The 113,831-nt window shown below is 74.3% G+C and carries 110 protein-coding genes (1 of these 110 running past the window's edge); 44 read left to right on the forward strand and 66 right to left on the reverse strand.

Annotation, left to right across the window (positions count from 1 at the left end; genetic code table 11):
- Positions 1–104: 104 nt before the first annotated feature.
- The 9 genes from fabG (ACI78Q_RS12290) to ACI78Q_RS12330 form a co-directional block, all read right to left on the reverse strand.
- A complete protein-coding gene (gene fabG / locus ACI78Q_RS12290) occupies positions 105–875 on the reverse strand; it encodes a 3-oxoacyl-ACP reductase FabG (protein ID WP_456923658.1) in 771 nt (256 codons plus the stop codon).
- A 118-nt stretch (positions 876–993) separates the two neighbouring features.
- A complete protein-coding gene (locus ACI78Q_RS12295; protein ID WP_456923659.1) occupies positions 994–1,413 on the reverse strand; it encodes a DUF350 domain-containing protein in 420 nt (139 codons plus the stop codon).
- 91 nt (positions 1,414–1,504) lie between these two features.
- The gene (locus ACI78Q_RS12300) at positions 1,505–1,909 is read right to left on the reverse strand and encodes an AAA family ATPase (protein ID WP_456923660.1); all 405 of its coding nucleotides are present in this window, start codon (positions 1,907–1,909) and stop codon (positions 1,505–1,507) included.
- Positions 1,910–1,941: 32 nt separating this feature from the next.
- On the reverse strand, positions 1,942–2,202 hold the full coding sequence (locus ACI78Q_RS12305; RefSeq protein ID WP_456923661.1) for a hypothetical protein: 261 nt from the start codon (positions 2,200–2,202) through the stop codon (positions 1,942–1,944).
- Positions 2,203–2,292: 90 nt separating this feature from the next.
- Complete coding sequence (locus ACI78Q_RS12310) at positions 2,293–3,717, reverse strand: AI-2E family transporter (protein WP_456923662.1); 1,425 nt, start codon at positions 3,715–3,717, stop codon at positions 2,293–2,295.
- Between the two features lie 185 nt (positions 3,718–3,902).
- On the reverse strand, positions 3,903–4,649 hold the full coding sequence (locus ACI78Q_RS12315) for a dienelactone hydrolase family protein (RefSeq protein WP_456923663.1): 747 nt from the start codon (positions 4,647–4,649) through the stop codon (positions 3,903–3,905).
- A 44-nt stretch (positions 4,650–4,693) separates the two neighbouring features.
- Positions 4,694–5,239, reverse strand: coding sequence for a hypothetical protein (locus tag ACI78Q_RS12320; protein WP_456923664.1), 546 nt, complete (start codon positions 5,237–5,239; stop codon positions 4,694–4,696).
- Between the two features lie 84 nt (positions 5,240–5,323).
- Entirely contained in the window at positions 5,324–5,890 is a 567-nt protein-coding gene (locus ACI78Q_RS12325; RefSeq protein ID WP_456923665.1) for a hypothetical protein, read from the reverse strand.
- A 39-nt stretch (positions 5,891–5,929) separates the two neighbouring features.
- Positions 5,930–6,397: a PPOX class F420-dependent oxidoreductase gene (locus tag ACI78Q_RS12330; RefSeq protein WP_456923666.1), complete on the reverse strand. Its 468-nt coding sequence runs from the start codon at positions 6,395–6,397 to the stop codon at positions 5,930–5,932.
- A 78-nt stretch (positions 6,398–6,475) separates the two neighbouring features.
- Between ACI78Q_RS12330 and ACI78Q_RS12335 the strand changes: the two genes are divergently transcribed.
- Together ACI78Q_RS12335 and ACI78Q_RS12340 are read left to right on the forward strand one after the other, a co-directional pair.
- Positions 6,476–7,798, forward strand: coding sequence for an AI-2E family transporter (locus tag ACI78Q_RS12335; protein WP_456923667.1), 1,323 nt, complete (start codon positions 6,476–6,478; stop codon positions 7,796–7,798).
- A 68-nt stretch (positions 7,799–7,866) separates the two neighbouring features.
- A complete protein-coding gene (locus tag ACI78Q_RS12340; protein WP_456923668.1) occupies positions 7,867–8,817 on the forward strand; it encodes a proteasome assembly chaperone family protein in 951 nt (316 codons plus the stop codon).
- 38 nt (positions 8,818–8,855) lie between these two features.
- Here the strand turns inward: ACI78Q_RS12340 and purU are convergent, their stop codons facing one another.
- The 5 genes from purU to ACI78Q_RS12365 form a co-directional block, all read right to left on the reverse strand.
- Positions 8,856–9,752 carry a formyltetrahydrofolate deformylase gene (gene purU / locus ACI78Q_RS12345; RefSeq protein ID WP_456923669.1) on the reverse strand — a complete coding sequence of 299 codons (897 nt, stop codon included), beginning with the start codon at positions 9,750–9,752 and terminating at the stop codon, positions 8,856–8,858.
- Between the two features lie 83 nt (positions 9,753–9,835).
- Complete coding sequence (ligD, locus tag ACI78Q_RS12350; protein WP_456923671.1) at positions 9,836–10,756, reverse strand: non-homologous end-joining DNA ligase; 921 nt, start codon at positions 10,754–10,756, stop codon at positions 9,836–9,838.
- 25 nt (positions 10,757–10,781) lie between these two features.
- Positions 10,782–11,750, reverse strand: coding sequence for a non-homologous end-joining DNA ligase (gene ligD, locus ACI78Q_RS12355; protein ID WP_456923672.1), 969 nt, complete (start codon positions 11,748–11,750; stop codon positions 10,782–10,784).
- A 1-nt stretch (position 11,751) separates the two neighbouring features.
- Entirely contained in the window at positions 11,752–12,771 is a 1,020-nt protein-coding gene (gene ku / locus ACI78Q_RS12360; RefSeq protein WP_456923674.1) for a non-homologous end joining protein Ku, read from the reverse strand.
- 129 nt (positions 12,772–12,900) lie between these two features.
- Positions 12,901–13,470, reverse strand: a complete 570-nt coding sequence (locus ACI78Q_RS12365) for a DUF1360 domain-containing protein (protein ID WP_456923676.1) — start codon at positions 13,468–13,470, stop codon at positions 12,901–12,903.
- A 171-nt stretch (positions 13,471–13,641) separates the two neighbouring features.
- On the opposite strand from ACI78Q_RS12365, the gene ACI78Q_RS12370 reads away from it, so the two are divergent.
- Positions 13,642–14,052, forward strand: a complete 411-nt coding sequence (locus tag ACI78Q_RS12370) for a hypothetical protein (protein WP_456923677.1) — start codon at positions 13,642–13,644, stop codon at positions 14,050–14,052.
- A gap of 31 nt (positions 14,053–14,083) precedes the next feature.
- Here ACI78Q_RS12370 and ACI78Q_RS12375 read toward each other — a convergent pair whose 3' ends face one another.
- The gene (locus ACI78Q_RS12375) at positions 14,084–15,019 is read right to left on the reverse strand and encodes a hypothetical protein (protein WP_456923678.1); all 936 of its coding nucleotides are present in this window, start codon (positions 15,017–15,019) and stop codon (positions 14,084–14,086) included.
- A gap of 335 nt (positions 15,020–15,354) precedes the next feature.
- Here ACI78Q_RS12375 and ACI78Q_RS12380 point away from each other — a divergent pair, with 335 nt between their 5' ends.
- Positions 15,355–15,753 (forward strand): STAS domain-containing protein, encoded by a 399-nt coding sequence (locus tag ACI78Q_RS12380; protein WP_456923679.1) that lies wholly within the window; start codon positions 15,355–15,357, stop codon positions 15,751–15,753.
- A 67-nt stretch (positions 15,754–15,820) separates the two neighbouring features.
- Here ACI78Q_RS12380 and ACI78Q_RS12385 read toward each other — a convergent pair whose 3' ends face one another.
- Positions 15,821–16,843, reverse strand: coding sequence for a DNA topoisomerase IB (locus ACI78Q_RS12385; RefSeq protein WP_456923680.1), 1,023 nt, complete (start codon positions 16,841–16,843; stop codon positions 15,821–15,823).
- A 58-nt stretch (positions 16,844–16,901) separates the two neighbouring features.
- Positions 16,902–18,758 (reverse strand): SpoIIE family protein phosphatase, encoded by a 1,857-nt coding sequence (locus ACI78Q_RS12390; RefSeq protein ID WP_456923681.1) that lies wholly within the window; start codon positions 18,756–18,758, stop codon positions 16,902–16,904.
- Positions 18,759–18,984: 226 nt separating this feature from the next.
- Between ACI78Q_RS12390 and ACI78Q_RS12395 the strand changes: the two genes are divergently transcribed.
- Positions 18,985–19,482, forward strand: coding sequence for an ATP-binding protein (locus tag ACI78Q_RS12395; protein WP_456923682.1), 498 nt, complete (start codon positions 18,985–18,987; stop codon positions 19,480–19,482).
- Positions 19,479–20,480 carry an RNA polymerase sigma factor SigF gene (locus ACI78Q_RS12400; RefSeq protein WP_456923683.1) on the forward strand — a complete coding sequence of 334 codons (1,002 nt, stop codon included), beginning with the start codon at positions 19,479–19,481 and terminating at the stop codon, positions 20,478–20,480. Before ACI78Q_RS12395 ends, ACI78Q_RS12400 begins: the two co-directional genes overlap by 4 nt.
- Before the next feature lie 102 nt (positions 20,481–20,582).
- On the opposite strand, the gene ACI78Q_RS12405 is transcribed toward ACI78Q_RS12400, so the two are convergent.
- Both ACI78Q_RS12405 and ACI78Q_RS12410 read right to left on the reverse strand, forming a co-directional pair.
- Positions 20,583–21,803, reverse strand: a complete 1,221-nt coding sequence (locus ACI78Q_RS12405) for an SPFH domain-containing protein (RefSeq protein WP_456923684.1) — start codon at positions 21,801–21,803, stop codon at positions 20,583–20,585.
- A 46-nt stretch (positions 21,804–21,849) separates the two neighbouring features.
- Positions 21,850–22,293, reverse strand: a complete 444-nt coding sequence (locus tag ACI78Q_RS12410; RefSeq protein ID WP_456923685.1) for an NfeD family protein — start codon at positions 22,291–22,293, stop codon at positions 21,850–21,852.
- A gap of 86 nt (positions 22,294–22,379) precedes the next feature.
- Between ACI78Q_RS12410 and ACI78Q_RS12415 the strand changes: the two genes are divergently transcribed.
- A complete protein-coding gene (locus ACI78Q_RS12415) occupies positions 22,380–23,117 on the forward strand; it encodes a hypothetical protein (RefSeq protein WP_456923686.1) in 738 nt (245 codons plus the stop codon).
- Between the two features lie 89 nt (positions 23,118–23,206).
- Here the strand turns inward: ACI78Q_RS12415 and ACI78Q_RS12420 are convergent, their stop codons facing one another.
- Genes ACI78Q_RS12420 through fabG (ACI78Q_RS12430) form a run of 3 tightly spaced genes read right to left on the reverse strand, consistent with a single transcriptional unit; the run spans position 23,207 to position 25,867 of the window.
- Positions 23,207–24,355, reverse strand: coding sequence for a ferrochelatase (locus ACI78Q_RS12420; RefSeq protein WP_456923687.1), 1,149 nt, complete (start codon positions 24,353–24,355; stop codon positions 23,207–23,209).
- Positions 24,356–24,392: 37 nt separating this feature from the next.
- On the reverse strand, positions 24,393–25,163 hold the full coding sequence (fabI, locus tag ACI78Q_RS12425) for an enoyl-ACP reductase FabI (RefSeq protein WP_456923688.1): 771 nt from the start codon (positions 25,161–25,163) through the stop codon (positions 24,393–24,395).
- Positions 25,163–25,867 (reverse strand): 3-oxoacyl-ACP reductase FabG, encoded by a 705-nt coding sequence (fabG, locus tag ACI78Q_RS12430; protein WP_456923689.1) that lies wholly within the window; start codon positions 25,865–25,867, stop codon positions 25,163–25,165. Before fabG (ACI78Q_RS12430) ends, fabI begins: the two co-directional genes overlap by 1 nt.
- Before the next feature lie 253 nt (positions 25,868–26,120).
- Between fabG (ACI78Q_RS12430) and ACI78Q_RS12435 the strand changes: the two genes are divergently transcribed.
- Complete coding sequence (locus tag ACI78Q_RS12435; protein WP_456923690.1) at positions 26,121–27,479, forward strand: MFS transporter; 1,359 nt, start codon at positions 26,121–26,123, stop codon at positions 27,477–27,479.
- Between the two features lie 61 nt (positions 27,480–27,540).
- On the opposite strand, the gene ACI78Q_RS12440 is transcribed toward ACI78Q_RS12435, so the two are convergent.
- The 7 genes from ACI78Q_RS12440 to ACI78Q_RS12470 all read right to left on the reverse strand — a co-directional run bounded on the left by ACI78Q_RS12440 (position 27,541) and on the right by ACI78Q_RS12470 (position 35,360).
- On the reverse strand, positions 27,541–28,461 hold the full coding sequence (locus ACI78Q_RS12440; protein ID WP_456923691.1) for an AEC family transporter: 921 nt from the start codon (positions 28,459–28,461) through the stop codon (positions 27,541–27,543).
- 4 nt (positions 28,462–28,465) lie between these two features.
- On the reverse strand, positions 28,466–29,332 hold the full coding sequence (locus tag ACI78Q_RS12445) for an ATP-grasp domain-containing protein (protein WP_456923692.1): 867 nt from the start codon (positions 29,330–29,332) through the stop codon (positions 28,466–28,468).
- Positions 29,329–30,843, reverse strand: coding sequence for an aldehyde dehydrogenase (NADP(+)) (locus tag ACI78Q_RS12450; protein ID WP_456923693.1), 1,515 nt, complete (start codon positions 30,841–30,843; stop codon positions 29,329–29,331). The genes ACI78Q_RS12445 and ACI78Q_RS12450 overlap by 4 nt, the downstream gene beginning before the upstream one ends.
- A 28-nt stretch (positions 30,844–30,871) precedes the next feature.
- On the reverse strand, positions 30,872–32,044 hold the full coding sequence (locus ACI78Q_RS12455) for an L-talarate/galactarate dehydratase (protein ID WP_456923694.1): 1,173 nt from the start codon (positions 32,042–32,044) through the stop codon (positions 30,872–30,874).
- 16 nt (positions 32,045–32,060) lie between these two features.
- A complete protein-coding gene (locus ACI78Q_RS12460; RefSeq protein ID WP_456923695.1) occupies positions 32,061–33,389 on the reverse strand; it encodes an enolase C-terminal domain-like protein in 1,329 nt (442 codons plus the stop codon).
- A gap of 26 nt (positions 33,390–33,415) precedes the next feature.
- Positions 33,416–34,330, reverse strand: coding sequence for a 5-dehydro-4-deoxyglucarate dehydratase (gene kdgD, locus ACI78Q_RS12465; RefSeq protein ID WP_456923696.1), 915 nt, complete (start codon positions 34,328–34,330; stop codon positions 33,416–33,418).
- Positions 34,331–34,466: 136 nt separating this feature from the next.
- Positions 34,467–35,360 carry a LysR substrate-binding domain-containing protein gene (locus ACI78Q_RS12470; RefSeq protein WP_456923697.1) on the reverse strand — a complete coding sequence of 298 codons (894 nt, stop codon included), beginning with the start codon at positions 35,358–35,360 and terminating at the stop codon, positions 34,467–34,469.
- Between the two features lie 141 nt (positions 35,361–35,501).
- On the opposite strand from ACI78Q_RS12470, the gene ACI78Q_RS12475 reads away from it, so the two are divergent.
- The 5 genes from ACI78Q_RS12475 to ACI78Q_RS12495 all read left to right on the forward strand — a co-directional run bounded on the left by ACI78Q_RS12475 (position 35,502) and on the right by ACI78Q_RS12495 (position 39,551).
- The gene (locus ACI78Q_RS12475; RefSeq protein WP_456923698.1) at positions 35,502–36,515 is read left to right on the forward strand and encodes a tripartite tricarboxylate transporter substrate binding protein; all 1,014 of its coding nucleotides are present in this window, start codon (positions 35,502–35,504) and stop codon (positions 36,513–36,515) included.
- A gap of 80 nt (positions 36,516–36,595) precedes the next feature.
- The gene (locus ACI78Q_RS12480) at positions 36,596–37,099 is read left to right on the forward strand and encodes a tripartite tricarboxylate transporter TctB family protein (protein ID WP_456923699.1); all 504 of its coding nucleotides are present in this window, start codon (positions 36,596–36,598) and stop codon (positions 37,097–37,099) included.
- Positions 37,100–37,108: 9 nt separating this feature from the next.
- On the forward strand, positions 37,109–38,638 hold the full coding sequence (locus ACI78Q_RS12485) for a tripartite tricarboxylate transporter permease (protein WP_456923700.1): 1,530 nt from the start codon (positions 37,109–37,111) through the stop codon (positions 38,636–38,638).
- Entirely contained in the window at positions 38,635–39,024 is a 390-nt protein-coding gene (locus tag ACI78Q_RS12490; RefSeq protein ID WP_456923701.1) for a universal stress protein, read from the forward strand. The genes ACI78Q_RS12485 and ACI78Q_RS12490 overlap by 4 nt, the downstream gene beginning before the upstream one ends.
- 86 nt (positions 39,025–39,110) lie before the next feature.
- Positions 39,111–39,551, forward strand: coding sequence for a MarR family winged helix-turn-helix transcriptional regulator (locus tag ACI78Q_RS12495; protein ID WP_456923702.1), 441 nt, complete (start codon positions 39,111–39,113; stop codon positions 39,549–39,551).
- Between the two features lie 66 nt (positions 39,552–39,617).
- On the opposite strand, the gene ACI78Q_RS12500 is transcribed toward ACI78Q_RS12495, so the two are convergent.
- A complete protein-coding gene (locus ACI78Q_RS12500; RefSeq protein WP_456923703.1) occupies positions 39,618–41,018 on the reverse strand; it encodes an alpha/beta hydrolase family protein in 1,401 nt (466 codons plus the stop codon).
- Between the two features lie 183 nt (positions 41,019–41,201).
- Here ACI78Q_RS12500 and ACI78Q_RS12505 point away from each other — a divergent pair, with 183 nt between their 5' ends.
- The 4 genes from ACI78Q_RS12505 to ACI78Q_RS12520 are packed head-to-tail and all read left to right on the forward strand — an operon-like array spanning position 41,202 to position 43,658.
- Positions 41,202–41,696, forward strand: a complete 495-nt coding sequence (locus ACI78Q_RS12505; protein WP_456923704.1) for a DUF2975 domain-containing protein — start codon at positions 41,202–41,204, stop codon at positions 41,694–41,696.
- The gene (locus ACI78Q_RS12510) at positions 41,696–41,932 is read left to right on the forward strand and encodes a helix-turn-helix domain-containing protein (RefSeq protein WP_456923705.1); all 237 of its coding nucleotides are present in this window, start codon (positions 41,696–41,698) and stop codon (positions 41,930–41,932) included. Before ACI78Q_RS12505 ends, ACI78Q_RS12510 begins: the two co-directional genes overlap by 1 nt.
- Positions 41,929–42,864, forward strand: a complete 936-nt coding sequence (locus ACI78Q_RS12515) for an ABC transporter ATP-binding protein (protein WP_456923706.1) — start codon at positions 41,929–41,931, stop codon at positions 42,862–42,864. The genes ACI78Q_RS12510 and ACI78Q_RS12515 overlap by 4 nt, the downstream gene beginning before the upstream one ends.
- Complete coding sequence (locus ACI78Q_RS12520; protein WP_456923708.1) at positions 42,861–43,658, forward strand: hypothetical protein; 798 nt, start codon at positions 42,861–42,863, stop codon at positions 43,656–43,658. The genes ACI78Q_RS12515 and ACI78Q_RS12520 overlap by 4 nt, the downstream gene beginning before the upstream one ends.
- Before the next feature lie 16 nt (positions 43,659–43,674).
- On the opposite strand, the gene ACI78Q_RS12525 is transcribed toward ACI78Q_RS12520, so the two are convergent.
- On the reverse strand, positions 43,675–44,499 hold the full coding sequence (locus ACI78Q_RS12525) for a class I SAM-dependent methyltransferase (RefSeq protein ID WP_456923709.1): 825 nt from the start codon (positions 44,497–44,499) through the stop codon (positions 43,675–43,677).
- A gap of 124 nt (positions 44,500–44,623) precedes the next feature.
- Positions 44,624–45,697: a nitrilase-related carbon-nitrogen hydrolase gene (locus tag ACI78Q_RS12530; RefSeq protein ID WP_456923710.1), complete on the reverse strand. Its 1,074-nt coding sequence runs from the start codon at positions 45,695–45,697 to the stop codon at positions 44,624–44,626.
- A 126-nt stretch (positions 45,698–45,823) separates the two neighbouring features.
- Here ACI78Q_RS12530 and ACI78Q_RS12535 point away from each other — a divergent pair, with 126 nt between their 5' ends.
- From ACI78Q_RS12535 to ACI78Q_RS12550, 4 genes are all read left to right on the forward strand, one after another.
- Positions 45,824–46,336 carry a DinB family protein gene (locus ACI78Q_RS12535; protein WP_456923711.1) on the forward strand — a complete coding sequence of 171 codons (513 nt, stop codon included), beginning with the start codon at positions 45,824–45,826 and terminating at the stop codon, positions 46,334–46,336.
- 86 nt (positions 46,337–46,422) lie between these two features.
- A complete protein-coding gene (locus ACI78Q_RS12540; protein WP_456923712.1) occupies positions 46,423–47,226 on the forward strand; it encodes an MBL fold metallo-hydrolase in 804 nt (267 codons plus the stop codon).
- 403 nt (positions 47,227–47,629) lie between these two features.
- Positions 47,630–47,788 carry a helix-turn-helix domain-containing protein gene (locus ACI78Q_RS12545; RefSeq protein ID WP_456923713.1) on the forward strand — a complete coding sequence of 53 codons (159 nt, stop codon included), beginning with the start codon at positions 47,630–47,632 and terminating at the stop codon, positions 47,786–47,788.
- 138 nt (positions 47,789–47,926) lie between these two features.
- Entirely contained in the window at positions 47,927–48,898 is a 972-nt protein-coding gene (locus ACI78Q_RS12550) for a quinone oxidoreductase family protein (RefSeq protein ID WP_456923714.1), read from the forward strand.
- 44 nt (positions 48,899–48,942) lie between these two features.
- Here the strand turns inward: ACI78Q_RS12550 and ACI78Q_RS12555 are convergent, their stop codons facing one another.
- The 6 genes from ACI78Q_RS12555 to ACI78Q_RS12580 all read right to left on the reverse strand — a co-directional run bounded on the left by ACI78Q_RS12555 (position 48,943) and on the right by ACI78Q_RS12580 (position 56,749).
- Positions 48,943–49,899: a VWA domain-containing protein gene (locus ACI78Q_RS12555; protein ID WP_456923715.1), complete on the reverse strand. Its 957-nt coding sequence runs from the start codon at positions 49,897–49,899 to the stop codon at positions 48,943–48,945.
- Positions 49,896–50,924: a DUF58 domain-containing protein gene (locus ACI78Q_RS12560; protein WP_456923716.1), complete on the reverse strand. Its 1,029-nt coding sequence runs from the start codon at positions 50,922–50,924 to the stop codon at positions 49,896–49,898. The genes ACI78Q_RS12555 and ACI78Q_RS12560 overlap by 4 nt, the downstream gene beginning before the upstream one ends.
- Positions 50,921–52,237 carry an AAA family ATPase gene (locus tag ACI78Q_RS12565; protein ID WP_456923717.1) on the reverse strand — a complete coding sequence of 439 codons (1,317 nt, stop codon included), beginning with the start codon at positions 52,235–52,237 and terminating at the stop codon, positions 50,921–50,923. The genes ACI78Q_RS12560 and ACI78Q_RS12565 overlap by 4 nt, the downstream gene beginning before the upstream one ends.
- Before the next feature lie 239 nt (positions 52,238–52,476).
- On the reverse strand, positions 52,477–53,844 hold the full coding sequence (locus tag ACI78Q_RS12570; RefSeq protein ID WP_456923719.1) for an NlpC/P60 family protein: 1,368 nt from the start codon (positions 53,842–53,844) through the stop codon (positions 52,477–52,479).
- A gap of 117 nt (positions 53,845–53,961) precedes the next feature.
- Positions 53,962–55,497 (reverse strand): long-chain-fatty-acid--CoA ligase, encoded by a 1,536-nt coding sequence (locus tag ACI78Q_RS12575; protein ID WP_456923720.1) that lies wholly within the window; start codon positions 55,495–55,497, stop codon positions 53,962–53,964.
- Between the two features lie 118 nt (positions 55,498–55,615).
- Positions 55,616–56,749 (reverse strand): LuxR C-terminal-related transcriptional regulator, encoded by a 1,134-nt coding sequence (locus ACI78Q_RS12580; RefSeq protein WP_456923721.1) that lies wholly within the window; start codon positions 56,747–56,749, stop codon positions 55,616–55,618.
- Positions 56,750–56,862: 113 nt separating this feature from the next.
- Here ACI78Q_RS12580 and ACI78Q_RS12585 point away from each other — a divergent pair, with 113 nt between their 5' ends.
- Complete coding sequence (locus tag ACI78Q_RS12585) at positions 56,863–57,276, forward strand: RidA family protein (protein WP_456923722.1); 414 nt, start codon at positions 56,863–56,865, stop codon at positions 57,274–57,276.
- A 53-nt stretch (positions 57,277–57,329) separates the two neighbouring features.
- A complete protein-coding gene (locus ACI78Q_RS12590) occupies positions 57,330–58,688 on the forward strand; it encodes an FAD-binding oxidoreductase (protein WP_456923723.1) in 1,359 nt (452 codons plus the stop codon).
- Between the two features lie 47 nt (positions 58,689–58,735).
- Here the strand turns inward: ACI78Q_RS12590 and ACI78Q_RS12595 are convergent, their stop codons facing one another.
- A complete protein-coding gene (locus ACI78Q_RS12595; protein WP_456923724.1) occupies positions 58,736–59,494 on the reverse strand; it encodes an SIR2 family NAD-dependent protein deacylase in 759 nt (252 codons plus the stop codon).
- Between the two features lie 143 nt (positions 59,495–59,637).
- Here ACI78Q_RS12595 and ACI78Q_RS12600 point away from each other — a divergent pair, with 143 nt between their 5' ends.
- Genes ACI78Q_RS12600 through ACI78Q_RS12610 form a run of 3 tightly spaced genes read left to right on the forward strand, consistent with a single transcriptional unit; the run spans position 59,638 to position 63,967 of the window.
- The gene (locus ACI78Q_RS12600) at positions 59,638–62,490 is read left to right on the forward strand and encodes an aconitate hydratase (protein WP_456923725.1); all 2,853 of its coding nucleotides are present in this window, start codon (positions 59,638–59,640) and stop codon (positions 62,488–62,490) included.
- On the forward strand, positions 62,490–63,251 hold the full coding sequence (locus ACI78Q_RS12605) for an SDR family oxidoreductase (protein ID WP_456923726.1): 762 nt from the start codon (positions 62,490–62,492) through the stop codon (positions 63,249–63,251). Before ACI78Q_RS12600 ends, ACI78Q_RS12605 begins: the two co-directional genes overlap by 1 nt.
- Entirely contained in the window at positions 63,248–63,967 is a 720-nt protein-coding gene (locus ACI78Q_RS12610) for a sirohydrochlorin chelatase (RefSeq protein ID WP_456923727.1), read from the forward strand. The genes ACI78Q_RS12605 and ACI78Q_RS12610 overlap by 4 nt, the downstream gene beginning before the upstream one ends.
- Positions 63,968–63,978: 11 nt before the next feature.
- Here the strand turns inward: ACI78Q_RS12610 and ACI78Q_RS12615 are convergent, their stop codons facing one another.
- On the reverse strand, positions 63,979–64,872 hold the full coding sequence (locus ACI78Q_RS12615; RefSeq protein WP_456923728.1) for an MBL fold metallo-hydrolase: 894 nt from the start codon (positions 64,870–64,872) through the stop codon (positions 63,979–63,981).
- Positions 64,873–64,988: 116 nt separating this feature from the next.
- Here ACI78Q_RS12615 and ACI78Q_RS12620 point away from each other — a divergent pair, with 116 nt between their 5' ends.
- From ACI78Q_RS12620 to ACI78Q_RS12635, 4 genes are all read left to right on the forward strand, one after another.
- Positions 64,989–65,783: a helix-turn-helix domain-containing protein gene (locus ACI78Q_RS12620; RefSeq protein WP_456923729.1), complete on the forward strand. Its 795-nt coding sequence runs from the start codon at positions 64,989–64,991 to the stop codon at positions 65,781–65,783.
- Between the two features lie 70 nt (positions 65,784–65,853).
- Complete coding sequence (locus ACI78Q_RS12625; protein WP_456923731.1) at positions 65,854–67,305, forward strand: purine-cytosine permease family protein; 1,452 nt, start codon at positions 65,854–65,856, stop codon at positions 67,303–67,305.
- A 76-nt stretch (positions 67,306–67,381) separates the two neighbouring features.
- A complete protein-coding gene (locus tag ACI78Q_RS12630; RefSeq protein ID WP_456923732.1) occupies positions 67,382–68,110 on the forward strand; it encodes a hypothetical protein in 729 nt (242 codons plus the stop codon).
- Between the two features lie 138 nt (positions 68,111–68,248).
- The gene (locus ACI78Q_RS12635; protein WP_456923733.1) at positions 68,249–70,090 is read left to right on the forward strand and encodes a multicopper oxidase domain-containing protein; all 1,842 of its coding nucleotides are present in this window, start codon (positions 68,249–68,251) and stop codon (positions 70,088–70,090) included.
- Between the two features lie 34 nt (positions 70,091–70,124).
- Here the strand turns inward: ACI78Q_RS12635 and ACI78Q_RS12640 are convergent, their stop codons facing one another.
- The 6 genes from ACI78Q_RS12640 to abc-f form a co-directional block, all read right to left on the reverse strand.
- Positions 70,125–70,976, reverse strand: coding sequence for a sulfurtransferase (locus ACI78Q_RS12640; RefSeq protein ID WP_456923734.1), 852 nt, complete (start codon positions 70,974–70,976; stop codon positions 70,125–70,127).
- Positions 70,973–71,437: an SgcJ/EcaC family oxidoreductase gene (locus ACI78Q_RS12645; RefSeq protein ID WP_456923735.1), complete on the reverse strand. Its 465-nt coding sequence runs from the start codon at positions 71,435–71,437 to the stop codon at positions 70,973–70,975. Before ACI78Q_RS12645 ends, ACI78Q_RS12640 begins: the two co-directional genes overlap by 4 nt.
- Positions 71,438–71,546: 109 nt before the next feature.
- Positions 71,547–73,439, reverse strand: coding sequence for an ABC transporter ATP-binding protein (locus ACI78Q_RS12650; protein WP_456923736.1), 1,893 nt, complete (start codon positions 73,437–73,439; stop codon positions 71,547–71,549).
- A 68-nt stretch (positions 73,440–73,507) separates the two neighbouring features.
- Positions 73,508–74,284, reverse strand: a complete 777-nt coding sequence (locus ACI78Q_RS12655; protein ID WP_456923737.1) for an enoyl-CoA hydratase/isomerase family protein — start codon at positions 74,282–74,284, stop codon at positions 73,508–73,510.
- Positions 74,281–74,508 carry a helix-turn-helix domain-containing protein gene (locus tag ACI78Q_RS12660; RefSeq protein ID WP_456923738.1) on the reverse strand — a complete coding sequence of 76 codons (228 nt, stop codon included), beginning with the start codon at positions 74,506–74,508 and terminating at the stop codon, positions 74,281–74,283. The genes ACI78Q_RS12655 and ACI78Q_RS12660 overlap by 4 nt, the downstream gene beginning before the upstream one ends.
- 300 nt (positions 74,509–74,808) lie before the next feature.
- A complete protein-coding gene (abc-f, locus tag ACI78Q_RS12665) occupies positions 74,809–76,410 on the reverse strand; it encodes a ribosomal protection-like ABC-F family protein (RefSeq protein WP_456923739.1) in 1,602 nt (533 codons plus the stop codon).
- A 126-nt stretch (positions 76,411–76,536) separates the two neighbouring features.
- Between abc-f and ACI78Q_RS12670 the strand changes: the two genes are divergently transcribed.
- Complete coding sequence (locus ACI78Q_RS12670; RefSeq protein WP_456923740.1) at positions 76,537–77,097, forward strand: hypothetical protein; 561 nt, start codon at positions 76,537–76,539, stop codon at positions 77,095–77,097.
- Positions 77,098–77,196: 99 nt separating this feature from the next.
- Positions 77,197–79,335 (forward strand): SCO7613 C-terminal domain-containing membrane protein, encoded by a 2,139-nt coding sequence (locus ACI78Q_RS12675; RefSeq protein WP_456923741.1) that lies wholly within the window; start codon positions 77,197–77,199, stop codon positions 79,333–79,335.
- 78 nt (positions 79,336–79,413) lie between these two features.
- On the opposite strand, the gene ACI78Q_RS12680 is transcribed toward ACI78Q_RS12675, so the two are convergent.
- The 8 genes from ACI78Q_RS12680 to ACI78Q_RS12715 are packed head-to-tail and all read right to left on the reverse strand — an operon-like array spanning position 79,414 to position 86,416.
- A complete protein-coding gene (locus tag ACI78Q_RS12680; RefSeq protein WP_456923742.1) occupies positions 79,414–79,788 on the reverse strand; it encodes a metal-sulfur cluster assembly factor in 375 nt (124 codons plus the stop codon).
- Between the two features lie 19 nt (positions 79,789–79,807).
- Positions 79,808–80,290, reverse strand: a complete 483-nt coding sequence (gene sufU, locus ACI78Q_RS12685; RefSeq protein ID WP_456923743.1) for a Fe-S cluster assembly sulfur transfer protein SufU — start codon at positions 80,288–80,290, stop codon at positions 79,808–79,810.
- Positions 80,291–80,292: 2 nt separating this feature from the next.
- Positions 80,293–81,621, reverse strand: a complete 1,329-nt coding sequence (locus ACI78Q_RS12690; RefSeq protein WP_456923744.1) for a cysteine desulfurase — start codon at positions 81,619–81,621, stop codon at positions 80,293–80,295.
- The gene (gene sufC, locus ACI78Q_RS12695) at positions 81,618–82,421 is read right to left on the reverse strand and encodes a Fe-S cluster assembly ATPase SufC (RefSeq protein ID WP_456923745.1); all 804 of its coding nucleotides are present in this window, start codon (positions 82,419–82,421) and stop codon (positions 81,618–81,620) included. Before sufC ends, ACI78Q_RS12690 begins: the two co-directional genes overlap by 4 nt.
- Before the next feature lie 15 nt (positions 82,422–82,436).
- The gene (locus tag ACI78Q_RS12700) at positions 82,437–82,781 is read right to left on the reverse strand and encodes a non-heme iron oxygenase ferredoxin subunit (RefSeq protein ID WP_456923746.1); all 345 of its coding nucleotides are present in this window, start codon (positions 82,779–82,781) and stop codon (positions 82,437–82,439) included.
- 1 nt (position 82,782) lies between these two features.
- Positions 82,783–84,093 (reverse strand): Fe-S cluster assembly protein SufD, encoded by a 1,311-nt coding sequence (sufD, locus tag ACI78Q_RS12705; protein WP_456923747.1) that lies wholly within the window; start codon positions 84,091–84,093, stop codon positions 82,783–82,785.
- The gene (sufB, locus tag ACI78Q_RS12710) at positions 84,093–85,535 is read right to left on the reverse strand and encodes a Fe-S cluster assembly protein SufB (protein WP_456923748.1); all 1,443 of its coding nucleotides are present in this window, start codon (positions 85,533–85,535) and stop codon (positions 84,093–84,095) included. The genes sufD and sufB overlap by 1 nt, the downstream gene beginning before the upstream one ends.
- Positions 85,532–86,416, reverse strand: a complete 885-nt coding sequence (locus ACI78Q_RS12715) for a helix-turn-helix transcriptional regulator (RefSeq protein ID WP_456923749.1) — start codon at positions 86,414–86,416, stop codon at positions 85,532–85,534. Before ACI78Q_RS12715 ends, sufB begins: the two co-directional genes overlap by 4 nt.
- 217 nt (positions 86,417–86,633) lie before the next feature.
- On the opposite strand from ACI78Q_RS12715, the gene ACI78Q_RS12720 reads away from it, so the two are divergent.
- Entirely contained in the window at positions 86,634–87,545 is a 912-nt protein-coding gene (locus ACI78Q_RS12720) for a COX15/CtaA family protein (RefSeq protein ID WP_456923750.1), read from the forward strand.
- 328 nt (positions 87,546–87,873) lie between these two features.
- Here the strand turns inward: ACI78Q_RS12720 and ACI78Q_RS12725 are convergent, their stop codons facing one another.
- Positions 87,874–88,794: a heme o synthase gene (locus ACI78Q_RS12725; protein ID WP_456923751.1), complete on the reverse strand. Its 921-nt coding sequence runs from the start codon at positions 88,792–88,794 to the stop codon at positions 87,874–87,876.
- Positions 88,795–89,136: 342 nt separating this feature from the next.
- Between ACI78Q_RS12725 and tkt the strand changes: the two genes are divergently transcribed.
- The 7 genes from tkt to ACI78Q_RS12760 all read left to right on the forward strand — a co-directional run bounded on the left by tkt (position 89,137) and on the right by ACI78Q_RS12760 (position 98,144).
- On the forward strand, positions 89,137–91,350 hold the full coding sequence (gene tkt / locus ACI78Q_RS12730; RefSeq protein WP_456923752.1) for a transketolase: 2,214 nt from the start codon (positions 89,137–89,139) through the stop codon (positions 91,348–91,350).
- Positions 91,351–91,460: 110 nt separating this feature from the next.
- Positions 91,461–92,561 carry a transaldolase gene (gene tal / locus ACI78Q_RS12735; protein ID WP_456923753.1) on the forward strand — a complete coding sequence of 367 codons (1,101 nt, stop codon included), beginning with the start codon at positions 91,461–91,463 and terminating at the stop codon, positions 92,559–92,561.
- Positions 92,558–94,156 (forward strand): glucose-6-phosphate isomerase, encoded by a 1,599-nt coding sequence (locus tag ACI78Q_RS12740; protein ID WP_456923754.1) that lies wholly within the window; start codon positions 92,558–92,560, stop codon positions 94,154–94,156. Before tal ends, ACI78Q_RS12740 begins: the two co-directional genes overlap by 4 nt.
- Before the next feature lie 122 nt (positions 94,157–94,278).
- Entirely contained in the window at positions 94,279–95,796 is a 1,518-nt protein-coding gene (gene zwf / locus ACI78Q_RS12745) for a glucose-6-phosphate dehydrogenase (RefSeq protein ID WP_456923755.1), read from the forward strand.
- Between the two features lie 40 nt (positions 95,797–95,836).
- A complete protein-coding gene (locus tag ACI78Q_RS12750; protein WP_456923756.1) occupies positions 95,837–96,934 on the forward strand; it encodes a glucose-6-phosphate dehydrogenase assembly protein OpcA in 1,098 nt (365 codons plus the stop codon).
- Between the two features lie 73 nt (positions 96,935–97,007).
- Entirely contained in the window at positions 97,008–97,823 is an 816-nt protein-coding gene (gene pgl, locus ACI78Q_RS12755) for a 6-phosphogluconolactonase (RefSeq protein WP_456923757.1), read from the forward strand.
- 147 nt (positions 97,824–97,970) lie between these two features.
- Positions 97,971–98,144, forward strand: a complete 174-nt coding sequence (locus ACI78Q_RS12760; protein WP_456923758.1) for a hypothetical protein — start codon at positions 97,971–97,973, stop codon at positions 98,142–98,144.
- Between the two features lie 54 nt (positions 98,145–98,198).
- Here ACI78Q_RS12760 and ACI78Q_RS12765 read toward each other — a convergent pair whose 3' ends face one another.
- From ACI78Q_RS12765 to uvrC, 10 genes are all read right to left on the reverse strand, one after another.
- A complete protein-coding gene (locus ACI78Q_RS12765; protein ID WP_456923759.1) occupies positions 98,199–98,540 on the reverse strand; it encodes an RNA polymerase-binding protein RbpA in 342 nt (113 codons plus the stop codon).
- Positions 98,541–98,672: 132 nt separating this feature from the next.
- A complete protein-coding gene (gene secG, locus ACI78Q_RS12770) occupies positions 98,673–98,906 on the reverse strand; it encodes a preprotein translocase subunit SecG (protein ID WP_456923760.1) in 234 nt (77 codons plus the stop codon).
- 55 nt (positions 98,907–98,961) lie between these two features.
- Entirely contained in the window at positions 98,962–100,752 is a 1,791-nt protein-coding gene (locus ACI78Q_RS12775) for an ABC transporter substrate-binding protein (RefSeq protein WP_456923761.1), read from the reverse strand.
- 32 nt (positions 100,753–100,784) lie between these two features.
- Entirely contained in the window at positions 100,785–101,594 is an 810-nt protein-coding gene (tpiA, locus tag ACI78Q_RS12780; protein ID WP_456923762.1) for a triose-phosphate isomerase, read from the reverse strand.
- Between the two features lie 11 nt (positions 101,595–101,605).
- Positions 101,606–102,799, reverse strand: a complete 1,194-nt coding sequence (locus ACI78Q_RS12785) for a phosphoglycerate kinase (RefSeq protein ID WP_456923763.1) — start codon at positions 102,797–102,799, stop codon at positions 101,606–101,608.
- Positions 102,799–103,803, reverse strand: coding sequence for a type I glyceraldehyde-3-phosphate dehydrogenase (gap, locus tag ACI78Q_RS12790; protein ID WP_456923764.1), 1,005 nt, complete (start codon positions 103,801–103,803; stop codon positions 102,799–102,801). Before gap ends, ACI78Q_RS12785 begins: the two co-directional genes overlap by 1 nt.
- 276 nt (positions 103,804–104,079) lie before the next feature.
- Entirely contained in the window at positions 104,080–105,060 is a 981-nt protein-coding gene (whiA, locus tag ACI78Q_RS12795) for a DNA-binding protein WhiA (RefSeq protein WP_097205997.1), read from the reverse strand.
- Between the two features lie 118 nt (positions 105,061–105,178).
- On the reverse strand, positions 105,179–106,165 hold the full coding sequence (locus tag ACI78Q_RS12800) for a gluconeogenesis factor YvcK family protein (protein WP_456923765.1): 987 nt from the start codon (positions 106,163–106,165) through the stop codon (positions 105,179–105,181).
- Positions 106,165–107,136: an RNase adapter RapZ gene (gene rapZ, locus ACI78Q_RS12805; RefSeq protein ID WP_456923766.1), complete on the reverse strand. Its 972-nt coding sequence runs from the start codon at positions 107,134–107,136 to the stop codon at positions 106,165–106,167. Before rapZ ends, ACI78Q_RS12800 begins: the two co-directional genes overlap by 1 nt.
- A gap of 73 nt (positions 107,137–107,209) precedes the next feature.
- A complete protein-coding gene (gene uvrC / locus ACI78Q_RS12810) occupies positions 107,210–109,243 on the reverse strand; it encodes an excinuclease ABC subunit UvrC (RefSeq protein WP_456923767.1) in 2,034 nt (677 codons plus the stop codon).
- Between the two features lie 169 nt (positions 109,244–109,412).
- Between uvrC and ACI78Q_RS12815 the strand changes: the two genes are divergently transcribed.
- Genes ACI78Q_RS12815 through ACI78Q_RS12830 form a run of 4 tightly spaced genes read left to right on the forward strand, consistent with a single transcriptional unit; the run spans position 109,413 to position 113,449 of the window.
- Positions 109,413–110,792 (forward strand): hypothetical protein, encoded by a 1,380-nt coding sequence (locus tag ACI78Q_RS12815; protein WP_456923768.1) that lies wholly within the window; start codon positions 109,413–109,415, stop codon positions 110,790–110,792.
- Positions 110,767–111,648: an alpha/beta fold hydrolase gene (locus ACI78Q_RS12820; protein WP_456923769.1), complete on the forward strand. Its 882-nt coding sequence runs from the start codon at positions 110,767–110,769 to the stop codon at positions 111,646–111,648. The genes ACI78Q_RS12815 and ACI78Q_RS12820 overlap by 26 nt, the downstream gene beginning before the upstream one ends.
- Positions 111,649–111,663: 15 nt before the next feature.
- Positions 111,664–112,539, forward strand: a complete 876-nt coding sequence (locus tag ACI78Q_RS12825) for an alpha/beta fold hydrolase (RefSeq protein WP_456923770.1) — start codon at positions 111,664–111,666, stop codon at positions 112,537–112,539.
- A gap of 34 nt (positions 112,540–112,573) precedes the next feature.
- Entirely contained in the window at positions 112,574–113,449 is an 876-nt protein-coding gene (locus ACI78Q_RS12830; RefSeq protein WP_456923771.1) for an alpha/beta fold hydrolase, read from the forward strand.
- A 16-nt stretch (positions 113,450–113,465) separates the two neighbouring features.
- Here the strand turns inward: ACI78Q_RS12830 and ACI78Q_RS12835 are convergent, their stop codons facing one another.
- Positions 113,466–113,831 carry the 3' portion of a universal stress protein gene (locus ACI78Q_RS12835; RefSeq protein WP_456923772.1) on the reverse strand. Its footprint extends 45 nt past the window's final position, so only the last 366 of its 411 coding nucleotides appear in the window; its start codon lies off the right edge, out of view; its stop codon occupies positions 113,466–113,468.

Genomic DNA, 113,831 nt, shown 5'->3' on the forward strand with positions numbered 1-113,831 from the left:
ACCCGCCGACCCCCCCGCGGCCCCCCCACCACCCCCCCCCACCCCCCCCCCCCCCCCCCCCCCCCCCCCCCCCCCCCCCCCCCCCCCCCCCCCCCACGGGCGGGTCAGGCCTTGGGGCCGCCCGCGGCGTAGACGACCTGCCCGGAGACGAAGCCGGCGCCCTCGCTGACGAAGAACGACACCAGGTGGGCGATGTCCTCGGGCTGCCCGACGCGCTGCACCGGGATCTCCTTGGCCGCGCCGGCGATGAAGTCCTCGAACGGGACGCCGAGGCGCTCGGCGGTCGCCTTGGTCATCTCGGTCTGGATGAACCCGGGGGCGATGGCGTTGGCGGTGACGCCGAACTTGCCCAGCTCGATGGCGAGGGTCTTGGTGAAGCCCTGCAGGCCGGCCTTGGCCGCCGAGTAGTTGGCCTGGCCGCGGTTGCCCAGCGCCGAGGTGCTCGACAGGTTGACCACGCGACCCCAGCGGGCCTCGATCATGTGCTTCTGCACCGCGCGGGTCATGAGGAACGCGCCACGCAGGTGGACGTTCATGACCGTGTCCCAGTCGGACTCGGTCATCTTGAACAGCAGGTTGTCGCGGGTGACACCGGCGTTGTTGACCAGGACGGTCGGCGCGCCCAGCTCGGCGGCGACGCGGCCGACCGCGGCCTCCACCTGCTCCGGGTCGCTGACGTCGGCACCGACGGCGAGTGCCCGGCCCCCGGCGGCCTCGATGGCCTGCACGGTCTCCTTGCCGGCGGTCTCCTCCAGGTCGACCACGCCCACGGCGAACCCGTCCTGCGCCAGTCGCAGGGCGGTGGCCGCGCCGATGCCGCGCGCGGCCCCGGTCACGATGGCCACGCGGGCGCCGGTGCTGCTTGCCTCGCTCATACGGGAGATCCCTTTCGTGTCTGCACCTTCCGGTGCGCTGCCGACACGGTACGGCGGCGAGGCGGGAGGGCTACCGACCGGTAGCCCCGGCGCGTCGGCGTCCCGGAGGACCCCCAGGTCAGGGCCAGATGCTGGCGACGACGATCGCGGCGACGGCGACCTGCACGGCTCCCAGCACGAGGCTGGCGGGGTGGAAGGCCACCTCGGTGACGTGGGCGCCGAGCTTGCCGGGGGTGATGAGGTCGAGGACGACGAACGCGACGGCCTGGAGCAGCACCCCCAGCACCCCGAAGACCACGGTGTAGAGCAGCGCCTCGCCGAAGCCGTTCGTGGCGTTCGTCCAGATCGCGGCGAACACGACGGCGCCCTGGCCCAGGAAGCCCGTGGCCAGCACGAGGCCGGCGTTGACCGACCGCTCCTCGTGGATGTGCCGGCCGAGGCGACCGGGGGTGAGCAGGTCGAGGACGACGAAACCGAGGGTCAGCAGCGCGATGCCGAGCCCGGTGTAGGCAACGGCGTAACCGATGCTGGCCAGCACGATGGACCTCCGACGGTCGGGGACTCGGGCGGGACAAGTCCTACCGCACGGCGGTCCGATCCCCCTCCCGGCGTGCCGCTGGACCGCCGCCTCAGCCGGCCCGGACGACGTCCACCCGGTCGAAGCCCTCCTCCGGCGCGGGCGGCACGAACCGCGCGGCGGTGCCGAACAGCCCGGCCAGGGGCACGCGGGCGCGGCCCTCGCGGGTGCCGTTGCGTGCCACACAGGTGTCGACGGGGGTGTCGACCCAGACGGCGCGGACGCCGGCGCCGGCGGCGCGGGCCGCCGCGACGAGCGGGGCGCGGTCCTCCGGCGTGGGGTTGGTGTTGTCCACGACGATGCTCGCGCCCCGCGCCAGCAGCTCGGCGACCACCCGCCGCTGGCGTGCCTCGCGGCGGCGGGCGTTGGGCCAGTGGTCCTTGCTGACGACCACGTGGGTGCCGGCGAGGTGCTCGCCCACCCACGTGGACTTCCCGCTGCCCTGCAGGCCCGCCATCACGACGAGTTCCTGCCCGGCCGGTGCCTGGGTCAGGCCGACTGCCGCAGCGGGGTCACCTCGGCGTCGTCCGGCGTGCGGCGCGGCGCCGGGTGCTCCACCAGCGCGAGCACCCGTCCGGCCATGAACCGGGCCGTGCGGACCGGGGTGCCCCCGCGGGTGCTCTCGGTGACCTCCACGAGACCCCGGCCGTGGGTCACGTCCACCCGCCGTCCGGCGCGGGTGGCCTCGATGTCGTAGGTGCGGGTCGTGCCCCCGGCATCGATCACGACCTCGACGCGATCGCCCTTCATCTGTGCCTCCGAAGACGTCTCGCCGGGCGGCGTGCCCGACATGGTGACAACGTCCTCCGGGGGTCTGACATTCCGTGCTGACCTGCGCGTTCAGTCCCCGGACCGGCCCTGCGCAGGGGCCGGTTCCCCGGTGTCCGGCACCGGCGGCTCCTCTCCCGGGGCGGGCGCGTCGGAGTGCCGCCGGCCGGGCAGGTGCGGCTGGAGCGCGCGCACCGACGCGAGCGCCGCCCGCCGGGCGTGGGTCCGCTGCCGGGCGCGGCTGGTCCGCGGGGCCCGCGGCTCCTCGCGCAGCAGGGCGTCCAACCAGTGGCCCCGCGGGTCGACGTCCACGAGCATCGCCTTGACCAGCAGCGTCAGCGGGATGGCCAGCAGCGCACCCAGCGCGCCGAGCACCCAGCCCCAGAACAGCAGCGCGACGAAGGTGACCGTCATGGACAGGCCCACCGAGTCGCCCACGAACCGGGGCTGGATCAGCGTCTGGACGACGAAGTTGAGCAGCGCGTAGACCGCGACGACCACCCAGAAGGTCGACCACCCGCCGCTGAGCAGGCCCAGGATGGCCGGGGGCACCAGCCCGAGGACGAACCCGATGTTGGGCACGTAGTTGGTGATGAACGACAGCAGCCCCCACACCACCGGCAGCGGGATGCCGATGATCGCCAGCGCGATCCCGTCCCCGATCGCGACGATCCCCCCGAACACCGTGCTGACCAGCAGGTAGCTGCGGGTGCCGCGGGCGAACAGGCCCAGCGCGATCGGCAGGTGCGGGCGCTCGGTGGCCACCAGCGCCAGCCGCCGTCCGAACCCGCCGGACTCGATGGCGAGGAAGACGATCGACGACAGCAGGAGGACCAGCGTGGTCGCGGCGTCCGAGACCCGGGAGAGCAGCCCGGTGGCGACGCCGACCAGCTGGCTGTAGTCGAACTGCGCGACCAGGTCCGACAGCTGCCCGGAGACGATGCCCCGGTCGTTGAGGTCGTCGACCACCGACGCCAGCAGCTGCTCGGCCGAGCCGGCGTAGTCGGGCAGCAGGTTGGCGAACTGGGCGATCGACACCACCAGCAGCGCCACGAAGGCCAGCAGGATGCCCCACACCAGCACGAGCAGGACCGTGGCGCTGAGCCAGCGCGGCCACCCGTGCCGCTGCAGGAAGCGCTGCACCGGCATGAGGGCGATGACGACCACGAGGGCGAGCAGCACCGGGCCGACCAGCCAGGCGATCGACCGGACGCCGGCGATCGCGATCGTGGCCGCCGCGCAGCCGACCAGCAGGACCAGCCAGCGCGGCAGCCCCGCGGTCGAGGGGCCGAGCTCCGTGCGGGTGACGGCCTCGGCGGCCGCGCCGGACGCCGCCTCACCGGAGACCGCCCCGGCTGCCGCGGCCCGGTCGACCGCGGCGGCCGCGACCGAGGTCTCCTCGGCGGCGGCGTCGTGGACCGCGGCGGCCACCTCGGCCGGGCCAGGCGCCGCGGGGGTGTCGGTCCCGGTGCCCGGGAGCCGCTGGGAAGCGACCATCGTCCGCGCCGGCTCAGCCCGCGGCGCGGACGTCGGTCCGCCGCCCGCCGGCCGTCTCGACGTCGCTCGTGCCCATGTGCACTCCGCCTCTCCCCCGTGCGGCGCCCGCAGTACCCGGGCACCAGCGTGGCATGCCGGGCCGGCGGGCTCAGTACCCGCACCGTCCGGCAGCGCGGCCTTCGCGCTCAGCCGAGGGCGACCCGGTCGGTGAGGGCCAGCACGCGGCGCCAGACGTCGGCGCAGGCCTCGGCCCAGTCGCCGTACGCGCGGTCGAAGAACGAGTGCGGCGCGCCGTCGTAGACGGCGGTCTCCACCTCCGCGCCGCCGGCGCGCAGCTTGGCGGCCAGCTCCAGCTGGTCCTCCACCGGCGTCGCACTGTCGGCCCCGGCGATGACCATCAGGGTCGGCCGCGTGGCGGGGGCCTCGCCGACCATCGCCGGCCGGCCGTAGAAGCCGACGCAGGCGGCCACGTCCAGGTCACCGCCGGCCAGCCGCCACGAGTGGCTGCCGCCGAAGCAGAAGCCGACGGTCACCACCGGCAGGTCCGGGCGGGTGCGCTCGCGCAGGTAGGCGATCGCCGCGGCGACGTCGGCGTCCACGCCCGCGGGAGTGGTCTGCGGGATGTGCGTCTGCCAGTCGAAGTCCTGCTCGCGGGTGCCCGTGGGCGGCAGCTCCGCCGTCCGCCCGAAGTAGTCGACGGCCAGGGCGGGGAGCCCGGCCTCGGCGAAGCGCTCCGCGAGGGCGACGTAGTAGGGGTGCAGCCCGCGGATGTCGGGCAGGACGACGACCCCGACGCGGGCCGGGCCGTCGGGTGCGGCGTAGGCGGCGGCGAACTCGGTGCCGTCGGCCGCGGTCAGGGTCAGGGTGCCGCGCTCGGCGACGTCGCCGCTGCGGGGCGGCGCGGGTGGGCGGCTGTCGGTGTCGTGGCACATGACCGGTGTTCTACCGGGCCGGGCGCCGCCCCCCCGGCCCCGGGTCAGGTGTCGGCGGCGTCGTCGGCCGCGGCCGGGGAACCGCCGAAGACGCCGGCGGCGACCTCGCGGCGGGCGTCGGCGAGCCAGTGGTGCTGCTTGTCGGCCTGCTCGATGAGCCGGTGGAACAGCGCGGCGTCGATGCGCGGATCGGTCTCGGCCAGGGCGCGCAGCGTCTCGAAGCCGGCCCGCTTGGCCAGCACGGCGGTGGCGATGAACTCGAGCTCGACGACGTCCGACAGCGGCGACCGGGACAGCAGGTGCCCGTTGAGCTTCGCCCGCGACACCTTCTCGCCCAGCCACGAGATGGCCTGCTTGTACTGCCGGACCGGGATGCCGAGGGTCCGCATGGTCGACTCCAGGGCCGACCGTTCCTCGCGCAGCTCGTCGAGCAGCTCCTCCATGCGCTGCTCGTACGCCCCGCCGCGGTGCCGGCCGAGCATCCGGCTGACCAGCTCGATCCCGCCGGTGGCGGCGGCCAGGTGGTCGTTGGTGTAGACGCCGAGCAGCTCGACGTTGCGGATCCCGCCTGAGGCGGACGGCTCGGGCACGGGCTCTCCCAGGGGGCGGACGGCGGTGGCGCCCCATTCTCGCTGCCCGGTGATCACCGCGCGCGACGACGGCGTCCGGGGAGGTCAGCCCTCGGCGCGGGTGAGCAGCCGTGCCGCGGTCGGCCGCAGCTCCCGCTCCAGCTCCCACAGCCCCGCCGCCAGCCGCTGGCCGACCGCCTGCCGGGAGATGCCGAGCGCGGCGGCCGCCCGGGCCTGGGTGCGGCCGCCGGCCACCAGCTCGATCGCCTCCCACGCCTGGGGGCTGCGCCGCTGGACCACGACGGCCAGGGCGGTCAGCACCGCCTGGGCGTCGGCCGCCTCCGGCGGCACCGCACCGCGGACGGCCAGCCGGGTGCCGCGCTGACCGGCGGCGTCGGCCGCGCGACGCCCGGACAGCAGCGCGGGGCCGCCGGGCCGCCCGCCGTCGAGGACCGGTCCGGCACCCACCCCGACGGTCCAGCCGGGCGCGCGCACCAGCCCCAGGACGACGTCGACCACCGCGGTCGGATCGGCCAGGACGCCCTGCAGCTCGCCGTCCCCCACCCGCGCGAACGGCCACACCGCCGGCAGCTCGCCCAGGCGGCCCAGCACCGCCTCCACCTGCCCGGACCCGTCACCGCCGGAGGGGACGGCGGTCACCACGAACGGCACCGGGCAAGCCTGTCAGCTTTCTCCGGGCCGGACCAGGACCTACATCCGCCTGGCGACCTCCGGCGGGAACCCGCCGGTCGCGACCGGGCCCCAGCGCTCGATCGTGACCCGGAGCAGCGACTTGCCCTGGCGGGTCATCGCGGCGCGGTACTCGTCCCAGTCGGGGTGCTCGCCGCTGATCGACCGGAAGTAGTCGACCAGCGGCTCCAGCGCCTCGGGCAGGTCCAGCACCTCGGCGCGGCCGTCGAGCTGCACCCAGGGCCCGTCCCAGTCGTCGGAGAGCACGCACAGGGAGACGGCGGGGTCGCGGCGGGCGTTGGCGACCTTGGCCCGCTGCGGATAGGTGGAGACGACGATGCGCCCCTCGCCGTCCAGCCCGCAGGTCACCGGGGAGAGCTGGACTCCCCCGCTGCTCCGGCGGGTCACCAGCAGCGCCTTGTGGCGGGGGCGCAGGAACTCCTCGAGCGCGGCCCGGTCGACCCGGTCGGCTGTGGCGGTCTTCGGCATGGGCCGACGCTACGACCCGTGCCCGGTGATCGTTTCCGCACGTCCCGGAACGGACATCCACCTCCCGTGACCTCGCGCATGAGACTCCCAGGGTCCGGCCGCTCCGCCGCGGCGGAGGAGCCGGCTCGCGTCGAGCGGCGCGAGCACGTCGCCGACCCCGACGCGGCCGCCGTCACCGGCGCCCCGGCCCCGTCCGCGCAGCGCGGTCCCCGCGTGCGCCGGGCGATGCGGTCCCTCGCCGTCGCCTCGGCTCAACTGCTGCTCATCACCGGCGCGGTCGTCGTCATCGGGTGGGTGCTCGGCAAGCTGTGGGTGATCCTGCTGCCGATCGTCCTGGGCCTGCTCTTCGCCACGGTGCTGTGGCCGCCGACCCGTTTCCTGCGCAAGCACCGCTGGCCGCCCGCGCTGGCCGCGTCCGTCGCCCTGCTCGGCTTCCTCGCGGTGATCGGCGGCATCGTCGCGGCCATCGCGCCCCAGGTCGGGGACCAGGTGGGCGAGCTGGCCGACCAGACCGCCGCCGGGCTGCAGCAGGTGCAGACCTGGCTGCAGGGCCCGCCGTTCAACATCGGCGAGGACCAGATCGGGCAGGCCGTCGACAACGCCATCAACTCGCTGCAGGACAACGCGCAGAACGTCGCCGGGTACGCGCTCACCGGCGCCTCGGCCGTCGGGAACGGGCTGATCAACCTCGTCCTGGCGCTGGTGCTGGCGTTCTTCTTCATCAAGGACGGCCCGCGCTGGGTGCCGTGGCTGGCGGCGCAGACCGGGCCGAGGGCCGCGCCCCACGTGGCCGCGCTGTCGCAGAAGACCTGGAGCACCCTCTCGGAGTTCATCAAGCAGCAGGCCCTGGTCGGCTTCGTCGACGCCTTCTTCATCGGCCTGGGGCTGTGGATCCTCGACGTCCCGCTGGTGCTGCCGCTGGCCGTGCTGACCTTCTTCGGCGCCTTCATCCCGATCATCGGTGCGTTCGTCGCCGGCGCCTTCGCCGTGCTGATCGCCCTGGTCGACGAGGGCTTCACCGTCGCGCTCATCGTGTTCGGGATCGTGCTGCTGGTGCAGCAGATCGAGGGCAACGTGCTGCAGCCGATCATCCAGGGTCGCGGGTTCAACCTGCACGCGGCGGTGGTGATCCTCGCGGTCACCGCCGGCGGCAGCCTGGCCGGCATCACCGGCGCCTTCCTCGGCGTCCCCGTGGCCGCGCTCATCGCCGTCATCTACCGGTACGTCCGCGACCAGCTCGACGCGCGTTCTCCCGACGTCGCCGACGACGGCACCCGGCCGGAGATCCGGGGCGACGAGACCGGCGCGGAGGTGACGCGGGAGCAGGTCGCGCCGCCGGCTCCAGGCGGCAGCAGCCGGCCCTCGCACCAGGGTCTCGGGGACGGCGACTCCCGCGGCTGAACCGGGAATGCCCGCCACGCGCCGTGACTTGATCATGAGCGAGACCCGAGTTCCAGGAGGCATGACCCGTGGCGCACCGACCGGAGGAGCTCGTCGAGCTGCTCCCCGAGGCCCAGCCGTTCCTCACCCGGGAGGCGGCGGTGACCGGGGCGGAGCAGCGGCGTGGCCTGGTCCTCGTCCACGACCTCGCCGGTGAGTTCGACGCCGCCCACGCCGGCGCGCTGGCCGGCTCCCACCTGCTGGCCAGCCTGCCCCACGAGGTGATCGCGCGGTTCGACGTCGACAGCCTCATCGACTACCGCGCCCACCGGCCGCGGATGACCTTCAACGGCGACCACTACGAGTCCTTCAGCGCACCCGAGCTGCTGCTCTACGCCGTGGAGGACGACGCCGGCGAGCCGTTCCTGCTGCTGCACGGCGCCGAGCCCGACTTCGCCTGGGAGCGGTTCATCGCCGCGGTGGCCGGGCTGGTGGAGCGGCTGGGCGTGACGTCGGTCGTGGCGCTGCAGGCCATCCCGATGCCGGTGCCGCACACCCGCCCGGTGACGGTCACCGCGCACGCGACGCGCCGTCCGCTCATCGCCGAGTACCCCGTGTACTGGGGCGAGATGCGCATCCCGGGCAGCGTCGCCGCGCTGCTGGAGCTGCGCATGGGCGAGGCCGGCGTCGACGCCTGTGGCGTCGCCGCGCACGTGCCCCACTACCTCGCGCAGACGACGTTCCCGGCGGCCTCGGTCACCCTGCTCGAGCACCTCTCCCGGCTCACCGGTCTGCACCTGCCGACCGAGACGCTGCGCGAGGCCGCCGAGGCGCACCGCACCGAGGTCGACGAGCAGATCGCCCGCAGCAGCGAGAACACCGCCGTGGTCGCGGCGCTGGAGCAGCAGTACGACCAGTTCACCTCCGCCCGGGAGGGCAGCGAGCTGCTCAGCGAGATCGGCGAGGTGCCCAGCGGCGAGGAGATCGGCGCGGAGCTGGAGCGGTTCCTGGCCGAGCAGGAGCGCCGCCGCGGGGAGTGATCGGCGGCGCCCCCCGAGCGTCCGGAGGCGGGGATGCCTCAGGCGAAGACGATGGTCTTCTCGCCGTCGACGATCACGCGGTCCTCCACGTGCCAGGTGACCGCCTGGGCGAGCACCTGCCGCTCGACGTAGCGGCCGATCCGCCGCATGTCCTCCACCGAGGCGCGGTGGTCGACGCGGGCGACCTCCTGCTCGATGATCGGCCCGGCGTCCAGCTCCGGCGTGACGTAGTGCGCGGTCGCCCCGATCAGCTTGACGCCGCGGTCGTGGGCCGCCTGGTACGGGTTCGCCCCGACGAAGGCCGGCAGGAAGCTGTGGTGGATGTTGATCAGCCGCTCCGGGAACCGGCTGCAGAAGTCGGCCGACACGATCTGCATGTAGCGGGCCAGCACCACCAGGTCGACGTCGCCGACCAGCTCCAGCGCGCGGGCCTCGGCGTCCGCCTTGGTGTCCGGCGTCACCGGGACGTGGTGGAACGGGATGCCCGCCGAGCGGGCGACCGGCTCCAGGTCGCGGTGGTTGGAGACGACGGCGGCGATCTCCGCCCGCAGGTCGCCGGAGCCCACCCGGTACAGCAGCTCCTGCAGCACGTGGTCGGTCTTGCTGACGAAGACCGCCAGCCGCGGCCTGGCCGCCGCCTCGGTCAGCCGCCAGGTGAGCTGCCACTCGCGGGCCAGCAGCGCCAGCGCCCCCTCGAGCTGGTGGCGGCGGGCGGCCAGGTCGGCGAGGAAGAACTCCAGCCGCAGCGTGAAGGTGCCCCCGACCGGGTCGGAGGAGTGCTGCTGCGACTCGGTGATGTTCGCGCCGGCGTCGGCCAGCAGGCGGGACAGCACGGCGACGATCCCCGGCCGGTCCGGGCAGCGGACGACCAGGCGTCCGACGTCGGTCAGCCGGTCGTCGCGGGGACCGAGGGAGGGCAGCTCAGCAACGGACACGGGGATCGAGGATGCCAGGCCCGCCGATGGCCTCCTCCATGGCACCGCCCCGAGCGCGCGAGGGGTCGGGAGGAGAGGTCCTCTCAGACGGACGGCAGGACGGCGCGCTCGGCCCCCGCGATGTCGAACAGGTCGCCGTACTCCTCGACCCGGGCCAGCACCTCCTCGGTGCGGAAGCGCAGCGATCCGGGGTCGGCGCCGTCCACGACCGCCTCGACCTCGTCCCAGCCGATCGGGGCCGACACCGTGGCGTCCGGGCGGGCGCGCAGCGAGTACGGGGCCACCGTCGTCTTGGCCGGGTTGTTCTGGCTCCAGTCGATGAGCACCTTGCCGGGGCGCAGGACCTTCTCCATGCGCCAGACGACCTCGTCCGGGGTCTCCGTCGCCAGCTCCTGGGCGAGGTGCCTGGCGTAGCGGCTGGGGTGCTCCCGGTCGGTCACCCGGATCGGCGCGTACACCTGCATGCCCTTGGAGCCCGACGTCTTGACCACCGGGTCCAGCCCGTCCTGGACCAGCCGCTCGCGCAGCCGCTCGGCGACCTCGCAGCACTCGAGGATCCCGGTGTCGGGCCCCGGGTCGAGGTCGAGCACGAGCAGGTCCGGCAGCGCAGGCTGCAGCCTGCTGCCCACCTGCCACTGGGGCACGTGCAGCTCGAGCGCGGCGAGGTTGGCCGCCCAGGCCAGGTCGGCGACGGTCTCGAGGATGACCATGTCGAGGGTCTCCCGGCCACGGGAGCTGCCCGGGCTCGGGACCGTCACGCGCCGCACCCAGTCGGGAGCGTGCCGGGCGCTGTTCTTCTCGAAGAACGCCTGCCCCTCCACCCCGTCGGGCCAGCGGGTGAAGGTGACCGGCCGGCCCGACAGGTGCGGCAGCAGCACCGGGGCGATCCGCACGTAGTAGTCGATCACCTGCGCCTTGGTGAAGGAGACCTCCGGGAAGAGCACCTTCTCCAGGTTGGAGACGGTCAGCTGTCGCCCCTCCACCCGCACCAGCTGACGGCTCACGGACACCTCCGTACCCGCTGCGCGCTCACCACTCCTCCACGACGTCCTCGGGGACGAGGTCGTCGCGCAGGCCCCGCCACGAGGGGTGCCGCAGCCGGCCGTCCGCCGTCCAGACGGCGAAGGCGACCTCACCGACGAGGTCCGGCTCGACCCACCGGGCGTCGCGCGTGACCTCCCGCGGCAGCGCGCCGACGAACGGACTGCCGGCGCGCGGGGTGAACAGCGCCTCGAGGTCGCGCAGCGCCTGGGCGGTGAACCCGGTGCCGACGTGGCCCACGTAGACGAACCGGCCCTCGTCGTCGTGGACGCCGACCAGCAGCGACCCCACTCCCCCGGCCCGCCGGCCCTGCCCCGGCCGCCAGCCGCCGACGACGACGGACTGGGTGCGGACGTTCTTGACCTTGAGCCACTCCGCACCGCGCTGGCCGGGCCGGTACGGGGAGTCCAGCCGCTTGGCGACCACGCCCTCCAGCCCGTTCTCCCGGCTGGCGGCCAGCACCGTCTCCCCACCGCCCCGGAACCACGGCGTGCCCGCCCAGCGGGCGCCGCCGACGCCGAGGGCGTCCAGGCGCTCGCGGCGGCGCACGTACGGCAGCCCGCAGAGGTCCGAGCCGTCGAGGGCGAGCAGGTCGAACACCAGGTAGGTGACCGGTGCGGCGGCGGCCATCCGGGCCACCTCGGGGCCGGTGCGGTGCATCCGGCCCTGCAGCGCCCCGAAGTCCGGCCGGCCCTGCGCGTCGAGTGCGACCACCTCGCCGTCGAGGACGGCGTCGTGCCCGGCCAGCGGCGCGGGCAGGCGGCCCAGCTCGGGGTAGCGCACGGAGATGTCGGTGCCGCTGCGCGCCCACAGGGTCAGCGCGCCGCCCCGCACGACGGCGACCGCCCGGACGCCGTCCCACTTGAACTCGTAGCCCCACTGCGCGTCCTGCTCCGGTGGCGGGAGCGCCGCCGCCGTGGCCAGCATCGGCGGCGGCACCGTGGCCGGCGCGGCCACCTCAGGCGGTGCGGCGGGCGCGCTTGGCCGGCTGGTCCGCCGGGGCCTTCTTCGCCGCCGGGGTCTTCTTGGCGGCCGTCGTCTTCTTCGCGGCGGGGGGCTTCTTCTCGGCCGTCGCCTTGCGCGCCGCCGTCTTCCGGGCCGGGCGCGGCTCGGCGTCGTCGTCCGCGGGGGCGGGGGCGCGCTTGGCCGCGGTCGCCTTCTTCGCCGGCGCGCGCCGCGGGGGCTCCGCGTCCTCGGCCGGGGCGCCGCCCCGGGCCTGCTCGACGCTGCGGCGCAGGGCGCTCATCAGGTCGACGACGGCCGCGCCGGAGTCGGCGGTCTCCGGCAGCGGCTGCACCTCGCCGCCGCTCTGCTTGGCCTCCAGCAGCGAGGCCATGGCCTCGCGATAGTCGTCGGTGAAGGCGGTGGGGTCGAACTCCCCGGTCATCGAGGTGATCAGCGCCTCGGCCATCTGCAGCTCCTGCGGCCGGACGGCGATGTCCTCGTCGAGGAAGGCGAAGTCCGGACGCCGGATCTCGTCGGGCCAGCGCATCGTGTGCAGCACCATGACGCCCTCGCGCACCCGCAGCGCGGCCAGCGACTCCCGCGAGCGGATCGCGATCTTGGTGATGGCGACCTGCCCGGCGTTCTCCAGCGCGTCGCGCAGCAGCACGTAGGGGCGGGTCGCGGAGGCGTCGGGCTCCAGGAAGTAGGTCTTCTCGAAGTGGATCGGGTCGATCTCGTCCTGGTCGACGAACTCCAGCACCTCGATCTCGCGCCGCGTGGTCAGCGGGAGCTCCTCGAAGTCCTCGTCGGTGAGGACCACCAGCTGGCCGTCGGGCAGCTCGTAGCCCTTGGCGATCTCGGAGTACTCGACCTCCTCGCCGTCGATCGAGCAGACCCGCTTGTACTTGATCCGGCCCCCGTCGGTGGCGTGCACCTGGTTGAACCGGATGTCGTGGTCCTCGGTGGCGGTGTACAGCTTCACGCCGATGCTCACCAGGCCGAAGGACACCGCGCCGCGCCAGATCGACCGCATGCCGCTCTCCTCCGCAAGGCCCGTCCCAGACCGCGGGCGGGGAAGGCCGGAGCGGTCAAGATCGCAGGATAGGTCCGTTCCCCCGGCCGCGGCAGGTCGAACCCCCCGCGTCTCGCCCGTACGGGTGGGCTACTGCACCCCCTCGTCGTCCCCGGGCTCGAGGGCACCGTTCTGGATGGCGTCATAGGCGAACTGCAGGACGTCGGAGCCGGCGACGGCGGTCATCGTCAGCGCGGCCAGCCGGGTGGCGTTCGGGGCGGCCACGTAGGCGAACACGAACGCCGTGCCCACCCACTGGGCCAGGCAGAACGGGCAGGTGAGCAGCTCCCCGACGGCGTGCTTGACCCCGCCGTGCTCGCGCACCTCCTCGGCCACCTCCGCGTGCCCCGACGGCCCCTGGAACGCGGTGAACGGCGCGCGCAGGGGGCTGGTCACCGGGTCCTTGGCGATGCGGCGGGCCAGCCGGAAGGTGCCGACCGTCAGCAGCACGGCGTCCCCCAGCGGTATGCGACGGGGCAGCGGCCGCCCCGAGGCCCGGACGACGGCCGCGCCGGCGGCCACCACGGCGCTGTACACCCCCATCGCCCCGAGGTCCCCGCCCAGCGGGCGCGGCTCTCCCTGTGAGTACTCGCGCTTCTGGATGCGGGCCCAGCGGCGGACCGGGGCCCCGATCCGCTGCACCTCGTCTGCGATCGCCATGGGCGCCCGCTACCCCACGCCTGCCGGACCCATGCCGGAACGGGACCGGCCGCGGGAGGACGAGGGTCACGCATGGCCGGGCACGCGGCGGGTAGGCCGGACCCCAGACGGCGGCCGGCTCCCCGGCCGCATCCGGCGAGCGCGGGCCACCCCGCGCAGAGGAGGCACCGCATGACGCAGCCCGAGGGCCAGACCGCCCGCGACGTGTTCCCCGAGGACGAGGGCATCCCCGAGGTCTCCCAGGACGACTCCCCCACCCAGGAGCGCGCCGAGGACCCGCAGTTCGCGCCGGTCCCGGGCGACGAGCCCGGCGCCAGCGTCGACTTCGGCACCACGTCGTTCGAGCAGGCGGAGGGCGAGTCGCTCACCGGCCGGCTGGAGCGGGAGGTGCCCGACGTCCAGCCCGGCGTCCGCGCCGCCGAGGACCCCCAGCGGGCCTCCCTGCAGCTCGAGCAGGACACCTCGACCACGCCGGACTCCGACTCCGGCACCAACCGCACCGCCGACGACGTCGAGGCGACCGCGGACCTGCCGGTCGGCGGCGAGGGCCCGGAGGAGGCCGCCGTCCACGTCGTCGACTGACGACCGGCGCCGGCTGGGCCCGGCCCCGGGCTCAGCCGGCGGTCTCCAGCGCCATCCGCTCGGCGAAGGAGTCCGCCGTGTCGAACGTCAGGCGGTGGACCCGGTCGAAGGTGTGCTCGCTCTTGCGGACGACGGTCCGGCCGTGCAGCCACACCGCGTCGTCGACCAGGTACCCCTCGCCGCGGCGGTAGAGGATGCAGGTGGCCGCGGCGTTGCTCGCGGCGATCAGGCCCGAGTCGTCCGGGTGGTCGTGGTATCCGAAGACCTCCTCGTAGGCCTCCATGTCCCACGGCAGCTCGCGGCGGATGAGGGTGAGCATCCGCGCGGCCCGCTCCTCGCCGAACGCGGCGGCGGCCAGCGTCCCGAACTCGGCCACCGACATCAGCAGCGAGGCACCCTGCCGGTCCGGGGCCGGCTCGTTGAAGACGTTGAGCAGGTAGCGGCCGGGGAAGATGTCGGCGTGCAGCGGGAAGGACCCGTCCTCGCTGCCCGACCCCATGCCGATCGGCGCCTTCATGCTCGTCGTGTGGTGCTCCGACGCCTCGGCGATGGCGCCCTTGAGCGCGGCGAGGAAGGCGTTGAGGTGGCCGCCGAGCGGCTGGGTCATCCGGGTCAGGTGCGCGAAGCCGCCGGCCGGCACCACCGGCACCCGCCACATCGACTCCCCCATGGCCCGGATCCCGGCACGGACGTCGGCGGGCAGCGCCTCCAGGTGGATCGACTCGTCCGGCGGGGCCCCGTAGGACTCGTTGCGGTACCACTCGAGCGCGACCCGGTGCGGCGTCGGCGGCTCCGCGGCGGCGAAGGCCTCCAGCACCGGCAGCCACGCCGGGTGCCAGGTCAGCCGCGGCCGGCCGAGCCGGGTACCCACCCGGGTGAGCACCGGGGTGGCGACGTCCGGCACGGTCGGCGCCGCCGCGGACGCGACCGGGCGGGCGAGGGCAGGCGCGGACGTGGTGCTGCTCATGGACGCTCCGGGGAGGGACGGGCACCCCACGCCGGGGCGACGCGGGCGGTCCGGACGCTAACCGGGCGGCGTGCCGGCAGCAGGCGCCACGCCAGTCGGGCCACGCACTTCTCACCTGCGGCTGCGTGCCGGGGGCGCGTTTGGCGCGTCCCGGGGCGGTTGTCTACCTTGGTACGGCGGTTGAGCAGGCAGCCGCGGCCACGCCGGCGTCGCACCGGCGGGGGACACGTTCGACGACGAGCGCGTCCGGGGGCCATGACACCGGGGGGCCGCACAGCGGTAGATTGACCTGGCGGTCGTGCCGTCGGGCACTGCCGTTGAGAGGAGCTCAGCCCGTGACCACATCCGACCTGCCTGCCGAGGGGCAGCCCGACGTGTCCACCGAAGGCACCGAGGCGCCCTTCGACGACGTGATCACGCTCTCCACCTCCACCGGGGACGACGGCGCGGTCACGGTGACGGTCGTCGGCGAAGTGGACACGTTCACCGCCCCGGTCCTCCGCTCGTCGCTGGACACCCAGCTCGAGCAGCAGCCGTCGAGCCTGGTCATCGACCTGTCCGGCGTGCAGTTCCTCGGGTCCGCCGGGCTCGCCGTCCTCGTCGAGACCCAGAAGTCGGCCCGCTCCCGCGAGGTCGACCTGCGCCTGGTCGCCACCACCCGCGCGGTCACCCGGCCGCTGGAGGTCACCGGCCTGATCGACCTGTTCACCATCGTGGACAGCAGCGCTCGCTGACGACGGGCCCCTGCAGGGGCCACACGACGAAGGCCCCGCCACCGGCGGGGCCTTCGTCGTCCTCGGCTCAGCCGGTGAGCATCTGGCAGACGGCCTGCTCGAGCACCTTCTGCGCCGTCCGGTCGTCGGGGGCCGAGGCCGCCTCCCCCAGCGCGGGCGCGATGGTCTCACCGCTCTCGAAGCGGTCGACGACCCGCGGGTCCACGTAGCTGGCCTTGCACACCGCCGGGGTGTTGCCGAGCGTCTCCGACACCCGCTCGTAGGCCTGCTTGACCACCCGCTTGCGGGCGGTCTTCGTCGCCGGCGCCGGGCTCTCGGCCAGGGTCGCGGCCATCAGCACGGTCGCGTTCCAGGTGCGGAAGTCCTTGGCGGTGATCTCCGCGTCGCTGACCTCCTTGAGGTAGGCGTTGACCTCGGTGCTGGTCACGTCGTGCCACACCCGACCGGGCCCGGTGGGGTCGTCCACCCAGTAGCCGAGCAGCTCGTCCCCGGTGTCGTCGGGCCGCTTGAGCAGCTCTCGGACGACGTCGGCGGTCGGCCGGTCGGTGAGCTCCAGCTCCCGCTCGATGCCGCCCTTGGCCGTGTAGGAGAAGAACACCCGTTCGCCCCGCACGCGCACGTGCTCCCGGCGCAGCGTGGCCAGCCCGTAGGTGCCGTTGTCCTCGGCGTACTGCTCGCTGCCGACCCGGAAGGCCCCGAGGTCCAGCAGCCGGACGGCGGCGGCGAGCACCCGCTCTCGGGTGAGCCCGCTGCCGGTGACCGCCCCCACCACCGCCTCGCGGACGTCGGGCAGCTGGTGGGCGATCTCGAGCACCCGCTCGTGCTTCTCGGCGTCGCGCCGGGCCCGCCACTGGTCGTGGTAGCGGTACTGGCGGCGGCCCGCGGCGTCCACCCCGGTGGCCTGGATGTGCCCGTTGGGCCAGGGGCAGATCCACACGTCCCGCCAGGCCGGCGGGATGGCGAGGGCGCGCACGCGGTCCAGGCGCTCGCCCCTGATCAGGGAGCCGTCGGTGTCGTAGTAGGCGAAACCGCGGCCGGCGCGCCGGCGTCGCCACCCGGGGCCGTGCACGTCGCTGCGGCGGAGTCTCACGCCGGGAGGATGCGCACCGGCGGCGTTCCCCAAACCGGAGCGCCGCCGCCGTTCCCCGTCAGCGCAGCTCGACCAACCCGGCCAGGCCGCTGATCTCCAGGATGTGCCGGGTCACGCCGCCGTCGGGGGCGTGCACCACCAGCCGCCACCCCTCGTCCCCGGCGATCCGGGCCATGGCGAGCACGACGCGCACCGCGGCACTGCTGAACAGGGTGACCGCGGTGAGGTCGAGCTCGACGCGGCCGGTGCCGCCGTGGCTGGCCTCCAGGAGGCGGATGCGCATCTGCTCGGCGCCGACGAGGTCCACCGCGCCCGAGGCCCGCACCACCGGCCGGTCGGCCGTGCGGTCCACGACGACCTCGGCGGTGCTGGTGCTGGCGTGCCGCTCCTCGATCTCGTCCGGGCTCCGGCGCAGCCGCATGCTGAGCGTGACGGTGGTGCCGTGCTCGCCCTGCAGCACCACGCCGTCGACCAGCTGCCGCATGATCAGCAGCCCCCGGCCGCGGTCGCCGGGGTCGCGGTCCGGCGGCCGCCAGCGGCCCTCGTCGCGGACGGTGACGGTCAGCAGGCCGTCGACGTCCACCGCGGCGGTCACGTACACCCGGCCCGGCTCGGTGCCGCGGTAGGCGTGCTCGACGGCGTTGGCGCAGGCCTCCCCCACCGCGACCATGACGCCGACCCGGTCCTGCTCGCCCATGCCCAGCGCCGTCAGCCAGCCGCCCAGCCGCCGGCGGACCGCGGGCAGGGACGACGGGACGGCGGGCAGGTCGAGGCCGACGGGCTCCGTCGTCTCCGCGCGCCGGTGGGCGACGAGGACGGCGATGTCGTCGGGCCGTTCCCCCGATCTCAGCAACCGCTCGACGACGTCGGCGGCCAGCCCGGCCGCCCCCTCCTCGTCGAGGCCGCCGGACCCGGTCAGCGCGTCGCGGGCGACCTGGGCCAGCCGGTCCAGGCCCTGGGCCGGCGGCGGCCCGGAGGCGGCCACGGCGCCGTCGGAGTAGAGGACGAGCGTGGCCCCCGGCGGCAGCTCGGCGGTCTCCACCAGGGTGGGCGCGCCGGGGAGGCTGCCGAGCGGCGGGCGGGCGGTCAGGGGCAGGAACGCGGTCGTCCCGTCGGCCCGCACGACCAGCGGCGCGGGGTGCCCGGCCGCGGCGTAGGTGATCCGGCCGGTCGCCGCCTCCAGGACCGCGTAGAAGACCGAGGCGCCCTCGACGTCGTCCATCTGGGTGGCGAACGCGTCGAGGGCGGCGACCACCGCCGCCGGCGACGGGTCCCGCAGCGCCACCGACCGCATGGCCCCGCGCAGGCGGCTCATCGCCCCGGCAGCCGGGACGCCGTGGCCGACGGCGTCACCGATGACCAGCGCCACCCGGCCGCGCCCGAGCGGGACGGCGTCGTACCAGTCGCCGCCGGCGGCGCGCACCGAGCTGGCCCGGTGGTAGCTCCCCGACAGCCGCAGATCGGGCAGGAGCGGCAGCGCGGGCGGCAACAGCGAGTGCTGCGCCAGCTCCACCACGTCGGCCTCCGAGGCCGGGCGCTCGACCGGCGGCACGGGGGCCGGGGTCGGCTCCAGGACCAGCAGCACGCCGGGCTCACCGGCGACCGTCAGCGGCTGAAGCACGACGCTCGTCGCCTGCCCGTCCGACCCTCGGGCGCCGTGGAGCGTCTCCGGGCGGCCGGTCCGCGCCACGGCGTCGGCCAGGTCGGCGACGGGCTGTCCAGCGACGGACGGGAGGTCGGCCCGGGTCGCCCCCAGCTGCCGCGCCCGGGCGTTGGCCCAGACCGGTTCCAGGGCCGGCCCGGCGAGGCAGTAGATCGCCGCCGGCGCCTCCTCCATCGCCGCGACCAGCACGGCTCCGCCCGCGTCCTCGACGGGACGGGACCCCGGTGGCGGGCTGTGCTGGCTGGCGTTCATCTGCGGCCAGGAAACAACAGGGCCAGGGGGGCGGCAACCGCGATCCCCCAGGTCGGTCCACGGGTTTGACGGCCCCCGGTGGCCGGGTATGGCCCTCCTTCGGGCGCCGTGGCCCTCCGCGACGCGCCGGTGTCGGCGGCCGGTCAGGCAGGATGGGTGCAGAGCCGCACGCGCGGGGTCTCCCGGCGGCGAGTGCGGAACGCAGAGGATGAGGAGCGGACGACGGATGGTGGACTCGAGGGGTGCCCTCGCGCACGACGGGCGGCGCGCCGAGCGACTGGAACTGCGGGTGCCCACCACCCCGACCCAGCTGCCCGCGGTTCGGGCGATGGCCGGTGACCTGGCGATGCGGATGGACTACGACCTCGACGCGGTCGAGGACCTCCGCCTGGCGGTGGACGAGGCGTGCGCGACGCTGGCCTCGGTGGTGTCGGGAGACCGGCGCCTGACCGTCGTGTTCGAGACGACGCGGGCCGGCCTGCACATCGACGCCTGGGTGCCCACGACCGAGGGCACCGACGTCCCCCGCGACGGCTTCGGCTGGGCGGTGCTGCACACCCTGGTCGACAACGTGGAGGCCGGGCCGGCCACGCAGGCGACCGTGCCGGCCGGAGACGGCTCCGGCGCGGCGGTCGCGGTCATCTCGATGGACAAGTTCCTGCCGGGCCAGCGCCCGGACCAGAAGCTCGGTGGCGCGGGCCAGAACGTCTCGGTCTCCCGGTGAGCCGGGGGGCAACCGCGAGGTCCCAGCCGGTCGAGGAGGACACCCTGCGCGACGACGACCGCCCGACCGCACCCGGCGAGGGAGAGGCCGCGTCCGCGGAGCAGCCGGTCGTGGTGCCCGACCCCCGCACCGAGACGGTGCCGGCAGACAGCGTGACGGACCCGGAGGCGGACGCCGAGCCGGAGGCAGACGCCGCGCCGGAGGCCGCGGCCGAGCCCGACGCCGCCCCGGTGTCGGACAACCGCCGCCGCGCCGAGCGCACCGCTCCCCTGTTCGCGGAGCTGGCGACGCTGGAGAAGGGCGACCCCCGGCGGGAGCGGCTGCGGGAGATCCTCGTCGAGGAGCACCTGCCGCTCGTCCGGCACTTCGCCCGCCGGTTCAGCAACCGCGGGGAGCCGTTCGACGACCTGCTGCAGGTCGGCACGCTCGGCCTCATCGCGGCGATCGACCGGTTCGACCCGACCCGCGGCGTGGAGTTCCTCTCCTTCGCGGTGCCGACGATCACCGGGGAGATCAAGCGCCACTTCCGCGACCAGGGCTGGTCGGTGCGGGTGCCGCGCCGGCTGCAGGAGCTGCACCTGTCGCTCAACGCGGCGGTCGGTGAGCTGGCCCAGAAGAACGGCCGCGCCCCGACCCCGTCGGAGCTGGCCGAGCACCTGGGCATCCCGCGCGCGGAGGTCCTGGAGGGGCTCGCCGTCGCCAACGCCTACCGCAGCAGCTCCCTGGACGAGCGGCTCTCCGGCGAGGACGACTCCCCCACCCTGGCGGCCACCCTCGGCGAGGAGGACGCCGCCCTCGAGGGCGTGGAGTACCGCGAGTCGCTGCAGCCACTGCTGGCCACGATCCCGGCCCGCGAGCGCCGCATCCTGATCCTGCGGTTCTTCGGCAACATGACCCAGTCCCAGATCGCCGCGGACATCGGCATCTCGCAGATGCACGTCTCGCGGCTGCTCAGCCAGACCCTGGCCAAGCTCCGCGAGGGCCTGCTCAAGGACTGAGTCACTGTCGACCTACCGGTCGGCACCGCTCGCGAGCTCGCAGCGGGCCCTGCAGGGCCGCGGGCTGCGGCACGGGCACGCGGTGCCCGTGCCGCAGCGCCATCAGGCCCGGGGCTCGCCGGCCTCGGGGTGCTCGAACTGCGCGCGCACCGTGGGGTCCGCAGCCGGGCCGCTGTCGCGCACGTCCTCGGTCACCTGGGACAGCGGCGGCGGGGTCGGCACCGCCGGTTCGGTGTCGGTGATGCTCGACAGCTCGATCCTGGCCTCGGGCTGGTCGGCCGCCGGCGGGAGCTGCGACTCGAACCAGCTGCTGGTGTCCAGTCCGCCGTCCCGTGGTCCGGACCCGGCGCCGTTGGCCGACGCGCCGACGTCCATCCACGACGACCCGCCCTGGGCGCCGCCCAGGTTGGCCAGCCCCTCCAGCGCCTTGCTGAACTCGCTGGGGACGATCCACATCTTGTTGGCGTCGCCCTGCGCGATCTGCGGCAGCGTCTGCAGGTACTGGTAGGCCAACAGCCCCTGGTCGGGCTTGCCGTCGTGGATGGCCTGGAAGACCGTCTCGATGGACTTCGCCTGGCCTTGGGCCTGCAGGAACAGCGCGGCCCGTTCACCCTCGGCGCGCAGGATCCGGCTCTGCCGCTCGGCCTCCGCCTCGAGGATCGCCGCCTGCTTCTTGCCCTCCGCCGAGAGGATGGCGGCGGCCTTCTGGCCCTCGGCCGTGGTGATCGCCGACTGCCGGGCGCCCTCGGCCTGCAGGATGATGGCCCGCTTGTCGCGGTCGGCGCGCATCTGCTTCTCCATCGAGTCCTGGATGGAGGGCGGCGGGTCGATCGCCTTGATCTCCACGCGGGCCACGCGCAGCCCCCACGGCCCGGTGGTGCCGTCGAGCACCGAGCGCAGCTGGCTGTTGATGCCGTCGCGGCCGGTGAGCGCGCCCTCGAGGTTGAGCCCGCCGACGACGTTGCGCAGTGTCGTGGTGGTCAGCTGCTCCATGCCGGTGATGTAGTTCGCGATGCCGTACACGGCCAGCCGCGGGTCGGTCACCTGGAAGTAGACGACGGTGTCGATGCCCACCTGCAGGTTGTCGGCGGTGATCACCGGCTGCGGCGGGAACGAGACGACCTGCTCGCGGAGGTCGATGGTGGCGCGGACGCGATCGATGAACGGCACGAGGATCGACAGGCCCGGCGACAGCGTGCGGCTGTAGCGGCCGAGCCGCTCGACGACCTTGGCCTGCGCCTGCGGCACGATCGTCACGCTCTTGGCGATGACGACGATGACCAGCAGCGCGATGACCAGGACGGCGATGAGGGCGGGCGTCACGGGGAGCTCCCTTCGTCAGGGGTGGGACAGGTCTGAGGGATGCGGGTCACTCCAGTTCGAGGGCGTCCCCCACAACGGCGGTGGCCCCGTCCACCTGCAGGATCCGGACCGTGGTGCCGACGGCGTAGCGTTCGCCGCCGAACTGGCTGCGCGCGGTCCACTCGTCGGCGCCCAGGCGGATGCGCCCGCCGTGCCCGTCGACGGCCTCGGTGACCTTCGCCGTCCGGCCGATGAGGGTGGCGACGCCGTCGAGCTGCTCGGGCGTGCGGTCGACCAGGTGCCGCTTCGCGAGCGGGCGCACGAGGACCAGCAGCAGCGCCGAGACGACGATGAACCCGACCAGTTGCAGCGCGACCGGCCCGCCGAGCAGCGCGATGGTCATGCCGCCCAGCGCACCCCCGGCGAACATGAGCAGGACCAGGTCGAGACTGGCCATCTCACCCGCGGCGAACAGGCCCGATGCGATGAGCCACAACAGCCAGGCGTCCACACCGTCACTCTGGCAGACCGGAACCGGAGAGTGATCGATCTCAACACCATCGTCACCTTCCCGGGCCCTCGACATAACCTCGCTGGGTGCACGACTTCCCCGCCGGCCGGTTCGCGGTCTGGGCGACCGCCTGGCTCACCGGCCGTTCCTCCTACGACGAGGCGCTGGACGCGCTCCTCGGCGAGACCGCGCACCGGGTGACCGGGATGCCCGGCACCGAGGAGGCGGTACCCCTCGGCTGGGCGCTGACCGCGCTGCGCGGCCTCGGCGAGCGCCGGCTGCGGCTGGTCCTCCCCGTGCCCGGCGACGTCCGCGGGCTCCCGCGCGCCCCGGGCCTGTCCGAGCTGGCGCTGGAGGCGGGCCAGGCCGCCGTCGGGGAGCGCGTCGCGCTGGTCCCCGAGGCCCTCGGGGACGAGGTGGTCCAGTGGACGGCGTTCGGGCTCGACGGCGTCCCGCCGGTGCCGCCGCCGGTGGAGGGGTCGCTGCGCGCGGTGTCCGGTGCGCTGGACCTCGCGGTGGGCGACGCGGCCCGCACCCTGGTCGACCTCGACCTCGCCCGCTGGCACCCGGAGGTGCCGGCGCTGCTGGCCGGCCTGGCCCGGCCGGCCCACGTGCCGGGGATGCCGCCGGACACCGACCCCGTGGCTCTGTCGGTCCTGGCCCGCGCGCAGCGGCTGTCCCGGGTGCTCGACCTGGCGCTCACCGACGCCCCCGGCGGGGCGGTCACCCACACCCAGGCCGCCGCGCGGGACGACGCCCTGCGCCCGCTCGCCGACGCCGTCCGCGAGGCGGTCACCGCTGCCTTCAACGCCATTCCCCGGTAGGGCGAGCACACCGCCGTCGTGAGCCGCTTGGCGGTGGACCGGTCGCGGGGGCCGGAGGCTCCCCGACCGGGACACGGGTGGAGCTCAGCTCACGCGGGGGACGGCTCCTGGCCGCGGTGGAGGCCGGTAGGCCGACGGTGGACATGGCAACAGCGCGCCGGGCAGTCGGTGCCCAGGCGCGGCGGGCCGCCGGCGCGGCGCTCCTCCACCAGCTCGCGCACCGTGGCGACGAACGCCGGGTGCGTGCCGGCCGTGCCCGCGCGGGCGAAGGCCAGCCCCAGCTCCGCGGCGGTCTCCCGCGCCTCGTTGTCGAGGTCCCAGACGACCTCGAGGTGGTCGCTGACGAAGCCGACCGGGAAGAGCACGACCGCGGTCTCCCCTGCCTCGGCCAGCGCGCGGAGGTGGTCGTTGACGTCGGGCTCCAGCCACGGCACCGACGGCGGGCCGCTGCGGCTCTGCCACACCAGGTCGAACGACCGGCCCGGCGCGACGGCGTCCACCACCTGCCGGGCGGCGGCCGTGAGCTCGGCCTCGTAGGCGTGGCCGTCGGGCCCGGCGACGGCGGCCATCGCGTCCGGGATGCTGTGCGCGGTCGCCACCAGCCGGGCGCCGTCCCGGACGTCCTCGGGCAACGACGCCAGCGCGGCGGCCAGGGCGTCGGCGTTGGCCCGCACGAAGCCGGGCGCGTCGAAGTAGTGCGGCAGCTTCTCCGCCGTCGGCGCCTCGGGGCCGAACGCCGCGCGGGCCCGGGCGACGTCCTCGTGGTACTGCCGGCACCCCGACGCCGAGGCGTAGGCGGACGTGGCGAAGACGTAGACGTGCTCGACGCCGTCCTCGGCCATCTGCCGCCAGGTGTCCTCGACGTAGGGCGCCCAGTTCCGGTTGCCCCAGTAGACCGGCAGGTCGGCCCCGGCGGCGGCCAGCTCGGCCTCGACGGCGGCGATCAGCGCCTTGTTCTGGTCGTTGATCGGGCTGACGCCGCCGAAGTGGTGGTAGTGCTCGGCGACCGCCTCGAGCCGCTCGCGCGGGATGCCGCGGCCGCGGGTGACGTTCTCGAGGAACGGCATCACGTCCGCGGGCCCCTCGGGGCCGCCGAAGGAGAGCACCAGCAGCGCCTCCCGCCGTCCCGCCGGGGCCGGACGGTCCGACGGGGCGGCACCGCCGTTGTTGCGGACGGCGAGCGAGGGGTCCTCGTCGGGGCGCTGGCCGGGGTGGATGTCGACGTCGGCGCGGGGCACGGGGGTCTTTCTGTCTCGGGCGCGGATCGGGTGCGGCTCACACGCCGACGGCGTGGAAGCCCCCGTCCACGTGCACGATCTCGCCGGTGGTGGCGGGGAACCAGTCCGACAGCAGGGCGACGACGGCCTTGCCGGCGGGCTCGGTGTCGGTGACCGACCAGCCCAGCGGCGCGCGCGCCTCCCAGGCCTCCTCGAACTGGGCGCTGCCGGGGATCGACTTCATGGCCATGCTGCGCAGCGGGCCGGCCGCGACCAGGTTGACCCGGACCCCCTCCGGGCCCAGCTCGCGGGCCAGGTACCGGGACGTGGACTCCAGCGCCGCCTTGGCCGCGCCCATCCAGCCGTAGACCGGCCAGGCGACGGTGGCGTCGAAGGTGAGCCCCACGACGGAGGCCCGCTCCGCGAACAGCGGGCGGCAGGCCTGGGTGAGGGAGGCCATCGACCAGGTCGACACCTGGAACGCCGTCGCCGCGTGCTCCCACGCGACCTCGGGGAAGCCCTCGCCCATCGCCTCCTGCGGGGCGAAGCCGATCGAGTGGACGACGCCGTCGAGGCTGTCCCCCACGTGCTCGCGCAGCCGGCCGGCGAGGCTGTCGAGGTGCTCGGTGTTCGTGACGTCGAGCTCGACGACCGGCGCCTCCTGCGGCAGCCGCTTGGCGATCCGCTGGCACAGCGACAGGGCGCGGCCGAAGTTGGACAGGACGACGGTGGCGCCCTGCTCCTGCGCCAGGCGGGCCGTCGCGAAGGCGATCGACGCCTCGGTGAGGACCCCGGTGACCAGGATCTTCTTGCCCTCGAGGATGCCCATCAGTGCCCCATTCCCAGTCCGCCGTCGACCGGGACGACCGCCCCGGTGATGTAGCCACCCGCGTCGCCGGCCAGGAAGCGCACGACGCCGGCGATCTCCTCCGCCGAGGCGTACCGGCCCAGCGGCACCTGCCCCAGGATCTCCTGCTGGCGCTTCTCGGGCAGCTGCGCGGTCATGTCGGTCTCGACGAAGCCCGGCGCCACCACGTTGGCGGTGATGCCGCGGCTGCCCAGCTCCCGGGCGATCGAGCGGGCCAGCCCGACCAGGCCGGCCTTGCTCGCCGCGTAGTTGGTCTGCCCGGCCGAGCCGAGCAGGCCCACGACCGAGGAGATGAAGACCATCCGCCCCGAGCGTGCCCGGACCATCTTGGCCGCGGCCCGCTTGGACACCCGGTAGGCGGCGGTGAGGTTGGCGTCGAGGACGTCGGTGAAGTCCGCCTCCTTCATCCGCATGAGCAGCCCGTCGCGGGTGATGCCGGCGTTGCTGACCAGCACCTCCACCGGCCCCTGGTGCTCCTCGACCTCGGTGAACGCGCGGTCGACGTCCTCGGTGCTGGTGACGTCGCACCGCACGCCGAACAGCCCGTCGGGGACGCCGCTGCCGCGGTGGGTGACCGCCACCGAGTCGCCCTGCTCGGCGAAGGAACGGGCGATGGCCAGCCCGATCCCCCGGTTCCCACCGGTCACGAGCACCGATCTGCCCACTGCGTCACTCCCCTGCACCGACGGCACCGTCGGGCACCGAACCTAGTCGGTGGGCGCAGGTCACACCTCCGCGAGGAGGGGACGGCGCCGGCGACACGTCATCCGGGCCGCGACCCGGCACCACCTCCCGCGATGCCGGCGGTGCATGAGCCGATGCAGAAAGGGGCTTGGACGTGCATCAGCGGGGCTGCCTAGCGTCGGCGCGTCGGTGATGTGGCCCCCGCCACGACGAGCCCTGGAAGTCGAGGTGCCGGTGACGGTCTCCAGCCCCGAGCGCGACGTCGCGCTCAGCAGCGCGATCGGCAAGTTCTTCCGCCGCGTCGTCCCCCTGTTCATCGTGATGCTGGTCTGCAACCAGCTCAACCGGTCCAACATCGGGTACGCCGAGGTGCACCTGGAGGCCGACGTCGGCATCGGCGCCGCGGCGTACGGGTTCGGCGCCGGGGTCTTCTTCATCGCGTACGCGATCTTCGAGCTGCCCAGCAACGTGCTCATGGAGCGGTACGGCGCCCGCGTCTGGCTGACCCGCATCATGGTCACCTGGGGCCTGGTCTCCGCGGCGATGGCCTTCGTCAACGGCCCCACGATGTTCTACGTCCTGCGCTTCCTGCTCGGCGCCGCCGAGGCCGGCTTCTTCCCGGCGGTCATCTTCTACCTGACCCGCTGGCTGCCCGACAGCCACCGCGGCCGCGCGACCGCCCTGTTCATCGCCGGCTCCTCGATCGCCGCGGCGGTGTCCGGGCCGCTGTCCGGACCGCTGCTGTCGCTCGACGGCCTGCTGGGCCACCACGGGTGGCAGTGGCTGTTCCTCCTGGAGGGCCTCCTCTCCGTGGTGGTCGGCCTGGTCGCGTTCGCCATGCTCGACTCGCGCATCGCCGACGCCCGCTGGCTCACCCCCGCGGAGAAGGGCGCCCTCGCCGGGCGCATCGAGGCCGAGGACGCCGAGAAGGCCGCCGGTCACCGCACCAACGGCCGCTCCCGCTGGCGGATGCTGGTCGACCGCAAGGTCCTCCTGTTCTGCTGGGTGTACTTCGCCATCCAGCTGTCGATCTACGCCAACACCTTCTGGCTGCCGTCGATCGTCCGGCGCATCGACGGCACGGACGACGTCACCGTCGGCCTGCTGTCCTCGCTGCCCTGGATCTGCGCGGTGGTCGCCATGTACGTGACCGGCCGGGCCGGCGACCGCAGCGGCAACCGCAAGCCGCTCCTGGTCGGGGCGCTGCTCACCGCGGCGGTCGGCACCTATCTGGCCGCCGTCGTCACCCCGGTGCTGGCCCTGCTCTTCCTGTGCATCGCCGCCATGGGGTTCAAGAGCGCCAGCCCGCTGTTCTGGTCGTTCCCGCAGGGCTCGCTCAACCCGGTGGTCCTCGCCCCCGCCGTGGCGCTGGTCAACTCCCTGGGCAACCTCGGCGGCTTCGTCGCCCCGTTCGGCTTCGGCCTCGTCGAGGAGGCCACCGGCGAGGTGACCCTGGGCCTCTACGCCCTCGCCGCCGCCTCGCTGCTGGCCGCCGTCACGGTGCTCGCCACCTTCCGCGGCCGCCGCGCCGCGGCGGAGACCGAGCAGGTGCCGGCCGACGACCGGGAGCCGGTCGAGGCCCGCACCGCGTAGGACACGGCGCACGAGGAGCCGGCTCCCCTCGGGGGCCGGCTCCTCGTCGTCCGGGCCGGGCTCACCCCAGCAGCAGCGCGACCCCCACGAGGACCGGCACCGACAGCACGGTGGTCAGCAGGATGACGTCGCGGGCGACGACGGTGGACCGGCCGGAGGCCGCCGCGTAGACGAAGACGTTCTGCGCCGTCGGCAGCGCCGAGGTGACCGTGACGGCGAGCAACTCGCCCCCGTCGAGCCCGGCGACCCACCGGCCCAGCGCGTAGGCCAGCAGCGGCTGCCCCAGCGTCTTGAGCGCCACCGCGAGCCACACCCGGCCCGCCTCGCCGCCCGATCCCGGACGCGGCGCCCCGTGCAGGCTCATCCCGTACGCCAGCAGTGCGGCCGGCACGGCGACGGCGGCGGTGAGCTCCACCGGGCGCAGCACCACCGCAGGCAGGTCCAGCCCGGTGGCGGCGACGAGGAGACCGAGGGCGCAGCCGACCACCACCGGCGTCCGGACCGGCGCGGTCAGCACCCGCCGGCGCGAGGTGCCGGCCGGGTGCCGGCCGGCGAGGACGGCGAGGCCGACCGGCGCCATGACGAGCACCTGGAACAGCAGCACCGGGGCGACGTAGGAGGCGTCGCCGAGGACGTACACCGCGACGGGGACGCCGAGGTTGCCCGCGTTGACGTAGGAGGAGGCCAGCGCGCCCGTCGTGAGGTCCGCCGCCGACACGCGCCGCCGCCACCGCGCGAGGACGACGAACAGGAGGGCGCAGCCGACCGCGCTGCCGGCCGTGGCGACCAGGTGTGCGGACACCAGGACGGAGGGGTCGGCCTCGGCCAGGGTCAGGAACAGCAGCGCAGGCGTCGCGACGTAGAACGCCAGGCGGGACAGCACCTCCGAGGCGCCGGCGCCGAGGGTGCCGGCCCGGCCGACCAGCCACCCGACGGCGATGACGGCGGCCAGTGCGGCGAAGCCGCCGAGGACGGCGTTCACCGGCTCACGGCAGCGCGGCCCGCACCGCCCGGACGAACTGCTCGACCGCGGCAGCGGGCGCCTGCGGCAGGAAGAGGCTCGGCTCGGTCAGCTCCAGCTCGAGCACCACCGGCCGGCCGGCGGCGTCGGTCACGAGGTCGATCCGCGCGTACAGCGGCCCGGCCGCTCCGGGCACCAGCGCGGGGACGGCGTCGAACACCGCCTGGGCCACCTCCCGCTGGGCCGCGGTCGGCTCCACCGGTCGCAGGTCCCCGCGGCTGTCCCGGTCCTGGCGGACCCCCTCGCCGGGCGCCAGCAGCGCGCCCTTGCGGACGGCGTGGGAGAACCGGCCGCCCAGGAACAGCATCGCGGTCTCTCCCGCCTGGTCGACGCTGGGCAGGTAGGGCTGCAGCATCGCCGTCCGCCCGGCCGTGCGGAGCGCGGCGGCGTGCGCGAGGGCGGCGTCCGGATCGGCCCAGCGGGCGGTGTCCCGCGAGCCGGCGGAGATCGACGGCTTCACCACCCACTCCGCGGCGTCGGGCAGGTCGGCGGCCCCGGCCGGGTCCCACACGGTCGGCACGACGGGCAGACCCGCGGCGACGAGGTCGCGCAGGTGCGTCTTGTCGGTGTTCCACCGCAGCACCGCGGGGTCGTTGCGCAGCCGCGGCACCGACGACGCCCAGGCCAGGAACTCCTCCCGCCGCCAGGCGTAGTCCCAGCAGGAGCGGACGACGGCCAGGTCGACGGAGGACCAGTCGACCGCCGGGTCGTCCCACCGCACCAGGTCGACGGCGACCCCGGCCGCCCGCAGGGCCGGGGTCGCGATCGGCAGGTCGGGGTCGACCCGCAGGCCGCGCTCGGAGCTGACCAGCGCGACCCGCGGGTGCCTCACCGGGGCAGCTCCAGGACGCCGTCGACCCGCCGCGGGATGCCGCGGTAGCCGTCGGTGAGCTCCTCGGGCAGCAGCTCCTGGGGGGCGCCCTGCCACGTGACCGGGCGCAAGAACCGGCGGATGGCGGTGGTGCCCACCGAGGTGTGCTGGGAGTTGGTCGACGGCCACGGGCCGCCGTGGTGCTGGGCCCAGGACACCGCGACCCCGGTCGGGTAGGCGTCGTAGACCAGCCGGCCGGCGCGGGTGCGCAGCTGCTGGGAGACCGCCAGCGGCAGGTCGGTCTCGCCCTCGCCGCGCAGCACGGTGGCGGTGAGCGAGGAGGGCATGGCCTCCAGCGCGGCGAACAGCTCGGCCTCGCCGTCGTAACGGGCCACCACCGCCACCGGGCCGAAGCACTCCTCGGTGACCTGGTGCGGCAGGTCGGCCGCCGACGTGGCCAGCAGCCGGGGCACGGCGGTGAAGCCGGGACCCGCCGGCTCCTCGCCGCGGGCGATCTCCGCCACGCCGGGCGCGCCGGCCAGGCCGTCGGAGATCCGCCCGTAGGAGGCGGCGATGCCCTCGTTGAGCAGCACCGGGGCGGCGGCTGCCCGGACCGCCTGCGCCATCGCGTCGACCAGCGCGTCGCCGTCCGGGCCGGCCGGCACGAACGCCAGCCCCGGCTTGGTGCAGAACTGGCCGCCGCCCAGGGTGAACGAGCCGACCAGCTCGCCGCCGATGCGGTCCCCGCGCTCGGCGGCCGCCGCCGGAGTGACCACGACGGGGTTGAGGCTGGACAGCTCGCCGTAGAACGGGATCGGGTCGGGGCGGGCGTCGATGATCCGCTGCAGCGCCTGACCGCCGCCCAGCGAGCCGGTGAAGCCGACCGCGCGGATGGCCGGGTGCGCGACCAGGTCGGCACCGGCCTGCTGGCCGTAGACGATGCCCAGGGTGCCGTCGGGGGCGCCGGCCTTGGCGGCGGCCTCGGTCAGGACGTCGAACACCAGCCGCGAGGTCGCCGGGTGCGAGCTGTGCGCCTTGACCACGACCGGGCAGCCGGCGGCCAGCGCGGAGGCGGTGTCGCCGCCCGGCACGGAGAAGGCCAGCGGGAAGTTGCTCGCCCCGAACACCGCGACCGGGCCGATCGGCACCAGCATCCGGCGCAGGTCCGGCCGCGGGCCCATCGGGGTGTCCCCGGCCGGGTCGATGGCGGCCTCGAGGTAGCTGCCCTCGTCCAGCACCTCGGCGAAGATCCGCAGCTGGTAGCCGGTGCGGGTCAGCTCCCCGTTCAGCCGGCCCGGGCCGAGCCCGGTCTCCCGGTCGGCGACGGCGACGACGTCGTCCCGCCGGCTCTCCAGGGCCTCGGCCAGGGCGCGCAGCAGCGCGGCGCGGCCGGCCCGGCCCAGCTCCTCCAGCGCGGGCGCCGCGGCCAGCGCCGCGGCGCAGAGCCGGTCGACCTCCGCGGTGGTGGTCTCCGGCGCGACGACCTCCACGGTCTCGCCGGTGCGGGGGTCGACGCTCACGACGTCGCTCATGCGGTTCTCCTCCAGGTGGTGCGGGGTTTCAGCGGGCCGTGGTGACGTGCACTCGGTCCACGGTCCAGGCGCGGGCCCGGTCGCTGAGGGTGACGCCGAGGCCGGGCCGGTCGGAGATGTACATGCGGCCGTGCCGGGTCTCGAGACGCTCGTTGAACAGCGGGTACAGCCAGTCGAAGTGCTCCACCCACGGCTCCCGCGGGTAGGCCGCGGCCAGGTGGACGTGGATCTCCATCGCGAAGTGCGGCGCCAGCTGCAGGTTCGCGACGTCGGCCAGGGTGGCGAGCTGCAGGAACTGGGTGATGCCGCCGATCCGCGGGGCGTCGGGCTGGATGACGTCCACCGAGCCGTGCCGGATCAGCTCGGCGTGCTCGGCGACGCTGGTGAGCATCTCACCCGTGGCGATCGCGGTGTCCAGCGTGCGGGCCAGCTGGGCGTGCCCCTCGGCGTCGTAGGCGTCCAGCGGCTCCTCGATCCAGACCAGGTCGAACTCCTCCAGCCGGCGGCAGACCCGCATCGCGGTCGGCCGGTCCCACTGCTGGTTGGCGTCGACCATGAACGGGACGCCGTCGCCGAGGTGCTCGCGGACCGCGCGCACCCGGCGCAGGTCCTCGGCGGAGTCGGGCAGGCCGACCTTGATCTTGATGCCGCCGACGCCGGACTCCAGCGTCCGGGTGGCGTTGTCCACCACCTGCTCGATCGACTCGTGCAGGAAGCCGCCGGAGGTGTTGTAGCAGCGCACCGAGTCGCGGTGCGCGCCCAGCAGCTTGGCCAGCGGCAGGCCGGCCCGCTTGGCCTTGAGGTCCCACAGCGCGACGTCGATCGCCGCGATCGCCTGCGTCGAGGCGCCGCTGCGACCCACCGACGCCCCGGCCCAGACCAGCTTGGTCCACAGCCGGGCGATGTCGCTGGGGTCCTCACCGATCAGGTCGGGGGCGATCTCGCGGGCGTGCGCGAACTGCGCCGGGCCACCGGCCCGCTTGGAGTAGCTGAAGCCGACGCCCTCGTGCCCGGCCTCGGTGCGGATCTCGGCGAACAGGAACGCGACCTCGGTCATCGGCCGCTGCCGGCCGGTGAAGACCTTGGCGTCGCTGATCGGGTTGGGCAGCGGCAGGGTGACCGACGAGAGGGTCACCGACTCGATCCGGTCGAGCACCGCCGGGGCGGAGGAGAGGAACGGGGCGGGCACGGTCGTCGTCATCGCGGTCTCCAAGGGGTCAGCGGACCAGGCACGGGCGCTTGGGGTCGAACTGCCAGCCCGGCACGAGGTACTGCATGGCGACCGCGTCGTCCCGGGCACCGAGGCCGTGCTCGAGGTAGAGCTCGTGGGCCGCGGCGAGCGCGTCCCGGTCCAGCTCGACGCCGAGCCCGGGTGTCGTCGGCACCCCGATGGCGCCGTCCCGGATCAGCAGCGGCTTGCGGGTCAGCGCCTGCCCGTCCTGCCAGATCCAGTGCGTGTCCAGGGCGGTGATCTGCCCCGGGGCGGCCGCGCCCACCTGCGTGAACATGGCCAGCGAGATGTCGAAGTGGTTGTTCGAGTGCGAGCCCCAGGTCAGGCCGAACTCGTGGCACAGCTGGGCGACGCGCACCGAGCCGCGCATCGTCCAGAAGTGCGGGTCGGCCAGCGGGATGTCGACGGCGTTGGACCGGACGGCGTGGGCCATCTGCCGCCAGTCGGTCGCGACCATGTTCGTCGCCGTCGGCAGGCCGGTGGCCCGGCGGAACTCCGACATCACCTCGCGGCCGGAGAAGCCGCCCTCGGCGCCGACCGGGTCCTCGGCGTAGGCCAGGACGCCGTGCAGGTCGCGGCACAGCTCGACGGCGTCGGCCAGGAGCCAGCCGCCGTTGGGGTCGAGGGTGATGCGCGCGTCGGGGAACCGCTGCGCCAGCGCCCGGACGGCGGCGACCTCCTCCTCGCCGGCCAGCACGCCGCCCTTGAGCTTGAAGTCGCTGAACCCGTACCGGGCCTGCGCCGCCTCGGCCAGCGCGACGACCGCCTCGGGGGTCAGCGCCGGCTCCCGCCGCAGCCGCTCCCAGTCGTCGGCCGGGTCGGTCTCGGCGAGGTAGGGCAGGTCGGTGGCCCGCCGGTCGCCGACGTAGAACAGGTAGCCCAGCATCGGGACGGAGTCGCGCTGCTGCCCCTCGCCGAGCAGCTCCGCCACCGGGACGCCGAGGTGCTGGCCGAGCAGGTCCAGCAGCGCCGACTCCAGCGCGGTGACCGCGTGGATCGTCGTCCGCAGGTCGAAGGTCTGCAGACCGCGGCCGCCGGCGTCCCGGTCGGCGAAGGTCGCCGAGACCGCGCGCAGCAGCCGGCCGAGGGCGGCGACGGGCTGGCCGACGAGCAGCTCGGCGGCGTCCTCGATCGTGCGGCGGATGGCCTCGCCACCGGGGACCTCCCCCACCCCGGTCCGGCCCTCGCTGTCGCTGACGATCGCGATGTTGCGGGTGAAGAAGGGGCCGTGCGCGCCGCTGAGGTTCAGCAGCATGCTGTCGTGCCCGGCGACGGGGACCACCTCGACGCGGGCGACGGTGGGCGTGCGGCTCATGCCGTCCTCCAGGGGTGCGGGGCGGGTCAGGAGACCTTGCCGACCAGCGCGGTCAGCTCGTCGAGCTCCGTCGCGGTCAGGTCGGTCAGCGGCGGACGCACGCGGCCGCCGTCGCGGCCGACGGCGGTCAGGCCGGCCTTGACGATGGAGACGGCGTACCCCTTCTGCCGGTCGCGGATGTCGGCGTAGGGGATGACGAAGTCGTTGAGCATCCCGTAGACCGCCGTGCGGTCCTGGGCGCGGACGGCGGCGTAGAACTCCAGCGCGAACGCGGGCAGGAAGTTGTAGAGCGCCGAGGAGTAGGTGCTCACGCCGAGCTGCAGCAGCGGCAGTGCGAACGTCTCGGCGGTCGGCAGGCCGCCGACGTAGATCAACCGGTCGCCGACCTTCGCGTAGGTGCGGGTCATCTGCTCGATGTCGCCGATGCCGTCCTTGAGCCCGATGAGGTTCGGGTTGCGGTCGGCGACCTCGGCGACGGTGACGTCGCGCAGGACGGCGTTGGCCCGGCTGTACACGATGACGCCGAGGTCGGTGGCCCGGCAGACGGCGCTGATGTGCTCGACCAGCCCGGCCTGGCTGGCCTCGGTGAGGTAGGGCGGGAAGAGCAGGATGCCGTCGGCCCCGGCGTCCTGCGCCGCGCGCGCCTGGGCCACCGACTCGGCCGTGCCGCCGGTGGCGGGGGCGAGCACGGGCACCCGGCCGGCGACCTCGTCCACGGCCACGCGGACGACCCGGTCGATCTCGGCGCTGGTGAGCGAGAAGCCCTCCCCGGTCCCGCCGGCGGCGAACAGGCCGGCGACGTCGAAGCCGGACTGCCACGCGAGGTGCTCGCGGTAGCGCGGCTCGTCGAACTGCAGGTCGGCGTCGAAGTGGGTCACCGGGAAGGAGAGCAGGCCGGACTTCAACCGGGTGGCGAGCTCGGCGGGCGGCAGCAGGGTCACGGGGTCGTCCTCGGGTCCGACGGGTCCGGAGTCATCCGCAGGAGGCGGGTCCGGAGGTGGTCGGCGTCACCGTAGGAAGAGTTGATGATGCCTGTCCAAGAGTTGTTGCGCATCGACCGATGCCACCAGAGCATCGTCAGGAGGCGGGGAACGCCCGCCCGAGGACGTCGAGGACCCGCCACAGGGCCGGGTTGCGGGACTGGCGCATCCAGATCAGGTGCAGCTCGACCGGCTCGGGGACCGGCGTCGCCAGGGGCACGAACGCGACCCCGTCGATGGGCAGCCGGCTGGCGGACTCGGGCACGAAGGCGACGCCCCGGCGGGCCGCCACCAGCCACAGCATCGTGAGCACCTGGCTCACGGTGTGGACGACGTTCTCGTGCGCCACCGGCACGAGCCCCACCACGAGGTCGTAGAAGTACCGCGCCTTCGTCGGGGAGTGCATGACCACCGCCTCGCCGCGGAGATCGTCGGCGGTGACCGGCCGGCCCAGCCCGATCAGCCGGTGACCGGCCGGGACGGCGACGAGCATCGCCTCGCGGAGCAGGAGGCGGGAACCGAAGGTCTCCGCGTCGAACGGCGGCCGGGCCAGGCCCAGGTCGACCTCCTCGTTGAGCAGGCCGCCGACCTGCTCGCGGGTGACCATCTCGGCGAGCTCGACGTCGACGTCCGGCAGTTCCCGGGCGACCTCGTTGAGCAGCCGGCCGAGGGTGCCGTAGGTGGAGGCGGCGGTGAAGCCGATCCGGACCAGGCCGCTGGAGCCCGACGACACCCGGCGGGCCACCTCGGGTGCGGCGTCGGCCAGGGCGAGCAGCCGGCGGGCCTCGGCGAGGAACACCTCACCGGCGGCGGTCAGCGCGACCCGGCGGTTGTCCCGCTCCAGCAGTTGGGCCCCGACGCTGCGCTCCAGCTTCTGGATCTGCCGGCTCAGCGGCGGCTGGGTCATGCTCAGCCGTTCGGCCGCCCGGCCGAAGTGCAACTCGTCCGCGACGGCGACGAAGCCCCTCAGCTGCTCCAGCGTGTAGGCCATGCTCTCAGGGTATCAATCGATGCACGAGTGAACTTGGACAGGCATGGAACGGCCTACCTACGCTCGCCGCGACCGTTTCCGGGTGACGACGCTCACAGCAGCCGTCGACCCGGGGATCCTCCCCTCGCACAGGAGCGCGACATGACCAGCACCTCCCGGAACCGCCGCGGCCTGACCGCCGGGCTCGGTCTCGTGACCGCCCTCTCGCTGGCCGCCTGCGGCGGCAACCTCGGGGGCGGGAGCAGCGAGGACGCCGCCGCGGCGTTCCCCGACGGCCCGATCACGCTGCTGGTCGGGCAGGACGCCGGCGGCAGCACCGACCTCATCGCCCGGGCCCTCGCCGACAAGGCGTCCGACGAGCTCGGCGTGCCGGTCACCGTCGAGAACCGGCCCGGTGCCAACGGCGCGGTGGCCGCCCAGGAGCTCGCCGGCGCGGAGGCCGACGGCCAGACGCTGATGACCTTCGTCGGCAGCCTCGCCTACATCACCCCGCTGGCGGTCAGCGAGGACGAGGCGGTGGACATCAACGACTACGAGGTCGTCACGGGCATCTCCCAGGACGACTACGTGCTGGTCACCAGCCCCCAGACCGGCTTCACCACCGTCGACGACATCAAGAACGCCGGCCGGCCGATCACGTTCGGGACCACCGGCGTGGGCACCGGCAGCCAGCTGTCGCAGGAGCTGCTCTTCGCCCAGGCCGGCATCGACGCCACCGCCGTCCCGTTCGACGGCGGCTCCCCCACCCTGACCGCGGTGCTCGGCGGCCAGGTCGACGTCGGCTCGGTGCAGCTGGGTGAGGCCGCCGCGCAGATCGAGGCCGGCGAGCTGGTGCCGATCGTGACCTTCGCCGAGGAGCGTCCGCAGTACCTGCCGGACACCCCGACCGCCGTGGAGGCCGGCTACGACGTGCCGGTGCAGCAGTCCCGCGCCATCGCCGCGCCGGAGGGCACGCCCGAGGAGGTCCTGACGCAGCTGGAGGAGGCCTTCCAGGCCGCCTTCGCCAGCGCGGACTACCAGGCCTTCAACGAGGAGCGGCTGCTCACGCCGAACGAGGTCGGCGGCGAGGAGCTCCAGCAGCAGTGGACCGAGAACCTCGAGAACTACCGGTCCCTGGTCGAGCAGTACTCGATCGACCTCGGCGGCGGGCAGTGACCTCGCCCCAGGGCGGTACCCCGGCGGCTCCCGGCGGTCCGGCGGCCGCCGGGGAGCCGCCCTCCCCCGGGCACCACGGCGTGGCCGAGACGGTGCACGAGCTCGAGGACGCCCTCCACGAGATCGAGGACGAGGACCGGCCGCCACCGGCCGGCCCGGTCGCCAACGTAGTCATCGCCCTGGTGGTGGTGGCGCTCGGGGCCGCGACGATCGCCGGCGCGTTCCGCTTGGACGTCGGCAGCGCGGCCACCCCGGCCGCCGGCATGTGGCCGCTGCTGATCGGCATCGTCCTCGTCGTCCTCGGGCTGGCGCTGCTCCCCCTCGCCCGCCGCACGCACGACGCCGAGCGCTTCACCCGCGCCAGCTGGCTCGTCGTGGCCGGACTGGTCTCGATGCTCGTGTTCGTGGCGCTCATCAGCGTCATCGGCTTCGAGATCCCGGCAGTGCTCCTGGTGTTCGTCTGGCTGCGCTTCCTCGGGCACGAGAGCTGGCGCCTGTCCGTCATCACGAGTCTGGCCGTCGTCGCCGGGTTCTACCTGGTCTTCGTCGCGGCCCTCTCGGTCCCGATCCCGCACCTGTTCTAGGAGGCAGCGGTGGACCTCTCCCCCGTGCTCGAGGGCTTCTCCGTCGTCCTCGAGCCGACCAACCTGCTCTACTGCCTGATCGGCGTCGTCATCGGCATGCTGATCGGCGTGCTGCCCGGCCTCGGCCCGGCGGCGACGATCGCGATCCTGCTGCCGCTGACCTTCGGCATCGAGCCGGTCACCGCGATCATCATGCTGGCGGGCATCTTCTACGGCGCCCAGTACGGCGGGACGATCACCTCGGTGCTGCTGCGGCTGCCCGGCGAGGCCTCCTCCGTGGTCACCGTCTTCGACGGCCACGCGCTGGCGCGGCAGGGCAGGGCCGGCACCGCGCTCGGCATCGCCGCGATCGGCTCGTTCGTCGGCGGGACGGTCTCCATCGTCGCGCTGTCGATCGTCGCGCCGGTGGTCGCCGGGTTCGCCCTCGACTTCGGCCCACCGGAGTACACCGCACTCGCGCTGCTGGGCATCCTGCTCGTGTCGACCGTCAGCGGGGGCGACCGGCTCAAGGCGGTCATCGCCGCCTCGGTCGGGCTGCTCCTGGCCACCGTCGGCCGCGACGGCTTCACCGGCGCCGAGCGGTTCACCTTCGGCAGCCTCGACCTCGCCGACGGGCTGGACTTCGTGCCGATCGCGATGGGCCTGTTCGGACTCGGCGAGATCCTCTACAACCTCGAGGAGCGGCACCGCGCCGTCCAGGCCCCGGCGAAGGTCGCCAACGTGTGGCCGTCGCGCAAGGACCTGCGGCGGTCCTCCGGCGCGATCGGCCGCGGCTCGGTCCTCGGCTTCCTGCTCGGCATCCTCCCCGGCGGCGGCGCGACGCTGTCCTCGCTGGCCGCCTACGCGCTGGAGAAGCGCCGCTCCAAGACCCCGGAGCGCTTCGGCCAGGGCGCCGTCGAGGGGGTGGCGGCCCCGGAGACGGCGAACAACGCCGCCGCGACGTCGTCGTTCATCCCGCTGCTGACGCTGGGCATCCCGGCCAACGCGACCATGGCGGTCATCTTCGGCGCGCTGCTCATCCAGGGCGTGACGCCCGGCCCGCAACTGGTGAGCGAGGACCCGCAGCTCTTCTGGGGCGTGGTCAACTCCATGTACATCGGCAACATCCTGTTGCTGATCATGAGCATCCCGCTGGTCGGCGTGTTCGTCCGGATCCTGCGGGTGCGGGCCACCGTGCTGGCCCCGATCACCGTGCTCATCACGCTCGTCGGCGTCTACACGGTGCGCAACAACGTCTTCGACATCGTGCTGGTCATCGCCTTCGGCGCGATCGGCTACCTGATGAAGAAGCTGAGCTTCGACCCCGGCCCGCTGGTGCTCGCCTTCGTCCTCGGCTCGCTGCTGGAGGAGTCGCTGCGGCGGTCGCTGCTGATCTTCGAGGGGAACCCGACCGGCTTCCTCACCCGGCCGATCTCCGGGACGCTGTTCGCCGTCTTCCTGCTGGTCCTGCTCCTCCCCGTGATCCGGACCGTCCTCACGCGCCGCCGGGCCCCCGCCCGGCGTGCGGCCCACCAGTCCGACGAGAAGGAGCTCGTGTGACCGTCCTGACCGGATTCGTCCCCACCCCGGAGGGCGACGCCGCCTTCACCGCGGGGCTCGAGGAGGCCCGCCGTCGCGGCGAGGACCTCCTGGTCCTCAACACCCCGCGCAGCGGTGCCCCCGTCAGCACCGACGTCGCACCCCCGGAGCTGGTGGAGCAGCTGTCCGCCCGGGCCGCCGACGCCGGGGTCCCGCTCGAGGTGCGGCAGACGCCGCACGCCGGCGACCTGGCCGACGAGGTGCTCCGGGTGGCCGACGAGTCCGACGCCTCGGTCATCGTCATCGGCCTGCGCCGCCGGTCCCCCGTCGGGAAGCTGCTCATGGGCAGCGCCGCCCAGCGGATCCTGCTCGACGCCACCCGCCCGGTGCTGGCCGTCAAGCCGTAGCCCGACGCCTGCCGAGGGCCGGACCCCCCGCGGGGTCCGGCCCTCGGTCGTGCTCCCGGCCCCGCCGGGTGGGCCAAGATGGCGGGGTGTCCTCGCCCAGCCGCCCGTCCACGCTCTACCTGGTCAAGCAGCTGGAGCAGGCGGTGCGCGCCCGGCTGGACGAGGTGCTGCGCCCGGCCGCCATCACGCCTCTGCAGTACACGGCGCTGACCGTGCTCGAGCGGCACGCGGACCTGAGCACCGCGGAGCTGGCCCGCAACTCGTTCGTCACCGACCAGAGCGCGGCGGACATGGTCGCCGTCCTCGAGGAGCGGGGCCTGCTGTCACGGGTGGCCGACCCGCGCGACCGGCGCCGGCGGGTCCTGCGGCTCACCGCGCGGGGCCAGGAGCTGCTCGACCGGTACCGGGACGAGGTGGGCCGGCTCGAGTCGAGGATGGTCGCCCCACTGAGCTCGGGACAGGCCGAGGACCTGCGCCGCTACGTCCTGCTGTGCCGGACCGCCCTGGACAGCCAGCCACCGCGCTGAGCCGACCGACCGACGGCGGGACGGGCCGGGTGCGCGCGGCAGCCGGCCCGTCCCGCGCCCGGCGACCTAGTCGTCCGCGTCCCGCCCCGGCTCCCCGAGCCCGCCGACCAGGCGCGCCGGGTCGAACGGGGTGTACCTCGCGGTCGTGCCCAGCCCGAGCGCGTCGGCAGCGGCGTTCAGCTGCTCCGGCGAGGCGGCGTCCCCCCAGCGGCCGGTGTCCAGCCGCTGCTCCAGGGCCTGCAGGGCCGCGACCTGCTCCGCCGGCTGGAACTCGCAGTGACCCGCGCCCTCGACGTAGGCCTGGCGCAGCAGCCGGGCGTCACCGGCCCGGTGCACCTGCTCGGCGTACCAGTCCTCGTGCTCGACCGGCACCAGCTCGTCGGCGACGGTGTGGATGGCCAGCTCCGGGACCTCCAGCTCGCCGGTCACCATCGACGAGCGGGTGAGGTCGTCGACGGCGGCCGGATCGGCCACGACGTCGGCCTGGCTGGTCAGCGTGTCGAGGTCGGCATCCAGGTCCAGCCCGGCCTCCCGGTACAGCGCGCGCACCTGGGCGGCGCGAGGGCTGCTGTCCAGCAGCTCGCGGTAGTCGACCCCCGCGTTGTAGGCGCTGTTGCCGCCGGCCACCAGCTCGATCTGCTGCCGCCCGGTGACGTACCGCTCGAGGCCGCCGCCCACCAGGGCCTCGTACTGCTGCACCTGCTCGGCCGCGGGGTCGCGCGGGTCCGCCGGGGCGTCGCCGGAGTACCAGGTCGCCATGTTGAGGAACGCCGCGGCCAGGGCGATCCGGGCCCGGCCCTCGGGGCTCTCCTGGGCCGCGGTCACCGCCGCGGTCAGGTCGGCCGCCGCCTGCGCGGCCTGCTCCGGGCTCGCGTACCGGACCAGCGGGATGTCCTGGCCGGGGGCCAGCAGCGTGGAGAGTGCGTGCACCCCGTCGAGCTGGTAGTCGTTCAGGTTGAGCGCACCGGCGACCAGCCCGCAGGTGGTCAGGACGCCGTCGATCTCGCCCCTCGGGTCCTCGGCCTGCCGGGCGCTCACCAGGCCGCCCATGGACCGGCCGAAGGCGATCGTCCGCTCCGGCTCGACGCCGAGCGTGGTCTCGAAGGCCTCCAGTGCGGCGTACTGGTCGTCCACGGCGGACTCCAGCGCCCACATCGACGGCCCGGAGTAGGACGAGCCCACGAGGGCGTAGCCCTGGCCCAGCAGCTCCTGCCGGGTCGCGTCGTCCGGGGCGTCGCGCGCCACCAGCGGCCCGAAGCCGTGCGCGAACAGGACGACGGTCCCGTTCCACCGCTCCGGCACGTGCCCCACCCACGTGGCGCCGCTGCCCAGCCGGCCCTCGTACTGTCCCGGCGGCGCGACGGGGTCGGCCGCCGGTGCGGCGCTCGCCGACGGGAGCAGACCTCCGCCGGCCACCAGCGCGGCGGCTCCGGCCACCGCCGCCAGTCGGGTTCCCCACCTGTCCACGTGTCCCCCTGCTCCTGCCGGGACGGCGCCCGGCACACCTCGACTGTGACGCAGACCACCCTGTCACGGCCCCGGTCGGAATGCACAGGTTCCTTGTCCTTCTGGCGGTCTGGATGCGTCTCAGCCGACGACGCACCGGCGTGGGCTATTGACAGTCGATAGGTTCCGGCCGAAGGTCGATCCATGCCGAAGGAACACCGGGCCGTGGGCCCGCTCCGGGTCCTGCTCGCGCTGGTGTTCGCCGCGCTGGTCGTGGCGCAGTTCGCCGCCCTGCCCGGGCTGCTGCCCGACATCGCCGACCCGTCGCTGGAGCAGTCGTTCATGCGGTGGACGATGCTGGCGGTCTCGGTGCTGGGGCTGGTGTGCGTCCAGGTCGTCATCGTGTGCACCTGGAAGCTCCTGACCCTGGTGCGGCACGACCGCATCTTCAGCGAGAGCGCCCTGCCGTGGGTGAACGCGATCGTCGCGGCGATCGCCGCCGGGTGGGCGATGCTCCTGGGCGCCTTCGTCTGCTCGTACTACTTCATCGTCGACGAGGTCAGCGACGACCCGGTGCTGCCCGCCCTGCTGCTCGTGCTGCTGCTGGTCGGAGCCGTGGTGGGGCTGCTCATGGTCGTGATGCGCCAGCTGCTGCGGCAGGCCACGACGCTGCGGACCGACATGGAAGCGGTCATCTGATGCCCATCGTCGTCCGCATCGACGTGGAGCTGGCCAGACGCAAGATGAGCGTCGGCGAGTTCGCCGAGCGCGTCGGCCTCACGCCGGCGAACGTGGCCGTCCTGAAGAACGGCCGCGCCAAGGCCGTCCGCTTCAGCACCCTCGAGGCGATGTGCCGGGTGCTCGACTGCCAGCCCGGGGACCTGCTCGAGTGGGTCCCGGAGGACTCCGACGCCCCCCACGAGGCCTCCCGGTGATCGAGGTCCGGGGGCTGACGAAGCGCTACGGCGACGTCCTGGCCGTCGACGACCTGAGCTTCGACGTCCAGCCGGGGATGGTCACCGGCTTCCTGGGGCCGAACGGGGCCGGGAAGTCCACGACCATGCGGATGGTGCTCGGCCTGGACCGGCCCACCTCCGGGCGGGCTCTCGTCAACGGGCGGCCCCTCGCCACCCTCCCCGAGCCGCTGCGCGAGGTGGGCGCGCTCCTCGACCCCGGCTCCGTGCACCCCGGCCGCACCGGGCGCAACCACCTGCGCGTGGCCGCCCGCACCAACGGCGTCCCGGAGCGCCGGGTGGACGAGGTGATCGAGCAGGTCGGGCTCGGCCGGGCGGCCCGCCGCCGGATCACGGGCTACTCGCTCGGGATGCGCCAGCGCCTCGGGATCGCCGCGGCGCTGCTCGCCGGGCCGCGCGTCCTGCTGTTCGACGAGCCGGTCAACGGGCTGGACCTCGACGGCGTCCGGTGGATCCGCGGGCTGCTGCGCCGGCTCGCCGACGAGGGGCGGACCGTGCTGGTCTCCAGCCACCTGCTCAGCGAGATGGAGCAGACCGCCGACCGGCTGGTCGTCATCGGCCGCGGCCGGCTGATCGCCGACGCGACGACGGAGGAGATCCTGCGCGGGCTGGGGAACCGCTCGGTGCGGGTGCGCACCCCGCAGGCCGAGGCCCTGCTCACCCGGCTCCGGCAGCACGGCCTCGCCGTCCGCCGCGTCGACGCGCACGAGCTGCAGGTCGACGGCACCGCCGAGGACGTCGGCGAGCTCGCCAACGCCGCCGACATCCCGCTGCACCACCTCTCCGAGGTCGCCCAGTCCCTCGAGGACGCCTACCTCGCGCTGACCGGCGAGAGCGTCGAGTACGCCAGCGACCGGGCCGTGCCGGTACCGGCGACGGAGGGAGCACCGTGACCGCGGCGCCCACCACCCCCGCAGCCTCCGCCGTCTCCCCCGGCCGGGTGCTCGCCCGCACCTGCGCCGCCGAGTGGACCCGGCTCTGGACGGTCAGGGCGAGCTGGTGGTCCCTGGCCGCGGCCGCCGTCACCATGCTCGGGATCGCGACCGTCGCCGGCTTCGACGTGGCCGGGGACCCGGTCGCCCCCGGCAGTGCCGTGGCCTGGGAGGTGGTGAGCGTGACCGTCATGCCGGCGCAGTTCGGCCTGCTCGTCCTGGCCCTCACCGCCGTCACGTCGGACTACGCCACCGGCGGCATCGTCGCCGCCCTGCAGTGGACCCCGCGCCGCGGCGTCCTGATGCTGGCCCGCACCGGCGTGACGGTGGCCGTCGCCACGGCTGCCGGGGTGCTGCTGGCGCTGGCCGCCGGGTTCGCGGCGTTCGCCGCCGGCCGCCCGGCCGTCGGCCTGCCGGTCGACGAGGGCCTCGACACGCTCGGCACCGTCGCCCTCGTCGTCGCGGCAGGCGCCGCCCTCGCGGTCGGCCTCGGCTTCCTCCTGCGCAGCACGGCCGGCACCCTGGTCATGGTCTTCCTCGGAATGCTGGTGCTCCCGCTCGTGCTGCCGCAGTTCGGCTTCGCGTGGACCTCCGCGCTCGCCGAGGCCCTGCCCGGGTCCGGTGCGGCGTTCCTGCTGCTCGGAGGGGTGCCGGGGATGACCGAGGCGTCGTCGGTGACGACGTTGCTGGTGTGGGCCGCCGGCGCCCTCCTGCTCGGCTGGCTCCGGCTGGCGCGCGACGACGCCGACCGGTGAGCGGCCTCGTCCCGGGTCAGCGCCGGGTGCCGACGGCGACCAGGTACTCCATGTCGAACCGCGCCTGATCCGGCGTCCCGCGGTTCCACTCGTCGCAGAAGCGGTCGAGCGCCTCGTCGAGCTCGGCCGCGCGTCCCTCGCGCTCGGCGTTGGCGCGGGCGGCGATCGTCGGCCCGTAGTAGTCCTTGAAGTGCCGGGCGAAGTCGTGGGGGGCACGGAAGGCGGTGACCTCCAGGACGTCGCGGGTCAGCGTGCGCCACTCGACCCGGTCACCGAGCAGCTCCCGCAGGTGGTCCTCGCTGCCCCACAGCGGCGGCGGCTGCGCCCCGGGCGGAGGCGGCGGGGCGAACGGCTTCATCGTCCGGAACAGCGCACCGATCATGCCCTCCGGCGTCCAGCACAGCAGTCCGATGCTCCCGCCGGGCCGGCACACGCGCACGAGCTGGTCGGCGGCGTCCTGGTGGTGCGGCGCGAACATGACCCCGATCGAGGACATGACGACGTCGAAGGAGGCGTCGTCGAAGGGCAGGTCCTCCGCGTCGGCCTCCGTCCACTCCAGGTCCAGCCCCTGGGCCTTGGCGCGGTGCCGGCCGGCCTCCAGTAGCTCGGGGGTCAGGTCGCTCGCGGTCACGCGCGCACCGCGCTCGGCGGCGGGGAGCGAGGCGTTGCCCGTGCCGGCCGCGACGTCGAGCACCCGCTGCCCCTCGCGGATGTCGCAGGCCTCCACCAGCCGGGGGCCGAGCGGCAGCAGCCACGTCTCGACCATGCGGGGGTAGTCACCGGAGGCCCACATCTTCCGGTGGCGCGCCTTGAGTTCGGTGTCGCTGGGGGTCACGGACATGCCAGTTCCTCTCGCGGAGTCGGCCGGACCCCTGCAGAGCATGGCCGCGCCCTCCCCGCGCGGACAGGGACGAACTGCTCCCCCGGCCAGGGACGCGGGCGACGCGCGGCCTCGACCGGGGCGCTCAGGAGCCCCGGGCCGGGTCCACCCACACCCCCCGCTCGACCATCAGGGCGATCTGGCGGGCGATGACCTGCTCGCGGAACTCCGCGTGGGTGAACGGCGCCCGGTCGGCGTAGAGGTTGGGCGGGTAGACCGAGTCGCGGTACACGAGCTGGTAGAGCTCGGTCCGGAGGTCCTTCACCCAGTTGTCCCACTGGGCGTGGGTCCGGAAGTGCCGCAGCGCCCCGATGTCGATGGTGCCCGCGACGTAGGACGACCCGGCGCCGTACAGGTGCTGCCCGACGATCCGGCCCCGGTAGTCGATGACCATCGACCGGCCGCCGAAGGTGTCGATCGGGTCCTGCGACTCCGGCTGCAGGTAGTACGTCGCCAGGTTCGGGGCGACGACGTAGAAGTTGTTGTCCAGTGCCCGCGCCCGGCTCTGGATCTCGAAGAACTCGTTGCCCGTGTGCGGATGGGGGTAGGAGGCGCGGTAGACCACCTCGGCGCCGTTCATCGCCAGGCCCCGCGCGTTCTCCGGGTACGAGCCCTCGTTGGCCATCAGCACGCCCAGCCGGCCGATCTCGGTGTCGGCCACGGGGAAGAACGCGTCGAGGGTGAGCCCGTACAGCTCCACCCAGCGGTCCCAGACGTCGTGCGGGGTCATCGAGTGCTCCACCGGGTAGAGCGTCGTCAGCTTGTGGTGCGTCAGGATCAGCTCCCCCCGCGGGTCGAGGGCGAACCCGACGTTGAAGAACCGGCCGGGGAAGGCCTCGTGCCGGGCCTTCGCCTGGGCCATCACGAAGGTGTCGTAGGTCCGGGCCAGGTCCCCGAGGAACTCCGTCTCCGGACCCGGGATGTCGATCGCGCAGTCGCGGGCGAAGGTCTCGTGGTCCAGGTCGAGCACCTCGTCGTTGAACGCCTGCAGGCCCCCCTCCGGGATGGCGACGAGCCGCACCGGCAGCTCCAGGCTCGACAGCCACGAGGCCGCCTTGAACAGGTGGGCGATGTGCTCCAGGTTGCGGCCGATGTCCGCGCGCGTGCGGATGCCACGCACCGCGGGGACCAGGCCGACGGCGGTGTACGGCTCGATCATCGGCCGAGTGTGGCACCGGACAGGGTCCTGACCGGGGCCGCCGATCGCCGCCGTCCGGACTCCCGTCGGGCACCGGCTGCCCCTAGCGTCGGCACCGACCCACCGGAGGACGACGGAGGCGATCCCATGACCGGCACGACCACCCTCACCCGCGAGCGGGCCGACCTGATCGAGTCGCTGCGGCGGCACCGGTCCTTCCTCCGGTTCACCGTCCGCGACCTGACCGACGAGCAGGCGCAACGGCGGCCGACCGTCAGCGCGCTCAACCTCGCCGGGCTGATCAAGCACGTGGCGGCCACGGAGGCGGGCTGGGCCCGGTTCGCCGAGGGTGGCGCCGAGGCGATGCACCGCAACTGGGGCCCCGACGTCCAGACCCGGCACTGGCACCTGGCTCGCGGGGAGACGCTGGCCGGCGTGCTCGCCGAGTACGAGGAGGTCGCGCGGCACACCGACGAGCTCGTGGCCGGCTTCCCCGACCTGGACGCCGAGCACGCGCTGCCCGAGGCGCCGTGGTTCGAGGCGGGCGCCCGCTGGTCGGCGCGGCGGGTGTTCCTGCACATCATCGCGGAGACCGCCCAGCACGCCGGCCACGCCGACATCCTGCGGGAGGCCATCGACGGCCAGAAGACGATGGGCTGATCCGGCAGCACACCCGAGCCGGTCCGGCTGGCCGTCGTCGCCGACCTGCGAGAACGTCGTCACAGGCACCGCGGGGAGGGGGACTCATGAGGGTCGGCGACATCGACGTCCACCCGATCGCCGACGGCACCTTCCGCGCCAGTCCCGGTTACTTCGGGGAGCACGTCACCGCGCACGGCCACGAGGACCTCTTCGACCGGCACGGCCAGGCGTGGCTGCCGATCGGGTGCTTCCTCGTCCGGACCGGCTCGCACGTGGTCCTGGTCGACACGGGCCTGGGCCCCGACCTGCACGACGACGGCCCGCGGAGACTGCTCGTCGGCGGGCAGCTCATCACCGGGCTGCGCGCCGCCGGGGTGGGTCCGGAGGACGTCGACGTCGTCATCTGCACCCACCTGCACCTCGACCACTGCGGGTGGCTCTTCGACCTGGCCGGTCGGCCGGTCTTCCCGCGGGCCCAGCTCTGGTTCGGCGCGGCCGACTGGCAGCACTTCGTGCTCGACCCGCAGAGCCGGATGCTCGACCACATCCGGCACGGGATGCGATCCACGGACAGCGCCCGCATCCACCTCGTCGGCGACGACACCACCGTCGTCCCCGGCGTCGACCTCACGCCGACCCCCGGGCACACCCCGGGCCACCTGTCGGTCATCGTGTCCTCCGGGGTGCACCGGGCGCTGCTCCTCGGCGACGCGATCACCTGCCCCCAGCAGCTGGACGAACCGTCGTGGCACGCCCTGGGCGACCTCGACCCCCGGCTCGCCGCCGAGGTCCGGGCCCGCCTGTTCCGGGAACTCGAGGACGAGCACACCTACGGGGCCGGCGCCCACTTCCCCGAGCTCCGGTTCGGCCGGGTCCTGGCCGGTGAGATGCGCCGGTGGATCGGCTGAGCCCCCGACGGGGCTGACGCACCGGACCCGACGGCCACCCACCCCGTCCCCGGCGGCGCACGGTCAACTAGTGACGAGCGGGACCGGTTCGTCTCGTCCTCCGGTGTCCTCGCGGCGGCCGGGACCTTCCCCTTACGGTCGGTGTCAGCACAGACGCACACCGTCGCCAGCGGCCGGCTGGCCTCGTGTCCCGTTGACCACCCCCGAGAGGTACGACGTGTCCCTTCCCCAGCGCTCCCCCGCTCCGACCGTCCTCCGTCCGGCCGCCTACGGCCCGCCGCTGCGGACCCGGCCCGCCGTGCCCGTCCCCGTGGCCGTGCGGCCGGGACCGGCACAGCCGACGGCTGTCCGCCCGCCGGCGGCTGGACGCCCTGCACCGCGCGCCGCGGTCGGCTTCCTGACCGTGGCCGAGGTGGCGGCGATCATGCGCGTGTCGAAGATGACCGTGTACCGCCTCGTGCACGGCGGAGAGCTGGCGGCCGTGCGCGTCGGCCGGTCCTTCCGGGTCCCCGAGCCGGCGGTGCGCGAGTACCTGACCGGCGCCCGCACCGACGTCGCGTGACGACGGGACCCACCCGCGGGCGAGCGTGGACCGAGGGCTCGCTGACCTCTCGGCGGGCCCTCCGACGCCCTTCGGGACGGACGTCCCAGTCACCGTCCCGGCGACGCGAGGCGGGCGTCACGCCCTAGCCTCCCCTGCATGCGTGCCGTGCAGATCACCCGCTTCGGCGGGCCCGAGGTCCTCGACGTCGTCGACCTGCCCGACCCCGTCCCCGGCGACGGCCAGCAGCTGTTCGACGTCTCCTCCGCCGGCGTGAACTTCGCCGACACCCACCAGATCGAGGACAGCTACCTCGCGCCGCAACAGCTGCCGCTGGTCCCCGGCGCGGAGTTCGTCGGGACGCCGGCCGGCGGCGGGCCGCGGGTGGTCGGGCTGCTCGACGGTGGCGGGTACGCGGAGAAGGTGGCCGCCCATCCCCGGCTCACCTGGGAGGTGCCCGACGGCGTCACCGACGAGCAGGCGCTGGCCGTCGTCCTCCAGGGAGCGACCGCCTGGCACCTGCTGCGCACCAGCGCGCACCTGGCCACCGGGGAGACCGTCGTGGTGGTCGCCGGCGCCGGCGGGGTCGGCTCGCTGGCGATCCAGCTGGCCCGCCGGTGGGGCGCCGGCCGGGTCATCGCCACCGCCTCCAGCGCGGAGAAGCGGGCCCTGACCGAGCGGCTCGGCGCCGACGCGAGCGTCGACCCCGCCCTCGCCGACGACGACCCGAAGGCCTTCACCGCCGCGCTGCGCGAGGCCAACGGCGGCAAGCCGGTGGACGTCGTCCTGGAGATGACCGGTGGCAACGTCTTCGCCGGCTCCCTGTCGGCGCTGGCCCCCTTCGGCCGGCTGGTCACGTACGGCATGGCCGCGCGCCAGGAGACCCGCGCGGTGCCGCCGGGGGCGCTGCTGCAGAGGAGCCGCGCCGTCATCGGGTTCTGGCTGGCCCACTGCATGGCCCGGCCGCACATGATGGACGCCGCGCTGAGCGAGCTGCTGCCGCTGGTCGCCGACGGGTCGATCCAGCCCATCGCCGGGGGCCGCTACCCGCTGACCGCCGTCCGGGAGGCCCACCAGGACCTGCTCGCCCGCCGCACCACCGGCAAGCTCACGCTCGACCCCGCGCGCTGACGCGGAGTCGCTGGAGTGCGGGGACCGCTCTCCAGCGACTGCTCTCACACGATGCGGTTGGTCCAGAGCAGGCTGAGGACGAGGCCCACCAGGGCTGCGAGCACGCCGCCGCGGACGAACCAGTAGCTGACGTCGCGGGGCTCGGTGGTGTAGCCGATCTGGCTGCCGAGGTCCTCGTAGACCTGCTCGAGCTCCGCGGCGCTGGCCGCCTCGCTGTAGCTGCCCCCGGTCTCGTCGGCGACCCGCTCCAGCGTCTCGCGGTCCACCGGCACGGGAACCCGCTCGCCGTCGAGGTCGAGGGTGCCGTAGTCGGTGCCGAACGCGATGGTGGAGACCGGGATGCCCGCGTCGACGGCGGCGTCGATGGCCTGGGTGTCGTCGCGGCCCACGGTGTTGTAGCCGTCGGAGAGCAGCACGATCCGCGCCGGCGGCAGCTCCTCCTCCGACGAGTCCAGCGCCGCCTGGTAGTTCTGGATCGCCGTCAGCGAGGTGAACACCGCCTCGCCGATCGCGGTCGACTCGGCCAGGTCGAGGTTGTCGATCGCGGCACGCACCTGCCCGCGGTCGGTGGTCGGCGTGACCACGGTGGTCGCCGTCCCGGCGAAGGACACCAGCCCGAGGTTGATCCGCGGCGGCAGGACGTCGACGAACTCCTTGGCCGCCTCCTGCATCGCCTCGAACCGGCTCGGCTCGATGTCGGTGGCCTGCATCGACAGCGACACGTCGACGGCCATGACCACCGTGGCCCGCTCCCGCGGCACCCGGACCTCGGTGGAGGGGACGGCGAGCGACACCAGCAGCGCGACCATCCCGAGCGCGACCAGGGCGAAGGCCAGGTGCCGCCGCCACCCGGGCCGCTTGGGCACCAGCGTGTCGAGCAGCGCGACGTTGGTGAACCGGGCCGCGTAGGCCTTGCGGCGCAGTTGCAGCACCACGTACAGCGCGACGAGGGCCACGACGGCGAGCACGGCGAGCAGCCACAGCGGGGCCTGGAAGGTCATCGGACGGCTCCTCCGCTGCCGGCACGCCGGCGCTCGGCGACGAACCGGACGACGTCCATCAGCCAGTCGCGGTCCGTGCGCAGCTGCAGGTGCCCGGCGCCGGCCCGGCGCAGCGCCGCGGCGATCTCCCGGCGCTGGGCGGCGGCGCCGGCGGCGAACCGGGCGCGGAACTCCGCGTTGCCGGTCGGCACCTCCAGCGTCTGCCCGCTCTCCGGGTCGACGACGGTGAGCAGCCCGACGTCGGGCAGCTCCAGCTCCCGGGGGTCGACCACCTCGATGGCCAGCAGCTCGTGCCGCGCGGACAGGCCGCGGAGCGGACGCTCCCAGTCGGCGGGGCCCCGCGCGTCAGAACCCAGGAAGTCCGACACGACGACGACGAGGCCCCGCCGCCGCTGCGGCCGGCGCAGCGACTCCAGCGCGGCGGCGAGGTCGCCGCGGCGCCCGCCCGACGCCCGCGGGGTGGCGACGACGGCGCGCAGCAGCCGGTCGGCGGCCAGCCGGCCCGAACCCGCCGGGTAGCGATCGAGCCGCTCGCCGGTGGTGACCACGGCGCCGAGGCGGTTGCCGCCCCGGACGGTCAGGTGGCTCACCGCGGCCAGGCCGGCGATCGCCAGGTCGCGCTTCTGGCACAGGGCGGTGCCGAAGTCGAGGCTGGCCGAGAGGTCCACGACCGCCCACGTCTCCAGCTCGCGGTCGGCGATCGTCTCGCGGACGTGCGGCACCAGGGTGCGCGCCGTGACCGGCCAGTCCATCCGCCGGACGTCGTCGCCGGGGTGGTAGGTGCGGGAGTCGCCGGCTTCGCTGCCCGAGCCCGGCACCAGCCCCAGGTGGTCGCCCTGCAGCAGCCCGTCGAGGCGTCGCCGGATGGTCAGCTCCAGCCGCTGCAGCAGGACGTCGGCCGGGCCCTCGGCGAAGTGCGGCGGTGCGCCGTCACCGGCCCCCGGGTCGATGCCGCTGCCGGGCGTCGGTGCGCGCCCCGGCGGCCCCGGGTCCGCGGTGTCCGCCGTGCGGCGACGGAGGATCACGCCGGCGCGGACCCGCGTGCGTAGCCGTTGGGGGCGGAGCCGGCCTCACCCTGCGGCGCGCTGCCCGGCTGCCCCTGGGGAGCCGGGTGACCCTGCGGGCCGTTCGGGCCCTGCGCACCGGCCGGACCGGGGCCGAACTGCGGCACCGGCTGGCCCTGCGGCGGGCCGAACTGCGGAGCGGGCTGGCCCGGAGCGAACGGTGGCTGGCCCTGCGGCGGACCGAACTGCGGCACGGCCGGCCCACCCGGGACGCCCGGGCCGAAGCCGCCGGCCCGCTGCCTCGGGGTGACCTGCGGCAGAGGCACCGTCTGCAGGATCCGCTTGACCACGTGGTCGGCGGGCACGCCGTCGGCCAGGGCGTCGTAGGAGAGCACCAGGCGGTGGCGGAGCACGTCGGCGGTGACGTCGAGGACGTCCTGCGGGAGCACGTAGTCCCGGCCGCGGACCAGCGCCAGCGCCCGGCTGGCGGCGATCAGCCCCAGGGAGGCGCGCGGGCTGGCGCCGTAGGAGACCCACGAGGCGACGTCCTCCATGCCGTGCTCGCGCGGCGCGCGGGTGGCCACCACCAGGCGGACGACGTAGTCGACCAGCGCGTGGTGGACGAACACCTGCGAGGCGGTGCGCTGCATCCGCAGCAGGTCGGCCGGCCCGAGGACGGTCTCGGCCACCGGCGGGGTCGACCCCATCCGGTAGACGATCTCCCGCTCCTCCTCGGGGCTCGGGTAGTCCACGAGCACCTTCATGAGGAAGCGGTCGCGCTGTGCCTCGGGCAGCGGGTAGACGCCCTCGGACTCGATCGGGTTCTGCGTGGCCAGCACGAGGAAGGGGTCGGGCAGCGGGTGGGTGACCCCGCCGATGGAGACCTGCCGCTCGGCCATGACCTCCAGCAGCGCCGACTGCACCTTGGCCGGCGCGCGGTTGATCTCGTCGGTGAGGACGAAGTTGGCGAACACCGGGCCGAGTTCGGTGGCGAAGGTGTCCTGGCCGGCCTTGTAGATGCGGGTGCCGATGATGTCGGCCGGCACCAGGTCGGGGGTGAACTGCAGGCGGGCGAACCTGCCGCCGACGACGGTGGCGAGCGTCTCCACCGCGAGGGTCTTGGCCACCCCGGGCACGCCTTCGAGCAGCACGTGGCCGCGGGCGAGCAGGGCGACGAGCATCCGCTCGACCAGCCGGTCCTGGCCGACGATGACCCGCTTGATCTCGAACAGCACCCGCTCCAGGCGGGCCGCGTCGGCCGACGGCGGGACCGGCTGGCCGGCGGCGGTCGCGCCGGCAGGCTGCTCGAGGGGGGTGCTGGCGGCGCTGGTCACGCGGTCTCCTCGCTGGGGATCGTCCCGTCGGAGAGCCAGTGTCCTACACGGACCTGGACGGCTCCTGGACGTCCGCCATCCGCTCTCGCCGGGCGAGCCGCCGGCCCCGTGGATCCGCCACGCCGACCGTCCGCGTGGCGTGTGCACACCCCTGCCCGCGGGCACTCCAGGCTGCTAGCCTCGATCCTGCGTCGGGCAGCTCCCCCCGTGGCTGCCCGACGCCCTTCTGCCCCGCGGTCTCAGCCGGTCGGGCGCACGGCTCCGTAGTAGTTCGAGCCGAACCACATCGACGAGATCCGGACGACGTCGCCGCTCTGCGGGGCCTGGATCACCTGACCGCCACCGATGTAGAGCGCCACGTGGTAGATCGAGGTGTAGGCCGAGCCGGTGGCCCAGAACACCAGGTCCCCGGCCTGCAGGTCCGAGGCCGCCACGGTCCGGTCGCGGAACCGCCACCACTGGTCCCGGCTGGTGCTGCCGATGGGGATGCCGGCCTGGGCGTAGGCGTACTCGGTCAGGCCCGAGCAGTCGAAGCCGAAGACCGCGGTGTCCGGCGTGATGCCGTAGGACGGGCCCCGGCTGTTGCCGCCGCCCCAGCTGTAGGGCAGCCCGCGCTGGGACTTCGCCGCGGCGATCGCGATCTGCACGGCCGACCCGGTGGGCGTCCCGGCCGTGGTGTCCGCGGTGGGCTTGGCCGAGGTCCCCGACGACGAGCCGCCGGACGACGAGCCGCCGGACGACGAGCCGCCCGGACTCGCGGACGACGAGCCGGCCGAGTTCCCGGACGACGACGGCGTGGTGGCCGGCGGGCGGGAGCGCGCCGCCTCGGCTGCCGCGGCGGCCGCGGCAGCGGCGTCCCGGGCACCCTCGGCGCCGTAGAGGGCCTCCTGCGCCGCGGCGAGCTCGGCCTCCAGGGTGACCCGCTGCTCGGCCAGGGCCGCGGTCTGGGCGCGGGCGGAGACCTCCTGCTGCTGGGCGGCGGCCAGGGCCTCCCCCGCCGAGGTCTGCAGCTCGGTGGCCTCCTGCACCGCCTGCGTGGCCGCGTCCTCGGCGGCGGTGGCCTGCTCCTCGAGGACGGTCAGCTCGGCGACGACGTCCACGCGGTGGGAGCCGGCGGCGTCCAGGAGGGCCGCCCGCTCAACCAGCTGGCCCGGGCCCTCGGCGCTGAGGAGCGCCGCCGCCCCGGGCGCGGTGCTGCCCTGCATGTAGCTCGACCGCGCGAAGGCGACCACCTGGGCGCGGCCGCGCGCCAGGTCGGCCTCCGCCTCGGCGGCGGCCTCGGCCGCGGCGTCGGCCGCGCTCTGCGCCTCCTCCTGCGCGGCGCGGCGCTCCTCGTACTCCTGCAGCGCGATCTGGGCGGCCTGGTGCGCCGCGTCGGCGGCGGCCTCGGCCTCGGCCAGCTGCGCGCTGAGCGCGCCGGCCCGCGCCGCGGCGGCGTCGCGCTCGCTGCGCGCGGCCGCGACCGCGTCGTCCCCCGGGGTGGCCAGCGCCGTCCCCGGTGCCAGGCCGACGACCACGAGCGCGGCGGCCGCCGTCCCGACACCGCGGAGCCAGCGGGGGCCCCTGACCCTCGCCCGGCCCTGCTCCGTTCGCGCTGCGCTGTCCACGAACCGACCCCTCTTCGACCCTGCGCCGACGCGCCCCGGAGGGCGCTTCCTGGTGCGGGGATCGACCCGGCCGGGGAGGGGGTTGAGGGGGTCCTCACCCGGCCGGGTGATGTCGGGTCAGTTCACCTGACGGTCCGATGTGGACCAGAACGCCTCGCGCAGCTTGAACTTCTGGATCTTCCCGGTGGCGGTGCGGGCCAGCTCGTCGGCGAACTCCACCCGCTTGGGCGCCTTGTAGGTGGCGATCCGCTGCCGGCAGTGGGCGATGATCTCCTCCGCCGTCGCCGACTGGCCCTCGGCCAGGACGACGATCGCGGTCACCATCTCCCCCCACTTGTCGTCGGGGACGCCGATGACCGCGACCTCGGCGACCGCCGGGTGGCTGAAGACGGCGTCCTCCACCTCGATGGAGGAGACGTTCTCGCCACCGGTGATGATCACGTCCTTCTTGCGGTCGGAGATGGTGAGGTAGCCGCCCTCGTCGATCGTGCCGCCGTCCCCGGTGTGGAACCAGCCGCCCTCCAGCGCCTCGGCGGTGGCGTCGGGGTTCTCCCAGTAGCCGGCCAGGACCGTGTTGCCCTGGGCCAGCACCTCGCCGGACTCACTGGTCGTCAGCCGGGTGCCCAGCGCCGGCACCCCGGCCCGCGACAGCCGCTTGGCCCGCTCCTCCGGCGGCAGCCCGTCGTACTCCTCACGCGGGCGGTTGATGGTGAGCAGCGGCGCGGTCTCGGTGAGGCCGTAGATCTGGTTGAACTCCCAGCCGAGCTCGGCCTCGACGCGGGCGATGGTCCGCGAGGGCGGCGGGGCGCCGGCCACGATGATGCGCACCCGGTCGCGTCCCGGGATCTCCCCCTGCCACTCCGCGGCGGCGTCGAGCACGGCGTTCCACACCGCGGGCGCCCCGGCCATGACCGTGACACCGTGCTGCTCGACCCGGCGCAGGATCTCCGCGCCGTCCACCTTGCGCAGCACGACCTGGCGGGCGCCGAGGCCGGTCGTGGAGTACGGCAGCCCCCAGCCGTTGCAGTGGAACATCGGCAGCGTGTGCATGTAGACGTCGCGGTCGCTGATCTGCATGTGCATCGCGAAGGTGACGGCGTTGACCCACTCGTTGCGGTGGGTCATCTGCACGCCCTTGGGCCGGGCCGTCGTCCCGCTCGTGTAGTTGATGGTCGCGGTGGCGTCCTCGTCCGGTTCCGACCACGGCCGCGGCTCGGTGTCGAAGCGCAGCAGCTGCTCGTACTCCTCGCCGGTCGTGAACTTGTGCTCGGCCTCCACGCTCTTGAGCGCCGGCTCCAGCTCCGGGTCGACCAGCAGCACGCGCGCGCCGCAGTGGCCGACGATGTAGCTCACCTCCTCCGGCTGCAGCCGGAAGTTGACCGGGACGGCGACCCGCCCCGACGACGGGACCGCCAGCAGGCACTCCAGCAGCCGGCCGGCGTTGTGGCTGACGATCGCCACCCGCTCCCCCTCGCCCACCCCGAGCGCGTCGAGCCCGGCCTGCAGGGCCCGCCCGCGCCGGGCCACCTCGCGGTAGGTGAGCTCACCGGTGGACGGCGCCGGCTGGTTGGGCTCGTCGACGATGCCGACCCGGTCGCCGTAGACGAGCTCGGCGCGGTCCAGGAAGTCTCGGGTGGTCAAGGGCACGTGCATGTCGGGCTCCCCGGTGCTGTGGCCGTCCCCGGGAGCCGGGGGTCAGCCGCTCGACGTGGTCCCCGTCACGCTAGCCGGACCGGGCCGGTCAGGCAGCGCCCCCGCTCCCGGTCCGCGGTCAGGCGGGGTCGCGGAACCAGCCCGACGGCCCCGGCTCCCGGCCCGCAGCCAGCCGGGGGGCGTACTGGTCGAAGAACACCCGCGCGGTCAGCTCGCGGCGGCTGCGGACGCCGACCTTGGCGAAGACCGCCTTGAGGTGGTCCTGCACGGTGTAGGCCGACAGGTGCAGCGCCGCCGCGATGCCGCTGGTGTCCACCCCTTGCAGCACGAGCTGGACGACGTCCCGCTCGCGTGGCGTGAGGCCGAAGGCGGCCACGACCAGGGGCACGATCTCCGGCGGCCGCGCCTCCTCGATGGTCACGACGACGTCGGACGCCGTGCCGTCGCGGGACACCAGCCGCGAGGCGTGCGCGACCACCCAGTGCCCCGACCGCGTGCGCAGCCGCACCCGCGGCACCATGGGCTGCCCGTCGGCGGCGCCCCGCCGGGCGGCGCCCACCAGGCTGAGCAGGGCCAGCGGCAGCGGCTCCTCCCCCAGCGGCCCGCCGCCCAGCTCGGCGACCTGCGCCGCGGCGCCGACGCTGGCCGAGGCGAGCTCGCCGTCGGCCCCCACCACGAGCACCGCCGGCCCGTCGACGGGGGCGGCGCCGTCGACCGCAGCGGCCGCCAGCAGCCCGCTGCGCAGGCCGGTGGCCAGGGTCGAGCCGATGCTGCTGAGGAACTCCTGCTCCGGCGGGCTGAAGGCGGCAGCCGGGCCGTCGCGGAACAGCGCGAGGAAGCCCCAGGTGGTGCCGTCGACGGTGAGCGCGGCGCGCATCTCGTCGTCGAGGTCCCAGTGGCGCCGGATGAACCGGGAGAAGCGGGGCGAGAGGTCCGGCCGGCCCTCGGTCGCCGTCCGCAGCCCCAGCACCCGGCCGGGCCGCTGGTTCACCTGCAGGAACGCCGACGGGTCGGGCACCTCGTACTCGAAGTGCGCCCACTCGTCGTCGTGGTGGTCGTCGAACACCGCCTTCACGGTGCCGGTGACCAGGCCGGTCGCGGGGTCGGCGGTCGCGAAGCACGCCGCCGCGAACGGCACCGCCCGGGACAGCACCTCGAGCGCCGACTGCGCGAAGGTGGGCGCGTCGAGCCCGCTGGCGGCCAGGCCGCCCACCTGCGCCCGCACCCGTTCGGTGATCATGCTGCTCGTCACGGCGGACAGTGTGGGGGCGGGCAGCCACCTGCGGGTATCCCAGCGATCTGGGGGTGGAACTCCCCAGCGGGCTGGGATGGGCACGCGGTCCGCCCGCCGCCAGGTTCGTCGGCATGACGACCACTCCCGCCGCTCCGGTCGAGCGGATCAACCCCACCCCCTGGAGCGCGGCCTTCGGCTTCGACCAGGCCCAGCTGCGACCCGCGCCGTCCCGCCTGCTGACCGTCGCCGGACAGGGCCCCGTCGACGAGACCGGCGCCCTCCTGCACGAGGACGACGCGGCCGCCCAGCTCGCGCTCGCCGTCGCCAACCTGGAGGCGGTGCTCGCGGCCGGCGGCATGGACCTCGCCGACGTGCTGCGGCTGACGGTCTACGCCGCCGACGTCGACGCCGTCCTCGCCGCCTACGACGTCCTCGTCGAGCGGCTGGCCCGCGCCGGGGCGACCCCGCCGACCACGCTCGTCGGCGTCGCCCGCCTGGCCCTGCCGGGCATGCTCGTCGAGCTCGAGGCGAGCGCCGGCCGATGACCCTCTCCTCCCGCCTCCGCCGCCGTCCCGCCTCGACCTCCCTGGAGTCCCCCGTGACCACCGTCCGCACCCTCGACCTGTCCCGCCTCGCCGCCCGCGTCACCGGGCCCGTCCTCCGTCCCGGTGACGCCGGCTTCGACGCCGAGGTCGCCGGCTTCAACCTCGCCCATCCCCCGCGCCCGGCGGTGGTCGTCGGCGCCACCGGCCCCGAGGACGTCGCCGCGGCCGTCCGGTGGGCCGCCGACGCCGGTCTCGGGGTGACCGTCCAGGCGACCGGTCACGGGCTGGTCGACGACCTGGCCGGCACGCTGCTCGTCACCACCTCGCGGATGACGGACGTGACCGTCGACCCGGCCGCCCGCACCGCACGGGCCGCCGCCGGCGTCCGCTGGCGGCAGGTCATCGACGCCGCCGCGCCGCACGGCCTCGCCCCGCTGTCCGGGTCGTCGTCGGGCGTCGGCGTCGTCGGCTACACCCTCGGCGGCGGGCTCGGCCCCCTGGGCCGCCGGTACGGCTTCGCCGCCGACGCCGTCCGCCGGGTGCAGCTGGTCACGGCCGACGGCGCGATCACGACCGTCGACGCCGCGAGCGACCCCGATCTGTTCTGGGCGCTGCGCGGCGGCAAGGGCGCCTTCGGCGTCGTCACCGAGCTGGAGTTCGACCTGGTGCCCGTCGCCGGCCTGCACGGTGGCGGCCTCTTCTTCCCCGGCTCCGCGGCCGCCGACGTGCTGCACGCCTGGCGGGAGTGGACCGCCGCCCTCCCCGAGGAGACGAGCACGTCGGTCGCCGTCCTGCGGATGCCGCCGGACCCGGCGCTGCCCGAGCCGCTGCGCGGGCAGACCGTCGTGCACCTGCGGTTCGCCCACCTGGGCCCGGCGGCGGAGGGTGCCGCCCTGCTCGCACCGATGCGGGCGGTGGCGCCCGTGCTGGTGGACACCGTCGGCGACCTGCCCCTCGCTGCCGTCGACGCGATCCACATGGACCCGACCGAGCCGATGCCCACCCACGACCGCGGCACGCTGCTGCGGGAGCTGCCCGCCGAGGCGGTCGACGCCCTGCTGGCCGTGGCCGGTCCGGACGTCGACGTGCCGCTGGTGATGGTCGAGCTGCGGCTGCTGGGCGGAGCGCTGGCTCGGCCGGCCGCCGTCCCGAACGCGGTCGCCGGGCGGGATGCCGCCGTCTCCTGCTGGGCGCTGGGCCTCATGGCCGGCCCGCTCACCGAGGTGGTGCCCGCGGTCGCCGCCTCGGTCGTCGAGCGGCTGGCCCCGTGGTCGACGGGCCGGTCGCTGCTCAACTTCCGCGGCACGCCCGGCCCCGGCGGGGTGTGGGACGACGCCGATCTCGGCCGGCTGCGGACCGTCTGCGACCGGGTCGACCCGCGCGGGCTGTTCGCCGCCGGTTCCGCGCTCTGAGCACGCGCCGCGACCGCGGTCCGGCCCCGACGGGGGCCGGGCCGCGGTCAGCGCGCGACCAGCCGCGGCAGCGCGGTGCCGATCGGCTCGCGGACGACGAGGTCGGCGAGGTCGTCGTAGGGCGTCGGCTGGGCGTTGACGACGACGATCCGGGCGCCGGCGTCCGCGGCGAGGTCGGTCAGGCCCGCGGCGGGGTGCACGGTCAGCGAGGTGCCGACGGCCAGGAAGACGTCGCAGTCGGTGGCGGCCGCGACGGCGGCCTCGACGACGGCGGGGTCGAGCGCCTGGCCGAAGCTGACCGTCGCCGACTTGAGGATGCCGCCGCAGCGCAGGCACGCCGGGTCGGGCTCGCCGGCGTCGACCCGGGCCAGGGCCTGCTCCATCGTCGTACGGTCGTGGCAGGACAGGCACTCGACCTCGTGCACGGTGCCGTGCAGCTCGTGGACCAGCTCCGGCGAGGACCCGGCGGCCTGGTGGAGGCCGTCGATGTTCTGGGTGAGCAGGCCGCGCAGCCGGCCCTGCCGCTCCAGGTCGACCAGGGCGCGGTGGCCGGCGTTGGGGTGGACGTCACCGACCTGCAGGTCGCGGCGCATCAGCCAGGCCCGGCGCCGGATGTCGGGGTCGGCGACGTAGTACGACAGCGTGACGAGCTTCTCGGCGTCCGGGTCCCGGGTCCAGACGCCGTTCGGACCGCGGTAGTCGGGGATGCCGCTGTCGGTGGAGATGCCCGCGCCGGTGAGCACGGTGACCCGCTCGGCGGCGGTCAGCCAGGCGGGCAGCGGCTCGGGCACGGCGCCGGTCGTCACGCCGTCCACCGTAGGAGCGGGCACCGCCGGCCTACCCCCCGGAGCAGGCAAGGGTCGCCTCACCTGCGCGCGGCCGGCGGGCGGCTGGGATGATCGGGGGTGGCAAGCAGCGCGACAGACCAGCGAGGGGTAGGCGCAGAGACGTGGCAGCCAGCAAGGACAGCTTCGGGGCACGGGCGACGCTGAGCGTCGACGGCACCGACTACGACATCTACCGGCTCGACGCGGTGGAGGGCTCCGAGAAGCTGCCCTTCAGCCTGAAGGTCCTCCTCGAGAACCTGCTGCGCACCGAGGACGGCGCGGACATCACCGCCGACCACATCCGTGCGCTGGCGAGCTGGGACCCGAACGCCGAGCCGGACCAGGAGATCCAGTTCACCCCGGCGCGCGTGGTGATGCAGGACTTCACCGGCGTGCCCTGCATCGTCGACCTCGCCACGATGCGCGAGGCCATGGCCGAGATCGGCGGCGACCCGAGCAAGATCAATCCGCTCGCCCCGGCCGAGCTGGTCATCGACCACTCGGTGATCGCCGACGTCTTCGGCACCCCGGACTCCTTCGAGCGCAACGTCGAGATCGAGTACCAGCGCAACGGCGAGCGCTACCAGTTCCTGCGCTGGGGCCAGGGCGCCTTCAACGACTTCAAGGTCGTCCCCCCGGGCATGGGCATCGTCCACCAGGTCAACATCGAGCACCTGGCCCGCGTGGTGTTCCCGCGCCAGGAGGGCGACCGCGTCGTCGCCTACCCCGACACCTGCGTGGGCACCGACTCGCACACCACGATGGTCAACGGCCTGGGCGTGCTGGGCTGGGGCGTCGGCGGCATCGAGGCCGAGGCCGCGATGCTCGGCCAGCCGGTCTCGATGCTCATCCCGCGGGTCGTCGGCTTCAAGCTGACCGGTCAGCTGCCCGACGGCTCCACCGCGACCGACCTGGTCCTCACCATCACCGAGATGCTGCGGCAGCACGGCGTCGTCGGGAAGTTCGTCGAGTTCTACGGCGAGGGCGTCTCGGCGGTGCCGCTGGCCAACCGCGCCACGATCGGCAACATGAGCCCGGAGTTCGGCTCCACCGCGGCGATGTTCCCCATCGACCAGGAGACCATCGACTACCTGAAGCTGACCGGCCGCTCGGCCGAGCAGGTGGCGCTCGTCGAGGCCTACGCCAAGGAGCAGGGCCTCTGGCACGACGCCTCACGCGAGCCGTCGTTCTCCGAGTACCTCGAGCTCGACCTCGCGACCGTCGTCCCCTCCATCGCCGGCCCCAAGCGGCCGCAGGACCGCGTGTCGCTGTCCGACGCCAAGGCCTCCTTCCGGCAGGCGCTGCCCACGTACGCGCCGATCGACGAGATGCAGAAGGACGACGACGACGCCCCGCGTGACGCCGGCTCCGCCGTCGACGAAGCCGTCGAGGAGACCTTCCCCGCGTCCGACCCGGCGAGCCCCTTCGCGCACGGCAACGGCGAGGAGGGCAAGCCGCACCACGCCGTCGTCCCCACCCCGACCGGTGAGCGCGCCTCCAAGCCGACCAAGGTCGTGCTGGAGGACGGCACCGAGACCTTCGTCGACCACGGCCACGTGGTGATCGCGGCGATCACCTCGTGCACCAACACGTCGAACCCTCAGGTCATGATCGGCGCCGGGCTGCTGGCCAAGAAGGCCGTCGAGGCGGGCCTGGAGAGCAAGCCCTGGGTGAAGACGACGCTGGCGCCCGGCTCGAAGGTGGTCACGGACTACTACGAGAAGGCCAACCTCACCCCGTACCTGGAGAAGCTGGGCTTCTTCCTGGTCGGGTACGGCTGCACCACCTGCATCGGCAACTCCGGCCCGCTCCCGGAGCCGGTGTCGGCCGCGGTCAACGAGGCCGACCTCGCCGTCGTCTCGGTGCTGTCGGGCAACCGCAACTTCGAGGGCCGGATCAACCCCGACGTCAAGATGAACTACCTGGCCAGCCCGCCGCTGGTGATCGCCTACGCGCTGGCCGGCTCGATGGACGTCGACATCACCTCCGAGCCGCTGGGCAAGGGCAAGGACGGGCAGGACGTGTACCTGCGCGACATCTGGCCCTCGCCGCAGGAGGTCCAGCGGGTCATCGACGAGGCCGTCTCCGCGGAGCAGTTCGGCCGCAGCTACGAGGACGTCTTCGCCGGCACCGAGCAGTGGCAGAACCTGCCCACGCCCACCGGTGACACCTTCGACTGGGCCCCGGAGAGCACCTACGTCCGGAAGCCCCCGTACTTCGAGGGCATGCCGGAGACGCCGGCCCCGGTGCAGGACATCACCGGCGCCCGCACCCTCGCGGTGCTCGGCGACTCGGTGACCACCGACCACATCTCGCCGGCCGGCTCGATCAAGGCCGACAGCCCGGCCGGGAAGTACCTGAGCGAGCACGGCGTCGAGCGGCGCGACTTCAACTCCTACGGCTCCCGGCGCGGGAACCACGAGGTGATGATCCGCGGCACGTTCGCCAACATCCGGCTGCGCAACCTGCTCGTGCCCGGCACCGAGGGTGGCGTCACCAAGAACCACCTCACCGGTGAGACGACGACGATCTACGACGCGTCGGTCGCCTACCAGGAGCAGGGCATCCCGCTGGTCGTCCTGGCCGGCAAGGAGTACGGCTCGGGCTCGTCGCGTGACTGGGCGGCCAAGGGCACCGCGCTGCTGGGCGTCAAGGCCGTCATCGCCGAGAGCTACGAGCGCATCCACCGCTCCAACCTCATCGGCATGGGCGTGCTGCCGCTGCAGTTCCCCCAGGGCCAGGACCGCGAGTCGCTCGGCCTGACCGGCGACGAGGAGTTCACGATCACCGGCATCACCGGGCTCAACGACGGCGAGACGCCGCGCACGGTGAAGGTGACGGCGAAGGCATCGGACGGTCAGACGACCGAGTTCGACGCCGTCGTCCGCATCGACACCCCCGGTGAGGCGAACTACTACCGCAACGGCGGGATCATGCAGTACGTCCTGCGCTCGCTGCGGGGCTCCGCCAACTGATGGACCTGGGCCTGGGCGGTCGCGGGTACCTGCTCACCGGCGCGAGCCGGGGGCTGGGGTTCGCGGCCGCCCGGGCCCTGGTCGACGACGGCGCCCGGGTGCTGGTGAGTTCCCGCTCCGCCGACTCCGTCGCCGCGGCCGCCGAGCAACTCGGGGGTCCACCGGCGGCGTACGGCGAGGCCGCGGACCTCGCCGACGCCGGCGCCGCCGACCGGCTGGTCGATGCCGCCCTCGACCGCCTCGGCGAGGTGCACGGCGCGCTGGTCTCGGTCGGCGGCCCGGCGCCGGGCAGCGTCCTCGGCACCGCCGAGGAGGACTGGCGGGACGGCGTCGAGAGCCTGCTGCTCGGCCCGCTGCGGCTGGTGAAGGCCCTCGTCCCGCACCTGCGCGAGGGTGCGGCGATCGGCTTCGTGCTCTCCACCTCGGTGCGCCAGCCCCTGGAGGGCCTGGCGGTGTCCAACGGGCTGCGGCCGGGGATCGCCATGACGGCGAAGGGGCTGTCCGACGAGCTGGGCCCGCGCGGGATCCGCGTGGTCGGCCTGCTCCCCGGCGCGACCGAGACCGACCGGGTCCTCGAGATCGACTCGCGGCAGCCCGACCCCGACGCCGCCCGCCGTGCGACCGAGGCGTCGATCCCGTTGCGGCGGTACGCGCGCCCGGAGGAGTTCGGCCGCGTCGCCGCGTTCCTCCTCTCCCCCGCCGCCTCCTACGTCACCGGGACGATGGTCCCCGTGGACGGCGGCCGGCTGCGCGGGCCGTGAGCGAGCCGGCCGGCGCTCCCCCCGTGCTGGTCGCCTGCGCGCACGGCACCCGCAACCCCACCGGCCGCCGGCTGATCGCCGAGCTCGCCCTCGCCGCCCGCGCGCTGCGCCCCGGGCTGACGACCACGGCGGCGTTCGTCGACGTCCAGCCCCCGACGGTGGCCGACGTCGTCGGCGAGCTGCGGGCCGCCGGCCGCCCCGCGGTCGTCGTGCCCCTGCTGCTGTCCGGCGGCTACCACGTGCACGTGGACATCGCGCGGGCCGTCGAGGGCGGCGCGGGCGCGGTGGCCGCCCGGCCGCTCGGACCCGACCCGCGGCTGGCCGAGGTCCTCGTCGACCGGCTGCTGGCGGCCGGCGCCGACCCGCGGGACCCGCGCACCGCGGTGGTGCTGGCGGCCGCCGGCTCGAGCGACCCGCGCTCGGTCGCCGACGTCGAGGACACCGCCGCCCTCCTGCAGCGGTCCTGGGCCGGCCCGGTCACCACCGGCTACGGCTCCGCAGCCCGGCCGACCGTCGCCGACGCGGTGACCGCCGCCCGCCGGGCCGGCGCCGGACGGGTCGTCGTCGCGGCCTACCTGCTGGCGCCCGGCCACTTCCACGACAGGCTCGCCGGCACCGGCGCCGACACCGTCACCGCTCCCCTGCTGCCCGACGAGCGGATCGCGGCCGTGCTCCTGGACCGCTACGACGCCGTCGCCTCGTCCGTGGAGGTCTGACGCCCCCGGGCTCAGCCCCGGTGGAGTCGCTCGGCGACGTCCGGCGCCACGAGGATGGAGAAGCGGTCGAACACCGCCTCGGTGACCGTCTCCCCGATGCAGTCGCTGGCGCTCCGCACCGCCGCGCCCCCGGTCAGCAGCCGGTCGAAGCCGTCGCTGATCTCCTGCAGCAGGTACGGCGCCGCCGTCGTGCGCCCGAAGTGGTTGACCGCCACCATCGACACCTCGTCCTTGAGGTCGGCCAGCCGCGCGGCGCTCTTGGCGAAGGTCTCGACGTCGGAGTCGTGGAACTGGGCGTAGATGGGCCCGGTGTTGATGGTGTCGCCGCCGAAGAGGATGCCGGACCGGTCGTCGAGCAGGCAGATGCTGTCGCCCGAGTGGCCGGGTGTGTGCAGCACCCGCAGCTCGCGGCCGCCCAGGTCGACCACGTCGCCGTCGGCGAGCGTGCGCGTCGGCGGCTGCGGGGCGATCTCCCACGCCATGGGGTCGAAGCCGGCAGGGAGGGGCCGCGGCACGCTGTCGGCGTCGAAGAGGTGGAAGTACCGCTCGTCGGCGTCGCGTACCGCCTGCGCCGCCCGCACCAGCTCCTCGGCGTAGTGCAGGTACTGCTGGAGGACCTCGCGGGGCACGGGCTCGACGAGCAGGGCGGCGCCGGCCTCGTGGATCGCGGTGTCCTCGAACTCGTGGTTCCCGCCGACGTGGTCGAAGTGGTAGTGGGTGTTCACCACCGACACCGGCAGGGCGGTCAGCCCCTCCACGACCGGCCGCACGCGCGCGATCCCCAGCCCGGTGTCGAGCAGGACCGCACGCTCGGCGCCCTCGATCAGCCACATGTTGACGTGCGACGGCTCCGCGATGCTCCACACTCCTGCGGAGACCTGCCGTGCCTCGTGCCAGGACGCCATCGTGGCGCCTCCCTCCCAGGAGTCGGTGAGCGGACGCTCGCAGGGGCTGCACCGTACGCTGACCTACAGTCGGACGGTAGGTCTGGGGACCTGCACGAGGGGCGGAGGAGGGCAACGTGACCGCGAGCCGGCCCGGCCCCTACACCGTCGGCGAGGTGGCGGCCGCAGCCGGCGTGAGCCCGCAGACGATCCGCGAGTGGGAACGCCGCGGCCTGCTGCGGGGGCAGCGCACCCCCGGAGGGCAGCGGCGTTTCGGGGAGCCCGCCCGCGCGGCGGCGCGCCAGCTGGCGGCGACGCGCCGGCGGACCGAGCAGGCGACCGCGCCTCCGTCTCCTCCGGAGGAGGGCCTCGAGATCGCGCGCACCGGCGCGCGGATCCGGGCCGCCCGCCTCAAGGCCGGGCTCAGCCAGAGCGAGGCGGCCGAGCGGATCGGCATCTCACGCTCCTTCCTCTCGACCGTGGAGCGGGGGCAGTCCGGCGTCAGCGTGCACGTGCTCTCCGCCATGGCGGACGTCTTCGGCATCCCCATGGGCGAGTTCGGCCCGCCGGCCTCCCCGACCGCGGTGCTGCACCCCGACGAGCGCCCGCGGACCGTCCTCGCCGGCGGCGTCACCTGGGAGGAGCTGGTGACCCCGGGCCGGGCGATGGAGCCCGCCCTCCTGCACGTGCCGGGCCGCGAGACCAGCGGCGGCCGGGTGACCCGCCCCGGGGAGACGTTCGTCTTCGTGCTCAGCGGCTCCCTCGTGTTCGAGGTCGAGGGCACGGACGCCGAGCTGGGGTTGTCCGACGGCGACGCGCTGATCATCGAGGCCGCCACGGCGTACGCCTGGCGGAACCCGTCGCCCGCCCCGGCGCGCTGCCTGTGGGTCGAGGAGGTGCCGAGGGCACGCCCGCGGAACGCCGGACGTTGACCTGCGTCACAGTCGGGTTGTAGCTTTCCGCGCCATCGCGCTTCCGCGCGGCAGCGTCGAGGAGGCTGGCATGACGTCGTCCGGGCACGACACCGAGGGCAACCGCGCGTTCGCGGTCGAGCAGCACGGCATCGACCACATCCCCGAGAACAGCCGCAACGCGACACCGCGCGAGATCTTCTTCACCTGGTTCGGCGCGAACGTGATCTTCACGTACATCGTCATCGGCGCGATCGTCGGTTCCCTCGGCCTGTCCCTGTGGCAGAGCCTGACCGTCGTCGTCCTGGGCAACCTCGCCTACGTCCTGGTCGGGCTGACCTCGATCGCCGGCCCCCGCGCGGGGACGGCGATGCTCGCGGTCTCCCGGGGGGCGTTCGGCACCATCGGTAACCGCGTGCCCTCTGCCCTGAGCTGGCTGACCACCATCGGCTGGACGACGGTCAACATGGTCATCGGCACGCTGTCCCTCGTGACCCTCGCCGACCTCGTGGGGCTGGGCTCGGGCGCGGCAGTCGAGGTGGTCGCCCTCGTCCTCGTCACCGCGGCGACGGTCTCCGTCGCGATGCTGGGCCACGCCACGATCCTGCTGGTCAACACGGTGCTGTCGTTCGCCCTCGGCATCGGCACGCTGGTCCTGGGCGTCATCGTCGTCGCCGAGGCCGCGGGCAGCGGGACGAGCACCGGCGGGAACGCGTCGCTGGGCACCTGGCTGATCGCGTTCGCGGTGATCGCCGCCGCGCCGATGTCGTACGTCAACACCGGTGCGGACTACTCGCGCTACCTGCCCGTGGGCACCTCCGCCCGCACCGTCACCGCGGTGTCCGCGCTGGGCTCCTTCATCCCCGCGACGCTCATCGGCGGCATCGGCGTGCTGGCCGCGTCGGTCACCGACATGACCGACGCGATCGCCGGCCTGCAGAGCATCGTCCCGGAGGCCCTCCTGGTGGTGTACCTCGCCGTCGTCGTCGGGGGCACCATCACCAACAACTTCCTGAACACCTACTCGTCCGGGATGAGCCTGCTCGCGGTCGGCGTCTCGACCACGCGCACGCGGGCGACGGCGCTCAACATCGCGCTGGCCCTGGCCGTCACCTGCTACGTCGTCTTCTTCCGCGACTTCTCGGAGTTCCTGGTCGCCTTCCTCACCCTGATGATCGTGTGGAGCTCCTCGTGGTGCGGCGTCTTCCTGGCCGACATGCTGCTGCGCCGCAGCCGCTACGACGTCCGGGCCCTGCTGCAGCCCACCGGCGGCGCGTACTGGTACCGCGGCGGCTGGAACCTCGTCGCGGTGGGCTGGTTCCTCGCCGGCGTCCTCGCCTCCGCCCTGTTCGCGACCAGCTCGATCTGGACGGGACCACTCACCGCCTGGGTGGACGGCGGCGACCTCTCGATCTTCGCCGGACTCCTCGTGGGCGGAGTGGGCTACTACGTCCACGCCCGGGCGCGCGGGGTGGTCGGCGCACCCGCCGCCACCGGCGCCGCGGCGCGGGAGACCGGCGCCGCAACGGTCGAGCGCGCCTGACCGCCCGGAGCGGCGGCCGGCGCTCCGGTCGCCGCTCCGGGTTGTCCGACGAGGTCCGGCAGGCGACGCTCGGGGCATGGGTGCCGACGACGCCGTCTTCTTCGCCCGCCCGGAGGGAGAGCCCTCGCCGCTGGGCATCGCCCCGCGTCTGGCCGGCTGGATGGCGACCGGTCACCCCGACCAGGTGCACGTCCGGGCTTTCGTCACGCACGCCCAGCAACTGCTCGGCCCGGCCCCGGAGCAGGCGGAGCCCGCGGCCCTGCGCCTGGACGTCGGGCTGGCCGACGACGTCCGGATGCTCGACCAGTACGCGCTGAGCCACTACCTGGTCCCGCTGGTCGAGTGGCTGGGCCCGAACGGCGGGTGGGAGTTCGCCAGCGTGTGGGCCACGAAGGCACCGGGGAAGGACACCCTCCTGCGGCGCGGGGTCGCCGAGCCGGTGGAGCGCCCCGCCGGTGAGCGCACGTTCGTCGTCCGCACCAGCACCTCGGTCGGCTCGCCGGAGTACACGGCTCAGGTGCGCGAGCAGCTGGCGGGGGAGGAGGCGGTGACGGAGGGGCCGGTCAGCCTGCAGCTGTCGTTCTCGGTGCCCCCGGGGTGCAACTGGGCGGGGCTGTGGCAGCCCACGGTCGACGGCCTGGTGCCCGTCCTCGGCGCCGCCGGGGACGACCGGCCGGACGACCCGCGCGACGGGAGGGTGGTCGAGTTGGCCCTGCACCGGCGGGAGGACCCCGCGCTGGACCACGACGTCGTGATCACCGGGGTCGCCCGCCCCCTGCCGGAGGGCCGGCCCGCCACCGTCTGAGCGCGCTCGGGGAAGGCAGCAGCCTTGCTCCCCATCTTGCGGGTGCGCCCACCTCCCCCGACGGCGGGTGGGCGGTCGGGCGGATCCAGCCGACGCTGTTCCACGCACGGGGGATCTCGACCAGACGGGATCTGACCGATGGAACACGCCGCCCTCTCGCGACGCGACGTCCTCAAGCTGTCCGCCGCCGGGGCCACCGCCCTCGCACTGCCGCTCGCGGTGCCACTGAGCGCCAAGCAGGTGTCGGAACTGGACGAGAGGCTCCTGCCGCGGCCCTACGTGCGGCAGGCGGTCTACCCGCAGCCACCGATCATCCGGGTGGCGGCGACGCCCGGCCGCGCCAGCGTGACGCTGGAGCAGGCGGAGGAACTGGTGCAGGTCCTCCCGCCGCCGGCGCCCAGGACGCGGTTGTGGGTGTACCGCCGGCCGGGGACGACGGGCACCTTCCCCGGGCCCACGATCAAGGTGCGGCGCAACCAGCCCCTCACCGTGCGGCAGATCAACCGGCTGCCTCCCCGGCACCCGCTGTTCGGTCACGAGTTCTCGACGTCGACGCACCTGCACGGAGCGCCGTCGCTGCCGCAGTTCGACGGCTACGCCAACGACCTCACGCCGCCGGGGTACTTCAAGGACTACCAGTACAACAACACCGAGGACGCACGGACCCTCTGGTACCACGACCACGCCTGGCACGTGACGGCCGAGAACGTCTACACCGGTCTCGCCTCGCAGTACCACCTGCTGCCCCCCGAAGGGGACCCGACCTTCGGGCTCCCCGTGGACAACGAGTTCGACCTGCCCCTGATCATCAGCGACGCCGCGTTCAAGAAGAACGGCGACCTGCTCTTCGACGACAACAGCGAGTCGAGCTTCATGGGGGACGTGATCCTGGTCAACGGCGTGCCGTGGCCGGAGGTCCCGGTCCGGCCGCGGCGGTACCGGTTCCGCATCCTCGACGCCTCCCAGTCCCGGGCCTACGACCTGCAGCTGACCGGCGGCCTGCCGATGACGCTGGTCGCCACCGACGGCGGGCTGGTGCGCCAGCCGGTCGAGATCCAGCGCCTGCGGATCGGCAACGCGGAGCGCTACGACGTCCTCATCGACTTCTCCCGGTTCGCGGGCCAGCGGATCGAGCTGCGCAACAACCGCGTCGACAACACGATCGACTTCGACTTCACCGACCGGGTGATGGCCTTCCGGGTCGGCACCGACCCCGGCGGCACCGACCCGGCCCTGGACCTCGCCGGCTGGCCCGCCGTCGATCCCCAGGGCGTGCTCGCGCTCGACCCGAGCCAGGCCGTCGCGCGGCGCAACCTCCGGTTCGAGCGCCAGGGGGGCGAGTGGACGATCAACGGCCTCACCTGGGAGGACGTCGAGAACTCCGACTTCCGCAACGCGATCGCCCGCCCGCTGGTGAACAGCGTCGAGGTGTGGGACCTGGAGAACCGCTCGGGTGGCTGGTTCCACCCGATCCACCTGCACCTCGTGGACTTCCGGATCCTGAGTCGCACCGACGGACGCGGGCGGGTGCAGGTCTTCGAGGACGGGCCGAAGGACGTGGTCTACCTCGGCGAGAACGAGACCGTGCGGATCGTGGCGCGCTTCGGCCCGAACATCGGCCGCTACATGATCCACTGCCACAACACCGTGCACGAGGACCACGACATGATGCACCAGTTCTGGGTCCTCGGCCCCAACGGTGAGGAGGGTCCGGACCCGATCACGGCGGCGCCGCCCCAGCCCCTGCCGGGTGGCGGCGCCGGGTCATCCCCGTCGCCATCGCCATCGCCGTCTCCCTCCGCATCGCCGTCGCCATCGCCGTCCCCATCGCCGTCGCCGGTTCCTCCCGGCACCGGACCGGGAGCCGGCTCCGGTTCCGGTTCCGGTTCGGGGAGCGCGACCGCGACCACGACCCCGCCGCGGCGTGGGGCGCCGGCGACTCCGACACCGACCACGACGGCACCGCCTCGGCGGCGGTGACCCCTCCGCGGCGGCCGGCCGCCCGGTACCGGCCTCAGCCGGCCGCCGGTCCGGTCGCCGCCGGGCGGGCCGGGTCGTTCGACCACTGCGACCACGACCCGGGCCACAGGGCGGCCTCGACACCGGTGACGGCCAGTGCCGCCACCTCGTGGGCCGCGCTGATCCCGGACCCGCAGTACGCGGCCACCGGCCGGCCGGGGGCGACGCCGAGACCGGCGAACCGCGCGGCGAGTACAGCGGCTGGAAGGAACCGCCCGTCCCCGTCGAGGTTCTCCGTCGTCGGCGCGCTGAGTGCGCCGGGCACGTGCCCGGCGCGCGGGTCGACCGGCTCGACCTCCCCGCGGTAGCGCTCGCCGGCCCGCGCGTCGAGCAGGACGCCGCCGGCACCGGGCACCGCGGCGGCCTCGTCGATGGACAGCACCGGCATGCCGCCGCCGCGGAGGGTCACGTCGCCCGGCTCGGGGACGACGTCGCCGGTGTCCAGCGGGCCGCCGGCCCGGCTCCACGCGGCGAGGCCGCCGTCGAGGAGGCGGACGTCGGTCAGCCCGCCCCAGCGCAGCAGCCACCAGGCGCGGGCCGCGGCCAGTCCGCCGGCGTCGTCGTAGACGACCACCCGGTCGCCGTCGCTGACGCCCCAGCGCCGCGCCGCTCCCTGCAGTCGCTGTACCGACGGCAACGGGTGGCGGCCCTCTGCCGCCGAGGGCGGACCGCTCAGCTCGCTCTCCAGGTCCACGAACACCGCGCCGGGGAGGTGGCCCGCGAGGTAGTGCTCGCGCCCGCGCGGATCGCCCAGCGCCCACCGGACGTCGAGCAGCACCGCCTCCTGCCGTCCGACGCCGAGCTCGTCGACGGTCACCAGGACGGCGGCCTGCGGAGGTGCGGTCACCGGAGGGCGAGCAGGCTGCGCAGCTCCTGGGTCAGCGCCTCGTGCGCCTCGGGGTGCTGGTGCCACGCGGCGGGCGTGGCCTGCAACAGGGAGATCCGCCAGCGGCCACCGCCCTCGTCGACCGCGAGCACCGTGTGGATCGTGTGGTAGCGCGGATCGACGTCGTTGCTCCCGGGCGGGATCATCCCGGCGTGGGCCAGCAGCATCGCCACGCCCTGCGCGACGGGGCGCACGCTGCGGATCACCGCGACGTAGGTGGCCGTCTGGTGGTTGCCGAAGATCTGCCGGAAGTCGGCCGCGATGGCCAGCCGCCCGTGGTGGTGGGTGCCGTCGTACCCGATGATGTCGCCGTCGTCGGCGAAGGCGGCGGCGACCGCCGCACCGCTGCGCCGGTTCCAGCCGTCGAGGAACGACGTGTAGAGCGCACGGATCTGGGCGTCGTACGGGTGCGCTGCGGTCACAGAGTCCTCCTCGCTGGCGCCGCCGGCCGGCGGTGCAGTTTCCCGCGTGACCGCGCCAGCCCGGTCACGTCGTCCCTCGTGTGCCATGGGACGGGAGTGACGGTAGTGGTCACGCCGCGCCGACCGTTCGCCCCTCGCCGACGGCGAACTGGGTCCGGTACAGGTCGGCGTATCGGCCCCCGAGCGCCAGCAACTCGGCGTGAGTGCCCGACTCCACGATGCGACCGTCGTCGACGACGAGGATCTGGTCGGCGCTGCGGATGGTCGACAGCCGGTGGGCGATCACCAGCGACGTGCGGCCGGTGAGCGCGGTGTCGAGGGCGTGCTGCACCGCCACCTCCGACTCGCTGTCCAGGTGCGCGGTGGCCTCGTCGAGGATCACGATGCCCGGGGCCTTGAGCAGCACGCGGGCGATCGCCAGCCGCTGCTTCTCCCCGCCCGAGAGCCGGTAGCCGCGGTCGCCGACGACGGTGTCGAGGCCGTCGGGCAGCGACCGCACCAGCCCGGCGATCCGGGCACCGGCCAGGGCCTCCCACAGCTGCGCCTCGCTCGCCTCGGGCCGGGCATAGAGCAGGTTGGCGCGGATCGTGTCGTGGAAGAGGTGGGCGTCCTGGCTGACCACGCCGATGGCGTCGCGCAGCGAGCCCAGCGTCACGTGCCGGACGTCGACGCCGCCGACCCGGACGGTGCCGCTGGTGGCGTCGTACAACCGCGGCACCAGGTTGGCGATCGTCGACTTGCCGGCGCCGGAGTGGCCGACCAGGGCCACCAGCTGGCCGGGCTCCACGCGGAAGGAGACGTCGTGCAGCACCGCGGTCGGTCCGCCGTGCTCGGGCAGGGAGACCTCCTCCAGCGACGGCAGCGACACCTCCGCGGCCGAGGGATAGCTGAACGACACGTGGTCGAACTCGATCGACCGGTCGCCCGCCGGCACCGCGACCGCGTCGGGCTCCTCGCGGATCATCGGCTCCAGGTCGAGCACCTCGAACACCCGGTCGAAGCTGACCATCGCGCTCATGACGTCGACGCGGACGTTGGACAGCGCGGTCAGCGGCCCGTACAGGCGCGACAGCAGCAGCGCCAGGGCGACGACGTCCCCGGGGCTGAGCGAACCGGTGAACGCCAGCCAGCCGCCGAGGCCGTAGACCAGCGCGGTCGCCAGCGCGGCGACCAGCGTCAGGGCGGTGAAGAAGGTGCGCCCGTACATGGCCGACAGGACACCGATGTCGCGCACCCGCGCGGCGCGGCCGCTGAAGCCCGCCGCCTCGGCGTCCGGCCGGCCGAACAACTTCACCAGCAGGGCACCGGCGACGTTGAACCGCTCGGTCATCGTCGCGTTCATCGACGCATTGAGCCCGTAGGACTCCCGGGTGATCTCCTGCAGGCGGCGGCCGATCCGGCGCGCGGGCAGCACGAACACCGGCACCAGGACCAGCGAGAGCGTGGTGATCTGCCAGGAGAGGCTGAACATGACCCCGGCGGTCAGCACCAGGCCGATGGCGTTGGAGAGCACCCCCGACAGCGTCGAGGTGAAGGCCTGCTGGGCGCCGATGACGTCGTTGTTGAGCCGGCTGACCAGCGCGCCGGTCTGGGCGCGGGTGAAGAACGCCACCGGCATCCGCTGGACGTGCTGGAACACCCGGCTGCGCAGGTCGTAGATGACCCCCTCGCCGATGCGGGCGGAGAACCAGCGGGTGGCCAGGGAGATGCCGGCGTCGACCACCGCGAGCGCGGCGATGAGCAGGGCGATCCGCACGATGTCGGCCGCGGTGCCCTCGAGCCCGGCGATCCGGTTGATGATCCGGCCGGCCAGCAGCGGGGTCAGCACCCCGATCACCGAGGAGCCGATGACCAGCAGCACGAAGAACGTGAGGTCCCGCCGGTAGGGGCGGGCCACGCCCAGCACCCGCCGCACGGTGCCCTTGGGCAGCTCCCGCGCCGCGACCGACGGATCGCGCCGGAAGGACCGCATCGCCGCCATCGAGGTCATGGGACCGCTCACGTCGCCACCACCTCCTTCCCGTCGTCCGGCCAACACCACCGCTGGACGGCGGATTCCACCTCAGGATGTCAGCGCCCTCCGACGAGTTCGGCGAGCCGGCGGGTCTGGGCCGCCCGTTCGGCGGCGTCCTGCGTGGCGGGGTCGTTGCGGACGGCGGAGCGCACCAGCGCGGCGGTCTCCCGGCTGGCGCCGGCCGGGGCCGCGGTGATCGCGGTGACCAGCTCGGTGACGGCGGCGTCGAGCCGGTCGGCGGGGACGACGGTGTTGGCCAGGCCCACGGCGTGCGCCTCGGCCGCACCGACGCCCCGGCCGGTCAGGCACAGCTCCAGCGCCCGTGAGTAGCCGACGAGCTCCACGAGGGTGCTGGTCCCGGTGAGGTCGGGGACCAGCCCGAGCGTCGCCTCGGGGGGCCGCAGGACGGCGTCCTCGGTGAGCACCCGCAGGTCACAGGCGAGAGCCAGCTGGGCGCCCGCGCCGATCGCGTGCCCCTGGACGGCGGCGACCGAGACGATCCCGGGCGAGCGCAGCCAGCGGAACCCGGCCTGGTAGCCGCGGATCCGCTCCTGCGTCTCCTCGGCCGGCATCCGCGCCAGCTCCCCCAGCCCGCCGGCGGTACCCGGGTCGCGGCTGAAGAGGCTGCGGTCCAGGCCCGCGGAGAACGACCGGCCGGCGCCGCGGACCACGACGACACGGACCTCGTCGTCGAGCGAGCCGCCGATCGCGGCCAGGGCGGCCCAGGTGGCGGGGGTCTGCGCGTTGAGCTGGTCGGGACGGTCCAGCGTGACGGTGAGGACGGCGCCGTCCCGCGCCGTCCGCACCCGCCCGGCGTCGTCCTCCGGCGTCACGCCTTCTTGGTGTTCCGGTTGGCTCCCCCGCGGCTGCGGAGCGTGGCGCCGGACTCCGACAGCAGGCGGTGGACGAAGCCGTACGAGCGGTTGGTCGACGTCGCCAGCGACCGGATGCTCTCCCCGCCGTCGTAGCGCTGGCGCAGCTCGTCGGCCAGCGAGGACCGGTCCCCCCCGGTGATGCGCTTGCCCTTGCCCAGGTCCGCAGTGCTCGAGTCGGCCATGACTCCCCTCCGTCAGCGACCGTCCGCGGACCGCGCGACCCGCTCCGGCAGCTCGTCCCCTCGGCGCCGGGCCCCACTGACCTCGGCATCCCGCGACCCATGATCACCCAGCACCCCCGGCCGCGCGACGTGAAGGGCGACCCGAGGCGGATCGAGGGACGACTCCCTGCCGGGGACGGCACCGAGTCGTGTGGACCGGTCGCGGGGGGCCCGGAGTGCCTCCCGACCGGGACACGGGCAGCGGCTCAGCGAGCAGGGGGACGGCACCTGGCCGCGGTGCGGTCCGGAGGACCGCGGTGACTACGCCAGCTCGACGAGGTCGGCGAGGTCCTCGCTCCAGGCGTCCTCGGTGCCGTCGGGCAGCAGGATGACCTTGTCGGGGTCGAGCGCCCGCACCGCACCCTCGTCGTGGGTGACCAGCACGATCGCGCCCGTGTAGGTGCGCAGCGCCTCGAGGACCTGCTCGCGGCTGGCCGGGTCGAGGTTGTTGGTCGGCTCGTCGAGCAGCAGCACGTTGGCGCCGGAGACGACCAGCGTGGCCATGGCCAGCCGGGTCTTCTCGCCGCCGGAGAGCGTGCCGGCCCGCTGGTCGACGGTGTCGCCGGAGAAGAGGAAGGCGCCGAGGATGCGCCGCAGCTCGGTGTCGGTGCTGTCCGGAGCCGCCGAGCGCATCACCTCGAGCAGCGAGCGGTCGAGGTCGATGGTCTCGTGCTCCTGCGCGTAGTAGCCGACGCGCAGGCCGTGGCCGGCCTTGACCTCGCCGGTGTCGGGGTCCTCGGTGCCGGCGAGCATGCGCAGCAGCGTCGTCTTCCCGGCGCCGTTGAGCCCGAGGACGACGACGCGCGTGCCGCGGTCCACGGCGAGGTCGACGTCGGTGAAGACCTCCAGCGAGCCGTAGCTCTTCGACAGTCCCTCCGCGGTGAGCGGGGTCTTCCCGCACGGGGTGGGCGTGGGGAAGCGCAGCTTGGCCACGCGGTCCTGGACGCGGACGGCCTCCAGCCCGGCGGCCAGCCGCTGGGCGCGCTTGTCCATGCTCTGCGCCGCCTTGGCCTTGGTCGCCTTGGCGCGCATCTTGTCCGCCTGCGCGGCCAGCGCGTCGATCTTGCGCTCGGTGTTGGCCCGCTCCTGCTTGCGGCGGCGCTCGTCGGTGTCCCGCTGCGCCAGGTACGGCTTCCAGCCGAGGTTGTAGACGTCGACGACGGCCCGGTTGGCGTCCAGGTGCCAGACCTTGTTGACGACGGCGTCCAGCAGCTCGACGTCGTGGCTGATGACGATCAGGCCGCCCTTGTGCGAGGCCAGGAACCCCTTGAGCCAGGTGATCGAGTCGGCGTCGAGGTGGTTGGTGGGCTCGTCGAGCAGCAGCGTCTCGGCGTCGGAGAACAGGATCCGGGCCAGCTCGACGCGGCGGCGCTGGCCGCCGGAGAGCGTGCGCAGCGGCTGGACCAGCACCCGGTCGGGCAGACCCAGCGCGGTGCAGATCCGGGCGGCCTCGCTCTCGGCGGCGTACCCGCCCAGCGCGGCGAACTGGTCCTCGAGCCGGCCGTACCGGCGCACCGCGCGGTCGCGCTCGGCGTCGTCGGCCGGCTCGGCCATGGCCACCTGCGCCTTGGTCATCTGCGCGCGCAGCACGTCGAGCCCGCGGCCGGAGAGCACGCGGTCGCTGGCGGTGATGTCGAGGTCGCCGCTGCGCGGGTCCTGCGGCAGGTAGCCGATCTCGCCGGTCACCTCGACCTTGCCGGCGTGCGGCAGCCGCTCCCCGGCGAGGGTGGTGAGGGTGGTGGTCTTGCCCGCCCCGTTGCGGCCGACCAGCCCGATGCGGTCACCGGGCTGCACGCGGAGGGTCGCCTCGCTGATGAGGATGCGGGCGCCGGCGCGCAGCTCCAGCCCCGTGGTCGTGATCACTGATCCCAGGGTAGGCGCTCCTCCGGCTCCGGTCCGCCCTCGGCCGGGGTGACGTCCGCGGCACCGTTGTCCACAGGCGGCCGCTCGCGCCCCACACGGCGCCGCCGCCTGGTCCACGATCCGGGCATGACCTCGTCGAACCCGACGTCGCAGGGCCCGCCGCGCCCGTCCTGCGGGCGTCCCGCGGTCGGTGCGGCGGCGCAGCAGCGCGCCCCGCTGCCTGCCTCGCCGGCCGCGACCGCGACCATCGCGTCGCTCTTCGGCCGGCTCCCGCGCAGCAGCGTGGTCCTGCAGCTCCTGGTCCTGCTGGCCGTGCAGCCGGTCCTCGTTCTGTCGACCTCGGCCCTGGAGGGTGCCGGCCCGCTCGCCGGGCTGCTCGTGCTCGTCCTGCTCGACGCGCTCGTGCTCGCCCGGGCCAGCACCTTCCTCATCGCCCACGTGGCCGAGTGCTGCATGAGACTGGGCGCGATCCTCACGGCCGTCCTCGGGTTCCTGATGGTCTGGGCCTCGACGCCACCCGTGTCCTGGACAGCCACGGCCCTCCTGGGCGCAACGGCCGTGATGTCGCTCCTCGTGCGGCGGGATCCCCGCCTGGCCGGTCGGCTGCCGGCCACTCCGACGTTCGTGGGAGTGGTGGCCGTCCCCGTCGTCCTGTGCCTCACCGGTTCGCTGATGGTGACCTTCTGAGCCGACCGTCCGGGCGGCGCAGACGCGCCGACCGTCGGCGGGTGGCCGCCGCGCCCCGGCCCTACCGTGGACCGGACGTCCGGAGGGAGGGAAGCGGCCGTGGACCCTGCGGAGGCGCCGCCGCTCCCCTACCGGGCGCGCGGGCTGGAGTGGTTGCTCGCGGTCGGCGTGGTGCTCGTCGCCACCGCCGGCGCCGGCATGACCGCCCTGTTCGGCGGGGACTGGGCCCGGGTCCTCCTCCTCGGCCTCGCCGTGGCCGCGGCCATGGCGAGCTGGGCCGCCGCGGTCGCGACGTTGCCACGGTCGGAGGAGGCGCTCGCCGCCGCGGCGGTCGTGCTCGCCGCGCTGGGCGCCGACCCGGGCGGTTCCCTGACGTCCGGCAGCCTCGGTCCACCGGTCACCGTCGGCGCGGTCGCCGCTGTCCTCGCGTTCCTGCTGCCCTCCCCGGTCGCCTGGCCTCTGGCCGTGTGGGCCGCCGTCCAGGTGACCGCGCTGCGCGCCGTCGACGGCGCACCGTCCGGCTTGCCCGACGTCGCCCTCACCCTCGGAGCCGCCCTGGCCGGGCTGGCCACGGCGGGCACGGCCCGACCCCTGGTCGCCCGGATCGCCCTGCTGGCCGCGATGCCGTGGTGGGTCGCCGGCGTCGGCGGCGCCGTGTACACCGCCTGGACCGGCGCGGGCCCGGCGCGCTGGCTCCCGGTCGCGCTGACCGTCGCGGCGGCCGCCGCACTGCTCGCCGCGGCGCAGCGGCGGGAGCTGGGTGCTCTGCTGCGTCCGCCGTCGGCCGTGGCCGCGCTGTGCGGGATCGCGGTCGGCGCGGCCGTCGGGGCCGCGCTGCACAGCCCCGGCCCCGTGGCCGTCCCGCTCGCCGGCTACCTCGGCGTCACCCTCGCCTCGGTCGCCGCGGCGCTGCTCACCGGCGCCGCGCGCCGGGCGGTGCTGCCCGCTGCGGTGGGCGCCGCAACGACGCTCGTCGTCCTGTGCCTCGTCCAACTGCTGGCCGACGCCCGGTGGACGGCGCTGGCCTGGCTCCTCGCGGTGACCGCGGCGGTGAGCCTGCTCACCGCGGTGCTCCGGCGCGACGAGCGTCCGCGGGCCCTGCCGGCGGCCGTCGTGTGCGGTGGTCTCGCGGCGCTGTGCACGGTCCCGGACGGTGGGCTGGGTGGTCCCCGCGGCGCCGCCGTCGTGCTGACCGGCCTGTACCTCGTCGCCCTCACCGGCGGCCTCGGCCTGGAGACGCGCACACGGCGGCCGACCGTGACGGCCGCGGCTGCCTGCGCGGTCGCTGCGGCGGCCCTGCTGGTGGCCCTCCGCGCCCGCGGCCAGCTGGCCCTGCACCTCGCCGTCCAGGGCGCCGGCACCTACGTGTGGGCGTGGCTGCTGTGGCGGCAGGCGCGAGGCCGTCGTGCCCGGTGGTCACGGCGACGGGCGGCGCGGGCCGCCCGGCCGGACGCCGCGACGGCCGAGCCGGGCTGGGCGGCCCGGCTGGGGGACGCCGTCCGCCCCGGGGCCCGCGCCGTCCGCCACGGGCTGCGCGCCGTCCGCGACGGCATCCGCGTGGTCCGGCGGTCCGTGCAGGAGGCGATCGCGGTTCCCCCCGGCCCGGCGCCGGCAGCGGAGCGGCCGGCGTCACGGGCGACGCGGCCCCCGGCGCCAGCCCCGCCCGACCCCGAGCCGGTCGACGAGGCGACGGCCGCCCCCGAGGTGTCGCCCGCCTGGCGGGCCGGCGCGGCGCAGCTGGTGCTGGCGGCGTGGGTCCTCGCCGCCCTCACCGACGCGGCGGTCCCCGAGGCCTACTCGCTGCCGGCGGCGGTCGGGTTGCTGATGGCGGCGGGCCCGCGGCTGGCGTCGGGGCGGTCGGCGCCCGCCTGGGGGCCGGGGCTGTGGGTCGCCGCGGCGCCGTCGGTCGCGTGGGCGGTGCTGGCGCCGGGGAGCACCCGTCCGCTGCTGGTGTTCGCCGTCGCCGCCGCCGTCATGGCGCTCGGCGCGTGGCGGTCGGTCCGTGCGCCGGTGGTGGCCGGCGCCGCCACCGCCGTGACCCTCGCCCTCGGCCTGCTCGTGGTGCAACTGCCGCTGGCGGTCGGCAGCGCGCTCGTCGTCGGCGTCAGCCTGCTGGCCGTCGGGGCCTGGCGGGAGATGGTGCTGCGGCGGCGCCGGCGCGAGCGGGAGTCCGATGACGGGACCACCCCGGCCGACCGGTCCGACGGCTTCCGTCGCCGCGTGGCCGCCATGAGGTGAGGCCCGAGACGACCGTGGCGCCGCGACTCGGCCCGGAAGGGCAGGGTCACGGCGCCACGGGACGGCGTCGGTCCTGGCTCAGACTCGGAAGCCCAGGGCCCGCAGCTGCTCGCGACCGTCGTCGGTGATCTTGTCCGGACCCCACGGCGGCATCCAGACCCAGTTGATCCGGATGTCGTCGACCAGCCCGGGGCCGGGACCGCCGGTCAGGGCCTCGCGGGCCTGGTCCTCGATGACGTCGGTCAGCGGGCAGGCCGCCGACGTCAGGGTCATGTCGATGACGGCCACGTTCGACTCGTCGACGTCGATGCCGTAGACCAGGCCCAGGTCGACGACGTTGACCCCCAGCTCGGGGTCGACGACGTCACGCATGGCCTCCTCGACGTCCTCGATCAGCGCCGACTTGTACGGCGGCAGCTCCGCCGGCGTGGCGTCGGTGGGCTCGGTGCTCACCGCGTTCTGGTCGTCTCGCTCATGCGTCCTGCCCTCCAGTCGGGGTGGTGGGGTGGGCGACCGACAGGGCCCGTGCGCTGGCGTCCTTGAGGGCCATCCAGCTCATCAGCGCGCACTTGATGCGCGCCGGGTACTTCGACACACCGGCGAACGCGACGGCGTCCTCCAGTTCGTCCTCGAGCTTCTCGGCGACGGCCGCGTCGCCCTTGCTCTGCATCAGCGTCATGAAGTGCTCGCCGGTCCCGAGCGCCTCGGTCACGGTCTTCCCGATGACCAGGTCGTACATGGCCGACACCGACGCCTGGCTGATCGAGCAGCCCATGCCCTCGTACGAGACGTCGGCGAGGCGCTCCCCGTCGAGGTGCACCCGCAGGGTCACCTCGTCGCCGCACGTCGGGTTGACGTGGTGCACCTCGGCCTCGAACGGCTCGCGCAGACCGCGGCCGTGCGGGTTCCGGTAGTGGTCCAGGATGATCTCCTGGTACATCGACTCGAGCTGCATGCTCAGCCCACCTCCACCGGGGCAACGCCGAAGAACTCCTGCGCCTTCCGGACGGCGTCGGCCAGGGCGTCGATGTCGTCGTACCCGGTGTGCACGTAGAACGTCGCCCGCGTGGTGGCAGGGACGCCGTAGCGCCGCACCACCGGCCAGGCGCAGTGGTGCCCCACCCGGACCTCGACGCCGAGGTCGTCGAGGACCTGGCCGACGTCGTGCGGGTGGATGCCCTCCACGGTGAAGGAGATCGCGCCGCCGCGGGCCACGGTGTCGGGCGGGCCGATGACGGTGACCCCCGGGATCTCGGCCAGCCGCGCCAGCGCGTAGCCGGTGAGCGCCTCCTCGTGGGCGTGCACGTTCTCCATGCCGAGCCCCTGCAGGTACTCGACGGCCGCGGCCAGCCCGATCACCTGCGCGGTCATGGGCACCCCGGCCTCGAACCGCTGGGGCGGGGGCATGAAGGTGCTGCCCTCCATGCGCACGACCTCAATCATCGATCCGCCGGTCAGGAACGGCGGCAGCGCGTCGAGCACCTCGTAGCGGCCCCACAGGACGCCGACCCCGGTGGGCCCGAGCATCTTGTGCCCGGAGAACACCAGGAAGTCCGCGCCGAGCGCGGTGACGTCCACCGGCTGGTGCGGCACCGACTGGGCGCCGTCGACCAGGACGAGCGCGCCGACCTCGTGGGCGCGGGCGACGATCTCCCCGAGCGGGTTGATCGTGCCCAGGATGTTCGACTGCTGGGTGACCGCGACCAGCTTGGTCCGCTCGTTGACGACGGTGGCGAGGTCCGACAGGTCCAGCCGGCCGTCGTCGGTGAGGCCCAGCCAGCGCAGCGTGGCGCCGGTGCGCTCGCACAGCTGCTGCCAGGGCACCAGGTTGGCGTGGTGCTCCATCTCGGTCACCACGATCTCGTCGCCCTGCCCGACGGCGTACCGGCGGAACTGCTCCTCCTTGGCGGTGGCCGCGTTGGAGAGCGCGTAGGCGACGAGGTTGATCGCCTCGGTGCTGTTGCGGGTGAACACGACCTCCTCGGCCGGGGCGCCGATGAAGGCCCCGATCGTGGCGCGTGCCGCCTCGTAGCGGGCGGTGGCCTCCTCGGCCAGCTGGTGCGCACCCCGGTGCGGGGCGGCGTTGCAGGTCTCGTAGAAGTCCCGCTCGGCGTCCAGGACGCTGCGCGGCTTCTGCGAGGTGGCCCCCGAGTCCAGGTAGACCAGCCGCTTCCCGTCGCGGACGGTGCGCGACAGGATCGGGAAGTCCGCCCGGATCGCCTCGACGTCCAGCGGCAGGGGCGGCTTGTGCGCCCCGGCAGCGGGACGCGAGACGGTCTGGGTCATGACTGGAGGACCTCCGCAGCGGCCGACTCGGCGCTGGCCTGCTCGTTCGAGTCCTTGACGTACGCGGCGTAGCCCTCGTTCTCCAGCTTCTCCGCCAGCTCCGGACCGCCCTCCTCGACGATCTTGCCGGCGACGAAGACGTGCACGAAGTCGGGCTTGATGTAGCGCAGGATCCGCGTGTAGTGGGTGATCAGCAGGACGCCGACCTCGCCCTCCGCGCGGGTGCGGTTGACGCCCTCGGAGACGATCCGCAGCGCGTCGACGTCCAGGCCGGAGTCGGTCTCGTCGAGGACGGCGATCCTCGGCTTGAGCAGCCGCATCTGCAGGATCTCGTGGCGCTTCTTCTCACCGCCGGAGAAGCCCTCGTTGACGTTGCGCTCGGCGAACGCCGGGTCCATCTCCAGGGCGGCCATCTCGCTCTTGACGTCCTTGACCCAGGTGCGCAGCTTCGGCGCCTCGCCCTGGACGGCCGTGGCCGCGGTGCGCAGGAAGTTCGACACCGAGACCCCGGGCACCTCGACCGGGTACTGCATGGCGAGGAACAGGCCGGCGCGGGCGCGCTCGTCGACGCTCATCGCGAGGACGTCCTCGCCGTCGAGGGTCACCGTGCCGCCGGTGATCGTGTACTTCGGGTGACCGGCGATCGAGTACGCGAGGGTCGACTTGCCCGACCCGTTCGGCCCCATGATCGCGTGCGTCTCACCGGAGCGGACGGTCAGGTCGACCCCGCGGAGGATCTCCTTGGTGTCGTCGCCCTCCCCCACGGTGACGTGCAGGTCGCGGATCTCCAGCACGGACACTTCTCTTCTCGCTCCTCAGTTGCGGGTCGCGGGGACGGAGGCGTCGACGTCGACCAGGACGTCGTCGCCCTCCACCCGGACCGGGTAGACGGGCACCGGCTCGGTGGCCGGCAGGTTGGTGGGCTCACCGGTGCGCAGGTCGAAGCACGACCCGTGCAGGTAGCACTCGATGGTCGGGGCGCCGTCGAACTCCTCGACGTCGCCGTCGGTCAGCGGGACCTCGGCGTGCGAGCAGAGGTCCTCGAGCGCGAAGACCTCGCCCTCGAAGCGGACCACCGCGACGTCGACGTCCGCCAGCTCGACCCGCAGGGAGCCGTTCTCGGGTACCTCGGACAGCGCGCAGAGCCGCTCGAACGCCATGTCAGCCCTCCACCGGCTGCTCGGCGAGCGCCGGCAGGGCCCCGAGGCGGGCCTCGATGGTGCCCATCAGGCGGTCCTGCAGCCCGGGCAGGCCGATGTGCTGGACGACGTCGGCGAAGAAGCCGCGGACGACGAGGCGCCGCGCGGTCTCGGCGTCGATGCCACGCGAGCACAGGTAGAACAGCTGCTCGTCGTCGAACCGGCCGGTGGCGCTGGCGTGGCCGGCGCCGACGATCTCGCCGGTCTCGATCTCCAGGTTGGGCACCGAGTCGGCGCGGGCGCCGTCGGTGAGCACCAGGTTGCGGTTGAGCTCGTAGGTGTCGGTGCCGGTGGCCGCCGGGCGGATCCGGACGTCACCGACCCACACCGTGTGCGCCTTCTCGCCCTGCAGCGCGCCCTTGTAGAGCACGTTGCTGGTGCAGTTGGGCACGGCGTGGTCGACCCACAGCCGGTGCTCCTGGTGCTGGGTCTCGTCGGCGAAGTAGACCCCGAACAGCTCCGCCGTCCCGCCCGGGCCGGCGTACTGCACGTTGCTCACCAGTCGCACGAGGTCACCGCCGAGGGTCACCACGACCTGCTTGAGCGTGGCGTCACGGCCGACGACGGCGTCGAACTGCCCGCCGTGCACCGTGCCCGGCGCCCAGTCCTGCACCGACACCACGGTGACCTGCGCGCCGTCCCCGACGAGGACGGCGACGCCCCCGGAGTACCGGGCGAGGCCGCTGTGGTCGAGGACGACCGTCGCCTCGGCGAACGCGCCCACCTCGACGACCAGCTGGCCCCACACGACGTCGTCGGAGCCGGTGCCCGACAGCCGCAGGGTGACCGGGCGGTCCGGCTGCGCCTCGGCGGGCACGCGGACGACGGCGGCACCGCCGCTGCGCTGGCGGGTGAGCGCGGCGAGCCGGTCGACCGGCTCGGGCAGGCCCTTGAGCAGCGGGTCGTCGGCGTCGACGCTGGTCAGCTCGACGCCCTCGGGCAGGTCGGTGTCCCACTGCAGGTGCGCGTCGGACGGCGCGCCCTGCAGCAGCGGGCGGATCCGGCGCATCGGGGTGAAGCGCCACTCCTCCTCGCGGCCGGTCGGCTCGCCGAAGGCGTCGGGGTCGGTCGAGGTGAACCGCTCGGCCGGGGAGCCGGTCGGCACCGGGCCGCCGTGCGAGTGGGCGCCGGGGCCGGCCTCACCGGCGGTGGCGGTGCCACCGGCCGGGGTGGTCGGCGGCCCGGCCTGGGCGCCGACGCCCGGGGCGAACAGCTCACCGGCGAGGCCGCCGGTGGTCTCGACGGTCGTGCTGGTGTTGTCGGGGGCTGACATCAGCCGACGGCACCTTCCATCTGCAGTTCGATGAGGCGGTTGAGCTCGAGGGCGTACTCCATGGGGAGCTCGCGGGCGATCGGCTCCACGAAGCCGCGGACCACCATCGCCATCGCCTCGTCCTCGGTCATGCCGCGGCTCATGAGGTAGAAGAGCTGGTCGTCGCTGACGCGCGAGACGGTCGCCTCGTGGCCCATGGCGACGTCGTCCTCGCGGACGTCGACGTAGGGGTAGGTGTCCGACCGGCTGATGGTGTCGACCAGCAGCGCGTCGCACTTCACCGTCGACTTCGAGCCGTGGGCGCCCTCGTCGATCTGGACCAGGCCGCGGTAGGAGGTGCGGCCGCCACCGCGGGCCACCGACTTCGACACGATCGTCGAGGAGGTGTTCGGGGCGGCGTGCACCATCTTGGCGCCGGCGTCCTGGTGCTGGCCCTCACCGGCGAAGGCGATCGACAGCACCTCGCCCTTGGCGTGCTCGCCGGTCATCCAGACCGCCGGGTACTTCATCGTGACCTTGGACCCGAGGTTGCCGTCGACCCACTCCATGGTCGCGCCCTCGTGGGCGATCGCCCGCTTGGTGACCAGGTTGTAGACGTTGTTCGACCAGTTCTGGATGGTCGTGTACCGGCAGCGGGCGTTCTTCCGGACGATGATCTCGACGACCGCGGAGTGCAGCGAGTCCGACTTGTAGATCGGCGCGGTGCAGCCCTCGACGTAGTGCACGTAGGCGCCCTCGTCGACGATGATCAGCGTCCGCTCGAACTGGCCCATGTTCTCGGTGTTGATCCGGAAGTAGGCCTGCAGCGGGATCTCGACGTGCACGCCCTTCGGCACGTAGATGAACGAGCCGCCCGACCACACCGCGGTGTTCAGCGCGGCGAACTTGTTGTCGCCGGACGGGATGACCGAGCCGAAGTACTCCTTGAAGAGGTCCTCGTGCTCCTTGAGGGCGGTGTCGGTGTCGAGGAAGACGACGCCCTGCTCCTCGAGGTCCTCACGGATCTTGTGGTAGACGACCTCGGACTCGTACTGGGCGGCGACACCGGCGACCAGCCGCTGCTTCTCGGCCTCCGGGATGCCCAGCTTGTCGTAGGTGTTCTTGATGTCCTCCGGCAGCTCCTCCCACGACGTGGCCTGGGCCTCGGTGGAGCGCACGAAGTACTTGATGTTCTGGAAGTCGATCCCCGACAGGTCCGAGCCCCAGTCGGGCATCGGCTTGCGGTCGAAGAGCTTGAGGGCCTTGAGGCGGCGCTCGAGCATCCACTCGGGCTCGTTCTTGCGGCGGGAGATGTCCCGGACGACGTCCTCGGACAGGCCCCGTCGCGCGGAGGCACCGGCGACGTCGGCGTCAGCCCAGCCGTACTGGTAGCGGCCGAGCTGCTCGATCTGCTCGTCCTGCGTCAGCGGCGCGCTGGTCACCGGCTGCTGGGTGCTGGTCATACGGGCGTCCTCTCCCGGTCGTACGTGTGGGTGGAGCTGGTGGACGGTGCGGTGCGCGTGGCGGCCGTCGTCGGCTGCGCTCCTCGCTCACCTGGTACAGGGCGCACGGGGCCCGATCTGTTCCCCGCGCGCATGTGAGCAAGGACCCCGTCCTCCTCACCCTTCGCACGCTCGGGGTGAGCCTCTGGACGGGGCCGACGGACGTCGGCACCCATCCGGACGGGGCCCGGGATGTGGGTGGTGCAGACGCCGTCGCCGTGGGCGATCGTCGCCAGCCGCTGGACGTGGGTACCCACCAGCCGGCCGATCACCGCCGTCTCGGCCTCGCACAGCTGCGGGAACTCCGCCGCCACGTGCGCCACCGGGCAGTGGTGCTGGCAGAGCTGCCCGCCGCTGGAGATCGCCGAGGCCGAGGCAGCGTAGCCCTCGGCCGTCAGGGCCGCGGCGAGCACCTGGGCCCGGTCGACGGTGCCGCTCGCGGCCGCCTGCTCGACGGCCGTGGAGCAGCGCTGCTCGAGGCCGGACAGCTGCGCCTCGGCGACCGCCCGCACGGCGTCGGGACCACCGGATGCGGCCACGTACCGCAGCGCGGTCAGCGCGAGGTCGTCGTAGGCGTGCGGGAAGTCGGAGCGGCCGGCGTCGGTCAGGTGGAACAGTCGCGCAGGACGGCCGCGACCGCGGCGGGCGCCCGGCGCCTGCCGCTCCTCGACCCGGCCGGTCGCGACCAGCGCGTCGAGGTGCCGGCGGACGGCGGTCGGCGAGACGCCCAGCCGCCCGGCGAGCTCGGTAGCGGTCTGCGGTCCGTGCTCCAGGAGGAGTGCGGTGACGCGGTGCCGCGTGCGCCCGTCGTCGGCTGTCGCCGACGACCGGGGCGAGGGCACCGGGGCCCTGCCGTCCTGCACGTGGTCGCTTTCCACAACACAAGTGTTGCCTATTTCGGGGCGACCGCAAGCAAGGGGGACCTAAGTCCCGGGTCCCCGGGACCTCTGGTGATGGCCTGCGCCGCGGGGTGAGGCCGGGCGTGTGAGCAAGCCCTCACCCCGTCGCCGTCCCCGCGGACGGTCCGGATCGGCTCCGGGGACCGCCTAGCATCGGAGCGTGCCGGTCTCCCCTGCCGTCGTCTCGCGCCTCGCCCTGGCCAACGCCGTCGCCAACGGCGCCATCGTCGTCACCGGTGGAGCCGTCCGGCTGACCGGTTCGGGCCTCGGCTGCCCGACCTGGCCCCGGTGCACCGAAAAGAGCTTCGTCGCGACCCCCGAGCTGGCCGGGCACGGCGTCATCGAGTTCGGCAACCGGCTGCTCACGTTCGTGCTCGCCGCCGTGGCGATCGCCACCGTGGTCGCGGTCTTCCGCTCGACCCGGCGCGACCTGCGGGGTCTGGCCGTCCTCGCGTTCCTGGGCATCCCCGCGCAGGCACTGCTCGGCGGGGTCACCGTGCTCACCGGGCTCAACCCGTGGACCGTCGCCGCCCACTTCCTCGTGTCCTCGGTGCTCGTCGCGGTGACGACGGTGCTGTGGCTGCGCTCGCGGGAACCGGGCGTGGGCCAGCTGCTGGTCCGCCGTCCGTTCGCGCTGCTCGTGTCCGGCATCGCGGTGGCGACCGCCGCCGTCCTGGTGCTGGGCACGGTGGTGACCGGCAGCGGTCCGCACAGCGGCGACCCCGGGGCCGGCCGCACCGGGTTCGACCCCGAGCTGGTCAGCCAGCTGCACGCCGACTCGGTCTTCCTGCTGCTCGGGCTGACGGTCGCGCTGCTCGTCGCCCTCCACGCCACCGACTCCCCCGGTCGCCTCAGGCGGGCCGCGCGGGACCTGCTGGCCGTCCAGCTCGCCCAGGGGGTGGTGGGCTACGTGCAGTACTTCACCGACCTGCCCATCGCGCTCGTGCTGCTGCACATGCTCGGCGCGATGCTGGTGACGGCGTTCACCGCCCGCCTGGTGTGGTCGGTGCGCGGCCCGGCGTCCGAGCTGCCGCTGGACGCCTCCTCGGTGCCCGCCGCCGCCACCCGCTGAGCCGGGCTCCCACCCGCCAGACACGACTCCGGGGAACCAGCTCCCAGGCGCCCCTGACAGGCCGCAACTCCGGGGAAGGGGCTGCCCGCTCCGACGCCGGCGACGCTGCCGCCCCAGCCGGGTACGGCTCCCAACCGGTGTGGACCGGTCGCGGGGGCCCGGAGGGCCTCCCGACCGGGACACGAGCAGCGGCTCAGCTCAGCAGGGACACGGCACCTGGCCGCGGTGCCGTCCGGAGGACGGCGGTGTCACCGCGGTGCCGTCCGGAGGATGGCGGTGCCACAGCGGTGCCGTCCGGAGGACAGCGGTGACCCAGCGGGTCAGGGAGTCAGACCAGGACGTCGACGATGATCGCGACCGACAGCAGGGTCATGTACGTGATCGAGATGTGGAACAGCTGCATCGGCTTGGTCTCGGCGCCGGTGCGGATGCGGCGGAGCAGCCGGTGCGCCTCGACGGCGAACCACAGGCCGAGGGCGGCCGCGGCGGCGGTGTAGATCCAGCCGATGCCGAACCCGTCGGCGACCGGCCAGAGCAGCAGCGAGACCGCGACGGTCAGCCAGGTCCAGACGACGGTCTGCCGCCCGACGGACAGCGCGGAGGCCACCACGGGCAGCATCGGCACGTCGGCGCGGGCGTAGTCGGCCCGGAAGCGCATGGCCAGCGCCCAGAAGTGCGGCATCTGCCAGCAGAAGACGACGCCGAAGAACACGACCGCGGGCCAGGTCACCGAGCCGGTGACCGCCGCCCAGCCGATCAGCACCGGTGCCGCCCCCGGCACGCCACCGAACTCGGTGCTGCGGCGGGTGTACCGCTTGAACACCATCGTGTAGAGGACGGCGTAGTAGACGATGGCGGCCAGCGCGAGGCCGGCGGCCAGCAGCGTCGTGGTGGTGGCCAGCAGCCCGACCGACACCACGGTGAGCACCAGCCCGAACACCAGGGCCGCGCGCGGGCTGACCTCGCCCATCGGCAGCGGCCGCCGCTCGGTGCGGTGCATGAGCCGGTCGATGTCGCGGTCGTACCAGCAGTTGAAGACGTTGGCCGCGCCGGCGGCGAGCGTGCCGCCGACCATCGTGGCGATCAGCAGCCGCCAGGAGGGCCAGCCGCCGGAGGCGAGCATCATCGCCGGCAGCGTGGTGACCAGCAGCAGCTCGATGATCCGCGGCTTGGTCAGGGCCACGTAGGCCCGCACGGTGTTGGAGAGGCGACGGGCCTGGACGGCCGGGCGCTCCGACAGCGCGGTCACCGCGAGGCCTCGGGTGCGCAGGCACACGGGCAGGGCACCACCGGGCACCTGGACAGCACGAGGTCCCTTCCGAGAGGGGACGGAGAACGGACCAACTGTAGCCCGCGGCCGACACCCGCACGGGCGGGCATGACTAGGGTCTCGTCACGTTGGTGCTGCGCATGCAGCGGGTAGGGCCGACGTCGACGACGACGGTGCGCCTGGGTCCGGCGCGACGGGCCGTGGGCACGCGCGACGCCCGGTCGCTGGAGCCGCGCACCGTCGTCCGCCCGGGGTCGGCTGGTCTCCACCGGTCGTCCCGGGCGGTCCCGCACAGGCCGACCCCGAGGGAGCACCCGCAAGATGGGAACCAAGAGCACCGCGTCCGAGGCCCCGGCCGAGGCGGCCTCCGACGCGCCGACCGGCAACCCGACCCAGCCCTCCCCCACCCTGCCGGAGGGCTTCGGCGATCTCGACCGCCGGGCCATCGACACGGTCCGCGTGCTGGCGATGGACGCCGTCCAGAAGGTCGGCAACGGCCACCCGGGGACGGCGATGAGCATGGCGCCGACCGCGTACCTGCTGTTCCACAAGTGGCTGCGGCACGACCCGAGCGACCCGCAGTGGGTGGCCCGCGACCGCTTCGTCCTGTCGATGGGCCACTCGAGCCTGACCCTCTACATCCAGCTGTACCTCTCCGGTTACGGCCTGGAGATCGAGGACCTGCAGGCGCTGCGCACGTGGGGTTCGAAGACCCCCGGCCACCCCGAGGTCAACCACACCCCGGGCGTGGAGACGACCACCGGTCCGCTGGGCCAGGGCGTGGCCAACGCCGTCGGCATGGCGATGGCGGCCCGGCGCGAGCGCGGGCTGCTCGACCCCGACGCCCCCGAGGGTCAGAGCCTGTTCGACCACACGATCTGGGTCTTCGCCTCCGACGGCGACCTGGAGGAGGGCGTCAGCGGCGAGGCCTCCTCGCTGGCCGGCACGCAGAAGCTCGGCAACCTGGTGCTCGTCTACGACGACAACCGGATCTCCATCGAGGACGACACGAACGTCGCCTTCACCGAGGACGTCGGCAAGCGGTACGAGGCCTACGGCTGGCACGTCCAGCAGGTGGACGACGGTGAGGACCTCGCCGCGGTGGACGCCGCGTTCGCCGCGGCCAAGGCCGAGACCGGCCGCCCGTCGATCATCGTGCTGCGGACGATCATCGCGTGGCCCGCGCCGAACAAGCAGAACACCGGCGCCGCGCACGGCTCCGCGCTCGGCGAGGACGAGGTGCGGGCCACCAAGGAGATCCTCGGCTTCGACCCCGAGCGCACCTTCGAGGTGGACGACGAGGTGCTGGCCCACGCCCGCTCGGTCGTCGACAAGGGCAAGGCCGACCACGCCGAGTGGCAGGAGCGTTTCGAGGCGTGGCAGGAGGCCAACGGCGAGGGCGCGGCCCTGCTCGAGCGCATGACCACCCGCACGCTGCCGGAGGGGTTCGCGGCGCAGCTGCCGTCGTGGGACGCCGACCCCAAGGGCGTGGCCACCCGCAAGGCCTCCGGTGAGGTGCTCGCCGCCCTGTACCCGGTGCTGCCCGAGCTGTGGGGCGGCTCGGCCGACCTGGCGGAGAGCAACAACACCGCGGTGAAGGGCGAACCGTCGTTCCTGCCCGCCGACCGGCAGACGAAGATGTGGACGGGCGGTCCGTACGGCCGCACGCTGCACTTCGGCGTCCGGGAGCACGCCATGGGCGCGATCATGAACGGCATCGCACTCCACGGCGGCACGCGCGTGTACGGCGGCACGTTCCTCACGTTCTCCGACTACATGCGCGGCGCGGTGCGGCTGGCCGCGCTCATGCAGCTGCCGGTCACCTACGTGTGGACGCACGACTCCATCGGCCTGGGCGAGGACGGCCCGACGCACCAGCCGATCGAGCACTTCGCCGCGCTGCGCGCCATCCCCGGGCTGGACGTCGTCCGGCCGGCCGACGCCAACGAGGTGTCGGTGGCCTGGCGGACGATCCTCGAGAACAACGACCGGCCCGCCGGCATCCTGCTGTCGCGGCAGAACCTGCCCGTCTTCGACCGCGGCGAGTTCGCCTCGGCCGAGGGCGTGGCCCGCGGCGCCTACGTGCTGGCCGAGGCCTCGGACGGCAGCCCCGAGGTGATCCTGCTGGGCACGGGCTCGGAGGTGCAGATCGCCGTCGCCGCGCGGGAGCGGCTGGAGGCCGACGGCGTGCCGACGCGGGTCGTGTCGGTCCCCTGCGTCGAGTGGTTCGCCGACCAGGACCAGGCCTACAAGGACGAGGTGCTCCCGCCGTCGGTCCGCGCCCGGGTCAGCGTCGAGGCCGGCGTCCCCATGGGCTGGCGGGAGTTCGTCGGCGACGCCGGCCGGATCGTCGGCCTCACCCACTACGGGGCCAGCGCCGCCTACTCGGTGCTCTACGAGGAGTTCGGCCTCACCGACGAGGCCGTCGTGACCGCCGCGCGGGAGAGCATCGAGGCGGCGCGGTCGGGCGCCGCCGTCCCGGCCGGGCCGATCGCGGCCACCGGCGGCCTGCCGCACCCCACCGGCGACCGCTGAGAAAGGACCCCGCTGCCCCACCACTCGCTGCAGGACCCCGCTGTCCCCCGCCACTCGCGAGTTCACGGCGGGCCCTGCAGCGGGGCCATCCCCATCCGAAGGGAAGAGACATGGCACAGAACGAGAAGCTGGCCGAGCTGTCCGCGGCCGGGGTCGCCGTCTGGCTCGACGACCTGTCGCGCGACCGCATCCACACCGGCAACCTGCAGTCCCTGGTCGACGAGCACTCCGTCGTCGGCGTCACGACGAACCCGACGATCTTCGCCGCGGCGATCAGCGGGTCGGAGCTGTACGACGACCAGCTGCACGCCCTCGCCGTCCGGAAGGTGAGCGTCGAGGAGGCGCTGCGCACGATCACCGCCTCCGACGTCCGAGACGCCTGCGACCTGCTGGCACCGGTCGCGCAGCGGCAGCCCGGCGACGGCCGGGTGTCCCTGGAGGTCGCGCCCGGGCTCGCCCACGACACCGACGCCACGGCCGCCGAGGCCGCCCACCTGTGGTGGCTGGTGGACCGGCCCAACCTGTTCATCAAGATCCCGGCGACCGAGGCCGGACTCCCGGCCATCACGACGTCGATCGCCCGCGGCATCAGTGTCAACGTCACCCTCATCTTCAGCCTCGAGCGCTACCGGGCGGTCATGGACGCCTACCTGGCGGGGCTGGAGAAGCGGGCGGCCGACGGCGGTTCACTCGAGGGCATCGCGTCGGTGGCGTCGTTCTTCGTGTCCCGCGTGGACACCGAGATCGACAAGCGGCTGGACGAGGCGGGCGCCGACGCCGCGCTCAAGGGCAAGGCGGCGCTGGCCAACGCGCAGCTGGCCTACCAGGCCTACGAGGAGGTCTTCTCCTCCGACCGCTGGAAGGCCCTGGAGGCGAAGGGGGCCCGGCCGCAGCGGCCGCTGTGGGCGTCGACGGGCGTCAAGAACCCCGACTACCCCGACACCCTCTACGTCAGCGAGCTCATCGCCCCCGGCACGGTCAACACCATGCCGGAGAAGACCCTGATGGCCTACGCCGACCACGGCACCCCCGGCACCCCGGTGCAGAAGACCTACGACGAGGCCGCCGCGGTGATGCAGTCCATCAGCGACGCCGGTGTCGACCTCGACGACGTCTTCCGGGTGCTGGAGGACGAGGGCGTGCAGAAGTTCGTGGACTCCTGGGACGAGCTGACCGAGTCGGTGCGCACCCAGCTCCAGGACAAGGCGTGACCTTGCGCTTCTCCTGCGCCGGGCTCGACGTCCCGCAGGCCGTCCGCACCCAGCTGGCCGACGACGACGTCGCCGGCCGGCTGGTGCGCAAGGACCCCACCCTCTGGGGTCCGGAGGCCGAGGGCGAGGCGTCGGTCCGGCTGGGGTGGCTGGACCTCCCGGCCACGTCGCGGGAACTGGTCCCGCGGCTGGCCGCACTGCGCGCCGAACTCCTGGCCGAGGGCCTGGACCGGGTCGTGCTGTGCGGCATGGGCGGGTCCTCGCTGGCCCCCGAGGTGGTGTGCCGGACGGCGGGCGTCCCCCTGGTCGTCCTGGACACCACCGACCCGGCCGGGGTGGCCGCGGCGACGACCGACCTCGACCGGACGGTCGTGGTGGTCAGCTCCAAGTCCGGCGCCACGGTGGAGACCGACAGCCACCGGCGCGCCTTCGTGGACGCGTTCGCCGCGGCCGGCCTGGACGAGCAACAGATCGGCGCGCGGTTCGTCGTCGTCACCGACCCGGCCTCCCCGCTGGCGGAGGCGGCGGCGGCGATGGGCGCCCGCGCGGTCTTCCTCGCCGACCCCACCGTGGGCGGGCGCTACAGCGCCCTGTCGGCGTTCGGCCTGGTGCCGTCGGCGCTGGCCGGCGTCGACGTCGCGGTCCTGCTGGAGGACGCCGCCGAGCTCGCCGAGCACCTGGCCGAGCCCGGCAACCCGGCGCTGGAGCTGGGGATCGCGCTCGGCGCGGGCTTCCGCACCGGCCGGGACAAGGTCGCGCTGGTCGACGGCGAGCTCCCGGGCTTCGGCGACTGGGCCGAGCACCTGGTCGCCGAGTCCACCGGCAAGCAGGGCCGGGGGCTGCTGCCGGTCGTGCTCGAGTCCCCCGCTGCACCGGGCGCCACGGACCCGGACACCCTGCTGGCCGTGGTCGGCGGCGGCCCCGTCGAACCGGGGCCCTCGGTCGGCGTCCACGGCCCGCTGGGTGCCCAGTTCCTGGGGTGGGAGTACGCGACGGCGGTGGCCGGGCACCTGCTCGGCACCAACCCGTTCGACCAGCCGGACGTGACCGAGAGCCAGGAGAACACCCGGCGGCTCCTGGCGGCCGGCCTGCCCGAGGAGAAGCCGGTGGCCACCATCGGCGCGGTCGAGCTGTACGCGCACGGCGACCTGCTCGACCAGGTCGACCTGAGCCTCCACGACGGCGTCCGCCTCGCGCTGGACGCGCTGATGGCCGCCGTCCCGCCGCGGGGCTACCTCGCCGTGACGGCCTACCTGGACCGGGAGCGGGACGCGCGCGCGGCGGAGCTGCGCGCGGCCCTGGCTGCCCGGAGCGGGCACGCGGTCACCTTCGGCTGGGGGCCGCGCTCCCTGCACTCCACCGGGCAGTACCACGAGGGTGGGCCGCAGACCGGTGCGTTCCTGCAGCTCACCGGCGCCCTCCACCTCGACCTCGACCTCCCCGTGCCCGACCGGCCGTACAGCTTCGGCACCCTGCAGGCCGCCCAGGCCGCCGGTGAGCGTCAGGCACTGGCGGAGCGCGGCCGGCCGCTGCTACGCCTGCACCTGACCGACCGGGCGGCCGCGGTCGGGCAGCTGCTCGACGCGCTGCGCTGACCCGTGTCGGCCAGGATCGGTTCCCCGGGGCGCGGTCCAGGGCCGCGCGCCTGCTCCACCCCGCCGGGCGGTCCACCGCCGCGCCGGCCGGCGGGCCCGCACTCAGACCTCGAGGACGGACGATGATCTCCAACCCGCTCCGCGACCCGCGGGACCGGCGGCTGCCCCGTGTGCCCGAGCCGTGCGCCCTGGTGGTCTTCGGCATCACCGGCGACCTCGCCCGCAAGAAGCTGCTCCCGGCCGTCTACGACCTCGCCAACCGGGGCCTCCTGCCGACGAACTTCGCCCTGCTGGGCTTCGCCCGCCGCGACTGGGGCGACGAGGACTTCGCCGAGCTGGCCCGCGATGCCGCCCGCAAGGCGGCCCGCACGCCGTGGCGGGAGGAGGTCTGGGAACGGCTGGCCGGCAGCGTCCGGTTCGTGCAGGGCTCCTTCGACGACGACAACGCCTTCGACCAGCTCGCCGCGACCCTCGGCGAGCTGGAGGGCACCCACGGCATCGGCGGCAACGCGGCGTTCTACCTGTCCATCCCGCCGGCGATGTTCCCGGTCGTCCTCAAGCAGATGCAGCGCACCGGCATGGCCGACAGCACGGCCGACCGCTGGCGCCGGGTGGTGGTGGAGAAGCCGTTCGGCACCGACCTGGCCTCCAGCCTGGAGCTCAACGCGCTGGTCGACTCGGTGTTCACCGCCGACGACGTCTTCCGCATCGACCACTACCTGGGCAAGGAGACCGTCCAGAACCTGATGGCGCTGCGGTTCGCCAACACCCTGTTCGAGCCGGTCTGGAACGGCCACCACGTCGACTCGGTACAGATCACGATGGCCGAGGACGTCGGCATCGGCGGCCGGGCCGGGTTCTACGAGGAGACCGGCGCCGCCCGCGACGTCCTCCAGAACCACCTCCTGCAGCTGCTGGCGCTCACCGCGATGGAGGAGCCGGTCGAGTTCTCCGCCGAGGAGATCCGCACCGAGAAGCTCAAGGTGCTGCGCGCCATCTCACTGCCGGAGGACCTCGGCACCTTCGCCGTCCGCGGCCAGTACGAGCAGGGCTGGCTGGCCGGCCAGCGGGCCACCGGCTACCGGCAGGAGGAGGGCGTCGACCCGGGGTCGAACACCGAGACCTACGCCGCCGTCCGGCTCGGCGTCGAGACCCGCCGCTGGGCCGGGGTGCCGTTCTACCTCCGCACGGGCAAGCGCCTCCCCCGCCGGGTCACCGAGATCGCGCTGGTGTTCAAGCAGGCACCGCACCTGCCCTTCGCCGCCACCGACACCGAGGAGCTGGGCAACAACCAGCTGGTGGTGCGGGTGCAGCCGGACGAGGGGGTCACCCTCAAGTTCGGGTCGAAGGTGCCCGGCAGCGTCATGGAGGTCCGCGACGTGTCGATGGACTTCCTCTACGGCGAGCAGTTCACCGAGGCCAGCCCCGAGGCCTACGAGCGGCTGCTGCTCGACGTCCTCCTGGGCGACGCGACGCTGTTCCCGCGCAACGCCGAGGTGGAGGCCTCGTGGGCGGTCATCGACCCGCTCGAGGAGTTCTGGGCCGGGACGACGCCGCACCCCTACCGGGCCGGCGAGTGGGGCCCGCGGGCGGCCGACGAGATGCTCGCCGCCGAGGGACGCCGGTGGCGGCGACCGTGACGCGGGCACCGAGTACAGCCACCCGACCGGAGGAGACCCGATGACGACGCTGTGGGACACCACCGGCTCCGCGGTGGTCAAGGAGCTGGCCGCGCAGCGGCGCACCGGCGGCGCCGTGCTCTCCGGCGTCGCCCTGACGCTGGTCGTGGTGGCCGACGAGGGCCGGGTCGCCGAGGCGGAGGAGGCGGCGACCGCGGCCGCCGAGCAGCACCCGTGCCGGCTGCTCATCGTGGTCCGCCGGCAGATCGAGGCACCGGCGCCCCGCCTGGACGCCGAGGTGCTCATCGGTGGCCGCCTGGGCCCGGGCGAGGCGGTGGTCATGCGCATGTACGGCCGGCTCGCGCTGCACGCCGAGTCGGTGGTGCTGCCGCTGCTGGCCGCCGACGCGCCGGTGGTCACCTGGTGGCACGGCACCCCGCCCGAGCGGCTGGCCACCGACGCGCTCGCCGTCATCGCCGACCGGCGGATCACCGACAGCTCCCTGGCCGACGACCAGCTCGCGGCGCTGCGGACCCGGGCGACGGACTACGCCCCGGGCGACACCGACCTCGCCTGGACCCGCAGCACGCCGTGGCGGGCCACGCTGACCTCGACGGTGGACTCGGTCTCCGGCCGCCGCGGGGACGTCGTCCGGGTCGTCGGCGGCCGGGTCGAGGGGCAGCCCGGCAACGCGACCGCGCAGCTGCTGGCCGGGTGGCTGAGCGCCCGGTGCGGCACCGAGATCGGCGTCACCGAGGCCGACCGGCGCCCCGGCCCGAGCGGCGTCTCCTCCGTCGTCCTGCAGCTGGACCAGGACGAGGAGGTCCGGGTCACCGCGGACCGGCGCGGCGGTGCGGTCATCGCCCAGCCGTACCGGCCCGAGGCGATGGTGGCGCTCCCCGACCGCCAGCTCGGCGACCTGGTCGGCGAGGAGCTGCGCCGGCTCGACCCCGACGAGCCCTTCGCCGAGGCCCTGGAGGCCACGACCGGGGTCGCGGGGCTGACCGACCGCTCGCCGGTCCGCGAGCACGTGTGGTTCGACCCGGCCGAGGTCCAGGGCGGGGACGGCGACCCGCTGCCGACGGTGCCGCTGACCTCCGAGGGCAGCGACGACGTGGCCGAGCACGGGGAGCACGACACCGAGCAGGTGCCCCGGTGACCGAGCTCGCGAGGTCACCCAGGAGTGGAGCAGCCCGGCGAGCGAGCCGGCCGAGCACCGGCGAGGCAGCCTCGTGAGCCTCCAGCCGGGCGACCGGGTCGCTGCCGGGCTGGCCGGCAGTGACCGTCCCGTGCCCGACGTGGTGATCGAGCCCGACGCCGACCGGCTGGCCCGGGCCGTCGCCTCCGCGCTCGTGGCCCGGCTGGCGGCGGCCCAGGCGGTGCACGACACCGCCTCCGTGGTCCTCACCGGGGGCGGCGTCGGCACCGCCGTCCTGGAGCGGGTGGCGGCCCTGGCCGCCGAGCCGGAGCGGGAACGGGTCGACTGGACGGCGGTGGACGTGTGGTGGGGCGACGAGCGGTTCGTGCCCGCCGGCAGTGAGGAGCGCAACGAGACCGGCGCCCGCCGCGCGCTGCTCGACCCGGTCGGTGTCCCGGCCGGGCGCGTGCACGCGATGCCGGCCTCGGACGCCGGGTTCACAGAGCCCGAGGAGGCCGCCGCCTGGTACGCCGAGCAGCTGGCCGCGGCCGCACCGGAGGGTCAGGCGCTCCCGCGCTTCGACCTGCTGCTGCTCGGCATGGGCCCCGAGGGCCACGTGGCCTCGATCTTCCCGGGGACACCGGCCGCCTCCGACGACCGGCTCGTGGTCGCGGTGCGCGACTGTCCCAAGCCGCCGCCCACCCGGGTCAGCCTGGGGTTCGCCGCGATCAACTCCGCCGAGGAGGTCTGGCTGCTGGTCTCCGGCGAGGGGAAGGCCCCCGCCGTCGCCTCGGCCCTGCGCTCCGGCGTCGGCCCCCAGGAGCTCCCGGCCGCCGGGGTGCACGGGCGGCGGGCCACCCGCTGGCTGCTGGACGCCGCGGCCGCCGCGGGGCTCGACGCGCCCCGGTAGGGCACTGACGCGGACGTCCGCCGGCCTCTGGCCCCGGCCGGCCCGGGCGAGCACACTTCCTGACGGGCCCGAGCAGACGGCGCCAGCGGACCTCCAGACGACGGCGGCACCGTCCGCCGCCCCCGTCGATCCCCTCCCGGAGTCCCCATGACCAGCTCCGCACCGACCGTCCGCCGTCCGGTCCCGGACGCCCTGCTGCCGCTGCCCCCGCGGGGAGCCGCCGAGCCCGTGCGCCGCCACCGCGGCTGCTTCTGGGACCACGAGCAGGCCGCCTGGACGCCCTACACCCCGGTGCCACTCCCCCGGCCGGCCGCCGACTGACGACCGCCCGGTGCCCGAGCTGCGCTCGGGCGACGGGCGGTGGACGGGGGGAGGTCAGGCGCCGCGGCGGGCCCGCAGCTTGGCGAGGGCCTCCTCGAGCAGCGCGTCGCCGTCGGCGTCACTGCGCCGCTCACGCACGTAGGCCAGGTGGGTCTTGTAGGGCTCGGTGCGGGGGACCGGCGGCGGAGCTTCCTGGTCCTGGCCCGCGGGGAGGCCGCAGCGGGGGCAGTCCCACGTCTCGGGCACCTCCGCGTCGAACGCGAAGGCGACGCGGGTCTCGTGGCCCTGCGTGCACCAGTAGGCCACCCGGTGCCGCGGTGCAGCCTCACCGCGCTCGGCCTCGCCCATCGGCCCTGCCCCGACCCGAGTGCCCCGGATCGCGTTCCCACCAGCCACGAGTGCCCCCTGCGTTTCAGCGGTCTGCGGCGGCCTGTGCCGCGCGCGCAGTCTAGGGCGTGGAGGGGCCGATCCTGGGCCCGTTTCTCCTCCCGGAACGAGGTCGTCCCGAAATCCGGGCGCGATCCGCGTTCAGACCTTGAGCAGGATCCCCAGGCCGACGACGCAGATCGCCCAGATCAGGCCGGTGAAGACGGTCAGCCGGTTGAGGTTCTTCTCGACCACGGAGGAACCGGCCAGCTGCGAGGAGACCGCGCCGCCGAACATCGAGGACAGGCCCCCGCCCTTGCCGCGGTGCAGCAGGATCAGCACCACGAGGAGCACGCTGGTGAGCACCAGCAGGAGGTTGAGGACCAGCTCGATCATGCTCCGAGGGTAACCGACCGGGCGGGCACCCCCGGCCGACGCGGCCGACGAGGGGTCAGCGGACGCCGGCGGTCGCCAGGTCGTAACCGGTGTAGGCGGCCATGACCACCCCGTTGCGCAGCCGCTGGCCGGCCAGCAGCTGCACCCGCGACTCGGCGAGGGGCACGTACGCCCCGGTCCCCGCGGCGGCGGTCGCGACCTCGCGCCAGGCGTCGCGGGCGCCGTCCCCGGCGGTGCGGGCCTGGTCGACCAGCGTGTTCACCTCGACGGCGTCCAGCCGGGCGAAGTTGGTGTTGCCCACCGGGCTGACCGACCGGCCGTCGACCAGCGGCACGAGGAACGACCCCGGGGTCGGGAAGTCGGCGGTCCAGGTGGCCAGCACGATGCCGAACCCGTTGGCCGCCACGTTGTCCGGGTTGCCGACGTCGGTGGCGTAGAAGCCGGGGGCGGCCAGCGGCCGGACCTCGACCTGGATGCCGACCTCCCCGAGCTGGCCCGCGACCTCCTCGGCGACGGCCACGCTCGTCGCGGCGTCGGGCACGGCGAGCACGGTGCTGAAGCCGTCGGGCTGGCCGCAGGCGCGCAGGTGCTCACGGGCGGCGTCCGGGTCCGGCCCCGGATCGGCCTCCTCCGGGCCGCCGGCCAGCGCGCGCGGCCACAGCTGCGAGGTGCGCGCGGCGTTGACCGACCCGCCCAGCTGCTCCTGCACCGCCCGCCGGTCCACCGCCGCCACGACCGCGGCCCGGCACTCCGGGTTGTCCATCGGGGCGACGTTGGTGGGCAGGGCGAGCAGCCGGACCACGCCGCTGGTCACCTCGTCGACCCGGTCCCCCACGGGGACGTCCCCGCCGGCGCCCTCGGCCAGCCGGGCCGTCGTCGCCGCCTGGACGCCGCTGCCGGAGACGTCCACGTCGGCCGAGCCGGCCAGCAGCGCCTGGTCCCGCTCCACCCCGGTCAGCCCGGTGCGGACCAGCACCCGGTCGGGCAGGGCGCTGCGGACGTCGTCGGTGGCGGCGTCCCACTGCGGGTTGCGGTCGAGCAGGATCCCGGTCGCGGCGTCGACGGAGGTCACCGCGTAGGGGCCGGAGGAGACCGGGTCGCGGCCGTACTCGGCGGCGGTGTCGTTCTCGGCCGGCACGGGGCTGCTCGACGGGAGCGCCATGACGTAGGGGAAGTCCGGCTCGGCCGTGCGCAGCCGGAAGGTGATCGTGCGGTCGTCGGGGGTCTCGATCGCGGCCAGCCCGAGCTTGCCGGGCGACTCGTCCTGGTAGGGGCCGGCGTAGGGGTTGCCCGGGTCGTCGAGCAGCTCGACCACCTGGGTGGGGCCGCCGACGACGACGTCGGAGGCGAAGGAGCGCTCGATGCCGTACTTGACGTCGCGGGAGGTGATCGCCCGGCCGTTCTCGAACCGGACGCCCTCGCGGAGGGTGAACGTCCACGTCGTGCCGCCGTCGGGCGTCGTCCCCAGGTCGGTGGCGAGGTCCGGCACCAGCCGGTCGGTGGCCCCCGGCTCGGAGGAGTAGGTCACCAGCGTCCGGGTGTAGAGCCGCATCAGGTTCCACACCCCGGGCAGGTACGAGCGCTGCGGGTCGAGGCTGTCGACCTCACCGGCGACCACCCGCAGCGTCCCGCCTGTCACGTCGGACGGCGACCGGACACCGGTGAGCCCGGCGTCCGGGCCGCCGCCCAGCACGGGGACGCCCGTGCCGTCGTCCCCGCGGCCGCTCCAGGTCACGGCGACCACGACCACGAGGACGACGGCGGCGGCGATCCCGAGGATGCGGCCGCGCGTGCCCCGGACCCAGGCCGGGACCCGCCCCGTCGGCTGCTCCTGCGTGCTGTCCACCTACCCGCTTCCCGTTCCCGGGCCGGCGGCGGTCAGCTGCCGTCGGCTGCCGTCCGACAGATCTGCACGAACTCGTCGGCGTCCAGGCTGGCGCCGCCGACGAGCGCGCCGTCGACGTCCGGCCCGGCCAGGATCCCGGCCGTGTTCGCGGCCTTCACCGACCCGCCGTAGAGGATACGGACGACGGCGGCGGTCTCCGGGCCGAAACGCTCGGCGAGCCGTGACCGGAGGGCACCGCACACCTCCTGGGCGTCGTCGGGGGTGGCGACCTCGCCGGTGCCGATCGCCCACACCGGCTCGTAGGCGATCACGACCGTCCGGACCTGCTCGTCGGTCACGTCCTCGAGCGCGGCGTCGAGCTGGGCGGTGCAGTGGGCCACGTGCGTGCCGGCCTGGCGGACCTCGAGCCCCTCCCCCACGCAGAGGATCGGGGCCAGGCCGTGCCGCAGCGCGGCCTGCACCTTGTCGGCGACGACCGCGTCGTCCTCCCCGTGCAGCGCCCGCCGCTCGGAGTGGCCGACGACGACGTACTGGCAGGCCAGGGCCGCCAGCATGGCCCCGCTGACCTCACCGGTGTAGGCGCCGGAGTCGTGCACCGAGAGGTCCTGCGCGCCGTACCCGACCTCGAGCTTGTCGCCGGTCACCAGGGTCTGCACGCTGCGCAGCGCGGTGAACGGCGGCAGCACGACCACCTCGGCGGCCTCGAGCTCGGGCTCCTTGAGGGAGAAGGCGAGCTTCTGCACCAGTCCGATCGCCTCGAGGTGGGTCAGGTGCATCTTCCAGTTGCCGGCGATGAGCGGCCGGCGCCCCTCGCGGCGCCCTGGCGTGTCCTTGCGTGCCATGCCCGCTCCCCTCAGTCGGCCAGCACCGCGAGGCCCGGCAGCTCCCGGCCCTCGAGGTACTCCAGCGACGCGCCGCCGCCGGTGCTGATGTGCCCGTAGGCGGCCTCGTCGAGGCCCAGCTGCCGCACCGCGGCCGCGGAGTCCCCGCCGCCGACGACCGACAGCCCGTCGACGGCCGCGACGGCCTCGGCCACGCCGCGGGTGCCGGCCTGGAACGGGGCCAGCTCGAACACGCCCATCGGGCCGTTCCAGAACACGGTGCGCGCCCCGCCGAGCTCGCGGCCGAACGCCTCGACCGTGCGCGGGCCGACGTCCAGGCCCATCTGCCCGTCGGGGATCTGCTCCACCGGCACCGTGGTGGTCGTGGTGTCCGCGCTGAACTCCGGCGCGCAGACCACGTCGACCGGCAGCACGATGCGGTCGCCGGCCTCGGCCAGCAGCCGCCGGCAGGTGTCGACCTGGTCGCTCTCCAGCAGGGACCTGCCCACCCCGTGGCCCTGGGCGGCGAGGAAGGTGAAGCACATCCCTCCCCCGACCAGCAGCCGGTCGACCTTGGGCAGCAGCGCCTCGATGACGGCGAGCTTGTCGCTGACCTTCGAGCCGCCGAGGACGACGACGTAGGGGCGCTGCGGCTCCTGCGTCAGCCGGGTGAGGACGTCGAGCTCCTGGGCGACCAGGCGGCCGGCGACGTGCGGCAGCCGCTGCGCGACGTCGAACACCGAGGCGTGCTTGCGGTGCACGGCGCCGAACGCGTCGTCGACGTAGACGTCGGCCAGCGCGGCGAACCGCTCGGCGAGCGCGGCCCGCTCGGCGTCGTCCTTGGCCGTCTCGGCGGCCTCGAACCGGACGTTCTCCAGCAGCAGGACCTCGCCGTCGCCGAGGGCCGCGGCCCGGGCCTGCGCGTCGTCGCCGGCGACGTCCGCGGCGAGGGGCACCGGGACGCCGAGCAGCTCACCGAGCCGCTCGGCGACCGGGGCCAGCGAGTACTGCGGGTCGGGCGCACCCTTGGGGCGGCCGAGGTGGGCCGCCACGACGACGCGGGCGCCGGCGTCTCGGAGCGCCTGCAGCGTGGGCAGGCTGGCCCGGATGCGCCCGTCGTCGGTGATGGCCCGGGTGCTCTTGTCGAGGGGGACGTTCAGGTCGGCGCGCACGAGCACGCGCCGACCCGAGACGCCCTCGGCGAGGAGGTCGTCGAGGGACCGCATCAGAGGGACTTGCCCACCAGCGAGGTGAGGTCGACGAGGCGGTTGGAGTAGCCCCACTCGTTGTCGTACCAGCCGAGCACCTTGACCATCGGGCCGAACACCTTGGTCAGCTTCGCGTCGTAGATGCACGACGACGGGTCGGTGACGATGTCGGAGGAGACGATCGGGGCGTCGGTGTAGGTGAGGTACCTGCCCAGCGGGCCGCCGGCGGCCTCCCGGTAGGCGGCGTCGATCTCCTCGGCCGACGCCTCACGGGTCAGCTGCACGGTGAGGTCGGTGGCCGAGCCGGTGGGCACGGGCACGCGGATGGCGTAGCCGTCGAGCTTGCCCTTGAGCTCCGGCAGCACCAGGCCGATCGCCTTGGCCGCACCGGTCGAGGTGGGGACCATGTTCAGCGCGGCGGCGCGGGCGCGCCGGAGGTCCTTGTGCGGGCCGTCCTGCAGGTTCTGGTCGGCGGTGTAGGCGTGGATCGTGGTCATGAGGCCACGCTCGATGCCGAACGCGTCGTTGAGGACCTTGGCCAGCGGCGCCAGGCAGTTCGTGGTGCACGACGCGTTGCTGATGATCGTCTGCGAGCCGTCGTACAGGTCGTCGTTGACGCCCATGACGATCGTGATGTCGTCGTCGGTGGCCGGCGCGGAGATGATGACCTTCTTGGCGCCACCGGCGTCGACGTGCTTGCGGGCGTCGGCGGCCTTGGTGAAGAACCCGGTGGACTCGACGACGACGTCGACGCCCAGGTCGCCCCAGGGGAGGCTGGCCGGGTCGCGCTCGGAGAGCACCTTGATGGTGTTCCCGCCGACCTTGATGCCCTCGCCGTCGGCGGCGACGTCCTCGGCGAGCTTGCCGAGCACGCTGTCGTACTTCAGCAGGTGCGCCAGGACCTCGGGGCTGGTGAGGTCGTTCACCGCCACGATCTCGATGTCCTGCCCGCTGGCAGCGGCGGCGCGCCAGAAGTTGCGGCCGATCCGGCCGAATCCGTTGATGCCCACCCGCACGGTCACTGCAGACCTCCGATGTCGACGCTGTCCGTCAGGGCCGCACGAGTGCGCGGCCTCGATCCGGCGACGACCCTATCGGTCGCGGGACGACGCGGCCCGGGCTGCCTTGCGGCAACCCGGGCCGAGTGACGTGCCTGCTGCGGTTCCCCACCGCGGCCCCGTCCAGAGGCTCGCCACGAACGTCGTGACGTACTGGAGCGGCCCGTGCAGGGGCTCGCGCCGAGCGTGGTGACGTACTGGAGCGGCCCCCTGCAGGGTCCCGCGCCGAGGGTCCCTCCTCTACTGGGCGAGCATGTCCTCGGTGACCACCGACTCGGTGTCGGGGATGCCGAGGTCCTTGGCCCGCTTGTCGGCCATCGCCAGCAGCCGGCGGATCCGCCCGGCGACGGCGTCCTTGGTCATCGGCGGGTCGGCGCGCTGGCCCAGCTCCTCCAGCGAGGCCTGGCCGAACTCCAGGCGCAGCCGGCCGGCGACCAGCAGGTGCTCGGGGGCGTCGCCGTTGAGGATCTCCAGCGCCCGCTCCACCCGCGCACTCGCGGCCACCGCGGCCCGCGCCGACCGGCGCAGGTTCGCGTCGTCGAAGTTGGCCAGCCGGTTGGCCGTCGCCCGGACCTCGCGGCGCATGCGCCGCTCCTCCCAGGCCAGCACCGCGTCGTGGGCACCCATGCGGGTCAGCAGCGCGCTGATCGCGTCGCCGTCGCGGACGACGACGCGGTCGGCGCCGCGCACCTCGCGCGCCTTGGCCGCGATGCCCAGCCGCCGGGCGGCCCCGACCAGGGCCATGGCGGCCTCGGGACCGGGACAGGTGACCTCGAGGGACGACGAGCGACCGGGCTCGGTCAGCGACCCGTGCGCCAGGAAGGCCCCGCGCCAGGCGGCCTCGGCGTCGTTGATCCCGCCGGAGACGACCGACGGCGGCAGCCCGCGGACGGGGCGGCCACGCTGGTCGACCAGGCCGGTCTGCCGGGCCAGGCCCTCGCCGTGCTTGGCGATGCGCACCAGGTAGCGCACGCCGCGGCGGATGTTCCCGCCGGCGAGCACGCTGACCCCGCTGGTGTACCCGTAGACCTCGCTGATGTCGCGGCGCAGCCGTCGGGCCACCGAGCCGGTGTCGAGCTCGGCCTCGATGACCACCCGGCCACCGACGATGTGCAGGCCGCCGCTGAACCGCAGCAGCGCCGTCACCTCCGCCTTGCGCTCGGAGGTCTTGGTGCACTCCACCCGAGACAGCTCGTCCTTGACCATGGCCGTCATCGCCATGCCATCCACCCCCACGTTCCCCCGGGGTAACCAGGCCCCATCTGCGACGTCCCCTCTTCTCCCCCACGTACCGGTGCCGGTACCAGAGGTTCCGGTACTCGGCGCCGGATTTCCATGCCTAACGCGCCCCCACGGCCGACTCGAGCGCCGCCGCGAGGCGGACCGGGTCGTGCCGCGGTGCCCCGTCGAGCTCGGCCACGGGAGCCAGGACCAGCTCCGCACCGCACTCGCGCACCGCAGACAGGAGACCACAGCGGTCAACCACCGAGTCGACATCGGCGATCACCGTGTGCAGCGCCACTCCGCCGAGGTGGGCACGCAGCACCGTGAGGTAGTCCTCCGGCGAGAACCCGTCGGTCTCTCCCGGCTGCGGCACCAGGTTGAGCACGACGACGACGCGGGCGCGGGTGGTGGCCAGCGCCGCCCGCAGCCGGGGCACCAGCAGGTGCGGCAGCACCGAGGTGTACCAGGAGCCCGGACCCAGGGAGACGACGTCGGCGGCGGCGATCGCGTCGAGCACGGCCTCGTTCACCGGCGGGTCCGGCGGCGAGACGATGATGTCGCGGACCCACCCCGGGGTGCTGGCGATCGCCGCCTGCCCGCGGATGGTGCGGGTCCGCGCCGGGTCGTCGGGGTCGCTGCTCTCCACCCGCGCCACGAGGTCCAGCGGGACGTCGGCCATCGGGAGCACGCGGCCGCGGGCGCCGAGCAGCCGGCACAGGTCGTCGAGCGCCCGGACGGTGTCACCGCCGTGCATCTCCGCCAGCCCGGTGAGCATGAGGTTCCCCACGGGGTGCCCGGCGAGGACCCCGGTGCCGCCGAACCGGTGCTGCAGCAGCCGGCCCATCTCCCGGGTGTGCTCCTCGTCGTCGGCGAGGGCCGCGAGCGCCATCCGGAGGTCGCCCGGTGGCAACACCGGCATCTCGCGGCGGATGCGCCCCGAGGAGCCGCCGTCGTCGGCCACGGTGACCACCGCGGTGAGGTCGGTGGTCAGCCGTCGCCAGGCACCCAGCGCGGCGGCCAGCCCGTGGCCGCCGCCGAAGGCCACCACGCGCAGCGGTCGCTCCGGCTCCGCGCCTCGCGGCGCGGTGGTCGGGGCGCCCACTACTCCCGGCCCAGGTCGCGGTGCTGGACGGCGACGTCGATGCCGTCGGCGGACAGCCGCCGCGCGAACTCCTCCGCGATCGCCACGCTGCGGTGCTTGCCGCCGGTGCAGCCCACGGCGAGCGTCAGGTACCGCTTGCCCTCCCGCCGGTAGCCGGGGATGAGCAGGCGGAGCACGTCGGTGTAGCGGTCGAGGAACGGCGACGCCGCCTCCTGGCTCAGGACGTAGTCCCGCACGTCGGGGTCCTGGCCGGTGTGCGGCCGCAGCTCGGGCAGCCAGTGCGGGTTGGGCAGGAACCGGGCGTCGACCACGAGGTCGGCGTCCAGCGGCAGGCCGTACTTGAACCCGAAGCTCAGCACGGTGGCCGTCAGCGGCGGCGTCTGGCCCTCGCGGGCGAAGGCGTTCTCCAGCGTGGCCCGCAACTGGTGCACGTTGAGGTCGCTGGTGTCCACCCACAGGTCGGCCTCGCCCGCGATGCCGGTCAGCAGCGCCCGCTCGGCCGAGATGCCGTCGATCAGCGTGCCGCCGCCCTGCAGCGGGTGCTCCCGGCGGTTGGACTCGTACCGGCGGACCAGGACCTCGTCGCGGGCGTGCACGTACACCACCCGCGGGCGGTGCCCGGCCCCGGCGAGGACGCGGATCGCCTCCTGCAGGTCGCTGGAGAACGCCCGGCTGCGGACGTCGACGACGGCGGCGAACCGGCGGACGTCGCCGCGGCCCCCCAGCTCCACCATCGGCAACAGCAGCGCGGGCGGGAGGTTCTCGACGACGAACCAGCCGAGGTCCTCCAGCACCCGCCCGGCGGTGTTCTTGCCGGCGCCGGACAGCCCGGTGACGACGACGACGTCCAGCGGCTGGGTCTCGGCGGACTTCGCGTCCAGCGGCGGGGGGACGTCGGTGTGCGGGTGCCCCGGGGCACCCGGCGCCGTGCCGAAGGCCCCCGGCCCGTGGGTGCGGGTCAGCTCGTTCACGCGCCCTCCTCGCCGGCGCTCGTCGGACGCGTGACCGGCGTTGCTGTGCTCATGCGTGAGCTCGCGAGCTCGCTCACGAGGCCACCAGCCCGACCTCGGCGGTGGCGCCGGCACCCGGCTGCGGGGTGCCCCGCTCGGCGGGCCCGGCCGGCGCGGTGGTGCTCTCCACGACCTCCTCCGCGGGCTCGGCGTCGGCGGCCGGCTCGGCGACCGCCGCCAGCACCGCCTCCGCCGTGCGCCGGCCGATGCCGGGCACGGCCACCAACTCCTCGACGGTCGCGGCCCTCAGCCGCTTGAGGGACCCGAACTGCTTCATCAGCGCCTTCCGCCGCGTCTCCCCGAGACCGGGGACGTCGTCCAACAGGGAGACCAGCATGCTGGTGGACCGCTTCTGCCGGTGGTAGGTGATCGCGAACCGGTGCGCCTCGTCGCGGACCCGCTGCAGCAGGTACAGCGCCTCGGAGGTGCGCGGCAGGATCACCGGGTCGCTCTCGCCGGGCAGCCACACCTCCTCCATCCGCTTGGCCAGCCCGCAGACGGCGACGTCCACGACGCCCAGCTCCTCGAGGGACCGCGCGGCCGCCGCCACCTGCGGGGCGCCGCCGTCGACGACGAGCAGGTTCGGCGGGTAGGCGAACCGGCGCGGCCGGCCCTCCTCCGCGGCGATGCCCTGCTCGTCCTTGCGGTCGGCCTCCTCCTTGAGGTGGCGGGCGAACCGGCGGCGCACCACCTCGGCCATCGCCGCGGTGTCGTCGGTTCCGTTCGTGACGGAGAAGCGGCGGTAGTCGGACTTCTTCGCCAGACCGTCCTCGAAGACGACCATGCTGGCCACGACGTTCGTGCCCTGGACGTGCGAGACGTCCATGCACTCGATCCGCAGCGGGGCGTCGGGCAGCTCGAGCGCCTCCTGGAGCTCCGACAGCGCCAGGGAGCGGGCGGTGAGGTCGCTGGAGCGCTTGACCCGGTGCCGGGCGAAGGCCTCCTTCGCGTTGCGCTCCACCGTCTCCAGCAGCGCCCGCTTGTCCCCGCGCTGCGGCACCCGCAGGGAGACCCGCGACCCGCGCAGCTCGCTGAGCAGGTCGGCGTAGACGTCGGCGTCGTCGGGCAGCTCGGGGACCAGCACCTCGCGCGGCACCGCCTCCCCGGCCTCGCCGGCGCCGGTCTGCTCGTCGACGCCGCCGTACACCTGGAGCAGGAACTGCTCGACCAGCTCGCCGGTGGTGACCTCCTCGACCTTGTCGACGATCCACCCGCGCTGGCCGCGCACCCGCCCGCCGCGCACGTGGAAGACCTGGACCGAGGCCTCCAGCTCGTCCTGGGCGAAGGCGACGACGTCGGCGTCGGTGCCGTCACCGAGGACGACGGCCTGCTTCTCCATCGCCCGCCTGAGCGCCCCCAGGTCGTCGCGCAGCCGGGCGGCCTTCTCGTACTCCATCGCCTCGGCGGCGGCGGCCATCTCCCGCTCCAGCCGCTTGACCATCGACTCGGTGCGCCCGGCCATGAAGTCGCAGAAGTCGTCGACGATCCGCCGGTGCTCCTCGGCGGAGACCCGGCCGACGCAGGGTGCGGCGCACTTGCCGATGTAGCCGAGCAGGCACGGCCGGCCGATCTGCCCGGCCCGCTTGAAGACGCCGTTGGAGCAGGTGCGGGCCGGGAACACCCGGGTCAGGGTGTCGAGCGTCTCGCGGATGGCCCACGCGTGGGCGTACGGCCCGAAGTAGCGCACGCCCTTCTTCCTGGGCCCGCGCATGACCTGCAGCCGCGGGTACTCCTCGTTCAGCGTCACGGCCAGCGACGGGTAGCTCTTGTCGTCGCGGTAGCGGACGTTGAACCGGGGGTCGAACTCCTTGATCCAGTTGTACTCGAGCTGGAGGGCCTCGACCTCGGTGCCGACGACGGTCCACTCGACGCTGGCGGCCGTCGTCACCATCTGCCGGGTGCGCGGGTGCAGGCCCGCGACGTCCGCGAAGTAGCTGTTCAGCCGCTGCCGGAGGCTCTTGGCCTTGCCGACGTAGATGACCCGCCCGTTGGGGTCGCGGAACTTGTAGACCCCCGGGTCCTCCGGGATGCTGCCGACCGCCGGTCGGTACGTGGACGGGTCGGGCATGGGTCCCAGGTTAGGTGGGACGGACGACGGTTCGCCCGGGCACCGGGATGGCAGCGGTCACTCGAACCACATCCGTGTGATCCGTCCCGGGACCTCCGCCCCTTGCCCACCCGCGGCACCCGGCACCAGCCTCGGACGGACAGGTCGTCCTCCCCCAGGGGTGCCGCCCATGAGCTCGATCCAGGACCCGACGAGCCCGGCCCGCACGACGCCGATCCCCGAGGCCCGCACCGCCCCGCCCACCCTGACCGACCCGCTGGCCGACCTCGCCGCCTTCCCGCTGGTGGAGGCCCTGTTCGGACGGCGTTCCCGGCGCTTCGCCCTCGGCGACGAGATCCCCGACGGCCCGCTGGCCCACCGGTCGCGGCACGACCCGGTGCCGCTGACCGAGCTCGAGCGGATGCTCGTGCTGAGCGCCATGGGCGGGACCACCGGCTGGCACTACTCGATCACCCGCAACGCCCACTACGCACCCCACCCGGCGAACTACGCCGGCGGGGCGGCCGGGCGCACCTTCCCGTCCGCGGCCGGGTTCCACACCGCCGAGCTGTTCTTCACCGACGACTCGGGCGTGTACTTCTTCCCGACCCGGGACGCCGGTGCGCTCGTCGACCCCGCCACCGAGGACGTCACGCCCGAGCTGATGGTGGAGCGGCACCGCGGCCGCGTCCGGCAGCTGTCCGACCGGCGGCTGCACCTGCCCCGGGAGGAGCCCTACCTCGAGGGGCACAACACCTGGTGCGTCAACGTGCCCGGCTCCCTGCTGGTCATCCCGGTCGCCGACATCGCCCAGCACCTGCTGGCGATCCTCTGCTTCTTCACGCAGAACGGGTACGCGGTCTTCGACGACGTCAACGGACGGGAGATCCCGGGGCTGGACCGGTTCCGGCACCTGGTGGACGTCGACGCGCCCTTCCCGCTGACCTTCACCGAGCAGTACGCGCTGACCGAGGCCACCGCCGAGCTGGCGACCTGTTGCTTCGGCGGGGTCCTCGTACTGCAGGCGATGGGACTGGGCGGGTGGATGTTCGACGGGATCGACCGCTTCGCGGTCCTCGGGGCGTCCGGCGACCCGAACGTGCCCGGCCTCGGCTTCCGCCACGACGAGGACGAGCGCTGGGCGGTGCCCAACCCCACCGGCCTGCCCGGCGTCTTCGAGGCGTTCTGCCCGCCGCACCACGCGGACATGGCGGCGGCGGTGGAGGCCTTCGCCGAGCGCAAGTTCGGCGAGGGCGGTCCGTTCAACCCGCGCACGCCGGGCCCGTGGACCGACAGCCCCGGCTTCCGCGGCAGCGCCCAGGTGCACGACGCGGAGTTCAAGGCGTGCGTGGCGCTGCAGGCGCAGTACGTCCTGGACACCTTCGGCAAGTTCCCCGGCACCGTGCCGACGGTGTTCATCCTCAACTACGTCCAGGCGCACCACCTCGACCTGGAGTTCTACGACCGGTTCTTCCGGCCCGGCGCGTACCTGCGGACCCACGCCGAGCACATGCAGCGGTGGCACGCCGGGGAGGAGGGGCCCCGTGGGCACGCACGTCCCGGTCGGTGACCTCCAGGTCTGGGCCGAGCAGGTCGGGCAGGGGCCCGACGTGCTGCTGATCGGCGGGGCCGGCGACACCGTCGAGTCCTGGCAGTTCCAGCTCGACGGGCTCGCCGACCGCTACCGGCTGACCGCGTTCGACACCCGCGGGGCCGGCCGGACGCCGATGCCCCGCGACCGGGTCACGATGGGGGTGCTGGCCGACGACGCGGCCGGCGTCCTCGACGTCCTGGGGATCGCGTCGGCCCACGTGGCGGGGTTCTCCGGGGGCAGCATCGTGGCCCAGGAGCTCGCGGTGCGCCGTCCCGACCTGGTCCGCAGCCTGGTGCTGCAGAGCACCTGGGCCGTGCCCGACGTGTACCTCCGGGCGTGGCTGGGGTTCGTCCGGTGGCTGGTCGCGGTCGCCCCCAGCGAGCGGGCGTTCGTCGAGGCCTTCTGCCTCGACCTGTACACCGCCCGCGCGCACGAGGACGGCACGGTGGCCGGCTTCGTCGAGGAGGTGCTGGCCTTCCCCCACAAGCAGGCGGCCGAGGACCTCCAGCGCTACCTGGACGCCCTGATCGACGACGACACCCCGGACCGCCCGGCGCGGATCACCGCGCCGACGCTGGTGCTGGCCGGCGGGGTCGACTCGATCGCCCGTCCCCCGTTGGGCCGCGTCGTCGCCGAGGCGAACCCCGCTGCGCGCTTCGAGCTGTGGGAGACCGAGTGCCACCAGCCGTTCCAGGAGGTGCCCGACCGCTGGAACGCCCGCGTCGACGCCTTCTGGCAGCAGGTCGCGGCGAGCACCCCGCTGCCGCGTGCCGCCCCCGACGACGCCCACCCGTCGCCGGACCGCCCGCCGGAGACGACCCGGCGCGGCTGACCGAGGAGGACCGAGATGGGCCGACACGTCCGGGCGGGCGACCTGGAGATCTGGACCGAGCAGGTCGGGCAGGGGCCCGACGTGCTGCTGATCGGCGGCCTCGGCGACACCGTCGAGTCGTGGCAGCTCCAGCTCGACGGGCTGGCCGACCGCTACCGGTTGACCGCGTTCGACAACCGCGGGGCGGGCCGGACGGCGATGCCGGCAGAGGGCGCCACCCTGGCGGCGATGGCCGACGACGCGGCCGGTGTCCTCCGTGCGCTCGGCATCCCCTCGGCCCACGTCGCGGGCTTCTCGGGTGGCAGCCTCATCGGCCAGCACCTGGCGCTGCGGCATCCCCACCTGGTCCGCAGCCTGGTGCTGCAGAGCACCTGGGCGGTGATGGACTCGTACTTCCGCACGTGGCTGCGCTTCGTCGAGTGGCTGGTCGACAGCGCCCCGGACGAGCGGACGTTCCTGGAGTCGTTCTTCCTGTGGATCTACACACCGCGGGCGCACGACGACGGCACCGTCGCCGCGTTCATCGACGAGGTGCTCGCCTTCCCCCACAAGCAGTCGGCGGAGGACGTGCACCGCTTCCTCGCCGACATCTGGCACCACGACAGCACCGGATGGCTGCCGCGCATCACCGCGCCGACGCTGGTGCTGGCCGGCGGCATCGACCCCACGGCCCGGCCGGACCTCGGCCGGGCTGTCGCCGAGGCGATCCCCGGCGCCGTCTTCGAGGTCATGGCGGAGGAGTCCCACCAGCCGTTCCAGGAGGTGCCCGACCGCTGGAACGCCCGCGTCGACGCCTTCTGGCAGGACGTCGAGGCGCGCCTGGCTGCACCGGGTCCCCGGGCGGTCCCCGAGGGTGAGCGGCTGCCGGCCGGTGACCGTCCACCGTCCTGAGCAGGGTCGCCGGCCAGAGAGAGGGTCTCCCGAGATGGGCGAACACATCCGTGCGCGCGGTCTCGACATCTGGACCGAGCAGGTCGGGCAGGGCTCCGACGTCCTCCTGATCGGCGGCCTCGGGGACACCGTGGAGTCCTGGCAGTTCCAGCTCGACGGGCTGGCCGACCGCTACCGGCTGACCGCCTTCGACAACCGGGGCGCCGGCCGGACCGCGCTGCCCGACGGCCCGGTGACCGTCGCGGACATGGCCGGCGACGCCGCCGCCGTGCTCGACGCGCACGGCATCGCGTCGGCGCACGTCGCCGGCTTCTCCGGCGGGGCCAAGACCGCGCAGGAGCTGGCGCTGCGCCGGCCCGACCTCGTCCGCAGCCTGGTGCTGCAGAGCACCTGGGCAGCCATGGACCCCTACATGCAGGCCTGGGTGCGGTCCACCCGCTGGATGGTCGACGCCGTCCCCGACGAGCGCACCTTCCTCGAGGCCTTCTTCCTCCTCATCTACACACCCCGGGCACACGACGACGGCACCGTCGCCGTGATCATCGACGAGGCCCTCGCCTTCCCCTACAAGCAGGCACCGGAGGTGATCCAGCGGCACCTGGACGCGTGGGCCGCCCACGACACCACCGACACGCTCCCCCAGATCACCGCGCCCACCCTGGTGCTCGCCGGCGGGATCGACCCGGTGGTGCGGCCGGAGCGCGGCCGGGCGGTCGCCGACCTGATCCCGGGGGCGCTGTTCGAGGTGTGGGAGACCGAGTCCCACCAGCCGTTCCAGGAGGTCCCGGACCGCTGGAACGCCCGCGTCGACGCCTTCTGGCAGGACGTCGAGGCCCGCCCGGGGACGCCGCCGCCCCGGACGGCCGCGGACGCCGGGACGTCCCCGGCGGGAGCCGTGCGGCCCGGCTGACCTCGGGGCGCGCGGCTCACCGCGTCTCGCGCGGTGGGGACTTCACCGCCAGGACGGGGCAGTCGACGTCGAGCAGGATGCGCTGGGCCGCGCTGCCCATGAGCAGCTTGCCCACCGCCGACCGCCGCCGCAGCCCGATGACCAGCAACTCCGCGCCGGTCTCGGTGACGGTGGCGGCGAGCTCCTCGGCGACGTCCCGGCCCACCGGCTGGCGCAGCTCGAAGGGCACCCCGGACACCGTCAGGTCGGCCTGCAGCTGCCGCAGCCGGTCGCCGAACAGGTACTCCTCGTCGACCAGCGCGTCACCGCGCGAGCTGTTGACGACGACCAGCCGCGCCCCCCGGCGGTGCGCCTCGGCGACCGCGTGCTCCAGCGCCGCCTG

This window comes from Geodermatophilus sp. SYSU D00705, from assembly GCF_054050135.1.

Coding starts and splice junctions, on each gene's coding strand:
- fabG (WP_456923658.1), bottom strand. CDS start 875: ATGAGCGAGGCAAGCAGCACCGGCGCCCGCGTGGCCATCGTGACCGGG.
- ACI78Q_RS12300 (WP_456923660.1), bottom strand. CDS start 1,909: ATGGCGGGCCTGCAGGGCAGCGGGAAGTCCACGTGGGTGGGCGAGCAC.
- ACI78Q_RS12305 (WP_456923661.1), bottom strand. CDS start 2,202: ATGAAGGGCGATCGCGTCGAGGTCGTGATCGATGCCGGGGGCACGACC.
- ACI78Q_RS12310 (WP_456923662.1), bottom strand. CDS start 3,717: ATGGTCGCTTCCCAGCGGCTCCCGGGCACCGGGACCGACACCCCCGCG.
- ACI78Q_RS12315 (WP_456923663.1), bottom strand. CDS start 4,649: ATGTGCCACGACACCGACAGCCGCCCACCCGCGCCGCCCCGCAGCGGC.
- ACI78Q_RS12330 (WP_456923666.1), bottom strand. CDS start 6,397: ATGCCGAAGACCGCCACAGCCGACCGGGTCGACCGGGCCGCGCTCGAG.
- ACI78Q_RS12335 (WP_456923667.1), top strand. CDS start 6,476: ATGAGACTCCCAGGGTCCGGCCGCTCCGCCGCGGCGGAGGAGCCGGCT.
- ku (WP_456923674.1), bottom strand. CDS start 12,771: ATGCGGTCGATCTGGCGCGGCGCGGTGTCCTTCGGCCTGGTGAGCATC.
- ACI78Q_RS12365 (WP_456923676.1), bottom strand. CDS start 13,470: ATGGCGATCGCAGACGAGGTGCAGCGGATCGGGGCCCCGGTCCGCCGC.
- ACI78Q_RS12370 (WP_456923677.1), top strand. CDS start 13,642: ATGACGCAGCCCGAGGGCCAGACCGCCCGCGACGTGTTCCCCGAGGAC.
- ACI78Q_RS12375 (WP_456923678.1), bottom strand. CDS start 15,019: ATGAGCAGCACCACGTCCGCGCCTGCCCTCGCCCGCCCGGTCGCGTCC.
- ACI78Q_RS12390 (WP_456923681.1), bottom strand. CDS start 18,758: ATGAACGCCAGCCAGCACAGCCCGCCACCGGGGTCCCGTCCCGTCGAG.
- ACI78Q_RS12395 (WP_456923682.1), top strand. CDS start 18,985: ATGGTGGACTCGAGGGGTGCCCTCGCGCACGACGGGCGGCGCGCCGAG.
- fabI (WP_456923688.1), bottom strand. CDS start 25,163: ATGGGCATCCTCGAGGGCAAGAAGATCCTGGTCACCGGGGTCCTCACC.
- ACI78Q_RS12450 (WP_456923693.1), bottom strand. CDS start 30,843: ATGAGCGACGTCGTGAGCGTCGACCCCCGCACCGGCGAGACCGTGGAG.
- ACI78Q_RS12455 (WP_456923694.1), bottom strand. CDS start 32,044: ATGACGACGACCGTGCCCGCCCCGTTCCTCTCCTCCGCCCCGGCGGTG.
- ACI78Q_RS12460 (WP_456923695.1), bottom strand. CDS start 33,389: ATGAGCCGCACGCCCACCGTCGCCCGCGTCGAGGTGGTCCCCGTCGCC.
- ACI78Q_RS12470 (WP_456923697.1), bottom strand. CDS start 35,360: ATGGCCTACACGCTGGAGCAGCTGAGGGGCTTCGTCGCCGTCGCGGAC.
- ACI78Q_RS12475 (WP_456923698.1), top strand. CDS start 35,502: ATGACCAGCACCTCCCGGAACCGCCGCGGCCTGACCGCCGGGCTCGGT.
- ACI78Q_RS12505 (WP_456923704.1), top strand. CDS start 41,202: ATGCCGAAGGAACACCGGGCCGTGGGCCCGCTCCGGGTCCTGCTCGCG.
- ACI78Q_RS12510 (WP_456923705.1), top strand. CDS start 41,696: ATGCCCATCGTCGTCCGCATCGACGTGGAGCTGGCCAGACGCAAGATG.
- ACI78Q_RS12525 (WP_456923709.1), bottom strand. CDS start 44,499: ATGTCCGTGACCCCCAGCGACACCGAACTCAAGGCGCGCCACCGGAAG.
- ACI78Q_RS12530 (WP_456923710.1), bottom strand. CDS start 45,697: ATGATCGAGCCGTACACCGCCGTCGGCCTGGTCCCCGCGGTGCGTGGC.
- ACI78Q_RS12535 (WP_456923711.1), top strand. CDS start 45,824: ATGACCGGCACGACCACCCTCACCCGCGAGCGGGCCGACCTGATCGAG.
- ACI78Q_RS12540 (WP_456923712.1), top strand. CDS start 46,423: ATGAGGGTCGGCGACATCGACGTCCACCCGATCGCCGACGGCACCTTC.
- ACI78Q_RS12550 (WP_456923714.1), top strand. CDS start 47,927: ATGCGTGCCGTGCAGATCACCCGCTTCGGCGGGCCCGAGGTCCTCGAC.
- ACI78Q_RS12555 (WP_456923715.1), bottom strand. CDS start 49,899: ATGACCTTCCAGGCCCCGCTGTGGCTGCTCGCCGTGCTCGCCGTCGTG.
- ACI78Q_RS12575 (WP_456923720.1), bottom strand. CDS start 55,497: ATGCACGTGCCCTTGACCACCCGAGACTTCCTGGACCGCGCCGAGCTC.
- ACI78Q_RS12585 (WP_456923722.1), top strand. CDS start 56,863: ATGACGACCACTCCCGCCGCTCCGGTCGAGCGGATCAACCCCACCCCC.
- ACI78Q_RS12605 (WP_456923726.1), top strand. CDS start 62,490: ATGGACCTGGGCCTGGGCGGTCGCGGGTACCTGCTCACCGGCGCGAGC.
- ACI78Q_RS12615 (WP_456923728.1), bottom strand. CDS start 64,872: ATGGCGTCCTGGCACGAGGCACGGCAGGTCTCCGCAGGAGTGTGGAGC.
- ACI78Q_RS12625 (WP_456923731.1), top strand. CDS start 65,854: ATGACGTCGTCCGGGCACGACACCGAGGGCAACCGCGCGTTCGCGGTC.
- ACI78Q_RS12630 (WP_456923732.1), top strand. CDS start 67,382: ATGGGTGCCGACGACGCCGTCTTCTTCGCCCGCCCGGAGGGAGAGCCC.
- ACI78Q_RS12635 (WP_456923733.1), top strand. CDS start 68,249: ATGGAACACGCCGCCCTCTCGCGACGCGACGTCCTCAAGCTGTCCGCC.
- ACI78Q_RS12660 (WP_456923738.1), bottom strand. CDS start 74,508: ATGGCCGACTCGAGCACTGCGGACCTGGGCAAGGGCAAGCGCATCACC.
- ACI78Q_RS12670 (WP_456923740.1), top strand. CDS start 76,537: ATGACCTCGTCGAACCCGACGTCGCAGGGCCCGCCGCGCCCGTCCTGC.
- sufU (WP_456923743.1), bottom strand. CDS start 80,290: ATGCAGCTCGAGTCGATGTACCAGGAGATCATCCTGGACCACTACCGG.
- ACI78Q_RS12690 (WP_456923744.1), bottom strand. CDS start 81,621: ATGACCCAGACCGTCTCGCGTCCCGCTGCCGGGGCGCACAAGCCGCCC.
- ACI78Q_RS12700 (WP_456923746.1), bottom strand. CDS start 82,781: ATGGCGTTCGAGCGGCTCTGCGCGCTGTCCGAGGTACCCGAGAACGGC.
- sufD (WP_456923747.1), bottom strand. CDS start 84,093: ATGTCAGCCCCCGACAACACCAGCACGACCGTCGAGACCACCGGCGGC.
- sufB (WP_456923748.1), bottom strand. CDS start 85,535: ATGACCAGCACCCAGCAGCCGGTGACCAGCGCGCCGCTGACGCAGGAC.
- tkt (WP_456923752.1), top strand. CDS start 89,137: ATGGGAACCAAGAGCACCGCGTCCGAGGCCCCGGCCGAGGCGGCCTCC.
- tal (WP_456923753.1), top strand. CDS start 91,461: ATGGCACAGAACGAGAAGCTGGCCGAGCTGTCCGCGGCCGGGGTCGCC.
- zwf (WP_456923755.1), top strand. CDS start 94,279: ATGATCTCCAACCCGCTCCGCGACCCGCGGGACCGGCGGCTGCCCCGT.
- ACI78Q_RS12750 (WP_456923756.1), top strand. CDS start 95,837: ATGACGACGCTGTGGGACACCACCGGCTCCGCGGTGGTCAAGGAGCTG.
- ACI78Q_RS12760 (WP_456923758.1), top strand. CDS start 97,971: ATGACCAGCTCCGCACCGACCGTCCGCCGTCCGGTCCCGGACGCCCTG.
- secG (WP_456923760.1), bottom strand. CDS start 98,906: ATGATCGAGCTGGTCCTCAACCTCCTGCTGGTGCTCACCAGCGTGCTC.
- tpiA (WP_456923762.1), bottom strand. CDS start 101,594: ATGGCACGCAAGGACACGCCAGGGCGCCGCGAGGGGCGCCGGCCGCTC.
- ACI78Q_RS12785 (WP_456923763.1), bottom strand. CDS start 102,799: ATGCGGTCCCTCGACGACCTCCTCGCCGAGGGCGTCTCGGGTCGGCGC.
- whiA (WP_097205997.1), bottom strand. CDS start 105,060: ATGGCGATGACGGCCATGGTCAAGGACGAGCTGTCTCGGGTGGAGTGC.
- uvrC (WP_456923767.1), bottom strand. CDS start 109,243: ATGCCCGACCCGTCCACGTACCGACCGGCGGTCGGCAGCATCCCGGAG.
- ACI78Q_RS12815 (WP_456923768.1), top strand. CDS start 109,413: ATGAGCTCGATCCAGGACCCGACGAGCCCGGCCCGCACGACGCCGATC.
- ACI78Q_RS12825 (WP_456923770.1), top strand. CDS start 111,664: ATGGGCCGACACGTCCGGGCGGGCGACCTGGAGATCTGGACCGAGCAG.
- ACI78Q_RS12830 (WP_456923771.1), top strand. CDS start 112,574: ATGGGCGAACACATCCGTGCGCGCGGTCTCGACATCTGGACCGAGCAG.